The 101,127-nt window shown below is 56.7% G+C and carries 83 protein-coding genes, 2 pseudogenes, 3 CRISPR repeat arrays and 1 riboswitch (1 of these 89 running past the window's edge); of the genes and pseudogenes, 39 read left to right on the plus strand and 46 right to left on the minus strand.

The genetic code is table 11. The features are described from left to right. Positions 1–718: direct repeats of the CRISPR family, unit length 28 nt; unit sequence TTTCTAAGCTGCCTGTACGGCAGTGAAC; it begins 450 nt to the left of the window's first position. Between the two features lie 603 nt (positions 719–1,321). Then, the gene (locus QCD69_RS06450) at positions 1,322–2,161 is read left to right on the plus strand and encodes an RNase A-like domain-containing protein (RefSeq protein ID WP_301251438.1); all 840 of its coding nucleotides are present in this window, start codon (positions 1,322–1,324) and stop codon (positions 2,159–2,161) included. A 1-nt stretch (position 2,162) separates the two neighbouring features. Next, positions 2,163–2,474, plus strand: coding sequence for a hypothetical protein (locus QCD69_RS06455; protein WP_301251439.1), 312 nt, complete (start codon positions 2,163–2,165; stop codon positions 2,472–2,474). Positions 2,475–2,606: 132 nt separating this feature from the next. Further along, a CRISPR array of direct repeats spans positions 2,607–3,176; the repeat unit is 28 nt; unit sequence TTTCTAAGCTGCCTGTACGGCAGTGAAC. A 90-nt stretch (positions 3,177–3,266) separates the two neighbouring features. Continuing rightward, positions 3,267–4,196: a CRISPR direct-repeat array (repeat unit 28 nt; unit sequence TTTCTAAGCTGCCTGTACGGCAGTGAAC). 355 nt (positions 4,197–4,551) lie between these two features. On the opposite strand, the gene lpdA is transcribed toward QCD69_RS06455, so the two are convergent. The 4 genes from lpdA to pdhR all read right to left on the minus strand — a co-directional run bounded on the left by lpdA (position 4,552) and on the right by pdhR (position 11,603). Further along, the gene (gene lpdA, locus QCD69_RS06460) at positions 4,552–5,976 is read right to left on the minus strand and encodes a dihydrolipoyl dehydrogenase (protein WP_125289022.1); all 1,425 of its coding nucleotides are present in this window, start codon (positions 5,974–5,976) and stop codon (positions 4,552–4,554) included. A gap of 171 nt (positions 5,977–6,147) precedes the next feature. After that, positions 6,148–8,040 (minus strand): pyruvate dehydrogenase complex dihydrolipoyllysine-residue acetyltransferase, encoded by a 1,893-nt coding sequence (aceF, locus tag QCD69_RS06465; RefSeq protein ID WP_301251440.1) that lies wholly within the window; start codon positions 8,038–8,040, stop codon positions 6,148–6,150. Between the two features lie 13 nt (positions 8,041–8,053). Next, a complete protein-coding gene (gene aceE, locus QCD69_RS06470; RefSeq protein WP_253455258.1) occupies positions 8,054–10,717 on the minus strand; it encodes a pyruvate dehydrogenase (acetyl-transferring), homodimeric type in 2,664 nt (887 codons plus the stop codon). 121 nt (positions 10,718–10,838) lie between these two features. After that, positions 10,839–11,603, minus strand: a complete 765-nt coding sequence (pdhR, locus tag QCD69_RS06475; protein ID WP_253455259.1) for a pyruvate dehydrogenase complex transcriptional repressor PdhR — start codon at positions 11,601–11,603, stop codon at positions 10,839–10,841. Positions 11,604–12,099: 496 nt separating this feature from the next. Here pdhR and QCD69_RS06480 point away from each other — a divergent pair, with 496 nt between their 5' ends. From QCD69_RS06480 to QCD69_RS06490, 3 genes are all read left to right on the plus strand, one after another. After that, a complete protein-coding gene (locus QCD69_RS06480) occupies positions 12,100–13,455 on the plus strand; it encodes an amino acid permease (RefSeq protein WP_253455260.1) in 1,356 nt (451 codons plus the stop codon). A gap of 206 nt (positions 13,456–13,661) precedes the next feature. Next, entirely contained in the window at positions 13,662–15,074 is a 1,413-nt protein-coding gene (locus tag QCD69_RS06485; protein WP_253455261.1) for a glycoside-pentoside-hexuronide (GPH):cation symporter, read from the plus strand. After that, complete coding sequence (locus QCD69_RS06490) at positions 15,071–16,021, plus strand: glycoside hydrolase family 43 protein (protein WP_301251441.1); 951 nt, start codon at positions 15,071–15,073, stop codon at positions 16,019–16,021. Before QCD69_RS06485 ends, QCD69_RS06490 begins: the two co-directional genes overlap by 4 nt. A 246-nt stretch (positions 16,022–16,267) precedes the next feature. Here the strand turns inward: QCD69_RS06490 and ampE are convergent, their stop codons facing one another. After that, the gene (gene ampE, locus QCD69_RS06495) at positions 16,268–17,122 is read right to left on the minus strand and encodes a beta-lactamase regulator AmpE (RefSeq protein WP_253455263.1); all 855 of its coding nucleotides are present in this window, start codon (positions 17,120–17,122) and stop codon (positions 16,268–16,270) included. A 5-nt stretch (positions 17,123–17,127) separates the two neighbouring features. Then, a complete protein-coding gene (gene ampD, locus QCD69_RS06500) occupies positions 17,128–17,694 on the minus strand; it encodes a 1,6-anhydro-N-acetylmuramyl-L-alanine amidase AmpD (RefSeq protein ID WP_253455264.1) in 567 nt (188 codons plus the stop codon). A gap of 216 nt (positions 17,695–17,910) precedes the next feature. Here ampD and nadC point away from each other — a divergent pair, with 216 nt between their 5' ends. The 4 genes from nadC (at position 17,911) to hofC (ending at position 22,052) form a co-directional block, all read left to right on the plus strand. Beyond that, positions 17,911–18,816 (plus strand): carboxylating nicotinate-nucleotide diphosphorylase, encoded by a 906-nt coding sequence (gene nadC, locus QCD69_RS06505; RefSeq protein ID WP_301251442.1) that lies wholly within the window; start codon positions 17,911–17,913, stop codon positions 18,814–18,816. A 206-nt stretch (positions 18,817–19,022) separates the two neighbouring features. After that, the gene (ppdD, locus tag QCD69_RS06510) at positions 19,023–19,472 is read left to right on the plus strand and encodes a prepilin peptidase-dependent pilin (protein ID WP_253455266.1); all 450 of its coding nucleotides are present in this window, start codon (positions 19,023–19,025) and stop codon (positions 19,470–19,472) included. Beyond that, positions 19,469–20,860: a type II secretion system protein GspE gene (gene gspE / locus QCD69_RS06515; protein WP_301251444.1), complete on the plus strand. Its 1,392-nt coding sequence runs from the start codon at positions 19,469–19,471 to the stop codon at positions 20,858–20,860. The genes ppdD and gspE overlap by 4 nt, the downstream gene beginning before the upstream one ends. Then, positions 20,853–22,052 carry a protein transport protein HofC gene (gene hofC / locus QCD69_RS06520; protein ID WP_301251490.1) on the plus strand — a complete coding sequence of 400 codons (1,200 nt, stop codon included), beginning with the start codon at positions 20,853–20,855 and terminating at the stop codon, positions 22,050–22,052. Before gspE ends, hofC begins: the two co-directional genes overlap by 8 nt. Positions 22,053–22,293: 241 nt before the next feature. Here hofC and QCD69_RS06525 read toward each other — a convergent pair whose 3' ends face one another. Next, positions 22,294–23,334, minus strand: a complete 1,041-nt coding sequence (locus QCD69_RS06525; protein WP_253455268.1) for a GMP reductase — start codon at positions 23,332–23,334, stop codon at positions 22,294–22,296. 235 nt (positions 23,335–23,569) lie between these two features. Here QCD69_RS06525 and coaE point away from each other — a divergent pair, with 235 nt between their 5' ends. From coaE to yacG, 3 genes are read left to right on the plus strand one after another with little or no spacing between them, the layout of a single operon-like run. Then, a complete protein-coding gene (gene coaE / locus QCD69_RS06530; RefSeq protein ID WP_301251446.1) occupies positions 23,570–24,181 on the plus strand; it encodes a dephospho-CoA kinase in 612 nt (203 codons plus the stop codon). A 3-nt stretch (positions 24,182–24,184) separates the two neighbouring features. After that, positions 24,185–24,928, plus strand: a complete 744-nt coding sequence (gene zapD / locus QCD69_RS06535; protein ID WP_125289008.1) for a cell division protein ZapD — start codon at positions 24,185–24,187, stop codon at positions 24,926–24,928. A gap of 11 nt (positions 24,929–24,939) precedes the next feature. After that, positions 24,940–25,143, plus strand: coding sequence for a DNA gyrase inhibitor YacG (gene yacG / locus QCD69_RS06540; protein ID WP_253455270.1), 204 nt, complete (start codon positions 24,940–24,942; stop codon positions 25,141–25,143). Between the two features lie 311 nt (positions 25,144–25,454). On the opposite strand, the gene mutT is transcribed toward yacG, so the two are convergent. Then, positions 25,455–25,850: an 8-oxo-dGTP diphosphatase MutT gene (gene mutT, locus QCD69_RS06545; RefSeq protein ID WP_301251449.1), complete on the minus strand. Its 396-nt coding sequence runs from the start codon at positions 25,848–25,850 to the stop codon at positions 25,455–25,457. 238 nt (positions 25,851–26,088) lie between these two features. On the opposite strand from mutT, the gene QCD69_RS06550 reads away from it, so the two are divergent. Next, positions 26,089–26,634: a prepilin peptidase gene (locus QCD69_RS06550; protein WP_301251451.1), complete on the plus strand. Its 546-nt coding sequence runs from the start codon at positions 26,089–26,091 to the stop codon at positions 26,632–26,634. 253 nt (positions 26,635–26,887) lie between these two features. Here the strand turns inward: QCD69_RS06550 and secA are convergent, their stop codons facing one another. Continuing rightward, the gene (secA, locus tag QCD69_RS06555; protein WP_253455274.1) at positions 26,888–29,593 is read right to left on the minus strand and encodes a preprotein translocase subunit SecA; all 2,706 of its coding nucleotides are present in this window, start codon (positions 29,591–29,593) and stop codon (positions 26,888–26,890) included. Positions 29,594–29,663: 70 nt separating this feature from the next. Then, positions 29,664–30,143 (minus strand): secA translation cis-regulator SecM, encoded by a 480-nt coding sequence (gene secM / locus QCD69_RS06560; protein WP_253455275.1) that lies wholly within the window; start codon positions 30,141–30,143, stop codon positions 29,664–29,666. A 21-nt stretch (positions 30,144–30,164) separates the two neighbouring features. Here secM and QCD69_RS06565 point away from each other — a divergent pair, with 21 nt between their 5' ends. Further along, positions 30,165–30,677, plus strand: a complete 513-nt coding sequence (locus QCD69_RS06565; protein WP_125289002.1) for a DUF721 domain-containing protein — start codon at positions 30,165–30,167, stop codon at positions 30,675–30,677. Positions 30,678–30,680: 3 nt separating this feature from the next. Here the strand turns inward: QCD69_RS06565 and lpxC are convergent, their stop codons facing one another. The 19 genes and pseudogenes from lpxC to ilvI form a co-directional block, all read right to left on the minus strand. Further along, positions 30,681–31,598: a UDP-3-O-acyl-N-acetylglucosamine deacetylase gene (lpxC, locus tag QCD69_RS06570; protein WP_125289001.1), complete on the minus strand. Its 918-nt coding sequence runs from the start codon at positions 31,596–31,598 to the stop codon at positions 30,681–30,683. Between the two features lie 101 nt (positions 31,599–31,699). Next, the gene (ftsZ, locus tag QCD69_RS06575; RefSeq protein WP_125289000.1) at positions 31,700–32,857 is read right to left on the minus strand and encodes a cell division protein FtsZ; all 1,158 of its coding nucleotides are present in this window, start codon (positions 32,855–32,857) and stop codon (positions 31,700–31,702) included. A 72-nt stretch (positions 32,858–32,929) separates the two neighbouring features. Continuing rightward, positions 32,930–34,186, minus strand: a complete 1,257-nt coding sequence (gene ftsA / locus QCD69_RS06580) for a cell division protein FtsA (RefSeq protein ID WP_125288999.1) — start codon at positions 34,184–34,186, stop codon at positions 32,930–32,932. Then, on the minus strand, positions 34,183–35,022 hold the full coding sequence (gene ftsQ / locus QCD69_RS06585; protein ID WP_253455276.1) for a cell division protein FtsQ: 840 nt from the start codon (positions 35,020–35,022) through the stop codon (positions 34,183–34,185). Before ftsQ ends, ftsA begins: the two co-directional genes overlap by 4 nt. 1 nt (position 35,023) lies before the next feature. After that, positions 35,024–35,944: a D-alanine--D-alanine ligase gene (locus tag QCD69_RS06590; protein ID WP_253455277.1), complete on the minus strand. Its 921-nt coding sequence runs from the start codon at positions 35,942–35,944 to the stop codon at positions 35,024–35,026. Beyond that, positions 35,937–37,409, minus strand: coding sequence for a UDP-N-acetylmuramate--L-alanine ligase (murC, locus tag QCD69_RS06595; protein ID WP_301251452.1), 1,473 nt, complete (start codon positions 37,407–37,409; stop codon positions 35,937–35,939). Before murC ends, QCD69_RS06590 begins: the two co-directional genes overlap by 8 nt. A 58-nt stretch (positions 37,410–37,467) precedes the next feature. Then, positions 37,468–38,526, minus strand: coding sequence for an undecaprenyldiphospho-muramoylpentapeptide beta-N-acetylglucosaminyltransferase (gene murG / locus QCD69_RS06600; RefSeq protein ID WP_301251453.1), 1,059 nt, complete (start codon positions 38,524–38,526; stop codon positions 37,468–37,470). Continuing rightward, complete coding sequence (ftsW, locus tag QCD69_RS06605; protein WP_253455280.1) at positions 38,523–39,737, minus strand: cell division protein FtsW; 1,215 nt, start codon at positions 39,735–39,737, stop codon at positions 38,523–38,525. Before ftsW ends, murG begins: the two co-directional genes overlap by 4 nt. Continuing rightward, on the minus strand, positions 39,737–41,053 hold the full coding sequence (gene murD / locus QCD69_RS06610; RefSeq protein ID WP_301251454.1) for a UDP-N-acetylmuramoyl-L-alanine--D-glutamate ligase: 1,317 nt from the start codon (positions 41,051–41,053) through the stop codon (positions 39,737–39,739). The genes ftsW and murD overlap by 1 nt, the downstream gene beginning before the upstream one ends. A 2-nt stretch (positions 41,054–41,055) precedes the next feature. Next, entirely contained in the window at positions 41,056–42,138 is a 1,083-nt protein-coding gene (gene mraY / locus QCD69_RS06615) for a phospho-N-acetylmuramoyl-pentapeptide-transferase (RefSeq protein ID WP_253455282.1), read from the minus strand. Then, positions 42,132–43,493, minus strand: a complete 1,362-nt coding sequence (gene murF / locus QCD69_RS06620) for a UDP-N-acetylmuramoyl-tripeptide--D-alanyl-D-alanine ligase (RefSeq protein WP_301251455.1) — start codon at positions 43,491–43,493, stop codon at positions 42,132–42,134. Before murF ends, mraY begins: the two co-directional genes overlap by 7 nt. After that, positions 43,490–44,977, minus strand: coding sequence for a UDP-N-acetylmuramoyl-L-alanyl-D-glutamate--2,6-diaminopimelate ligase (gene murE / locus QCD69_RS06625; RefSeq protein ID WP_301251457.1), 1,488 nt, complete (start codon positions 44,975–44,977; stop codon positions 43,490–43,492). Before murE ends, murF begins: the two co-directional genes overlap by 4 nt. Then, positions 44,964–46,728: pseudogene (locus QCD69_RS06630) on the minus strand (peptidoglycan glycosyltransferase FtsI). Before QCD69_RS06630 ends, murE begins: the two are co-directional and overlap by 14 nt. Positions 46,729–46,736: 8 nt before the next feature. After that, positions 46,737–47,057, minus strand: a complete 321-nt coding sequence (ftsL, locus tag QCD69_RS06635) for a cell division protein FtsL (protein ID WP_253455285.1) — start codon at positions 47,055–47,057, stop codon at positions 46,737–46,739. After that, the gene (gene rsmH / locus QCD69_RS06640; RefSeq protein ID WP_253455286.1) at positions 47,054–47,995 is read right to left on the minus strand and encodes a 16S rRNA (cytosine(1402)-N(4))-methyltransferase RsmH; all 942 of its coding nucleotides are present in this window, start codon (positions 47,993–47,995) and stop codon (positions 47,054–47,056) included. Before rsmH ends, ftsL begins: the two co-directional genes overlap by 4 nt. Positions 47,996–47,997: 2 nt before the next feature. After that, positions 47,998–48,456, minus strand: coding sequence for a division/cell wall cluster transcriptional repressor MraZ (mraZ, locus tag QCD69_RS06645; RefSeq protein WP_125288986.1), 459 nt, complete (start codon positions 48,454–48,456; stop codon positions 47,998–48,000). Positions 48,457–49,002: 546 nt separating this feature from the next. Next, on the minus strand, positions 49,003–50,013 hold the full coding sequence (gene cra, locus QCD69_RS06650) for a catabolite repressor/activator (RefSeq protein WP_253455287.1): 1,011 nt from the start codon (positions 50,011–50,013) through the stop codon (positions 49,003–49,005). A 192-nt stretch (positions 50,014–50,205) separates the two neighbouring features. Further along, a complete protein-coding gene (gene ilvN, locus QCD69_RS06655) occupies positions 50,206–50,697 on the minus strand; it encodes an acetolactate synthase small subunit (RefSeq protein WP_125288984.1) in 492 nt (163 codons plus the stop codon). A 2-nt stretch (positions 50,698–50,699) separates the two neighbouring features. After that, entirely contained in the window at positions 50,700–52,421 is a 1,722-nt protein-coding gene (ilvI, locus tag QCD69_RS06660; RefSeq protein WP_253455288.1) for an acetolactate synthase 3 large subunit, read from the minus strand. 467 nt (positions 52,422–52,888) lie between these two features. Between ilvI and QCD69_RS06665 the strand changes: the two genes are divergently transcribed. The 5 genes from QCD69_RS06665 to leuD all read left to right on the plus strand — a co-directional run bounded on the left by QCD69_RS06665 (position 52,889) and on the right by leuD (position 57,992). Next, on the plus strand, positions 52,889–53,074 hold the full coding sequence (locus QCD69_RS06665) for a hypothetical protein (protein WP_301251460.1): 186 nt from the start codon (positions 52,889–52,891) through the stop codon (positions 53,072–53,074). Positions 53,075–53,330: 256 nt separating this feature from the next. Then, a complete protein-coding gene (leuA, locus tag QCD69_RS06670; protein WP_253455290.1) occupies positions 53,331–54,890 on the plus strand; it encodes a 2-isopropylmalate synthase in 1,560 nt (519 codons plus the stop codon). Then, positions 54,890–55,978: a 3-isopropylmalate dehydrogenase gene (gene leuB / locus QCD69_RS06675; RefSeq protein WP_253455291.1), complete on the plus strand. Its 1,089-nt coding sequence runs from the start codon at positions 54,890–54,892 to the stop codon at positions 55,976–55,978. Before leuA ends, leuB begins: the two co-directional genes overlap by 1 nt. Positions 55,979–55,980: 2 nt before the next feature. After that, positions 55,981–57,384 (plus strand): 3-isopropylmalate dehydratase large subunit, encoded by a 1,404-nt coding sequence (gene leuC, locus QCD69_RS06680; protein WP_301251461.1) that lies wholly within the window; start codon positions 55,981–55,983, stop codon positions 57,382–57,384. A 2-nt stretch (positions 57,385–57,386) separates the two neighbouring features. Beyond that, the gene (gene leuD / locus QCD69_RS06685; RefSeq protein ID WP_253455293.1) at positions 57,387–57,992 is read left to right on the plus strand and encodes a 3-isopropylmalate dehydratase small subunit; all 606 of its coding nucleotides are present in this window, start codon (positions 57,387–57,389) and stop codon (positions 57,990–57,992) included. A gap of 45 nt (positions 57,993–58,037) precedes the next feature. On the opposite strand, the gene QCD69_RS06690 is transcribed toward leuD, so the two are convergent. After that, positions 58,038–59,216, minus strand: a complete 1,179-nt coding sequence (locus tag QCD69_RS06690) for a sugar efflux transporter (protein ID WP_253455294.1) — start codon at positions 59,214–59,216, stop codon at positions 58,038–58,040. A gap of 245 nt (positions 59,217–59,461) precedes the next feature. Here QCD69_RS06690 and sgrR point away from each other — a divergent pair, with 245 nt between their 5' ends. From sgrR to QCD69_RS06720, 6 genes are all read left to right on the plus strand, one after another. After that, a complete protein-coding gene (gene sgrR / locus QCD69_RS06695; protein WP_301251462.1) occupies positions 59,462–61,123 on the plus strand; it encodes an HTH-type transcriptional regulator SgrR in 1,662 nt (553 codons plus the stop codon). Positions 61,124–61,158: 35 nt separating this feature from the next. Further along, a riboswitch (TPP riboswitch) is annotated at positions 61,159–61,257 on the plus strand. 39 nt (positions 61,258–61,296) lie between these two features. Continuing rightward, on the plus strand, positions 61,297–62,283 hold the full coding sequence (gene thiB / locus QCD69_RS06700) for a thiamine ABC transporter substrate binding subunit (protein ID WP_301251463.1): 987 nt from the start codon (positions 61,297–61,299) through the stop codon (positions 62,281–62,283). Beyond that, the gene (gene thiP / locus QCD69_RS06705; protein WP_301251464.1) at positions 62,259–63,878 is read left to right on the plus strand and encodes a thiamine/thiamine pyrophosphate ABC transporter permease ThiP; all 1,620 of its coding nucleotides are present in this window, start codon (positions 62,259–62,261) and stop codon (positions 63,876–63,878) included. Before thiB ends, thiP begins: the two co-directional genes overlap by 25 nt. After that, a complete protein-coding gene (thiQ, locus tag QCD69_RS06710; RefSeq protein WP_301251466.1) occupies positions 63,862–64,563 on the plus strand; it encodes a thiamine ABC transporter ATP-binding protein ThiQ in 702 nt (233 codons plus the stop codon). The genes thiP and thiQ overlap by 17 nt, the downstream gene beginning before the upstream one ends. 377 nt (positions 64,564–64,940) lie before the next feature. Then, positions 64,941–65,777 (plus strand): SDR family oxidoreductase, encoded by an 837-nt coding sequence (locus tag QCD69_RS06715; protein ID WP_253455299.1) that lies wholly within the window; start codon positions 64,941–64,943, stop codon positions 65,775–65,777. Between the two features lie 175 nt (positions 65,778–65,952). Then, on the plus strand, positions 65,953–66,768 hold the full coding sequence (locus tag QCD69_RS06720) for an arginase family protein (RefSeq protein WP_301251468.1): 816 nt from the start codon (positions 65,953–65,955) through the stop codon (positions 66,766–66,768). A gap of 48 nt (positions 66,769–66,816) precedes the next feature. On the opposite strand, the gene QCD69_RS06725 is transcribed toward QCD69_RS06720, so the two are convergent. Both QCD69_RS06725 and QCD69_RS06730 read right to left on the minus strand, forming a co-directional pair. Beyond that, the gene (locus tag QCD69_RS06725; protein ID WP_253455301.1) at positions 66,817–67,494 is read right to left on the minus strand and encodes a type 1 glutamine amidotransferase domain-containing protein; all 678 of its coding nucleotides are present in this window, start codon (positions 67,492–67,494) and stop codon (positions 66,817–66,819) included. 182 nt (positions 67,495–67,676) lie between these two features. Further along, a complete protein-coding gene (locus QCD69_RS06730) occupies positions 67,677–68,282 on the minus strand; it encodes a TetR/AcrR family transcriptional regulator (RefSeq protein WP_301251470.1) in 606 nt (201 codons plus the stop codon). Positions 68,283–68,958: 676 nt separating this feature from the next. On the opposite strand from QCD69_RS06730, the gene QCD69_RS06735 reads away from it, so the two are divergent. From QCD69_RS06735 to QCD69_RS06750, 4 genes are all read left to right on the plus strand, one after another. Further along, positions 68,959–69,276, plus strand: a complete 318-nt coding sequence (locus QCD69_RS06735) for a hypothetical protein (protein ID WP_301251472.1) — start codon at positions 68,959–68,961, stop codon at positions 69,274–69,276. Positions 69,277–69,313: 37 nt separating this feature from the next. After that, positions 69,314–69,454: a hypothetical protein gene (locus QCD69_RS06740; RefSeq protein WP_301251473.1), complete on the plus strand. Its 141-nt coding sequence runs from the start codon at positions 69,314–69,316 to the stop codon at positions 69,452–69,454. 123 nt (positions 69,455–69,577) lie between these two features. Then, positions 69,578–69,955, plus strand: coding sequence for a hypothetical protein (locus QCD69_RS06745; RefSeq protein ID WP_301251474.1), 378 nt, complete (start codon positions 69,578–69,580; stop codon positions 69,953–69,955). Further along, complete coding sequence (locus tag QCD69_RS06750; protein WP_253455305.1) at positions 69,936–70,145, plus strand: hypothetical protein; 210 nt, start codon at positions 69,936–69,938, stop codon at positions 70,143–70,145. Before QCD69_RS06745 ends, QCD69_RS06750 begins: the two co-directional genes overlap by 20 nt. Before the next feature lie 211 nt (positions 70,146–70,356). Here the strand turns inward: QCD69_RS06750 and QCD69_RS06755 are convergent. Together QCD69_RS06755 and QCD69_RS06760 are read right to left on the minus strand one after the other, a co-directional pair. Continuing rightward, positions 70,357–70,506, minus strand: a pseudogene (locus QCD69_RS06755) (type II toxin-antitoxin system RelE/ParE family toxin); the annotation flags it as partial. A 448-nt stretch (positions 70,507–70,954) separates the two neighbouring features. After that, positions 70,955–71,719, minus strand: a complete 765-nt coding sequence (locus tag QCD69_RS06760) for a DedA family protein (RefSeq protein WP_253455306.1) — start codon at positions 71,717–71,719, stop codon at positions 70,955–70,957. Between the two features lie 231 nt (positions 71,720–71,950). On the opposite strand from QCD69_RS06760, the gene polB reads away from it, so the two are divergent. The 3 genes from polB (at position 71,951) to rluA (ending at position 78,042) form a co-directional block, all read left to right on the plus strand. Continuing rightward, entirely contained in the window at positions 71,951–74,311 is a 2,361-nt protein-coding gene (gene polB, locus QCD69_RS06765; RefSeq protein WP_301251476.1) for a DNA polymerase II, read from the plus strand. 132 nt (positions 74,312–74,443) lie between these two features. Beyond that, positions 74,444–77,350 (plus strand): RNA polymerase-associated protein RapA, encoded by a 2,907-nt coding sequence (rapA, locus tag QCD69_RS06770; RefSeq protein WP_253455308.1) that lies wholly within the window; start codon positions 74,444–74,446, stop codon positions 77,348–77,350. A 41-nt stretch (positions 77,351–77,391) separates the two neighbouring features. Further along, positions 77,392–78,042: a bifunctional tRNA pseudouridine(32) synthase/23S rRNA pseudouridine(746) synthase RluA gene (gene rluA, locus QCD69_RS06775; protein ID WP_253455309.1), complete on the plus strand. Its 651-nt coding sequence runs from the start codon at positions 77,392–77,394 to the stop codon at positions 78,040–78,042. 29 nt (positions 78,043–78,071) lie between these two features. On the opposite strand, the gene QCD69_RS06780 is transcribed toward rluA, so the two are convergent. From QCD69_RS06780 to djlA, 5 genes are all read right to left on the minus strand, one after another. Continuing rightward, entirely contained in the window at positions 78,072–79,019 is a 948-nt protein-coding gene (locus tag QCD69_RS06780; protein ID WP_301251477.1) for a glycyl-radical enzyme activating protein, read from the minus strand. Then, complete coding sequence (cutC, locus tag QCD69_RS06785) at positions 78,982–81,369, minus strand: choline trimethylamine-lyase (protein WP_301289607.1); 2,388 nt, start codon at positions 81,367–81,369, stop codon at positions 78,982–78,984. Before cutC ends, QCD69_RS06780 begins: the two co-directional genes overlap by 38 nt. Then, the gene (locus QCD69_RS06790) at positions 81,369–81,695 is read right to left on the minus strand and encodes a DMT family transporter (RefSeq protein WP_253455311.1); all 327 of its coding nucleotides are present in this window, start codon (positions 81,693–81,695) and stop codon (positions 81,369–81,371) included. The genes cutC and QCD69_RS06790 overlap by 1 nt, the downstream gene beginning before the upstream one ends. A gap of 2 nt (positions 81,696–81,697) precedes the next feature. After that, the gene (locus QCD69_RS06795; RefSeq protein WP_253455312.1) at positions 81,698–82,060 is read right to left on the minus strand and encodes a DMT family transporter; all 363 of its coding nucleotides are present in this window, start codon (positions 82,058–82,060) and stop codon (positions 81,698–81,700) included. Between the two features lie 305 nt (positions 82,061–82,365). Further along, positions 82,366–83,187, minus strand: coding sequence for a co-chaperone DjlA (djlA, locus tag QCD69_RS06800; RefSeq protein ID WP_253455313.1), 822 nt, complete (start codon positions 83,185–83,187; stop codon positions 82,366–82,368). 147 nt (positions 83,188–83,334) lie between these two features. On the opposite strand from djlA, the gene lptD reads away from it, so the two are divergent. The 6 genes from lptD to apaH are packed head-to-tail and all read left to right on the plus strand — an operon-like array spanning position 83,335 to position 90,170. Continuing rightward, a complete protein-coding gene (gene lptD / locus QCD69_RS06805; protein WP_253455314.1) occupies positions 83,335–85,731 on the plus strand; it encodes an LPS assembly protein LptD in 2,397 nt (798 codons plus the stop codon). Between the two features lie 54 nt (positions 85,732–85,785). Next, a complete protein-coding gene (gene surA, locus QCD69_RS06810; protein ID WP_253455315.1) occupies positions 85,786–87,081 on the plus strand; it encodes a peptidylprolyl isomerase SurA in 1,296 nt (431 codons plus the stop codon). Then, on the plus strand, positions 87,071–88,063 hold the full coding sequence (pdxA, locus tag QCD69_RS06815; protein WP_253455316.1) for a 4-hydroxythreonine-4-phosphate dehydrogenase PdxA: 993 nt from the start codon (positions 87,071–87,073) through the stop codon (positions 88,061–88,063). The genes surA and pdxA overlap by 11 nt, the downstream gene beginning before the upstream one ends. Further along, positions 88,056–88,883, plus strand: coding sequence for a 16S rRNA (adenine(1518)-N(6)/adenine(1519)-N(6))-dimethyltransferase RsmA (gene rsmA, locus QCD69_RS06820; RefSeq protein WP_253455317.1), 828 nt, complete (start codon positions 88,056–88,058; stop codon positions 88,881–88,883). The genes pdxA and rsmA overlap by 8 nt, the downstream gene beginning before the upstream one ends. A gap of 2 nt (positions 88,884–88,885) precedes the next feature. Next, on the plus strand, positions 88,886–89,260 hold the full coding sequence (apaG, locus tag QCD69_RS06825) for a Co2+/Mg2+ efflux protein ApaG (protein WP_125288956.1): 375 nt from the start codon (positions 88,886–88,888) through the stop codon (positions 89,258–89,260). 49 nt (positions 89,261–89,309) lie between these two features. Then, entirely contained in the window at positions 89,310–90,170 is an 861-nt protein-coding gene (gene apaH / locus QCD69_RS06830; protein WP_253455318.1) for a bis(5'-nucleosyl)-tetraphosphatase (symmetrical) ApaH, read from the plus strand. A 104-nt stretch (positions 90,171–90,274) separates the two neighbouring features. On the opposite strand, the gene QCD69_RS06835 is transcribed toward apaH, so the two are convergent. Next, positions 90,275–92,164, minus strand: coding sequence for a PhoX family protein (locus QCD69_RS06835; RefSeq protein WP_301251481.1), 1,890 nt, complete (start codon positions 92,162–92,164; stop codon positions 90,275–90,277). A gap of 97 nt (positions 92,165–92,261) precedes the next feature. After that, on the minus strand, positions 92,262–92,744 hold the full coding sequence (gene folA, locus QCD69_RS06840; protein WP_253455320.1) for a type 3 dihydrofolate reductase: 483 nt from the start codon (positions 92,742–92,744) through the stop codon (positions 92,262–92,264). 185 nt (positions 92,745–92,929) lie between these two features. Between folA and QCD69_RS06845 the strand changes: the two genes are divergently transcribed. Continuing rightward, positions 92,930–93,544 carry a LysE family transporter gene (locus QCD69_RS06845; protein ID WP_253455321.1) on the plus strand — a complete coding sequence of 205 codons (615 nt, stop codon included), beginning with the start codon at positions 92,930–92,932 and terminating at the stop codon, positions 93,542–93,544. A 144-nt stretch (positions 93,545–93,688) separates the two neighbouring features. On the opposite strand, the gene QCD69_RS06850 is transcribed toward QCD69_RS06845, so the two are convergent. From QCD69_RS06850 to QCD69_RS06870, 5 genes are all read right to left on the minus strand, one after another. Next, the gene (locus tag QCD69_RS06850) at positions 93,689–94,441 is read right to left on the minus strand and encodes an acid phosphatase (protein WP_301251484.1); all 753 of its coding nucleotides are present in this window, start codon (positions 94,439–94,441) and stop codon (positions 93,689–93,691) included. 170 nt (positions 94,442–94,611) lie between these two features. Next, on the minus strand, positions 94,612–97,839 hold the full coding sequence (gene carB, locus QCD69_RS06855) for a carbamoyl-phosphate synthase large subunit (RefSeq protein WP_253455323.1): 3,228 nt from the start codon (positions 97,837–97,839) through the stop codon (positions 94,612–94,614). Positions 97,840–97,853: 14 nt separating this feature from the next. Continuing rightward, entirely contained in the window at positions 97,854–98,996 is a 1,143-nt protein-coding gene (gene carA, locus QCD69_RS06860) for a glutamine-hydrolyzing carbamoyl-phosphate synthase small subunit (RefSeq protein WP_301251485.1), read from the minus strand. A 455-nt stretch (positions 98,997–99,451) separates the two neighbouring features. Then, the gene (dapB, locus tag QCD69_RS06865) at positions 99,452–100,267 is read right to left on the minus strand and encodes a 4-hydroxy-tetrahydrodipicolinate reductase (protein ID WP_301251486.1); all 816 of its coding nucleotides are present in this window, start codon (positions 100,265–100,267) and stop codon (positions 99,452–99,454) included. A gap of 233 nt (positions 100,268–100,500) precedes the next feature. Further along, positions 100,501–100,731, minus strand: coding sequence for a hypothetical protein (locus QCD69_RS06870; protein ID WP_301251487.1), 231 nt, complete (start codon positions 100,729–100,731; stop codon positions 100,501–100,503). Positions 100,732–101,127 lie beyond the last annotated feature (396 nt).

Raw genomic sequence — 101,127 nt, forward strand, 5'->3', positions numbered from 1 at the left:
GAAGTCGCCGCCCAGCTACGCCAGCCAGATTTCTAAGCTGCCTGTACGGCAGTGAACGTGAATCAGCGGGCTGTATTCCTGAATATGCTTTTCTAAGCTGCCTGTACGGCAGTGAACCCGGTATTCACGCTGGCGAAGTGGTTGCAATATTTCTAAGCTGCCTGTACGGCAGTGAACTTTGAGACGCCGAATTACTTTGTTCAGTATATTTTCTAAGCTGCCTGTACGGCAGTGAACAGCGCATTTGACCGTTCCTCAGCTGTCATGCTTTTCTAAGCTGCCTGTACGGCAGTGAACCTGGTAAATAGTTAACCAGTTTTGCGGCCGGATTTCTAAGCTGCCTGTACGGCAGTAAACGGGTAAATATTTTTGCCGTCTTTCCGGTAAATTTTCTAAGCTGCCTGTACGGCAGTGAACTGCCAGGTCATAAAGGGACGCTGTATCGCTAGTTTCTAAGCTGCCTGTACGGCAGTGAACATGTTAACGGCGTGATTCCACCCAAAGCCGCTTTTCTAAGCTGCCTGTACGGCAGTGAACGAAACAGCACGTCGCGGTATTCTGAGAATTCAGTTTCTAAGCTGCCTGTACGGCAGTGAACCGCGATGAAGATATCTCCCGCGTTGTTAAAAATTTCTAAGCTGCCTGTACGGCAGTGAACTTCTTTATTCCTGCGTTACAAGTTTTCGTGAATTTCTAAGCTGCCTGTACGGCAGTGAACAGTAAGCGATACAGCATAACTTGCTTATCTGAAAAGAATTTTGACCAAACCCCGGTAAAAACCCTCTTTTTCAACACTTAAAAAATAACCTGATAAAACAAACAATTGCATAACCTCTCAAAAAAAGGGTTTCAGTACTTGTCATAAATTCATATGTACCTAGGCTGCCAGCTTTTTAGACAAACCACATTAATACCCGAACATCGCGGTTAGAGTTGTAGGCTTTAAGATTAAGGAGAAAATAACTAAGAGTTACTCTATAACAATAAGCCGGTTCCGATGGTTAAAGACACACTATTCTTTGTAATAATTTCATAAAATAACAACTCATGTAATTCGCATCATAAAGCGAAAAAGACATACATAATGATAGCACTACTGAAAACCGTCACTTCTCAACGTCATAAATAATAACCCCTACCGGGCGGCGCTCATCGTTTTTAAACACCATACGCATAGAAAATTATCTATGCAGAGGTGACATGTCAGTTCCGGACAAAACCAATCTATTTTCCTAAAGTAACTGTAATCGTAAAAATAATTTTGATATCACCTGACATTTAATTATTCTGATTAATGGACGTTTCTCAACAAGGAAGTGTTATGGATAACAGTATTAGTATCGCGATGACGCCTGCACAAATGGCGGCGGTTATGACTGATGAGACAATATCAGAATCCTCGTTCAGTAATCGCGCGTGGGGTGGCATAGAATTTCTCGGTGGGATACTGGAGTTAGCAAGCGCTACAGCTTTATGTCTCGTGCCGGAACCTACCGGACTAACAAAAGCAGGCTGCATAATTGTCGGTACTCACGGCATGGATACAGTCAGCTCAGCGGCCTATCAAGTCTACACAGGTAAGCAAACGGCATCAATAACAGCCCGTGCAACGGCGGGTATCGCCAGAGAAATGGGACTAGATGATCAAACAGCTGAGCAGATAGGTATCGCGGTAGATGTCATCATCCCATTCTCAATTGCCGGTGCTGCACGTGTAGCTTCTGTCAGAATGGGGCAAATTAATTTAATGGAACATGAGGCTGTTAAGGGTATCGCCGGTGGCGGCCATACTATTAAAAAGCATATTTGTAAAAGCGAATCAGAATTGATTGATAAGATCAAAAGAGGGCTACAATCAGGCACGTTTAAAGCCAGCGGGGCTGCAAGCTCATTCACTTCTTTAAAAATTGCGGAAAAATCCATTAGTAAAGCAATGAAGGCTAACGCATGGAAAATCAGAAGGTGGGCCAGAAGCACTCCAGCCGATCACTCCAGGTCATTCCTTGAGTTTGATTATGCTTATCCATCCAGTATTGGTATCGTTGTTAAAGCTTCAACTTTAAAAGCTACTAAAACAAACCTGTTCACTGTCGTGCTTCAGAAAAAACCTTATAATGGCAAACCATTTTATGTGCTTACTGCCTATCCGAGGATTAAATAAAATGAAAAATTACGAAAACATAAGAACTTATTTTTCTGTCTTTCTGGGTAACGATGCGGATGCGTATGGAGATAGTTACCCTGAGATCGTAGATTCATCAATTGAGTGTTTTGGCGGGATTGATGAAAATCTTATCAACGAAATAGATCTGTTTCTCGCTGATTTTCCCACTAACGAACTTGCCGCATCTGAATTAAATAAAATTACGGAAAACCGAATAGGTGATTGCGCTGAATATCTGCCTGATCTTATCGCGTTTCTTTCCTGGCTTTCTGCGTATATGAAGCAGAAGCGGGATGAAGGCAAGTTTTGAAGTAAGAAACCCACTATCACGTGGGTTTTCTGCTTTGTTGATTTGCTGTACTGATAGAATTCACTTTCAGCGTTTTCTGGCCACCTGTACGGCAGTGAACCTGTCATCTCGGTGTGCCGCAATCACATTCAATTTCCAGGCTGCTTGCACGGCAGTGAACTACTCATGGCGAGCTGTGGGTGCTTATAATGCTTTCTAAGCTGCCTGTACGGCAGTGAACTCCGGTGGGCATACGAGCGGGGAATGGTTAAATTTCTAAGCTGCCTGTACGGCAGTGAACAAAATAATCCGGCACAACGAACCGCTGCGGCTTTTCTAAGCTGCCTGTACGGCAGTGAACGAGCAGGGCGCAACAGGCTGCGTGGAAATTGTTTTCTAAGCTGCCTGTACGGCAGTGAACAGCACGATCACCACGCTTTTTTATGAGCAATTTTTCTAAGCTGCTTGTACGGCAGTGAACTTTGGCTTCAGTTGAAGCGTAATTCCGTCAGCTTTCTAAGCTGCCTTTACGGCAGTGAACAGTACCAGCAGAATGGCTCTTTGATGCTGATATTTCTAAGCTGCCTGCACGGCAGTGAACGACGCAGGTAAAGCGTCGGCAAGAAAAAGAAATTTCTAAGCTGCCTGCACGGCAGTGAACGAAGAACATCATGCTAAGAAATTTGACGTTACATTTCTAAGCTGCCTGTACGGCAGTGAACCGAAACCGGCGCGGGTGACGCTGAACGTGCTGTTTCTAAGCTGCCTGTACGCAGTGAACGCACCGGCATTCGTAACCGGGTATGTGTCATCTTTCTAAGCTGCCTGTACGGCAGTGAACATAAATCCGGCGGCACGGCCAAGATTCAGTTCTTTTCTAAGCTGCCTGTACGGCAGTGAACACGGGGACTTCCTTTGCTTGCGGCTCCGCTTTTTTCTAAGCTGCCTGTACGGCAGTGAACTGCAAATTTACGGGATGGCAAAGTTCGCTCGGTTTCTAAGCTGCCTGTACGGCAGTGAACTTCAAATGGTTACCGCAGTTGCTACCGCGTCATTTCTAAGCTGCCTGTACGGCAGTGAACAATTTATTACGTGATGCCGGGCGCAAAGCGCTTTTCTAAGCTGCCTGTACGGCAGTGAACTTATGCGCGTTGTCCTCGCTCATCGCTAGTTCTTTCTAAGCTGCCTGTACGGCAGTGAACTACGGGGTTTGCAATACCGGCTAACACGAACCCTTTCTAAGCTGCCTGTACGGCAGTGAACACGTAATAGCCCCTTTATTAAGACGCAGAAATTTTCTAAGCTGCCTGTACGGCAGTGAACCTGCGCGAACTCATTGCCCATAAACAGCAGCTTTTCTAAGCTGCCTGTACGGCAGTGAACGTAGCCGCGCGGCCACGTTTTCGGCTTCTTCATTTCTAAGCTGCCTGTACGGCAGTGAACTTCTACAGCGCATCAAGCTGGGCGAGTGGGTATTTCTAAGCTGCCTGTACGGCAGTGAACTGTATTGTTGCCAGGTGATTTAGCATCGTAGCTTTCTAAGCTGCCTGTACGGCAGTGAACTAATGGCATCAGTCATCAATGCCACGTTTGCATTTCTAAGCTGCCTGTACGGCAGTGAACAAGCTGGACGGGAAAATCGTTCTTGAAGCCAATTTCTAAGCTGCCTGTACGGCAGTGAACAATTGTGATAACGTAGCGCCAGATCCCATCTGTTTCTAAGCTGCCTGTACGGCAGTGAACTGATTGCGACACAACATAACGCACTTATGTTAAAAGAATTTTGACCAAAACCCGATAAAACCCCTCTTTTTCACCCATTACTTAATCTCCTTATAAAACAGTCCGTTGAAATACCCCTCAAAAAAAGGGTTTCAGCGCCCTGCTTTAAACTCATCCGCGGCCTGCTACCCACTTTCGTGGCAAAAAACGCAGTTATAATCGGATAACCCTGCACACTATAAGTCTTGCATTTTTCATCAAAGGAATGGCGCTGCGCTGTTTTATTGAGTATTTGCAGGCGTTTAATCAGAAAAATGACGCGGAAATGAGATAAAAAAACGGCCCCTTTCGGAGCCGCTTCGAATGCTTTTAGCGCTTACTTCTTCTTCGCTTTCGCATTTGGCAGATCGGTGATGCTGCCTTCAAAGATTTCCGCCGCCAGGCCTACCGACTCGTGCAGCGTCGGGTGAGCATGGATAGTCAGCGCGATATCTTCGGCGTCGCAGCCCATTTCGATAGCCAGACCGATTTCGCCCAGCAGCTCGCCGCCGTTGGTGCCGACAACGGCCCCGCCGATCACGCGATGCGTCTCTTTATCAAAAATCAGCTTGGTCATGCCGTCTGCGCAGTCGGAAGCGATAGCACGGCCTGATGCCGCCCACGGGAAGGTCGCCGTCTCGTAGCTGATGCCCTTCTCTTTCGCTTCTTTCTCGGTCAGGCCAACCCAGGCAACTTCCGGCTCGGTATAGGCGATAGATGGGATCACTTTTGGATCGAAGTAGTGCTTCTTGCCGGAGATCACTTCCGCCGCTACGTGGCCTTCGTGCACGCCTTTATGCGCCAGCATTGGCTGACCAACGATGTCGCCGATAGCGAAAATGTGCGGCACGTTGGTACGCATCTGCTTATCGACACGGATAAAGCCGCGATCGTCCACTTCCACGCCCGCTTTACCGGCATCCAGACCTTTACCGTTCGGCACGCGGCCAATCGCCACCAGCACCGCGTCGTAACGCTGTGGTTCAGCAGGCGCTTTTTTGCCTTCCATCGTGACGTAGATACCATCTTCTTTGGCTTCTACCGCGGTCACTTTGGTTTCCAGCATCAGGTTGAACTGCTTCTCGATGCGCCTGGTGAAGACTTTCACCACGTCTTTATCGGCCGCAGGGATCACCTGATCGAACATCTCAACCACGTCAATCTGAGAACCCAGCGCGTGATAAACGGTACCCATTTCCAGGCCGATGATGCCGCCGCCCATGACCAGCATACGCTCAGGCACTTCTTTCAGCTCCAGCGCGGCGGTGGAATCCCACACTCGTGGATCTTCATGCGGAATAAACGGCAGCTGAATAGGACGAGAACCGGCAGCGATAATCGCGTTATCGAAGTTGATAGTGGTGCCGCCGTTTTCGCCGTCAACGAACATAGTGTTCGCGCCGGTGAACTTAGCTTCGCCGGTGACCACTTTCACTTTACGGCCTTTCGCCATACCGGCCAGACCGCCGGTCAGCTGGTTAATGACCTTCTCTTTCCAGGTACGGATTTTGTTGATGTCGGTTTGCGGCTTGCCGAACACCACGCCGTGTTCTTCCAGCGCTTTGGCTTCTTCAATGACTTTCGCCACGTGCAGCAGCGCTTTGGAAGGAATACAGCCCACGTTCAGGCAAACGCCGCCCAGGGTGCTGTAACGCTCAACAATCACGGTCTCCAGACCTAAATCAGCAGCGCGAAATGCCGCAGAGTAACCTGCCGGACCTGCCCCAAGTACCACGACCTGAGTTTTAATTTCTGTACTCATCATGACCTCTTAGTTAACTGGCGGATATCCATCCACCGGTTCGTATTCAGGGCAAGAGTTTACAGAATTGTTAACAGAGTGCAAACAACCTGCCCCAAACCATCACAACTTGTCGACTAAAACAGCGAGAGTCGGCTATAAGAAGGCCGGCATAAGCCGGCCAGAGTACTTTTACATCACCAGTCGGCGAATATCGGCTAACAGATTGCCGACGATGGTGATAAAGCGGGCACCGTCAGCCCCGTCGATAACGCGGTGGTCGAAGGAAAGAGAGATTGGCATCATCAGACGCGGCACAAACTCTTTACCGTTCCAGACCGGCTCCATCGCGGATTTAGAGACGCCCAGGATAGCTACTTCCGGCGCGTTGACGATCGGCGCAAAGTGCGTGGTGCCAAGACCGCCAAGGCTGGAGATAGTGAAGCAGCCGCCCTGCATGTCGCTGGCCGTCAGCTTGCCGTCGCGCGCTTTTTTCGAGGTTGCCATCAGCTCGCGGGAAAGCTCGGTGATGCCTTTTTTATTCACGTCCTTAAAGACCGGAACCACCAGGCCGTTAGGCGTATCGACCGCCACGCCGATGTTGATATATTTTTTCAACGTCAGCTTCTGCGCGTCTTCAGAAAGCGAGCTGTTAAAGCGCGGCATCTGCTCCAGCGCGGCGGCAACGGCTTTCATAATGAACACAACCGGCGTGTATTTCACGTCCAGCTTGCGCTTCTCGGCTTCGGCGTTCTGCTGTTTACGGAACGCTTCCAGATCGGTGATATCGGTTTTGTCGAAGTGCGTAACGTGCGGGATCATCACCCAGTTACGGCTCAGGTTCGCGCCAGAGATTTTCTGGATGCGGCCCAGCTCGACTTCTTCGATTTCGCCGAACTTGCTGAAGTCCACTTTCGGCCACGGCAGCATGCCTGGCAGACCACCGCCGCTGGCGGCAGCCGCTGGCGCGGTCTCGGCGCGTTTCACCGCGTCTTTCACGTACGCCTGCACGTCTTCTTTCAGAATACGGCCTTTACGTCCCGTACCTTTTACCTTCGCCAGGTTAACGCCGAACTCGCGCGCCAGACGACGGATAACCGGCGTGGCGTGGACGTAGGCGTCGTTCTCGGAGAAGTCGCCTTTTGCTTCCGCTTTCGCCGGAGCCGGTGCCGTAGCAGGCGCCGCTTTGGCTTCCTGCGGAGCCGGAGCCGCTTCCTGTTTCGCTGCCGGAGCAGGCGCCGCGCCTGCCACTTCAAAGATCATAATCAGCGAGCCGGTGCTGACTTTGTCACCGGTCGCGATTTTGATCTCTTTTACCGTGCCGGCAAACGGCGCAGGCACTTCCATCGAGGCCTTGTCGCCTTCGACGGTGATCAGTGACTGCTCGGCTTCGACTTTGTCGCCAACCTTAACCATCACCTCGGTGACTTCAACTTCGTCGCCGCCGATGTCCGGCACCTGCACTTCTTTCGCGCCGCTGGTCGCCGCAGGCGCCGCTGCCGCTTCTTCTTTCATTGCTGGCTTCGGCGCTTCGGCCGGTGCTGCGCCTTCCGCTTCGAAGATCATAATCAGCGAGCCGGTGCTGACTTTGTCGCCGGTCGCGATTTTGATCTCTTTTACCGTGCCGGCAAACGGCGCAGGCACTTCCATTGAGGCCTTGTCGCCTTCGACGGTAATCAGCGACTGCTCGGCTTCGACTTTATCGCCAACCTTGACCAGGATCTCGGTGACTTCAACTTCATCACCGCCGATGTCCGGTACGTTGACGTCTTTGCTTTCCGCTTTGGCAGCCGGCGCCGCTTCTTTCTTCTCTTCTTTTGCTTCCGCTTTGGCTGGCGCTGGCGCAGCCGCGTCGGCAGATTCAAAGATCATAATCAGCGAGCCGGTTTCCACTTTGTCGCCGGTAGAAATTTTAATTTCTTTGACCACGCCCGCTTCTGGCGAAGGCACTTCCATTGAGGCTTTGTCGCCTTCAACGACGATCAGCGACTGCTCTGCTTCCACTTTGTCGCCGACCTTGACCAGGATCTCGGTGACTTCCACTTCGTCGGAACCGATGTCCGGTACTTTAATTTCGATAGCCATTACTCTTTACCTCTTATGCCAGACGCGGGTTGACTTTATCGGCATCGATATTGAATTTGGTGATGGCTTCCGCCACCACTTTCTTATCGATCTCGCCGCGTTTAGCCAGTTCGCCCAGCGCTGCAACCACCACGTAAGACGCGTCCACTTCGAAGTGGTGACGCAGATTTTCGCGGCTGTCGGAACGACCGAAACCATCCGTGCCCAGCACGCGATAGTCGCTGGCTGGAATATAGGTACGGATCTGCTCGGCGAACAGTTTCATATAGTCGGTTGAAGCCACGGCCGGTGCGTCGTGCATGATCTGCGCAACGTAAGGCACGCGAGGCGCTTCAGTTGGGTGCAGCATGTTCCAGCGCTCGCAGTCCTGACCGTCACGAGCCAGTTCGGTGAAGGAGGTCACGCTGTAAACATCGGAGCCAACGCCGTAGTCTTTCGCCAGGATCTGTGCCGCTTCACGAACGTGACGCAGGATAGAGCCTGAACCCAACAGCTGGACTTTACCTTTGCTGCCTTCTACCGTTTCCAGCTTGTAGATACCTTTACGGATACCTTCTTCTGCGCCCTGCGGCATCGCCGGCATGTGGTAGTTTTCGTTCAGCGTGGTGATGTAGTAGTAGATGTTTTCCTGCGCTTCGCCGTACATACGCACCAGACCGTCATGCATGATAACGGCGACTTCGTAAGCGTAAGCCGGATCGTAAGAGATGCAGTTAGGGATAGTCAGCGACTGAATGTGGCTGTGACCATCTTCATGCTGCAAGCCTTCGCCATTCAGCGTGGTACGACCGGAGGTGCCGCCAACCAGGAAGCCGCGCGCCTGCTGGTCGCCCGCCGCCCAGCACAGATCGCCGATACGCTGGAAGCCAAACATCGAGTAGTAGATGTAGAACGGGATCATCGGCAGGTTGTTGGTGCTGTAGGACGTTGCCGCCGCCAGCCAGGATGCGCCTGCGCCCAGTTCGTTGATGCCTTCCTGCAGGATCTGACCTTTCTCATCTTCTTTGTAGTAGGCAACCTGCTCACGGTCCTGCGGCGTGTACTGCTGGCCGTTCGGGCTGTAGATGCCGATCTGACGGAACAGGCCTTCCATACCAAAGGTACGCGCTTCGTCGGCGATGATCGGCACCAGACGATCTTTGATCGACTTGTTCTTCAGCATCACGTTCAGGGCACGCACAAAGGCGATCGTGGTGGAAATCTCTTTGTTCTGCTCATCCAGCAGCTGACGGAAGTCTTCCAGCGCAGGCATCTCCAGCTTCTCGCTGAAGTTAGGCTGACGCGTCGGCAGATAGCCGCCCAGCTTCTCGCGCTGGCCATGCAGATATTTGTACTCTTCCGACTCTTTGTCGAAGGTGACGTACGGCAGGCTTTCGATTTTGTCATCTTCTACCGGCACGTTGAAACGATCGCGGATGTAGCGTACGCCATCCATGTTCATTTTCTTCACCTGGTGAGCGATGTTCTTGCCTTCTGCCGTGTCGCCCATACCATAGCCTTTAATGGTATGCGCCAGGATCACCACAGGTTTGCCTTTGGTGTCCTGCGCTTTTTTCAGCGCCGCGTAGATTTTCTTCGGATCGTGGCCGCCACGGTTCAGCGCCCAAATCTCGTCGTCGGTCATATCTTTGACCAGCTCGGCGGTCTCCGGATATTTACCGAAGAAGTGCTCGCGCACGTAGGCGCCATCGCGGGATTTAAAGGTCTGATAGTCGCCGTCAACGGTTTCATTCATCAGCTGGATCAGCTTGCCGCTGGTATCTTTGCGCAGCAGCTCGTCCCAGCGTCCGCCCCAGATAACCTTGATCACTTCCCAGCCTGCGCCGCCAAAGATGCCGCTCAGCTCGTTGATGATTTTGCCGTTGCCGGTTACCGGGCCGTCCAGGCGCTGCAGGTTACAGTTGATGATGAACACCAGGTTATCCAGCTTCTCGCGGGTGGCGATGGTGATCGCGCCTTTGGATTCCGGCTCGTCCATCTCGCCATCGCCCAGGAAGGCGTAAACGGTCTGCTGTGAGGTATCTTTCAGGCCACGGTGCTCAAGATACTTGAGGAATTTCGCCTGGTAGATGGCGCCGATTGGGCCAAGACCCATCGAAACGGTCGGGAACTGCCAGAAATCCGGCATCAGTTTTGGATGCGGATAAGAAGAGAGGCCTTTGCCGTGCACTTCCTGACGGAAGTTGTTCATCTGCTCTTCGGTCAGGCGGCCTTCCAGGAAAGCACGCGCGTAGACGCCCGGCGAAATGTGGCCCTGGAAGTACACCAGGTCGCCACCGTCTTTTTCGCTGCGCGCGCGGAAGAAGTGGTTAAAGCACACTTCATAAATGGTCGCCGAGGACTGGAAGGAAGACATATGGCCGCCCAGCTCCAGATCTTTCTTCGATGCACGCAGAACGGTCATGATGGCGTTCCAGCGGATGGCGGAACGGATACGACGTTCCAGCGAGGTATTACCCGGATAGTCAGGTTCGTCCTCAACGGCGATAGAGTTAATGTAGCTGCCGGCCCCAGTGCCCGCCGCTACCTTTACGCCGCCTTTGCGTGCTTCGCTCAATACCTGATCGATCAGGAACTGCGCGCGCTCCACGCCCTCTTCACGGATGACCGATTCGATCGCCTGTAGCCAGTCGCGAGTTTCAATCGGATCCACGTCATTGTGTAAACGTTCTGACATGGGGGTATTCCTTATCTGTGTCTAATACGTTGAATTGTCTGGAGCCTGTCTCTCTGTCCTCTGGCTCAGTGCAAAACACAGAGAGACAGGCCCTTCGTGGTTGTCGCGTTATGATTACGCGTTAATCCTTACGCTGCTGTAATCGGCGCAGGGAGCGCTCTCTTCGGCTCTGTTCCCGGCTTCTGTCCAGCAATATTTCCTCGATAAACGCCAGATGGCGGTGTGAGGCCTCGCGTGCCTTTTCGGGTTCGCGCGCCACAATCGCCTCGAAAATACTGGCGCGGTGACCGCTCACTTTTGCCAGCATTTCGCGGCGCGAGTAGAGCAATTCAAAATTCTGTCGGACGTTCTGTTGCAGCATCGGCCCCATTGAGCGTAGCAAATGCAGCAGCACCACATTATGCGCCGCCTCTGTGACAGCTATCTGATACTGCATGACCGCGTTGGCTTCGGCATCAAGGTCGCCGCTCTCCTGCGCGGTCTGGATTTGCAGATGGCAATCCCGGATACGTGCCAGATCTTCTTCCGTTCCTCGTAGCGCCGCATAGTAGGCCGCTATCCCTTCCAGCGCGTGGCGCGTTTCCAGCAGATCGAACTGCGATTCAGGGTGATCGGCCAGCAGTTCCACCAGCGGATCGCTCAGGCTTTGCCAGAGGTTAGTCTTTACAAAAGTGCCACCGCCCTGACGGCGCAGCAGCAGGCCTTTTGCTTCCAGACGCTGGATAGCTTCACGCAAAGAGGGACGGGAGACGTCGAACTGTTTAGCCAGCTCGCGTTCAGGGAGGAGCTTTTCACCGGGACGCAGCGTCCCTTCCATAATCAAGGACTCAAGCTGCTGCTCGATAGCATCGGATAGCTTTGGTTGGCGGATTTTGCTGTAGGCCATCATCCCTTCTTCGTGCCGTTTGCCCGAGTAAATTGGTCATACCAATTGCAAAAAGGAGCCCGTAAAGTAACAAAGTATTCACCTGATGTCTATATGGCAACGGCGCAAAACCAGACGCATGTCTCGTTTTACGGGCGCGAATTAACGCCTTATAACAGGTTAAACGCGTCAGAAAGAATGTTAAAAAAATTAACTTTTCTGAAGGAGACCAGGCAGTTAATGGCGCCCGATTAACGGCGTCATAAGTAAAATCGATTCGTCTTCAGGCATCCTTTATGACAAAAACAAACGTTGCCGAAACCTGTTTTTTTTGCAGCCGTCCCGGCTTAAACAGAAAGCGAGTGCATTACCCGGCGCTTATCATTATTCTTATCGCGAAAGTAGAGGCAGCCCCGCTTTTGCGGGGTTTCTTATGTAAACATTTAAGTACATCTATCGTAATAAAATGATGACAAAGGCTCGCCCTTAGTACAATAACGAGACCAAGAGGATCACTATGGAACAACAGCAGGGCGATATGCTGAAGCGCGGCCTGAAAAACCGCCATATTCAGCTAATTGCATTAGGCGGCGCCGTCGGCACCGGCCTTTTTCTGGGGATCGCACAAACCATTAAAATGGCGGGCCCGTCCGTCTTACTGGGCTACGCCATCGGCGGCTTTATTGCCTTTTTAATTATGCGCCAGCTGGGCGAAATGATCGTGGAAGAGCCGGTTGCCGGTTCTTTCAGCCATTTTGCCTATAAATACTGGGGCAACTTTGCCGGTTTCGCTTCCGGCTGGAACTACTGGGTGCTCTATATCCTGGTCGCGATGGCGGAACTGACCGCCGTCGGCCAGTATATTCAGGTCTGGTGGCCCGCGTTTCCTTCCTGGGCCGCCGCCGCCATCTTCTTTGTGCTGATTAACGCTATCAACCTGACCAGCGTAAAAATCTTTGGCGAAATGGAGTTCTGGCTGGCGATTGTGAAAGTGGTCGCCGTGGTGGCGATGATTGTGTTCGGCTGCTGGCTGCTGTTCAGCGGTCATGGCGGCCCGGATGCGAAGATCAGCAATATCTGGGCGATCGGCGGCTTTTTCCCGCACGGCGTGGGCGGACTGGTGATGGCGATGGCGATCATTATGTTCTCTTTCGGCGGCCTGGAGCTGGTAGGCATCACGGCGGCCGAAGCGGATGACCCGCAAAAAAGCATTCCGCAGGCCACCAACCAGGTGATCTGGCGTATCCTGATCTTTTATGTCGGCTCGATTATCGTGCTGCTTTCGCTTTATCCCTGGACAAAAGTTACCGCCAACAGCAGCCCGTTTGTGATGATTTTCCACGACCTGGGCGAAAGCCTGGCGGCGAACGTGCTGAACCTGGTGTTTTTAACGGCGGCGCTCTCCGTTTATAACAGCTGCGTCTATTCCAACAGCCGGATGCTTTACGGCCTGGCCCGTCAGGGCAACGGCCCAAAGGCGCTGCTGAAGGTTGACCGTCGCGGCGTGCCTTACGTGGCGCTGGCGCTCTCAGCCGCTACCACGGCGATTTGCGTGCTGGTGAACTATCTGATGCCGGGCGAGGCGCTGGGCCTGTTTATGGCGCTGGTGGTCTCCGCGCTGGTGATCAACTGGGCGATGATCAGCTACGCCCATCTGAAGTTCCGCCAGGCGAAAGCGCGCGAAGGCGTGCAGACTCGCTTCAAGGCGCTGCTCTATCCCGCCGGCAACTGGATTTGCCTGCTGTTTATGATCGGCATTCTGGTCATTATGGCGATGACGCCGGGCATGGCGATTTCCGTATGGCTTATTCCGCCGTGGATTATCGTGCTGGCCATTGGCTACGCGGTAAAAAACCGGCTGCAAAAAGCCTGATGACCCGGGGCGCTTCGGCGCCCTTTTTACTGCGCGCTAATCCTCCAGCCTGCCTTACCTTTTATGGCCCTCACCGCGCGAATTGCCAGCTTACTCACACTTTTCCGGTTACAGCCGTTTTGTCCATCTCTGCAACCTTTTGCGCCAGCGCAAGACGCTATTAAGCCAGTGATAATCTCTGCTTCATCCTGTGGGAGAGATTATCCATGAAGAGCGCGGCGCTTTCGGTAAAAGAGAAGATTGGCTATGGCATGGGAGACGCGGGCTGCAATATGATCGGCGGCGCGATCATGCTTTTCCTTAACTATTTTTATACGGATGTCTTTGGCCTTGCGCCCGCGCTGGTCGGCGTCCTGCTGCTTTCCGTGCGCGTGCTGGATGCGATTACCGATCCCATTATGGGCGCGCTGGCCGACAGAACGCAGAGCCGCTGGGGACGTTTTCGCCCCTGGCTGCTATGGATTTCCCTGCCCTATGTGCTGTTCAGCGTGCTGATGTTTACCACGCCGGACTGGAGCTATGACAATAAGGTTATCTACGCGTTTGCCACCTACTTTCTGATGTCGTTAACCTATACCGCTATCAATATTCCTTACTGCTCGCTTGGCGGCGTGATTACCAACGATCCCGGCGAACGCGTCTCCTGCCAGTCTTACCGCTTTGTAATGGTCGGCATCGCCACGCTGATCCTGTCGCTCTCCCTGCTGCCGATGGCGGAATGGTTTGGCGGCGACGACAAAGCGCGCGGCTACCAGATGGCGATGAGCGTGCTGGCCTTTATCGGCCTCTGCATGTTCCTTTTTTGCTTCGCCACGGTGCGTGAACGCATTCATCCTGCCGTACCGAGCAACAGCGATCTGAAATCCGATTTACGGGACGTGTGGAAAAACGACCAGTGGGTGCGCATCCTGCTGCTGACCTTTTGTAACGTCTGTCCCGGCTTTATCCGCATGGCGGCCACCATGTACTACGTCACCTGGGTCATGGGGCAAACGACCCATTTCGCCACGCTGTTTATCAGCCTGGGCGTAATAGGCATGATGCTGGGCAGCACGTTGGCCAAAGTGTTGACCGATCGCTGGTGCAAACTGAAAGTCTTCTTCTGGACCAATATCGTGCTGGCGCTATTCTCCTGCGGCTTCTATTTCCTGGATCCGCACGCTACGGTACTGATTGTGGTGATGTACTTCCTGCTGAATATTCTGCATCAGATCCCTTCGCCGCTGCACTGGTCGCTGATGGCGGACGTGGACGATTACGGCGAGTGGAAAACCGGCAAGCGCATTACCGGCATCAGCTTTTCAGGCAATCTGTTTTTCCTCAAGGTTGGCCTGGCCGTAGCGGGCGCGATGGTTGGCTTCCTGCTCTCTTTTTACGGCTACGACGCGGGCGCGAAAGCCCAGTCGCCGCTGGCCGTCAACGGCATCACGCTGCTGTTTACCATTATTCCGGGCGTCGGTTATCTGATTACCGCTGGCGTGGTCAGGCTGCTGAAGGTTGACCGACCAACGATGCAAAAAATCCAGCTGGATTTGGAACAGCGTCGCCATAATTTCCGCGAACTCAACGATTATCATCACGGCAAAGCGCCGGTTAAACCAGAAGGAACAGGAGCATGAGCAGTCACTGGCCCGTCCCCCTTATTGCACAGCGCGCCGATCCCTTTATTCTGCGCCATCGGCAGCATTACTATTTTATCGCCTCCGTACCTGAATACGATCGGCTTGAGCTGCGCCGCGCCGCGACCTTAGCCGATCTGGCGGCAGCCGAAGCCGTCGTGGTCTGGAAAAAACACGCCAGCGGCGAAATGAGCGAGCTGATTTGGGCGCCTGAACTGCATCTTATTGATAACGTCTGGGTCATCTATTTTGCCGCCGCGCCGTCCAGAGAAATCAAAGATGGGCTGTTCCAGCACCGCATGTTCGCTATCGCCTGTCATGACGACGATCCGCTTACCGGCGCCTGGCATGAATGCGGTCAGGTCATGACGCCCATCGACAGTTTTGCGCTGGACGCGACCCACTTCGTGCATCAGGACAGAAACTGGTATCTGTGGGCGCAAAAAGATCCGGCGATCCCCGGCAACTCCAATCTCTATCTGGCCGAACTGGAAACGCCGTGGTCGCTGAAAAGCGCGCCGGTGATGCTGAGTCGGCCTGAGTTCGACTGGGAATGCGTGGGCTTCAGCGTCAACGAAGGGCCTGCGGTTATTCGTCACGGCAACCGCCTGTTCGTCAGCTATTCGGCCAGCGCGACGGATGAAAACTACTGTATGGGCCTGCTGTGGATCGACGTTGCTGCCGATCCGATGAAAGCGGAAAACTGGCAAAAATCCCCTCAGCCGGTCTTTAAAACCAGTTGGGAAAACCGCCAGTTCGGGCCGGGGCATAACAGCTTTACGGTAACGGAACAGGGCGAGGACGTACTGGTTTATCATGCGAGAGACTACACGGAAATCGAAGGCGATCCGCTTTACGATCCCAACCGGCACACCTGCATTAAAACCTTTACCTGGGATAGCGACGGCATGCCGGTCTTTGGCGAACCGCCGGCGGCCGTGGATTAACAAAGCCGTTAATTTGATGCCGGGCAGGCGAGTTTATTGGCGCTGCGATCGGCAACCTGACGACTATCCCGGTTATTTCCACTTTGGTATCCAAAGCAACCGGCTATATTGGAAAACGGATCGGTAGCTGGATTGGCAGCAGCGTGGGTAATCTTATCGAGGGAGGGTTTGGCACCAACGACAGCGCGGCTGCCTGAGCAATAACCTGACAGCCAATAATCCGGCCTGCGGGCCGGATTATTCCTGCTATACCAGCGCGCCGTAAATAGTCAGCAGCGCCACCACTACCACGATCACCAGCGACACTTTCTTGGCCAGCGCAACGGCAATTCGCGGCGTTTGCACCTTGTCCGTATGCAGATCGCGCGCCAGCGAAAACTGCGCCAGTCGGGTCAGCACCTGATATTGCGAGGTATGCCGGTCGCCCAATGAAGCAAACCAGGCCGGCAGCGCGCGTTCGCCATGTCCCAATAAGGCATAGGCAACTCCCGCCAGTCTTACCGGGATCCAGTCAACGCAGTGCAGAATAGCATCCACGCCGGATTGCGACCGTTCCAGTGGCGTATAACGACGCGCCAGCCAGCTCTGCCACGCGCGCAGAAAAGCATATCCCACCAGCAGAACCGGTCCCCATGGGCCGCCCACGACAAACCAGAACAGCGGTGCCAGATAAAAGCGGTAGTTAATCCACAGCAGCGCATTTTGCAGTTCGCAGAGATATTCGCGCTCGTTACACTCCATCGGCAGGCCGTGGATCAGCGTCAGCTCTTCTGCCATGGCGCTGTGCGCGTCCGTATCGTTATGGCTGGCCGCTTTCAGATAGGCATGATAATGCAGCCTTACCGACCCCGCACCGATGCACAACAGCCCAACGGCAATCCAGAACAGCAGCTGTAAAACGCCGAAAAAAAGGCCCTTCAGCGCCAGTAAACAGAGTGCGACCACCGCCATCGCCGCCAGCGTCATCGCCAGCGTGCGCAGCAGCGAAAAGCGCCGCTGACGACGGAACAACCGGGCCAGATGGTGATCCAACTGCCAGTGCTCGCCCATTTTAAACAAGCGTTCCCAACCCAGAACCAATAACAAACTAAAAAGCGTCATGCCTGTTACTCCTGCTGTACAGCGGAGGGATCGTGCTCCAGCCCGCTCCGAAATCTTTCCCAGTCAAACGCCGGTCCGGGATCGGTTTTTCTTTCCGGCGCGATATCACTATGCCCGGTAATATTTTCGACTATTTGCGGATAGTGCTTTGCCAGTAAACGGGTCACCGCCTGCAAAGCCTGGTATTGCGCATCGGTATAGGGCAGCACATCGGTGCCTTCCAGCTCAATGCCAACAGAAAAATCATTGCAGGCCTCCCGTCCCTGATAGCAGGAAACGCCCGCGTGCCAGGCGCGTAAATCAAAAGGCACGTACTGGATGATTTCGCCATCGCGACGGATCAGGCAATGCGCGGAAACCCGCAGATGCGCGATATCCGCAAAGTAAGGATGGGCCCCGGCATCCAGCTGGCCGGTAAATAGCGCATCGATCCACGGGCCGCCGAACTCGCCCGGCGGCAGGCTGATATTATGAATAACCAGAAGCGTGGGCGTTTCGTTTTGCGGGCGCTGATTAAAATGCGGCGACGGCACCCGCTTCACGCCGGTCAGCCAGCCTGACTGCAACTGCATGGCCTGCTCTCCTTTTCTATAGATAACATCAGAGTAACATGAATCCCTGACGCGGGAAGCCCCGCCGCCGCAGAAACAGCTCGGGGGAAGTTTCGTCGCTTTTTGCCCTGTCAGGCGGCAAAAAATCGGCCGCTCTGGCGCAGTAACCGACTCGCCAGCCGCAGGTAAAAAAGCTAGCATGGTTCTCTCTTCAATCCGCCCTTTTGGAGTTTGACCATGACAACCCGTCGCTACGATGCGGACAGCCGTCGTGCTGCGCTGCTGGAACGTATTAAGGATGATATTCCTCCTGCCGTCGCCCTGGCGCTGCGAGAAGACCTGGGCGGCGAGATCGACGCCAGCCGGGATATTACCGCCAGCCTGCTACCAGAAGATGCCCGCTCTCATGCCGTAGTGATCACCCGCGAACCAGGGATTTTTTGCGGGAAACGCTGGGTCGAAGAAGTTTTTATCCAGCTTGGTAATAAGACGCAGATGATTTGGCACGTGGAGGATGGTGACGCGATCGTCGCCAACCAGCCGCTGTTTGAAGTAATCGGCCCTTCCTCGCTGATACTGACAGCCGAACGCACCGCGCTGAATTTTGTCCAGACGTTATCCGGCGTGGCAACCGAGGTCAGCCGCTATGTGGCTATGCTTGAAGGCACTAAAACGCAGCTGCTGGATACGAGAAAAACGCTGCCGGGACTGCGCACCGCGCTGAAGTATGCCGTGCTGTGCGGCGGCGGCGCTAACCACCGACTGGGCCTTTCCGACGCTTTCCTGATCAAGGAAAACCATATTATCGCCACCGGTTCAGTACGCCAGGCCGTGGAAAAGGCGTTTTGGCTGCATCCGGACGTGCCGGTGGAAGTTGAGGTTGAATCGCTGGACGAGCTTAGTCAGGCGATCGAGGCCGGGGCGGATATCATCATGCTGGATAACTTCAGCGTTGAGCAGATGCGGGAAGCGGTGCGCCTGACCAACGGCCGCGCGCTGCTGGAGGTTTCCGGCAACGTCACCGATGAGACGCTACGGACTTTCGCCGAAACGGGCGTGGATTACATCTCGGTCGGCGCGCTAACCAAGCACGTGCGGGCGTTGGATCTCTCCATGCGCTTTCGCCCCGCTGCCGCCCATTAATTTTACCTGTCATTTTAACGCCGTCTCCGGATGGCGTTTTCGCTCCCATCACTGAATTTTGCGAGCCGTCTTCCCGCCTTTTTGTCTGCTGATGTAATAGCGAAAGAATTCCTGCTGCCCTTCTTCGGAAACGTTTTTTTGCCGCTGGTTTGTGCTTTTTTTCAGCGGTACGTTGCTGACTCCTTAAACACATGGAAGTCAACATCATGAAAAATCAGCAGGGATTTACCCTGGTCGAACTAATGATAGTTATCGCTATCATCGCCATTCTCAGCGCTATCGGCCTGCCGGCTTACCAGAACTATCTGCAAAAAGCCGCGCTGACCGATATGCTGCAAACGGCGATGCCTTTTAAAACCGCCGTGGAACTGTGCGCCATCGAGCACGGCGGCGCGGAAAGCTGTAGCGCAGGCAGCAACGGCGTGCCGTCCGGGAAAGGGTCGCGCTATGTTGCCACTGTGGCCGTGCAGGGCGGCGCGCTGACGCTGACGGGCCAGGAGAGCCTGAATGGCCTGACGGTAACGATGAAACCGCAGTGGGACGGTGCCGAAGGCCAAATCGGCTGGCAGCGCACCTGCGCTACCCAGCAAACGGGACTGAAAGAAGCCTGTGAAAATATCTTCCGCTTTGACGATGACAGCGAGGTGGCGGAATGACAGCGTCTTCCTCTCTGCAGGCCGTCGAGGCCCTTTGTCAACGTCATCACGCCGTGGTGCTTTCGCTTACGCCGCAGCGGCTGCACATCGCGATGGCGACGCCGCCCTCGGCCGATATGATGGCGGCGCTGCGTTTTACCGCTCAGGGCGCGATTGAGATTGAGTACTGGCCACCGGCGCGACTGGAACAGTATCGACAGGATCGTCCGGCCGCATCGGAACCTGCGGCGGCACATAGCGAAACCACCATCCAGCGTATCGACAATCTGTTGGCGCTGGCGATACAGCAGCGCGCGTCCGATATCCACATCGAACCTCAGGCCGACGCGTTACGCATCCGTTTTCGGGTGGATGGCGTGCTGCAAAACGTGCCGACTTCGCCAGCCGACAACGCCGCGGCGCTGCTGGCAAGGCTGAAAATAGTCGCTAACCTGGATATCGCCGAACGCCGGATCCCGCAGGATGGCCAGTTCACGCTGGCACTGTTGGGAAAACCCGCTTCCTTTCGCCTCTCGACGCTGCCCACGCGCTGCGGTGAAAAAGCGGTTATCCGACTGCTGCAAACTGACACCCAGTCCGTGTCGCTGGAGAATCTCGGCATGTCGCCAGCGGCGCTGCGCTGCTTTCGCGAGGCGCTGGCGAGGCCGCAGGGGCTGATTCTGGTTACCGGCCCTACCGGCAGCGGGAAAACCTTTACCCTTTACAGCGGGCTGAGCTCGCTTAACACGCCGGGCCGCAACCTGTGCAGCGTGGAAGATCCCGTGGAAATCCCGCTGCCGGGCGTTAATCAAACCCAGGTACATCCTAAAACCGGACTTGATTTCAACCGCGTGCTACGCGCTCTGCTGCGTCAGGATCCCGACGTAATTATGATTGGCGAAATCCGCGATGCGGAAACGGCGGAAATCGCCATCAAGGCGGCGCAGACCGGCCATCTGGTTCTGTCGACTTTGCACACCAACTCCACGGCGGAAACGCTGACCCGGCTAAGGCAAATCGGCATTCCCGGCTACCAGCTTGCCTCCGCGCTAAAGCTGGTTATCGCCCAGCGTCTGGTACGCCGTCTCTGCCCGCACTGTCGCGAACCCGCCGAAGCGCTGGCCCATTTCCCTCAGGATCTCTGGCCGGGTACGGTGCAAAACTGGCGCGCCGTCGGCTGCGAACGCTGCTATTCCGGCTTTTATGGCAGGCTGGCGCTGTTCGAGCTGCTTCCCGTTAATGCGCGGCTGCAAAATGCTATCGCGACCGACAGCGCTCAGGAGGCGCTGCTGAAAATTACCCGGCAGCAAAATATAAACTCGCTGTTTGTAGAAGGACTACATAGCGTGAATAAAGGCGAAACCACGCTGGCAGAGCTGAATCGAATTGTCGGTAATGACGATGACTGATCCGCTGTTAGTGGAATGGCAGGCCATGGACAAAGAAGGCGCTTTTCATCAGGGAGCCTGTTTTTGCCGTGGCCGCCAGGAAGCAACAGAACGGCTCATGGCGCTCGACCTGCTGCCGCTAAAGGTTAGCAAAGGACGCCGCTATCGCGCCGGCGACTGGAAATGGCAGCACAAGATTACCTTTTTCCGCGAGCTGGCTACGCTTTTGCAGGCAGGCATGACGCTTTCTGCCAGCCTGCGGCTGACGGCTGAAGGCCATGCCGATCCCGGCTGGCAGGCTTTACTCACGCAGATAGAGCAAAGCGTGTCGGAAGGCATACCCTTTTCACAGGCGCTGGCCGACTGGCCTGTAGTTTTCCCACCGCTCTACCCTGCCCTGATCGCGGTTGGCGAACTGACCGGCAGAATGGACGAATGCTGTCTGCGGCTGGCCGGTCAGCAGGAAAGAGAACAACAGCTGCAAAAGAAAGTAATGAAAGCGCTGCGCTACCCGTTGTTTGTGGTCGCCGTCGCGCTGCTGGTCAGCATCGGGATGCTGGTTTTCGTTTTGCCGGAGTTTGTAGCTATCTATCGTTCCTTTAAAGCGCCGCTACCGGCTTTTACCGCGGCCATAATCGCGCTGTCCGAGGGGCTGCAGCGTTATGGCATGCTTATTTTGCCGCTGGCCTTCGGCAGCCTTGCTTACTGGCGCTGGCAAAGCCGCCGCCTGCCCGTCTGGCAGCGTAACGAGCAGCGATGTCTGTTACAGCTGCCGCTTATCGGCAGGCTTTATCGCGGCGGCCAGCTCAGCCGTATCTTTCTGACCCTGACGCTGACGCAGCAGGCTGGTCTGACGCTGTTGCAGGGGCTGCAGGCGGTAGAGAAAACGCTCGATCATCTGCTGTGGCGGGAGGCGATAGTCGCCCTGCAGCAGCATATCGCCGCCGGTAACCCGCTGTATCAGGCGCTGGCACAGCACGAGCTTTTCACGCCGCTGTGCTACCAGCTGATAAAAGTGGGCGAAGAGGCTGGCGCGCTGGACAGCCTGCTGCTGCGGCTGGGGGAATGGCATGAGGCCAGCGCGCATGAGCTGGCGGATAATCTGGCCGCCGCGCTGGAACCGTTAATGATGATCGTTACCGGCGTGCTGGTCGGCACGCTGGTAGTCGCGATGTACTTGCCCATCTTTAACCTGGGCGATGCTTTGGGATAGTGACCGTTTTGACCAGGCGATGTATTCACACAGAGGACGTATTAAGACAGACAACGCTTTGAGACAGGAGACGCCTTGAGACAGACAATGCTTTAAGGCAGACAATGCTTTGAAGCAGGCAACATTTTGGGACAGGCGACGCTTTAAGGCAGGCAAAGTGATGCCGTTCTACCAGGCAGGGTGTGAAAGCGACAGCGTAAAAACCTGCCGCTCAGCGCAAGCGGCAGGCCAGTTGCCGACTTTAACGGTTGAACACCCGGTTTTCCTGCTCCGCCACGCGGATAAAGGTCGTGCGCTTGGTCAGCTCTTTCAGCCGCTCAGCGCCAACGTAGGTACAGGCAGAGCGCAGGCCGCCAAGAATGTCTCGCGCCGTGTTGTCTACCGGGCCGCGAACGGGAAGCTTAACGGTTTTGCCTTCTGCCGCCCGATAGCCCGCCACGCCGCCAACGTGCCGGTTCATCGCAGATTCAGAACTCATGCCGTAAAACAGCATAAACTGCTCGCCGTCCTCTTCCACCAGCGTGCCTTCGCATTCATCATGCGCGGCCAGCATCCCGCCGAGCATCACAAAATCGGCGCCGCCGCCGAAGGCTTTCGCCACGTCGCCCGGTACCGAACAGCCGCCGTCGCTGACAATTTGACCGCCCAGCCCATGAGCCGCATCCGCACATTCAATTACGGCGGAAAGCTGCGGATAGCCTACGCCAGTTTTCACCCTTGTAGTACAGACGGATCCGGGGCCGATGCCCACCTTCACGATATCGGCACCGGAAAGGATAAGCTCCTCCACCATTTCGCCCGTCACTACGTTACCCGCACAGATAGTTTTATCCGGGCAGGCCTCGCGAGCGCGCTGTAAAAACTCGACAAAGTGTTCGGAGTAGCCGTTAGCAACGTCAATACAAATGAAATTTAACGCGGGCGACAGCGCGAGGATCTGCTGCATTTTAACGAAATCGGCATCGGAAGTGCCGGTAGAAACCATCACGTATTGCAGTACGCTTTCAGGTACGCGATCGATAAAGGCCTGCCATTGTGCCACGCTATAATGCTTGTGAACGGCGGTAAGGACCTGGAATGAGGCCAGCGCTTCCGCCATGCTGAAGGTGCCGACGGTATCCATATTGGCGGCAATGATCGGCACGCCTGACCAGGCGACGCCGGAGTGTTTGAAGGTGAACTGACGGTTCAGGTCAACCTGTGAACGACTCTTCAACGTGGAACGCTTGGGGCGGATCAGGACATCTTTAAAACCTAGCTTAATATCTTCTTCAATACGCATAAATCACTTCCTGGTTGATGGCGCAATCTGATGATTGGGTGCTGCTGCCAGCTCCAGTAGCCTTATCATACGCGCTAAAAACGCACGGACAAGACTGCGAAAACAGGTTTATTTAGGCTACAATCCCATAAATTTATCTGTGATTCTCTTATGTGATCTGCACCCCACTTTTAGCGGCCGCGTCAATGCTGGCCTGAGCGGATGCGGCCACATCGGAGCCGTGAGAATCGGGACTATGAGCTATACTGTTGCGCTGACCGGCGGTATCGGCAGCGGGAAAACCACTATCGCTAACGCCTTCGCGGCCAGAGGCGTGGATATCGTTGACGCCGATATTATTGCCCGTCAGGTCGTGGAGCCCGGTCAACCCGCGCTGAAAGCGATACAAGAGCGGTTCGGTGCGGCGGTCATTCGCCCGGACGGCTCGCTAGATCGCGCCGCGCTGCGTCAGCGGATTTTCAGTTCCGCGCAGGAAAAAGCCTGGCTGAACGCCCTTCTGCATCCGCTGATCCATAGTGAGACCCGTCGCCAGCTGGCGTTAACCCGCTCCGTCTGGTGCCTGTGGGTCGTTCCTTTGCTGGTTGAAAACAATCTGCAACAGCTGGCCGATCGGGTGCTGGTTGTGGATGTCGATCGCGAAACGCAGCTGGCGCGTACCATGAGCAGAGACCACATCAGCCGTGAACAGGCTGAACATATTTTGGCTGCGCAGGCCACGCGTGAAGCGCGACTTGCCGTAGCCGACGACATTATCGATAACGGCGGCACACCTGATGATGTGGCCGCCAAAGTTGCCCGGCTGGATCAGCGCTATCGCCAGCTTGCCGGAGCAACAGATCAGGATTAAAGCATGAGCACAACGGTTTTATTTGAGTACCCATTAAATGAAAAAATGCGGACCTGGCTGCGCATTGAATTTTTAATGAATCAGCTGGACAGCAGCCGCACCATCGTCGATTCAGTCAGCGCGCTAACTTTTTTCCGCAATGCGGCCGAGCTGCTGGATGTATTTGAACGCGGCGAACTGCGTACCGAAATTGTCAAAGAGCTGGATAAGCAGCAGCAGAAGCTACGCTCCTGGGCGGAAGTGCCGGGCGTGGATATGGATCTGGTGCATAAGCTGCACGACAGTCTGAAAACGCGTTCGACTGCGCTGATGGCCGCTCCGCGTATGGGACAGATGATGCGGGAAGATCGGTTGATCGGACTGGTGCGTCAGCGCTTAAGTATTCCCGGCGGCTGCTGCAGTTTCGACTTGCCTACGCTGCATATCTGGCTGCATATAGAACAGGAGAAACGGGACAGTCAGGTTGCGCTGTGGATGAACTCGCTGGCGCCTATCCGCGACGCGCTGACGCTGATTTTGGACTTAATTCGCCAGTCGGGCGCTTTTCGCCATCAGACCAGCCTGAACGGATTTTATCAGGACAATGCGGAAGGCGCCGATCTGCTGCGCCTGCAGCTGATGCTGGAGGACTCGCTTTATCCGCAGGTTTCCGGCCATAAAAGCCGCTATGCTATCCGCTTTCTGCCGCTCGACAGCGAGCACGGCGAGGTGCCGGCGCGCCTCGATTTTCAACTTGCCTGCTGCTGAGGTAACGATCAATGAATGAAGTCATCACCGTAAACTGTCCAACCTGTGATAAAGAGGTTATCTGGGATGAGCTGAGCCCCTGGCGGCCCTTCTGCAGCAAGCGCTGCCAGCTGATCGATTTGGGCGAATGGGCTAACGAAGAGAAACGTATTCCCAGCGAGGGCGATCTTTCCGACAGCGATGAATGGAGCGAAGAACCGAAAGATCGCTACTGAAAGCCTACTACCAGGAAGATGACCGCTGGCTGAATATGGCCCTTTTCAGCCAGCAGCGAGGCAATATCGTCTACGTTGACCCGCTCTGAAGACGAACAATATCGCCTGTATCAGCCCCGGCCTGCAGATGAGAAATATCGCTCAAATTAGCCTGTGTCTGCAGGCAACGATATTGCCTGAATCAGCACGGCCCGCACACGAGAAATATCGCTCAAATTAGCCCGGTTTGCAGGCAACGATATCGTCTGAATCAGCACGGCCTGCGAGCGATATCGCCTGAATCCACCCAAGCCTACGGGCAACGATCGCGTCTAAATCAGTCCGGCCTGCAGGCGAGCGATCAGTTCTGCATTGGCGGGAGGAAATTCTTCCGCCACCAGCGCCTGCTGCGCGACCCAACGTTGCGGCTGCCCTTCACGTCCCCACGGTTCGCCCTGCCAGGCCTCTACCAGAAAGAAATGCAGCGTGACCTGTAGCTCGCTGTCCGTATGGCTGGCCATACCGCAGGCCGATGCGCTCAGCGGAGTGATGCCCGTTTCTTCCTGTAGCTCGCGCTTCAGCGCCTGTTCCGGCGTTTCGCCTGCTTCGATTTTCCCGCCGGGAAATTCCCATCGGTTAGCCATATGGGATTTAGCGGAGCGCTGGGTTAGAAATATTCTTTTCTGCCCGTCACGAATGATGCCTACTGCCACCTGCAAATGCTTCATAACTGTTCTCTGGATTGCCTGAAGTACGCCGCCACTATTCCAGCGTTGCGGCACAATCGCAAGCCCGATTGTAAACTGCGATCCGTTACGAAAATCAGCTATGTAACAGCATGAAAATGGCCGAAGGCCGGTACGGCAGTAAAAACAAAGCGTAGAATTTCGTTCCAGGGAAGCCCGTCTTAAGCAAAGCAGACAGGCACGGCGACGTCTGCCGACTCACGGATAAGAGGAGAGAAATATGCGCCGCATCTTTAGCCTTCAGGAAAATATGGTCATGCTGCCAGCGCTACTGGCAGTGACAACAATCGTCATAGCGCAGCTGCCTCTGAGGCTGTGGCTGCCGGCGCTGCTGCTAAGCTGGACGTTATTAGCACTGGCAGTCGTGGATTATCGCCTGTTTCTGCTGCCGGATATGCTGACGCTGCCGCTGCTCTGGCTTGGACTGCTTGCCAGCACGATCGGATTGCTGCCGGGCCTGACGCCGAAGCAGGCCGTTTATGGCGCAGCGGCGGGTTACAGCACGCTTTGGCTGCTCTCGCGCGGCTATTGGCTGCTGAGAAAAAAAGAGGGGCTGGGGCTGGGCGATGCCAAATTACTGGCGGCGCTGGGCGCCTGGACGGGCCTGGAGCGGCTGCCCTGGATCGTGCTGCTGGCGACGCTTATCACCTCAGCCGCGCTTTTTGCCGCGTGGCTGATGTTCAGGCATCCGCTTAATGCGCCTTTCCCTTTTGGGCCTGCGCTGGCCTTTGCAGGCTGGACGATATTTCTCTGGCTCTATGGATAACGGCCAGGAGGCCGGCCCTGACGTGGCAAAGACTATAACTGGCATAACACGGCCTCGCTTTGGCAAAGACTATAACTGACGCAAGGCGAGCTGGCTTTAGTAAAAATTATGTGGCTGTGGCTGTGGCTGTGGCTGTGGCTGTGGCTGTGGCTGTGGCTGTGGCTGTGCAAGAGCGTACTGGTTTGCCCTGTCTCTCCGCCATAAAAAAACCGGGGAATTCCCCGGTTTTTTAAAGCGTGGTCAGCAATACCCGTCAGGCCAGGCGGCCGTGACACTGCTTATATTTTTTTCCTGAGCCGCAAGGGCAAGGATCGTTACGTCCGACTTTGCGCTCGCCGGTCTGCTCAGCCAGCGCCATTGCCGCTTCCGTTTCGGTATCCACATGGCTCAGCTGCTGCTGCTGCGCCAGACGCTCGGCTTCTTCACGACGCTGCTCTTCCATCGCTTCGACTTCTTCCGGCATCCGGACCTGCACCTTGCTCAGCGTGCTGATCACTTCATACTTCAGCGACTCCAGCATTGCGGCGAACATGGCGAAAGACTCGCGCTTGTACTCCTGCTTAGGATCCTTCTGCGCATAGCCACGCAGATGGATGCCCTGACGCAGATAGTCCATTGCAGCCAGATGCTCTTTCCACAGCGAATCCAGCGTTTGCAGCATCACGCCTTTTTCAAAGTTGCGCATCATCTCAATGCCGACCACTTCTTCTTTACGCTGATACTGCTCTTTGGCCTGCGTCATAATACGTTCGCGCAGCGTCTCTTCATGCAGGTCAGGCTCTTTGTCCAGCCACTCTGCAATTGGCAGCTCCAGGTCGAAATCGTTTTTCAGACGTTCCTGCAGGCCTGGCACATCCCACATCTCTTCCAGCGACTGCGGTGGAATGTAGGTATCGATCGTGGTTTTAAACACGTCTTCACGGATGCTGGTGATAGTTTCCGATACGTCGGAAACGTCCAACAGCTCGTTACGCTGGGTGTAGATAGCGCGACGCTGATCGTTAGCCACGTCATCATATTCCAGCAGCTGCTTACGAATATCAAAGTTACGGCTTTCCACTTTGCGCTGTGCATTGGCAATAGCTTTGGTCACCCACGGATGCTCAATCGCTTCGCCCGGCTTCATGCCCAGTTTACGCATCATATTAGAGACGCGATCGGAGGCGAAAATACGCATCAGCGCATCTTCCATCGACAGATAGAAGCGTGAGGAGCCGTTATCGCCCTGACGACCGGAGCGGCCGCGCAGCTGGTTATCGATACGGCGTGATTCATGACGCTCGGTGCCGATGATATGCAGACCGCCGGAAGCCAGTACCGCATCGTGACGCACTTTCCAGGCGCTCTTGATCGCTTCGATCTGCTCAGGGGTTGGATCGGTCAGCGCGGCGATTTCCGCCTGCCAGCTGCCGCCCAGCACGATATCCGTACCGCGACCCGCCATGTTGGTTGCGATGGTAACCGCGCCCGGCTGACCAGCCTGCGCCACGATATCCGCTTCACGGGCGTGGAACTTGGCGTTCAGCACCTCGTGTTTGATCCCGGCGCGAGTCAGCTCGGCTGACACCACTTCCGATTTCTCAATAGAGATCGTTCCCACCAGCACCGGCTGGCCGTTAGCGGTACGCTCGCGGATATCTTCAATGATCGCATCGATCTTCTCTTTCTCGGTCATATAGACCAGATCCGGCAGATCTTTACGCACCATTGGGCGGTTGGTAGGTACGACAATCGTTTCCAGCTTGTAGATAGAGCTGAATTCAAAAGCCTCGGTATCTGCCGTACCGGTCATACCGGCCAGCTTGTCGTAAAGGCGGAAATAGTTCTGGAAGGTAATAGAAGCCAGCGTCTGGTTTTCGTTCTGGATCTCCACGCCTTCTTTCGCTTCTACCGCCTGATGCAGACCATCCGACCAGCGACGGCCCTGCATGGTACGACCAGTATGTTCATCGACGATAATCACTTCGCCGTCTTTCACGATATAGTCCACGTCGCGGGTAAAGAGCGCATGGGCGCGCAGCGCCGCCGTGACGTGGTGCATCATCATGATGTTGCCTGGCGAATAAAGCGACTCGCCCTCTTCCATGATGCCTTCGCTGACCAGCAGCTCTTCCACCTTCATCAGGCCGCGCTCGGTCAGATGCACCTGACGCCCTTTTTCATCCACGGAGAAGTCGCCTTCGCCCTGGAAGGTGTCGGAGTCTTCTTTGTCCTGACGGATCAGGTGAGGGATGATTTTGTTAACTTTGATATAGAGTTCGGAGCTGTCTTCCGCCGGGCCGGAGATAATCAGCGGCGTACGCGCTTCATCGATCAGGATGGAGTCGACCTCATCTACCAGCGCATAGTTGAGCTTGCGCTGTACGCGATCCTCAGGGCTGAACGCCATGTTATCGCGCAGATAGTCAAAGCCATATTCGTTGTTGGTGCCGTAGGTAATATCGGCAGCGTAGGCTTCACGTTTGGCCGGAGCAGGCATTCCCGGCAGGTTGATGCCGATGCTCAGTCCCAGGAACTCGAACAGCGCGCGGTTGTTTTCCGCATCACGCTGCGCCAGATAGTCGTTGACCGTGACGACGTGCACGCCTTTGCCGCTAAGGGCGTTCAGGTAAGCAGGCAGCGTAGCGGTCAGGGTTTTACCTTCACCGGTACGCATTTCCGCGATGCAGCGATCGTTCAGTACCATGCCGCCCAGCAGCTGCACGTCAAAGTGACGCATGTTAAAGACGCGCTTGCTGGCCTCACGTACGGTCGCAAAGGCTTCCGGGATCAGGTTTTCCAGCACTTCGCCTTTTTCCAGACGCGCGCGGAACTCGGCGGTCTTCGCCTTCAGCTCATCATCGGACAGCTTCTCAAAGTCCGGTTCCATCTTGTTGATCTGCTCAACCACTTTGCGCATACGGCGCAGCGTACGGTCGTTACTGCTACCAAAAACCTTGGTTAATAATTTGATTAACATAAACAATATTCTCTCAGCCACTGCTTCTACAGCGCATCACTAAACTTTTAATGGGGGAACTATAGTCGATTTATGCGAGAGAGACAGGCCCGGCGCGAATGCCCTGCACGCTGGCCAGCCACAGGCCGGTCTGATAGCGAGGCGCGTCGGTTGTTTGCTGCGGCGTGGTCTGGCGAACAATCGCGGGCGGTCTGGCTTCATGCGTGAGTAGCGCATTCAGCGTGTCCAGCAGCGCCAGCCGATGCACCTCAAGCGGCGTGGCCTGCTCAATAACGGCAGCGGGCGTCAGCGTAAAAGAGAGATGGCGAATAACGGTGCGGATGGCGTGTTGATGCCAGTAATCCACATTAAAGCTGGCGCGACGCGCGTTCAACAACGCAAGGCTGTCGAAGCGCACGCTATTATTGATATTCAGGCTTCTGGAAGCCGTTTCTGGTAAGGTATCACCTGAGGCGTGAGGCAGACCAAAGCTCGCCGCGACCATCCCCAACAGGAGATGCGGCCAGAAGTAACGTCTGCCAAATTGTCGCCAACAATTAAGAATACCCACTGTTTTCCGCCGGAGCCTGCTATGCGCGATAGTCGCCCGCAATCAATTGAAAGTTTTTTCGAAGCTGCCGAAGGCCAGAGTATGCTGCAATCCATTCAGCAACGCGCTATTGCGCTGAATAAGCTGAACCGTGCGTTGCAAGGTATTATCCCGGCTCAGCTGCATCCCTGGTGCCGCGTGGCGAATTTTCGCCAGGGCGTTCTGGTGCTTGAAACCGCTAATGCCAGCTGGATGATGCGCTTACGCTATGAACAATCCAGCCTGCTGTCAGCTTTACGAGCGCAAATATTACCATCATTGACGTCAATCGACATCAGGATAAATCCAACGATGGCGGCAAAAGCTCAGGAAAACGCGCAGGAAAACAGCGTTCGGCCAGCAAAAGAGAATAATCTGGGGCGTCAGCTTAGCGAAGAGAGTGCGGAAATTTTACGGGGAGTCGCGAGCCGTAGCCCGGAAAAACTAAAGAAAACATTAGAACGACTGGCCTTGCTGGCCGGAGAGAGTACCCGCTCAACCAGTCGTCATAAATAGTGCTTAAGCCAGCACCAGGTTTGGCGCACGGAAGGTCACCGGCAGCTCGGCTTCGTCTTCAAACGTTGCCCATTCCCAGGCTTCCTGCTTCGCCAGCACGGCCTGCAGCAGCTTGTTGTTCAGCGCGTGACCACCTTTGAACGCGGTAAACGCGCCAATGATGTTGTGTCCGCACATAAACAGGTCGCCGATCGCATCCAGCATTTTGTGACGCACGAACTCATCCTCAAAACGCAGGCCGTCTTCGTTCAGCACGCGATAGTCGTCCACCACGATGGCGCAGTCGAAGCTGCCGCCCAGGCAAAGACCGCGAGACTGTAACGCCTCGATGTCGCGCATAAAGCCGAACGTACGGGCACGGCTGATTTGACGCGCAAAGGCTTCAGCGGAAAAATCCATGCTGTAGCGCTGTGAGCTGGCGTCGATAGCCGGGTGCTTAAAGTCGATGGTGAAATCGAGCTTAAAGCCGTTGTGCGGGACCAGTTCGGCCCATTTGTCGCCGTCTTCAACCCGGACAGGCTGTTTAATGCGTACAAATTTTTTCGCGCAGTTCAGCTCCTGAATACCCGCGTCCATCAGCAGATAAATAAAGGGCGCCGCGCTGCCATCCATAATAGGGATTTCAGGCGCGTTAACTTCCACCACGATATTATCAATGCCGAGGCCGGCAAGGGCCGCATTCAGGTGCTCGACCGTGGAAATACGCACGTCATGCTCGTTGACCAGACAGGTACAGAGCATGGTATCACGCACGGATTTGGCATCAGCCGGGAAATCAACCGGTGGATTCAAGTCAGTGCGACGATAGATGACCCCGGTGTTAGCCGGCGCAGGGCGTAGCGTCAGAGTGACTTTCTTGCCGGTATGCAAACCGACGCCAGTCGCCTGAACAATACGTTTTAATGTCCGTTGTTTGATCATCGCATTATCTCGCAAAATTACTCATCCGACCGCCAGTATAAATCACTGACGGGCGAACACTTTAACACAAAGAGCGGAGAACCCCAACCTTCAGGGAATTCTTAGTCCGCCTGCTTACGCAGGAAGGCCGGAATATCCAGATAGTCAGGCTCTTTGTTGGTTTGCGTGCCGGGCTCGTTGACCACCTTCGCCGCAGGCTTTTGTTCCTGAGGCAGCGGCGCCATACCGTGCTGCTGATAACGATGATCCATAACAGGCTGAGTCTGTGCCTGCTTGTTGGTCACCAGCGTGATTTCCGGACGTTTGTCCATGCCGATGCCGGTTGCGACCACGGTCACACGCAGCTCGTCGTTCATTTCCGGATCCAGCGAGGTACCGATAACCACGGTCGCGTTGTCGGAAGCGAAGGCGCGGATAGTGTTACCCACGGTTTCAAATTCATCCAGACGCAGGTCGAAACCAGCCGTGATGTTGACCAGTACGCCGCGCGCGCCGGAAAGGTCGATATCTTCCAGCAGCGGGCTGGAGATCGCCATTTCGGCCGCTTCTTCCGCACGGTCTTCGCCGCACGCCACGCCGGAGCCCATCATCGCATAGCCCATTTCGGACATTACGGTGCGCACGTCGGCAAAGTCGACGTTCATCAGGCCCGGACGGGTAATCAGTTCGGCAATGCCCTGCACTGCGCCTTTCAGCACGTCGTTAGCCGCGCCGAACGCGTCCAGCAGAGAAATACCGCGACCCAGCACTTTCAGCAGCTTGTCGTTTGGAATAGTAATCAGAGAATCGACATGCTTGGAGAGCTCGGCAATACCCTGCTCCGCGAAAGCCATACGCTTCTTGCCTTCAAAATTGAAAGGCTTGGTCACGACGGCCACGGTCAGGATACCTAAATCTTTGGCTACTTCGGCCACGACCGGCGCCGCGCCGGTACCGGTGCCGCCGCCCATACCTGCGGCGATAAACACCATGTCCGCGCCTTCCAGCGCCTGACGTAATGCTTCACGATCTTCTTCCGCTGAATTGCGTCCTACTTCCGGGTTTGCCCCGGCACCCAGACCCTTGGTAATCCCGTTACCGATTTGGATGGTCTGGCCTACTGCCGTTTTGCGCAACGCCTGAGCGTCGGTGTTAACGGCAAAGAATTCTACGCCTTCGATGCGCTCACGCACCATATGCTCTACGGCGTTACCGCCGCCGCCGCCGACGCCGATGACTTTAATCACCGCGTCATTGGTTAATTCCATAGGTTCAAACATAATTTCTCTCCGTTATGTGCCTGTCGCCTGGAGATCATAAAATAAGCCTAGCATGATCTCCTTTTCTCTAAATTAAAACTCTTTTTTCAGCCAGCTGTTGATTCGCTTGAACCAGTTGCCCACTGACGCTCTTTTTTCCACATCCGCCTCACCGTTAAGATGAGACTCTTTTCCGTAGTGCAGCAGCCCGACAGCCGTCGAGTAGTAAGGCTCCTGCGCATAATCTGTTAAGCCGGTGATATTCAGCGGCTGGCCGATGCGTACCTGCGTATGAAACACGCGCTGCGCGCAGGCCGCCAGGCCTTCAATCTGCGCTGCGCCGCCGGTCAGGACGATGCCTGCGGCCAGGTGATGCTTGACGCCCTGCTGACGCAGCTGCTCCTGCAGCTGTAAAATCTCGTCGTTGACCAGGTTCAGCAGCTCGGTATAGCGCGGCTCAATGACCTCTGCCAGCGTCTGGCGCTGCAGGCTGCGCGGCGGCCGTCCGCCCACGCTCGGCACCTCGACGTTTTCGTCTTTGCCGACGATGGAGCCGAGCGCGCAGCCGTGACGCACTTTAATGGCTTCCGCATCGGTCGGCGGCGTGCCGAACGCATAGGCGATGTCGCTGGTGACCACATTGCCCGCATACGGGATAACCTTGGTGTGGCGCAGCGCCCCGCCAGTATAGACCGCGATATCCATTGTGCCGCCGCCGACGTCCACAACGCAAACGCCCAGCTCGCGTTCATCTTCGGTCAGCACGGCAAAACTGGAGGCCAGACCGGCGAAAATCAGTTGGTCAACTTTCAGGCCGCATCGTTCAACCGCTTTAACGATGTTTTTCGCCATATCGTTATGGCAGGTGATCAAATGGACTTTCGCCTGCATACGCACGCCCGATAAGCCTACCGGATTTTTGATCCCTTCCTGATAATCGATCGCATATTCTTGCGGAATAACGTGCAAAATCCGGTGTTCGTCACGAACACGCACGGATTTCGCGGTGTGCACCACGTTTTCCACATCTTCCTGGGTCACTTCCTCTTCTGAAATAGGAACCATCCCTATTTCGTTCTGACAGCTGATGTGTTTTCCGGACAGCGCCAGATAAACCGACGAAATCTGGCAGTCCGCCATCAGTTCGGCCTGGTCAATTGCACGCTGTACGCACTTGACGACCGACTCCAGGTCGTTGACGCCGCCTTTATCCATGCCGCGAGAAGGACAGCTACCCACCCCGATGATATTGACCATACCATCGGGCAAAACTTCCCCTACCAAAGCGGCGACCTTCGCGGTGCCGATTTCCAGTCCAACTACCAGTTTTCTGTCCGTCGCCTTGATCATTGTTGTTTAACCTGTGCCTGATTCTGTTGCTTATTACCGTCAGTGGTCTGAATAAGTGGCGGTGCCCAGCCTACTGCCGCGCCAGAGTCGTATCGCAAGTCCACATAACCGATCCGCTTATTTTCCGCTTGCGCCTGCTGCTGGAGCGTCGGCCAGAGCTGAATGAAGCGTTTCAGCCGCTTCATATCCTCGTTGCGTCCCAGTTCCAGACGCGTATCGTCATCCAGCACCAGCTGCCATGAACGCCGCGCCGTCATTGACGCCGCCTTCAGCTTAAATTTTCCGGCGGCCAGCATAGCGTCCATCTGATGGTAGCCTGCCAGCACTTCGGATTCGCTGCCTTCCGGCCCGTAAAGCATCACCATCTTCTCTTTGCCGAGGTGATTAGCCGGCACGCTGAACGATTTTCCCGTTGCATCAACCAGATGCAGGTCATTCCAGCGGGCAACGGGCACATATTCAACCAGATGAATCTTTAATTCGTCCGGCCACTGCTTACGCACGCTGACCTGTTGGATCCAGGGCAGCCGTTCGATCTGCTGCTGGATAACATCCACGTCCTGCGACATAAAAGTGCCAGGCTCGCCCAGCGACAGGATAGCCTGACGAATATCGTCGTTGGTGGTGTAGTGCATTTGCCCCGTCACCACCAGCCTCGACAGCGGCAGCCGGGACGCGTCGTTCATCCAGCGTACCACTACGTAACCGCCTGCCGACATCACGCCAAGCACTATCAACAGGAAAAGAATGCCGGCCAGCCGCGAGCCGTTGCTGCGGCCGGTGCGCGCTTTTTCCTGCGCCTCGCGATTGCGAACATTCAGAGCAGCCTGGGACATATCAGTCCGCCAGTTCCAGAATGCGGGCTACCAGCTGCGAAAAGCTCATGCCGGCCTGCTTAGCGGCCATCGGCACCAGGCTGTGGCTGGTCATGCCGGGCGAGGTATTCACCTCCAGCAGGTAAAACTGGCCGTCGCCGCCCATCATCAGATCGACGCGTCCCCAGCCGCTACAGCCCAGCGCGCGCCACGCTTTAATCACGATCTCGCTCAGTTCCGCTTCCCGCTCGGCCGATAAACCGCTTGGACAGAAGTACTGCGTTTCGTCAGAAAAGTATTTTGCTTCATAGTCATAGAACTCCGAAGCCACCTGAATACGAATGGAAGGCAGAATATCGTCGCCGATCACCGCTACGGTGTATTCCGGGCCGCTCAGAAACGCCTCTACCAGCACGTCGTCGTCGTGACGGAAAGCCTCGGTCAGCGCAGCCTGAAGCGAGTCAGCGTCGTTAACGCGGCTGATGCCGACGCTGGAGCCTTCGCTGCTGGGCTTAACGAAAACCGGCAGGCCCAGCGCTGCGATACGGGCGCGGATCTCGTCGTTAAGCCCGGCGTCCATCTCTTTACGGGTAATCGCCACGTAAGGCGATACCGGCAGGCCGCAGCCCTGCCACAAGCATTTGGTGCGCAGCTTGTCCATGGTAATGGCGGAAGCCATCACGCCGCTGCCGGTATAGGGAATAGCCAGAAACTCCAGCAGCCCCTGCAGGGTGCCGTCTTCGCCGCCGCGACCGTGCAGCGCGATAAAAGCTTTATCGAAGCCTTCTTCTTTCAGGCGCGTTACCGGAAAATCACGGATATCGACGGCATGCGCGTCGATGCCCGCCTCAAGCAGTCCGCTCACCACGGCGTTGCCCGACATCAGGGAAACGTCGCGTTCCGCAGAAGTGCCACCCAGCAATACCGCTACTTTCTCAGCCATGATGTTTACCTTCTTTCTGCGGTTGTAACTTATTTTCAGCAAGCGTGCGGGCAATACGGCCAACGTTGCCCGCGCCCTGCACCAGAATTAAATCGTTGCCGGACAGCTTCGGCGCCAGCATTTCCAGCACGGCGTCATGGTCCGACACCAGAATAGGATCGACTTTGCCGCGCCCACGGATGGTGCGGCACAGCGAGCGACTGTCGGCACCGGGGATCGGCGTTTCGCCAGCGGAGTAAACGTCCAGCATCAGCAGCACATCCACCTGAGACAGCACGTTCGCGAAATCGTCATAGAGATCGCGGGTGCGCGTATAGCGATGCGGCTGGAAGATCATCACCAGCTGCTTGTCCGGCCAGCCCGCGCGGGCCGCTTTGATCGTGGCGTCAACTTCCGTGGGATGATGGCCATAATCGTCAACCAGCATCGCGGTGCCCTGCACGCCGTTCACTTCCTGTAGCGGATACTCGCCCAGGAAATCGAAGCGACGACCGGTGCCCTGGAAGCTTTCCAGCGCGCTCAGGATTTCTGCATCGTCAATGCCCTCTTCCGTCGCGACGGCTACCGCAGCGGCGGCGTTCAGCGCATTGTGGCGGCCAGGCGCGTTCAGCGTCACCTGCATCAGCGGCTTATCGTGGCGGGCCAGCGTGAAGTGGCCCTGCGCGCCGTGCTGCTCGTAGCTGGCGATACGCACGTCGGCATCTTCGCTAAAGCCGTAAGTGGTGATCTGGCGGCCTACGCGCGGGATCAGATCGCGGATCACCGCGTCATCCACGCAGAGCACCGCGCGGCCATAGAACGGCAGGTTGTGCAGGAAATTGATAAAGGTCTGCTTCAGGTTCTCAAAATCGCCCTGATAGGTATCCATGTGGTCAGCTTCGATATTAGTGACGATAGCCACCATCGGCTGAAGGTGCAGGAAGGACGCATCGCTTTCATCCGCTTCCGCAATCAGATAGCGGCTGCTGCCCAGACGCGCATGGGTGCCGGCCGCTTTGACCAGGCCACCGTTAACGAAGGTCGGATCCAGGCCGCCTTCCGCATAAATGCTGGATACCATGGCCGTGGTCGTGGTTTTTCCGTGCGTCCCGGCGACGGCGATGCCGTGACGGAAGCGCATCAGCTCGGCCAGCATTTCCGCCCGACGGATCACCGGAATGCGGGCTTCACGCGCCGCGATAAGTTCCGGGTTATCCTGCGACACCGCGGTGGATACCACCACCACGCTGGCATCGCTGACATTTTCAGGACGATGGTTAAAATAGATGGTCGCTCCCAGCGCGCTCAAATGCTGCGTGACCGCATTCGGCGCCAGATCGGAACCGCTGATTTCATAGCCTTCGTTGGCCAACACTTCGGCAATACCGCCCATGCCGGCACCACCGATGCCAACAAAGTGAATGTGCCGGACGCGACGCATCTCGGGCACGATAGAACGCAGTTTTGCCAGTTGTTGTGTATTCATCTCTTTCTGCCTGTCGGTACCTGCTGGCACCCTGTTCCGGGACAAGTCTCGTCCTGTGCTATAGCGCCGCTTTGCTGACTTCGGCTGCGACACGCTCGGTCGCATCCGGGATCGCCACGGCACGGGCCTTCGCCGCCATCGCCATCAGCGTTGGGCGATCCCATGCGGCCAGCGTCTGCGCCACGGTGTCAGCCGTAAACTGCGGCTGCTCGTAAATTTTTGCCGCGCCCGCTTTTTCCAGCGGCAGCGCGTTCCAGTACTGCTGACGATCTTTATGCTGAAACGGCACGAAGATCGCCGGTAAGCCTGCGGCGGCCACTTCGCTGACCGTCAGCGCGCCGGAGCGACAGACGATAACGTCCGCCCAGGCGTAGGCCGCTGCCATATCGTCAATAAATTCGGTGACTTTATGCTGCGTCTGTCCAACCTTACCGTAGGCGTCGTTGACTTCAGCCAGCGCGCCTTTGCCCGTCTGGTGCCACAGCGTAATGCTGTCGCCCAGCTTCGCGGCCACCTGAGGCAGCGTCTGGTTCAGCACGCGGGCGCCCTGGCTGCCGCCGATAACCAATACGCGAACCGGGCCGCTGCGATCGGCCATACGTTCAGCAGGCAACGGCAGAGCAAGCACGTCTGTCCGTACCGGGTTGCCGACCACATCCGCATCAGGGAACGCGCCGGGAAACGCCTGCATCACTTTTTTGGCGATTTTCGCCAGCCACTTATTGGTTAATCCGGCGATGCCGTTTTGTTCATGCAGCACCACCGGAATACCGCAGCTCCACGCCGCCAGGCCGCCCGGCCCGGAAACGTAGCCGCCCATGCCCAGCACCACGTCCGGTTTATAAGCCTTCATGATTGCGCGGGCCTGGCGTACGGCGTGGAAAATCCGCAGCGGCGCGGCCAGCTGCGCCTTCAGCCCTTTGCCGCGCAGGCCGCTGATGCGAATAAAATCGATGTCGATGCCGTGTTTCGGCACCAGATCGGCCTCCATACGGTCAGCCGTGCCGAGCCAGCGCACCTGCCAGCCCTGCGCCATCAGATGGTGCGCCACCGCCAGCCCCGGAAAAACGTGTCCTCCGGTGCCGCCGGCCATAACCATCAGTCGCTTCCCTTTCATCGACTACCTCGCGTAAACGCCTGGGCTTTTGCCAGACGCGTTTCATAATCTATGCGTAACAAAAATACGATGGCGGTTGACATAATTATCAGGCTGGAGCCGCCGTAACTGATCAGCGGCAGCGTCAGGCCTTTGGTCGGCAGCATACCTGCTGCGGCGCCAACGTTAACCAGCGCCTGGAAGCTGAACCAGACGCCGATAGAGCAGCCCAGAAAACCGGCGAAGCGCTGGTCAAGCTCCAGCGCGCGGCGCCCGATGGACATCGCGCGAAAAGCGACGAAGAATACCATTAACAGCGCTAAAACCACACCGATATAACCCAGCTCTTCACCGATAATCGAGAAGATAAAGTCGGTGTGCGCTTCCGGTAAATATTCCAGTTTCTGTACCGAGTTGCCCAGCCCCTGGCCCCAGAATTCGCCACGGCCAAACGCCATCAGCGACTGGGTCAGCTGGTAGCCGCTGCCGAAGGGATCTTCCCACGGGTTCCAGAAAGAGGTGACGCGCCGCATACGGTAAGGTTCGGCAATAATCAGCAGGCAAACCGCAAAAATACCGGAGCCGATGATCGCCAGAAACTGCCATAATTTTGCGCCAGCCAGGAACAGCATCGCCAGCGTGGTGACAAACAGCACCACCACGGTACCCAGATCGGGCTGCGCCAGCAGCAGGACCGCCAGCACCACCATCACGCCCATCGGCTTGCAGAAACCCCAGAAATTGTTGCGCACTTCCTCTACCTTGCGCACCAGGTAGCTGGCGAGATAGCAGAACAGCGAAAGCTTGGAGAGCTCCGCAGGCTGGATACGCAGCGGGCCGAGCGCAATCCAGCGCGAGGCGCCGTTTACCGAACTGCCCACCACCAGCACAATCAGCAGCATCACCACCGTGACCAGCAGCATAATGTTGCTGTAGCGCTGCCAGAAAGCCATCGGCACGCGCAGCGTGACCAGCCCGATGCCGAACGCCAGCACGATGTAAAAGGCATCGCGCTTGGCGAAGTAAAAAGGATCGTCCGATAAACGCTGGCCCACCGGCATGGAGGCCGACGTCACCATCACGAAGCCGATAATCGCCAGCCCTATCGTCAGCCAGAGCAGCGTGCGGTCGTAAAGCACCATGGTGCTGGCATCGCTCTCGCGCGAGCCCATCACCCACTCTTTCAGGCGTTCTGACAGCCAGCTGGCAACGCTTAAACCCGGAACACGCATCAGCCCAGCTCCTTTGCCAGTCGAGTGAACACGTCGCCGCGCTGCTCGAAGTTTTTAAACTGATCGAGGCTGGCGCAGGCCGGCGACAGCAGCACCATATCGCCCGACTGCGCTTTGGCGGCAATCTGCTGCATGGCTTCCTGCATCGTTGCGGTCTGCACTGCCCTTTCCGGGCGCAGCGCCGCCAGCGCGGCCGCATCCCGACCAAAGCAGTAAATTCTGATGTTATCGCCCTGTAAGTAGCGAGCCAGCGGAGTGAAGTCGGCGGATTTGCCGTCGCCGCCCAGCAGCAGCCAGAGCGTGCCCTGCACGGTCAGACCGTTCAGCGCCGCTTCGGTGCTGCCGACGTTGGTCGCTTTGGAGTCGTTGATCCAGCGAATGCCGTTACGCTCGTGCGCCAGCTGGAAGCGGTGCGCCAGGCCGGTAAAGGTAGTCAGCGCTTTCAGGCTGGAGGCGCGAGGCAAACCCACGGCATCGGCCAGCGCAAGGGCCGCCAGCGCGTTAGTGTAGTTATGCTGGCCGACCAGGGACATCTCGCTGGTGTTCAGCACTTTTTCGCCCTTAACGCGCAGCCAGGTGCTGCCCTGCTGGCGCGTCAGGTGATAGTCGCCGACGTCGACGCCAAAGCTGATGCAGCGTTTATCCGCGCCGCGTACCGGCATGGTCATCGCATCGTCCGCATTCACAATGCACGCGTCTGCCTGTTCGTAAACGCGCAGCTTGGCCGCCCGATACTGCTGCATCCCGAACGGATAGCGATCCATATGATCTTCCGTCACGTTCAGGATGGTCGCCGCCGCCGCTTTCAGGCTGTGGGTCGTTTCCAGCTGGAAGCTGGAGAGTTCCAGCACGTAGAGCCGGGCGGGCTGAGCAAGCAGCATCAGCGCCGGCAGGCCAATATTGCCGCCCACGCCGACCTGCCAGCCTGCGGCTGTAGCCATCTCGCCCACCAGCGTGGTCACGGTGCTTTTGCCGTTAGAGCCGGTGATCGCCACAATCGGCGCCTGCGCCTCGCGGCAAAACAGCTCGATGTCGCCTACGATCTCCACGCCCGCTTTCGCCGCCGCCGTCAGGGACGGATGCGACAGCGCCAGCCCGGGGCTGGCGACAATCAGATCGGCGCTTTGCAGCCAGTCGTCGTTCAACGAACCCAGCCAGCGTTCCACTTCTGCTGGCAGCTTTTCCAGGCCCGGCGGAACAAGTCGGGTATCCATGACGCGCGGCGTGACGCCACGCGCTAAAAAGAAGTCAACGCACGACTGCCCGGTCAATCCCAGACCGATAATGACGACTTTTTTACCCTGGTAATCAGTCATTATTACCGCACCTTCAGCGTCGCCAGGCCAATCAGCACCAGCATCAGTGAAATGATCCAGAAACGTACGATAACGCGCGGTTCCGGCCAGCCTTTAAGTTCGTAATGATGATGAATAGGCGCCATGCGGAAAATTCGCTGGCCGCGCAGCTTGAACGACCCCACCTGTAGGATCACCGACAGGGTTTCCACCACAAAGACGCCGCCCATAATCACCAGCAAAAACTCCTGACGCAGCAGCACGGCGATGGTGCCCAGCGCGCCGCCCAGCGCCAGCGATCCGACGTCACCCATAAAGACCTGCGCCGGATAGGTGTTAAACCATAAAAAGCCCAGCCCGGCGCCGACGATCGCCGTACAGACAATCACCAGTTCGCCAGCGTGGCGCAGATAGGGAATATGCAGGTAGTTAGCGAAGTTCATATTACCGGTGGCCCAGGCAACCAACGCAAAACCGGCGGCCACAAAAACGGTAGGCATGATCGCCAGGCCGTCCAGCCCGTCGGTCAGGTTCACCGCATTACCGGTGCCGACGATAACGAAGTAGGCGAGCACCACGTAAAACAGGCCAAGCTGCGGCATGATGTCCTTGAAGAACGGCACCACCAGCTGCGTCGCCGGCGTGCCTTTTCCTGTCGCATAGAGCGTAAAGGCGACGCCCAGCGAAATCACCGACATCCAGAAGTATTTCCAGCGCGCGATCAGCCCTTTCGTATCTTTACGCACCACCTTGCGGTAATCGTCCACAAACCCAATGATGCCAAAGCCCACCAGCACCACCAGCACGCACCAGACGTAAGGGTTGGACGGATAGGCCCACATCAGCACCGAGACGGTAATAGAGAACAGGATCATAATGCCGCCCATGGTCGGCGTGCCGCGCTTGCTGAAGTGCGATTCCGGGCCGTCGTTACGCACGACCTGACCGAAGGACATTTCCTGCAGGCGGGCGATCATGCGCGGCCCCATCCACAGCGAGATAAACAGCGCGGTCAGCAGGCTGACGATGGCGCGAAACGTCAGATAGGAAAAGACGTTAAAGCCTGAATAAAAAGCGACCAGATGTTCGGCCAGCCAGACTAGCATGTTCTTTTCTCCTGTAAGCTCTGTACTACCTGCTCCATGGCGGCACTACGTGAACCTTTAACTAAAATGGTGATCGTCGGCTGTTCCGCCAGCAGCGTCCGCAGACGCGCCGTGACGGCAGCCTTATCGGTAAAATGTTCGCCCACGCCGCTGGCCTCGCCGATAGCACGGCTTAATGTGCCCACGCTAAGCACCTTATCAATACCGGCACGACGGGCCGCTTCGCCCACTTCGCGATGGCACGCTTCGGCCTCCTCGCCCAGCTCCGCCATATCGCCGGTGACCATCACGCGATAGCCCGGCATATCCGCCAGCACCTGAGCCGCTGCGGTCATCGAGCCGACGTTGGCGTTATAGCTGTCGTCCAGCAGCAGCTGATTTTCCGCCAGCAGAACCGGGAAAAGGCGGCCCGGCACGGCTTCAAGCTGGCCTAAGCCAAGCTGTACCGCTTCCAGGGAAGCGCCGACGGAGATAGCCAGCGCGGCGGCGGCCAGCGCATTCGCGATATTGTGACGCCCCGGCAGCGGCAGCTGAACGGCTACGCTGCCTACAGGCGTTTTCATCACAAAATGGGTGCCAGAGCTGGTGATTTGCACATCGCTGGCGGCGAACTCGCTTTCGGCCTGCGGTTGGGAAGAGAAGTGCCAGACCGTTTTGCCCTTCAGCATCGGCTGCCAGTTAGCCTCGTCGTTGCTGTCGGCGTTCAGAATGGCGGTGCCGTTGTCCGGCAGCCCCTGAAAAATTTCGCCTTTGGCTTTGGCCACGCCTGCCAGCGAGCCGAACCCTTCCAGGTGCGCGGCCGCCAGGTTGTTGACCAGCGCCGTTTCCGGTCGCGCCAGGCTGGTGGTCCAGGCGATTTCGCCCTGATGGTTAGCGCCCAGCTCAATCACCGCGTACTGGTGCTGCGCGCTCAGACGCAGCAGCGTCAGCGGGACGCCGATATCGTTATTCAGATTGCCTGCGGTATACAGCGTTTCGCCGCACTGGCGCAGAATGGCGGCGGTCATCTCTTTGACCGAGGTTTTGCCGGAAGAGCCGGTCAGCGCCACGACGCGCGCCGTCGACTGCTGGCGAACCCAGCCGGCCAGCCGGCCCAGCGCTATGCGCGTATCGCTGACCACCACCTGAGGAACCGCAACAGGTAAGTGCTTACTGACTAACAGAGCCGCCGAACCGGCCGCTATTGCGTCGCCGACCAGCTCGTGCGCGTCAAAACGCTCGCCCTTCAGCGCGATAAACAGACAGCCGGCGCTTATCTTGCGCGTATCGGTGGTCACTTCGCTAAAGGTAAGGTCGCTGCCGATTAGTTCACCGCCGGTAATCTCAGCCAGCTTTTGCAGAGAGAGTGCGATCATGCCATCACCCCCAGCAAACGCGCCACGGTTTCGCGGTCGGAATAGTCCAGCCGACGGTTGCCGACGATTTGATAATCTTCATGACCTTTACCGGCAACCAGCACGATATCTTCTTCTTTAGCCTGCATGATGGCGTTAGTGACCGCCTGTGCTCGTCCGGCTACCACGCGGGCGCGGCCCGGATCGAGCAGGCCGGTCAGAATGTCGGCCACGATAGCGGCAGGATCTTCGCTGCGCGGGTTATCGTCGGTGATCACCACCACGTCGGAGAACTGCTCGGCAATGGCGCCCATCAGCGGACGCTTGCCTTTGTCGCGATCGCCGCCGCAGCCGAAGACGCACCACAGCTTGCCTTTACAGTGCAGGCGAGCGGCCTCCAGCGCTTTTTCCAGCGCGTCCGGCGTGTGGGCATAATCCACCACTACCGTTGGCTTCGCGGGCGAGCTGAAGACTTCCATACGGCCGGTGACCGGCTGTAGTCGGTTGCCGGTCGCCACCAGCTCGTTGAGCGGATAACCCAGCGCCAACAGCGTAGCCAGCGCCACCAGCAGATTGCTGACGTTAAACGCGCCCATCAGACGGCTTTCCAGCTCGCCGCCGCCCCAGCTGGAGTCAAAACGGATGGCGGCGCCGTTGTCGTGATAGCGCACGTCCGTCGCCTTCAGCCAGCGGCCATGCCAGCCCGGCTCCAGGTTATCTTCCAGCGTAACGGCAACGGCGTCCGGCAGGTTCGCCAGCCAGCGGCGTCCCGTCTCGTCATCGGCATTGATAATGGCCTGGCCGACCATGTGCTCGGAGAAAAGCAGCCATTTGGCGGACTCATAGCGCGTCATATCACCGTGGTAGTCCAGGTGATCGCGGCTGAGGTTGGTAAAGGCCGCAGCGGCAAAAGGCAGCGCCGCTACGCGATGCTGCACCAGACCGTGGGAGGAAACCTCCATCGCGGCCAGCGTCGCGCCCTGCTCCACCAGCGAAGCCAGCGTCTGCTGTACCTCAACCGCCGAGCCGGTCGTGTTTTCAACCGGCGCCAGATGCCCGTAAAGGCCGTTGCCGACGGTGCCCATCACCGCGCCGGTTTCGCCCAGCAGCTGCGCCCATTGCGCCAGCAGCTGAGTGGTGGTGGTTTTGCCATTGGTGCCGGTCACGCCAATCAGGCGCAGTTTTTCGCCCGGCTGCTGGTAAAAGCGCCCGGCCAGCGCGGAAAGCCGCTGGCTCAGCTGCGCCAGATAAATCACCGGCACGCCGTGCACGGTAGTGATGTCGCCATCTTCCGCTTCGCCTTCCGCTTCGGCGATAATCGCCGCCACGCCCTGCGCGATAGCCTGGGGAATAAAACGACGGCCGTCTGCCGTATGGCCTTTTACGGCGACAAAGAGATCGCCGGCAGCCGCTAAACGGCTGTCCAGGATCATTTCACGCAGCGGCAGCGCGGGCGCGCCAGGCACCCACGGCGCCAGTAAGTCGTGCAGATTACGATCTGTCACTTGATCCCTCACTTATTGTCTACCAGCTCGTTTTTCTCAACGACCGGTAGCGCATCAGGTTCGATATTCATGGTGCGCAATACACCGCCCATAATGGCGCCAAACACCGGAGCCGAAACCGCGCCGCCGTAATATTTACCGGCCTGGGGATCGTTGATCACCACCACCAGCGCAAAACGGGGACGGCTTGCCGGTGCAACGCCGGCGGTGTAGGCAATATATTTGTTAACGTAGCGCCCGTCCGGCCCGACTTTTTTCGCCGTACCGGTTTTAATGGCGATGCGGTAGCCTTTGATGGCCGCTTTTACGCCGCCGCCGCCGGGCAGCGCCACGCTCTCCATCATATGCATGACGGTGCGAACCACTTCTTCAGAAAATACGCGCTGTCCGCCCACGGGCGGATCGACTTTGGTAATCGACAGCGGGCGATAGAGACCATAGCTGCCGATTGTGGCGTAGACTCGCGCTAACTGTAACGGCGTTACCATCAGCCCGTAGCCGAAAGAGAAGGTGGCCCTCTCTATGTCAGACCACCGTTGTTTTTGGGGATATAAGCCACTACTTTCTCCGACCAGTCCCAGATTGGTCGCTTTACCCAGTCCAAAGTGCGAGTAGGTTTCTACCAGCGCCGAGGACGGCATCGCTAACGCCAGCCTGGAAACGCCGACGTTACTCGATTTTTGCAGAACGCCGGTCAGCGTCAGCTCGTTATAGCGGGCCACGTCTTTGATCTCATGGCCGTTAATGCGGTAAGGCACGGTGTTCAGCACGCTGTTTTCGCGCACCACGCCGCGCTGTAGCGCGGTCATGACCACCATTGGTTTGACGGTTGAACCCGGCTCGAAAATATCGGTGATGGCGCGGTTGCGCATTACGTCTTTGGTAACGCCGGTAAGGTTGTTCGGGTTATAGGCCGGGCTGTTGGCCATCGCCAGCACTTCGCCGGTGTTAACATCCACCAGCACGGCGGTGCCCGACTCCGCCTTGTTAAAGGCGACGGCGTTGTTCAGTTCGCGATAGACCAGCGCCTGCAGGCGTTCGTCAATGCTCAGCGCCAGGTTGTGCGCCGCCCGGCTGTCTACGGAAGAGACATCCTCAATCACGCGGCCATGGCGGTCTTTGCGCACGGTGCGCTCGCCCGGCTCGCCCGTCAGCCATTTATCAAAGCTCTTTTCGACGCCTTCAATGCCCTGACCATCAATGTTGGTAAAGCCGATCAGATGTGACGTGACCTGCCCTGCCGGATAGTAGCGACGCGACTCTTCCCGTAAAAAGATGCCGGGAAGCTTGAGTTTTTTAATGTAGTCGCCGATGGCCGGATTGACCTGGCGCGCCAGATAGACGAAGCGCCCTTTGGGATTGGCGTTAACGCGCGCCGCCAGCTGATCCAGCGGAATGGAAAGCGCATCGGAAAGCGCCTGCCAGCGGCTGTCCAGCGTGATGCCGCCTTTGGCGTGCAGCTCTTTCGGATCGGCCCAGATAGCGTTGACCGGCACGCTGACGGCCAGCGGCCGCCCGGCGCGATCGGTGATCATGCCACGAGAGGTCGGAACGGCCTGGACGCGCAGCGAGCGCATATCGCCTTCCCGCACCAGCTTATCCGGGTTGATCACCTGCAGATAAGCCATGCGCGCCAGCAGTCCGCCCAGCGCGAGTAAAATACAGCCGCACAACAACGCAAAACGCCAGCTGACAAAGCTGGCCTGATCTTCCTGACGTTTTGTCTTAAGCGTCTTAACTGCGGCTTTCATTTATGCCCTTATGGCTGTACCACAATATTTTCCTGCGAAGGATCGACATGCTGCATTTGCAGTTTTTCCATCGCCGTTCTTTCCACGCGGCTGTGATCGCCCAGCGCATTCTCTTCCAGAATCAGGTTGCGCCATTCGATATCCAGCGCGTCGCGTTCCAGCACCAGCTGCTCGCGCTGCGCGGTGAGCAGGCGGGTTTTATGCGCCGTGGTCACCACCAGCACCGCAGACACCAGCACGGCGACAGCCAGGATCAGCGGGATTTTGCCGTGGCGTAAAAGATCGCCTGCAATCACGCCGGGTAAACTGTGTCGCTCGTTGCCGATCATGCGTCTGTTCTCTCAGCAATACGTAATACGGAACTGCGCGCGCGCGGGTTTTCCGCCACTTCCGCTTCGCCCGGCATCATTTTGCCCAGCGCTTTAAGCTGACGGCCGCCGAGTTTGCTCAGCTGCGCTTCCGTCATCGGAATACCGGCCGGAACCTGCGGGCCACGGCTCTGTTCGCGCATAAAGCGTTTGACGATACGGTCTTCCAGCGAGTGGAAGCTGATCACCGACAGGCGGCCCTGCGGCGCCAGCGCGGAAAGCGCGCCTTTCAGCGCTTTTTCAATCTCTTCCAGCTCGCTGTTGACCCAAATACGGATAGCCTGGAAGCTGCGCGTTGCCGGATGCTTGAATTTATCTTTTACCGGCGTAGCGGCATAAATCACGTCCGCCAGCTCTTTGGTGCGGGTCATTGGCTGCTCGCGGTTGCGCTCGACGATGGCGCGCGCGATGCGTTTTGCGAAGCGCTCTTCGCCAAAGGTTTTCAGCACAAAGGCGATATCGCTCTCCTCTGCCTGAAGCAGCCACTGCGCAGCAGATAAGCCTTTGGTCGGATCCATGCGCATATCCAGCGGGCCGTCGCGCATAAAAGAGAAGCCGCGTTCGGCATCATCCAGCTGCGGCGAAGAGACGCCCAAATCCAGTAAAATGCCGTCGATGCGGCCGGTCAGCCCGCGCGCGTCAACATACTCCGCCAGCGCGGAGAAAGGCCCATGTATAATGGTAAAGCGCGGATCGGTAATGGCGGCGGCGGCGGCAATAGCCTGCGGGTCGCGGTCGATGGCGTACAGACGCCCCTGTTCGCCCAGCGCGGAGAGGATCAGTCGGGAATGCCCGCCTCGTCCAAAGGTGCCATCAATATAGATGCCGTCTGGTTTGATATTGAGGCCGTTGACCGCCTCGTCCAGCAGCACCGTGGTATGTTTAAAATTTTCCTGCATAGCTATAATGACAAGTCCTGCAAGCGCTCAGATAGCGGTTCCTGAGACGACTGCTCCGCGTCAATATCCTCCCTGACTTGTTGATACCAGGTCTGTTCATCCCACAGCTCAAACTTGTTAAACTGTCCAACCAGCATCACTTCTTTGGTCAGATTCGCGTGCTGACGGAGCGTACCCGCAATCAGCAAACGGCCTGCATTATCCATCTGGCATTCGCTGGCATGACCAAGCAACAAGCGCTGAATACGGCGCTCTACCGGGTTCATGCTCGATAAGCGAGCCAGCTTACGTTCAATAATTTCCCATTCAGGCAGGGTGTAAAGCAGCAGGCATGGCTGATGGAGGTCAATAGTACACACCATTTGCCCCTGAGATTCCCCGATCAGCGTTTCGCGGTAGCGCATGGGCACAGCCAGTCGCCCTTTGCCGTCGAGATTGACTAACGTTGCTCCACGGAACATGCCAGTCTTCCCCTTTGGTTACCCTTAAGTCCCACTTTACACCACAAATTCCCACCCGGAGGAGTGTACGGAGCGGAGGAAATCATTGTCAAGCGACAGCGCAGGCCCTGAAGAATTATTTCTTTTCCAGAAAAAACAGCAAAGAGTTAAAAAAGAAGCGCCTTTAGCGCGCTATCGAAAATTAAACTAATGAATAGTGACGGGAAATTGATGAGAAAGTCTGAGTTGTTCAAAAATATACCAGCCGTTACCCGTAAAATTCCGGCCGCCAACTTTAGCCGTTGACCGGTATTTTAAGGAATTTCCTAAGAAAATGGCCTGATAGTGCCGTTCTGCCTGATGCGGCAGCGAAGGCGTGTCGCTAACGTTTTAATAAGCGTGCATTTTCGGAAAGTTAAAATCATTTGAAACTTTATCTTTACTTTTATTTACGCTAACGACAAACCAAAAACGCACCGGTCTTATTTGGGCATCCGGCACCGCGCGAAAAGTCGCGAAACCAGAAAAATAAAAGGTGCCAATAAAAGACACCCTTTTAGCAACTGATTAACTTCCTTTACGGCTCAGGCGTCCACGCCGGTAAAGATTGCGACGGATACGCGTCAGGCCGGGTTTTGGCTTACGCGGCTCGTCCAGGCTGGCCAGCACCAGTTCCAGCACCCGCTCGGCCACGTCGCGATGACGCTGACCTACCGCCAGTACCGGACAATCCAGAAAATCCAGCAGCTCATGATCGCCGAAGGTGGCTATTGATAAATCGGTCGGCATCCGCCCTTCCCGCTTCAGCGCCACGTCCATCACGCCCTGCAGCAGACCAAAAGAGGTGGTAAACAGCGCATCGGGCATGGCGTGCGTTTCCAGCCAGGTTTCAAACAGCGCCGCCGCCGCCGTGCGCTCAAAGCTGTTGGCATAGATATAGTCGATATGGCGCTCGTCGCCCTGCCACGCCTGGCGAAAGCCCATTTCACGCAGGAAGCTGACGGACAGCTCCGGCAGCGCGCCGAGGTAAAGAATGGATTCAGCCGGCTGCTTGCGCAGTTCGGCCGCCAGCATCTCGGCATCATCCTGATCGGCGCCGACGACGCTGGTGAAGTGTTCGCGATCCAGTGCGCGATCCAGCGCTACGATCGGCAGCGGATCGTTAATCCAGCGCTGGTAAAAAGGGTGTTCCGGCGGCAGGGAGGTCGAAACGATAATCGCGTCTACCTTGCGCTGTAACAGGTGTTCCACGCAGCGCATTTCGTTATCCGGCTGATCTTCGGAGCAGGCGATCAGCAGCTGATAGCCGCGCTGACGGGCCTGGCGCTCCAGATAATTCGCGATCCGCGTATAGCTGGTATTCTCTAAATCGGGAATAACCAGGCCTATCGAGCGGGTACGCCCTGCCCTTAAACCTGCGGCGACCGCATTAGGGTGATAATTATGCTCGCGAACCACCGCCATGACTTTTTCTACGGTCTTGTCGCTGACACGATACTGCCGGGCTTTTCCGTTTATAACGTAGCTGGCCGTCGTGCGCGATACACCAGCAAGACGCGCAATTTCATCCAGTTTCACAATAACTCCACGCTTCAGGCACCATGACGGCGCAGAAAAAATAGCCATGTCGCGGCTAAGGATAAGATAATCTTACATCTAACGGCTGCGCCAGCAACCTCTTTTAGCCCCAGTCGGGAGCTTTCTGGCAAAAATAAAAAAACCCGGCATTACGCCGGGTTAGAAGCTTTTCGCAATTATCACGCGGGGCAATCAGCGCATAATTCGCTCGCCGCGCGCAACGCCGACAACGCCTGAACGTGCAACCTCAACGATTTCCGCCACTTCACGAACGGTGCTTAAAAAAGCGTCCAGCTTGTCGCTGGTGCCCGCCAGCTGAACCGTATAAAGCGAAGGCGTCACGTCGACGATCTGCCCACGGAAGATTTCCGCGCTACGCTTAACCTCTTCACGCCCGTAGCCGGTCGCCTGGATTTTCACCAGCATGATCTCGCGCTCGACAAACGCGCCCTGGCCCAGCTCCGTGACGCGCAGCACGTCCACCAGCTTGTGCAGCTGCTTTTCAATCTGCTCCAGCACCTTCTCGTCGCCCACGGTCTGAATAGTCATCCGCGACAGCGTCGGATCGTCAGTAGGCGCGACGGTCAGGCTTTCGATGTTGTAGCCGCGCTGAGAAAAAAGCCCCACTACCCGCGATAATGCGCCGGATTCGTTTTCCAGCAGTACCGATAAAACACGACGCATAATTATGTCCTCTCCGTTTTGCTCAGCCACATTTCGTCCATTCCGCCGCCGCGGATCTGCATCGGGTAAACGTGCTCGCTGCCGTCAACGTTAACGTCCACAAACACCAGGCGGCCTTTACGCAGCTCTACCAGCGCCTGGCTCAGTTTTTCTTCCAGCTCATGCGGATGATTAATGCCGATGCCGACATGGCCGTAAGCCTCCGCCAGCCTGATAAAATCGGGCAGCGACTCCATATAGGATTGCGAATGCCGTCCCGAATAGATCATATCCTGCCACTGCTTCACCATGCCCAGATAGCGATTGTTAAGGCTCAGCACCAGCACCGGCAGATTATATTGCAGCGCGGTCGACAGCTCCTGAATATTCATCTGAATACTGCCGTCGCCCGTGACGCAAACCACGGTTTCCTCCGGCAGCGCCAGCTTGACGCCCAGCGCGGCAGGCAGGCCGAAGCCCATCGTGCCCAGACCGCCCGAGTTGATCCAGCGGCGCGGCTTGTCAAAGGGGTAATAAAGCGCGGCGAACATCTGATGCTGCCCCACGTCGGAGGTCACGTAGGCGTCGCCGTTGGTCAGACGCCAGATCGTTTCGATTACCGCCTGCGGTTTGATTTTCTCGCTGCTGCGATCGAACGCCAGACACTGACGTGCTCGCCACTGTTCGATGCTCTGCCACCAGTCGCGCAGGCTGTCGCAATCCTGCTCGCTGTGCTGTTTTAGCATCTCCAGCATCTGCTTCAGCACATCGCGGGCATCGCCGACGATAGGCACATCTGCCGGCACGGTTTTGGAGATAGTCGCGGGATCAATATCAATATGCAGCACCGTCGCGTTCGGACAATACTTCATTAAATTATTGGTGGTGCGGTCATCGAAACGCACGCCAACGGCGAAAATAACGTCGGCATTGTGCATCGTCATATTCGCTTCATAGGTGCCGTGCATCCCCAACATGCCTAAACACTGGCGATGGGTGCCGGGGAAAGCGCCCAGGCCCATCAGCGAGCAGGTCACCGGCAAATTGAGTTGTTCGGCGAACTCGCGCAGCTCGTTGGCGCAGTCGGCATTGATTACGCCGCCGCCCGCATAGAGAACGGGTTTTTTCGCCGCCAGCAGGCTTTGCAGCGCGCGCTTGATTTGGCCCCGATGCCCCTGCGTCGTGGGATTGTAAGAGCGCATACTGACCGATTCCGGCCACTGATACGGCAGCTTGTTCGCCGGATTCATCATATCTTTTGGCAGGTCGATCACCACCGGGCCGGGACGCCCGCTGGCCGCCAGCCAGAAGGCTTTTTTCACGACGGTGGGGATATCTTCAACCTGCCTCACCATAAAGCTGTGTTTGACGATCGGCCGCGAAATACCGACCATGTCGCACTCCTGGAAGGCGTCATAGCCAATAAGGGAGGAAGGAACCTGCCCGGAGAGCACGACCATAGGAATAGAATCCATATAGGCGGTGGCAATGCCGGTAATAGCGTTGGTGGCGCCCGGCCCGGACGTGACCAGCACCACGCCGGTTTCGCCGGTAGCGCGTGCGTAGCCATCGGCCATATGTACAGCGCCCTGCTCATGGCGCACCAGCACGTGGTCAATGCCGCCCACGGTTTGCAATGCGTCATAGATATCCAGTACTGCCCCGCCGGGGTAGCCGAACACATGTTTTACGCCCTGATCGATTAACGATCGGACCACCATCTCGGCTCCTGACAACATCTCCATTTTTGCCTCCAGGCTTTAAGGTGCTGATTTACCGACGTGCTTAACGCGCTTATGCAGAAAATAACGCCTGCCTGCCGATAAGTTCAAAACCTGTGTTTATTCAACCGCTAAAAATATTTTCAGCGGCCAGGTACAGGGCGATGCCCGTTTTATTTTTGCTTTGAGTGAAGATTTACCATAACCGCAGAAAACCCGACAGGCAAACGTCCTGCACGTGACTGATGAATGAAAGCCCTCATTAAGGCACTACCTGTTTCGCCAACGCGTCGACGTTTACACTAACTATTCGCCAGGAAAAAAGCGGTTTATGCTGACTGCGCTTTATTTTCCAGTGTGATCGTTTCGTTATTAATGAGTGAACTTCTTTGAATAAAGTTTACCTGTTCAAACATCGCGGCGGATTTAGTTTTTTCTGCTGCTTCCCGATCTATCTGAAAAAGAATGCGCTAACTAACCGGGCATTGCCGGTGAAAGTTATTTATAAAAAAAACCTATGTAACAAACTGATAAAAAAGGCTATTTTTTCTAAAATCCGCCAGCACTCCCTTTTGTTTTTCGATGGTTTTCTGCTGGGCGGCCTGCCGTACGCCTTTTTGTTCTGTCTGCCTTTGCTGAGCCAGAATAATTTCTCTGCGCTGATTTTACGTCGCTAATTATAACCTTGTGACTCGCCTTGACATCGCCCCCCGCTTTCAAGTATCAATAAAGGAACAGCAAATTTATGAGGCCTGACTCAATGATCCGTACCCTCCTCCTACCTGGTCTACTACTAAACGCATATTTATGCGCGGTAGACTTGTGGGCGGAATGAATCACTGATTCAGGCTTGCAAACTAAAAAACCCGCGCTACTGCGCGGGTTTTTTTATGCTCGTAGCATTAGCGATGCAAACATGAAAGGAATTATCTGATGAGCCAACAAGTTATTATTTTCGATACCACGCTGCGTGATGGCGAACAGGCATTGCAGGCCAGCCTGAGCGTGAAAGAGAAATTGCAGATAGCGCTGGCGCTGGAGCGTATGGGCGTTGACGTGATGGAGGTCGGTTTTCCGGTTTCTTCGCCAGGCGACTTCGAATCCGTGCAGACTATCGCTCGCCAGGTAAAAAACAGCCGTGTTTGCGCGCTGGCCCGCTGTGTGGAAAAAGATATCGATGCGGCTTACGAAGCGCTGCGCGTGGCCGAAGCCTACCGCATCCACACCTTTCTGGCGACGTCGCCCATGCATATCGCCACCAAGCTGCGCAGCACGCTGCCGGAAGTGATCGAGCGCGCCGTGCGCATGGTAAAACATGCGCGTAACTACACCGACGACGTCGAATTTTCCTGCGAAGACGGCGGTCGGACGCCAATCGACGATCTGTGCCGCGTCGTGGAAGCTGCCATCAACGCCGGCGCCACTACCATCAATATCCCTGACACCGTGGGCTACACCCTGCCGAGCGAGTACAGCAACATTTTCACCCAGCTGCGCAACCGCGTACCCAATATCGACAAAGCGATCCTGTCAGTGCATACCCATGACGATTTGGGCATGGCGGTCGGCAATTCTATCGCCGCCGTGCAGGCTGGCGCGCGCCAGATTGAGGGCACCATTAACGGTTTGGGCGAGCGTGCGGGCAACTGTGCGCTGGAAGAAGCCATCATGGCGATAAAAACCCGCAGCCAGCTGATGAACGTGCATACCCATATTCACCATCAGGAAATCTACCGCACCAGCCAGCTGGTCAGCCAGATCTGCAATATGCCAATCCCGGCCAATAAAGCCGTGGTGGGCAGCGGCGCTTTCGCCCACTCCTCCGGTATTCACCAGGACGGCGTGCTGAAAAACCGCGAAAACTACGAAATTATGACGCCGGAATCGATCGGCCTGCACCAAATCCAGCTGAACCTGACCTCTCGCTCCGGTCGTGCGGCCGTGAAACACCGCATGGAGGAGATGGGTTACAAAGAGCAGGATTACAATCTGGACAGCCTGTACGACGCCTTCCTGAAGCTGGCCGATAAAAAGGGCCAGGTGTTCGATTACGATCTGGAAGCGCTGGCCTTTATTAACAAGCAGAACGAAGAGCCGGAACATTTCCGCCTGGACTACTTCAGCGTGCAGTCCGGCTCCAGCGTGATGGCAACCGCTTCGGTCAAGCTGAACTGCGGAGAAGAATCTATCGCCGAAGCCGCGACGGGCAACGGGCCGGTGGATGCCGTTTACCAGGCGATCAACCGTATTACCGACTTTGATATCGAGCTGGTGAAATATCAGCTGACCGCCAAAGGCCATGGCAAAGACGCGCTGGGCCAGGTTGATATCGTGGTGAACTATAACGGCCGTAAATTCCACGGCGTGGGCCTGGCGACGGATATCGTGGAATCCTCCGCCAAAGCCATGATCAACGCCCTGAACAATATCTGGCGCGCGCGTCAGGTCGAGCAGGAATTGCAGCGCAAAGCCAACGAAAAGGAAGCCGTATAATGACAAGGACTTATCATATTGCCGTATTGCCGGGCGACGGCATCGGGCCGGAAGTCATGGCGCAGGCCGCGAAGGTGCTGGATGCGGTACGTCAGCGTTTCGATCTGCGCATCACCACCAGCGAGTATGACGTCGGCGGCATTGCCATCGACCGTCACGGCGAGCCGCTGCCGCCAGCCACCGTGGCGGGCTGCGAACAGGCGGATGCGATCCTGTTTGGCTCCGTCGGCGGCCCGAAATGGGAACACCTGCCGCCAGCGGAGCAGCCGGAGCGCGGCGCGCTGCTGCCGTTGCGTAAGCACTTCAGACTGTTCAGCAACCTGCGGCCGGCCAGCCTGCATCAGGGGCTGGAAGCGTTCTGCCCGCTACGCGCAGATATCGCCGCCAAAGGCTTCGATATTCTGGTGGTGCGCGAGCTGACCGGCGGCATCTATTTCGGCCAGCCGAAAGGCCGTGAAGGCAGCGGCCAGCACGAGCGCGCCTTTGATACCGAGGTTTATCACCGCTTCGAGATCGAACGCATCGCCCGCATCGCCTTTGAATCTGCCCGCAAGCGCCGTAAAAAAGTGACGTCGATTGATAAAGCAAACGTGCTGCAATCGTCCATTTTATGGCGGCAGATCGTAACGGAAGTGGCGCAGGATTACCCGGATGTCGAGCTGCATCATATGTATATTGATAACGCCACGATGCAGCTGATCAAAGAACCTTCACAGTTCGACGTTATGCTTTGCTCTAACCTGTTTGGCGATATTCTCTCCGACGAGTGCGCGATGATTACCGGCTCGATGGGGATGCTGCCTTCCGCCAGCCTTAACGAACAGGGTTTTGGCCTGTTTGAACCGGCAGGCGGCTCCGCGCCGGATATCGCCGGAAAAAATATTGCCAATCCTGTCGCTCAGATCCTGTCGCTGGCGCTGCTGCTGCGCTACAGCCTGCAAGCCGCCGACGCGGCCGATGCCATTGAGCAGGCCATCAGCCGCGCGCTGGCAGAAAATTACCGTACCGGCGACCTGGCTGGCGACGGCGATGCCGTCGGCACCGAGGAGATGGGTTCCGTTATCGCCCGATTTATCCGCGAAGCCTGATTATGAAAACATTATACGAGAAGCTGTTTGACGCCCATGTCGTGTATGAAGCGCCTGACGAGACGCCGCTGCTTTATATCGACAGGCACCTGGTGCATGAAGTGACCTCGGCGCAGGCTTTTGACGGTCTGCGCGCGCACGGCCGCCCGGTGCGTCAGCCGGGTAAAACTTTCGCCACGATGGATCACAACGTCTCTACGCAAACGCGGGATATCAACGCCAGCGGCGAGATGGCGCGCATTCAGATGTCGATGCTGATCAAAAACTGCGAAGAATTCGGCGTGCGGCTGTACGATCTGAAGCATCCTTTTCAGGGCATTGTGCACGTTATCGGGCCTGAACAGGGCATGTCGCTGCCCGGTATGACCATCGTCTGCGGCGATTCGCATACTTCTACCCACGGCGCTTTCGGCGCGCTGGCGTTTGGCATCGGCACGTCAGAAGTCGAACACGTGCTGGCAACGCAGACGCTGAAGCAGTCGCGCGCTAAAACCATGAAGATCGAAGTCGTGGGGCAGACGGCGCCGGGCATTACCGCCAAGGATATCGCGCTGGCGATCATCGGTAAAACCGGCAGCGGCGGCGGCAACGGGCACGTGGTGGAGTTCTGCGGCCCGGCCGTGGAGCAGCTCAGCATGGAAGGCCGCATGACGCTGTGCAATATGGCGATTGAGCTGGGCGCGAAAGCGGGCCTGGTCGCGCCGGATGAGACCACGTTTAATTATGTGAAGGGCCGCCAGTTTGCGCCCAAAGATCGGGCCTGGGAACAGGCAGTCGCCTACTGGCGCACGCTGAAATCCGATAGCGGTGCCCGCTTTGATAAAGTCGTGACGCTTAATGCCAGTGAGATCGCGCCGCAGGTCACCTGGGGCACCAATCCCGGCCAGGTGATCGCCGTCAACGACGTCATCCCCGATCCCGCCAGCTTCAGCGATCCCATTGAACGCGCCTCGGCGGAAAAAGCGCTGGCCTATATGGATCTCAAACCGGGCATCAGGCTGACTGACGTGCGGATCGATAAGGTATTTATCGGCTCCTGCACCAATTCCCGTATTGAGGATCTGCGCGCGGCGGCCTCCGTGGTCAAAGGACATAAAATCGCCGCTGGCGTGCAGGCTTACGTCGTGCCCGGCTCCGGGCCGGTCAAAGCACAGGCCGAAGCGGAAGGTCTGGATCAAATCTTTCTGGCTGCCGGTTTCGAATGGCGCCTGCCCGGCTGCTCGATGTGTCTGGCGATGAATAACGATCGCCTGAGTCCGGGCGAGCGCTGCGCCTCAACCAGCAACCGTAATTTCGAAGGCCGTCAGGGCCGTGGCGGACGTACGCATTTGCTCAGCCCGGCGATGGCAGCCGCTGCGGCGGTAGCCGGTCGCTTTGCCGATATCCGCGAGCTGGATAAGGAGTAACTATGGCGAAAAAATTTACGCAGCATACGGGCGTGGTGGTACCGATGGACGCCGCCAACGTCGACACCGACGCCATTATCCCGAAGCAGTTTTTACAGATGGTGACGCGCACCGGTTTTGGCCGCAACCTGTTTTACGACTGGCGCTACAAGGATGCGGAAGGTCAGATCCCTGACCCTGACTTTATCCTGAATAAACCGGCCTTTCGCGGCGCCAGCATTATGCTGACGAGGGAGAACTTCGGCTGTGGATCTTCGCGCGAACACGCGCCCTGGGCGCTGACCGACTACGGTATCCAGGCGATTATCGGCAGTGATTTCGCCGATATTTTTGCCAATAACGCGTTTAATAATCAGCTGCTGCTGGTGACGTTAAGCGAAGCCGAAATGGATGCGCTGTTTCAACGGGTCGCCGCCGAGCCGGGCGTCAGCTTTACCGTGGATTTGGACAGGCAGGAAGTGGTGGCAGGCGACAAGCGTTACGCTTTCAGCATCGATCCTTTCCGTCGTCACTGCCTGCTGAACGGGCTGGATAGTATTGGCCTGACGCTGCAGCACGAAGCCAGCATCAGCGAGTACGAACGGCGGCAGCCAGCGTTCTTGCGCTAGCTTCAGTCGGTTTAAAAGCGGCCCGAGCGGGCCGCTTCCCTCCACTCAAACATCCTTCACCTTAGCCGACATCGCCAACGCCGCGACGGCGAGGATCAGCGCGCCCCAGTAAACCGAATAGTGGCCGAACGTTTCTGCCAGCGCGCCCTGCAACACGCCCGCCAGGATCACGCCGGTCGAAATGCTGTTGGTAAAAAGCGTGGTGGCCGCACCCGGTCTGCCGGGCATCAGATCCTGAAAATAGAGCATGCCAATCCCGGCGATGATGCCGATAAAAATAGCGTTGAAAATCTGTAGCGCCAGCAGCGCCGCACGCGAGTGAAACAGCACCAGCCCCAGATAAAACAGCACGCCCGCCGCCACGGCAAACAGCATCATATTGCGCTTGCCGAAGCGCTTAACATAGTGCCCGGCCAGCAGCATCGCCGGGATCTCCAGGCCCGCCGCCACGCCCATCAGCAGGCCCGCCAGCCTGTCCGGCAGGCCCAGCACGCTGCTGATATAAAGCGGCATATCAATGATATACATGGTGTTGCAGGTCCACATCAGCAGCGAGGCGATAAACAGCAGCCGCACGTCTCTGTTTTTCCACGCGCTGATTTGCGTGATAACCACCTCCGGCGACTGTTCCACCCGTGGTACAGAAGGCAGCGCAAACCAGATCAGCGCGATGCAGAGCACAAACAGCGCGGCGGCAACGGAAAACATGGTGGTAAAGCCGTAGTTCAACGCCAGCGCGAAAGAGAGCGGCGGGCCAATCACCCACGCCAGCGAAAGCTGGGCGCGCATTACCGAACTGAACATCACGACTTCACGCGCAGAGCTGTCCGCATACTCGCGCGCCAGCGCAAAAATTTGCGGCATGGCGACGCTGGCCAGCGCCGACAGCAGCACGCCAAAAGTGATTAGCGTCAGATAATCGCGGTTAAAAGCGAACAGCAGCGCGTTGCCTGTCGCCATCAGACAGCAAAAGAGGATCAGCATACGTCGATCGCCACGGTTGTCCGATCGTTTCGCCAGCAGCAGGCTGACCGCAATACCGGCAATTGCGTTCACGGTATAAAACAGCCCCACCCAGAATGGCCGCTCGCCCACTTCGCGCGTCAGAAACAGGCTCAGCGTTGGCGCCTGTAGCGCCCCCGCGATACCCACCATAAAAGAGACAGCCATAAAAGCGAGGTAAACCGGGTTAATACGACGTTGACGCGTAAGCAACGATTTCATACCACATCCCTTGCAAATAAAGAGGCCCGCACGCGGGCGCAAACAGCAAGCATAGAAGAAAACGGGAAATGAAAAAAGCCAGCGGGCAAGACGCCTGCTGGCTGGTGAAAGCACACCTTACTCAGATATAAAGTCTTGAAAGCGCGCCATTCAAAAGAATGCCTCCCGCACTTTCATCGCTAACCAGTATTGCCTTAATATAGGGCAAGAAAAACAGGCGACTTTTCAGCAAGAGTTCCCCTTTTATGCAATCAACGCGTTTACAGCAGCAGTTTATCCGGCTCTGGCAGAGCTGCGAGGGCCAGCCGCAGGAAACCACGCTCGACCAGCTGGCGCTCCAGCTTAGCTGTTCGCGTCGCCATATGCGTAACCTGCTTGGCGCCATGCAGCAGGCGGGCTGGCTAACCTGGCAGGCAGAAGCCGGGCGCGGCAAGCGCTCGAAGCTGACGTTTCACTATACGGGCCTGGCGCTTCAGCAGCAGCGCGCGGAAGACCTGCTGGAGCAGGATCGCATCGATCAGCTGGTGCAGCTGGTCGGCGATAAAAATACCGTGCGGCAGATGCTGCTCTCTCATCTCGGCCGCAGCTTTCGCCAGGGAAAACATATCCTGCGGGTGCTCTATTATCGCTCGCTGCTGAACCTGAATCCCGCCACCGCGTTGCGTCGTTCGGAAACGCATCTGGCCCGGCAGATCTTCAGCGGCCTGACGCGCATAAATGAGGAAAACGGGGAAATCGAGCCGGATATCGCCCACCACTGGCAGTCGGTTTCTTCGCTGCACTGGCGCTTCTATTTACGCCCTGCGGTGCATTTCCATCACGGACGCGAGCTGGAGATGGCGGATGTGATCGCCACGCTGGAACGCGCGCGGACGCAGCCGCTTTTCGCCAATATCGTCCGTATTCATTCTTCCACGCCCTGGACGCTGGATATTCATCTGCACCAGCCCGACCGCTGGCTGCCGTGGCTGCTGGCGGGCGTCGGCGCGCTGATCGTGCCGAAAGAGTGGCCTTTTCTGCCCGATTTCAGCCGTCAGCCCGTCGGCACCGGGCCCTATGCCGTGGTGCGTAATCAGCAGAGCCAGCTTAAGATCGAAGCCTTCGACGCCTATTTCGGCTACCGCGCGCTGCTTGATGAGGTCAACATCTGGGTATTACCGGAAATCAGCGAGGAGCTGGTCTATTCCGGCGTCAGGCTGGAAGGCGGCAGCCTGGATGAAAAATCGGAAGAGAGCCGCCTTGAAGAAGGCTGCTATTTTCTGCTGTTCGACCAGCGTTCGCCGCTGGGACGGGACGAGCAGATCCGTCGCTGGGTCAGCGCCATCGCCAACCCGATAGCGCTGCTGAACCGCGCCGGAGCGGGCTATCAGCGCTACTGGTTTCCGGCCTACGGGCTGCTGCCGCGCTGGCATCATCGACGCGATCTGGACGCGCCGGAAAAGCCGACGGGCCTGACCTCGCTTACGCTGACCTGGTATGGCGATCATCTTGAGCATCAGGCTATTGCTAATTTGCTCCAGCCGCTGCTGGCTGCGCAAGGGGTGACGCTGGTTACGAAGCAGGTCGATTACGCCAGCTGGCATCAGGGCGAGGCGGAAAGCGACATCTGGCTGGGCAGCGCTAACTTTACGCTGCCGCTTGAGTTTTCGCTGTTTGCCCTGCTGTATGAGATCCCGCTGCTGCAACACTGCGTGCCGATTGACTGGCAGCAGGATGCGCAGCGCTGGCGCGAACAGCAGCTGCCGCTGGCCGACTGGAGCAGGCAGCTGATCGCCGACTGCTACTTTCATCCGCTTTTCCATCACTGGCTGCTGCTGGAAGGCGAACGCAGTATGCGCGGGGTGCGCATGAATACGCTGGGCTGGTTTGACTTCAAGTCCGCATGGTTTGCACCGCCCGAATCATGATGCTTTCGCTACCCTGTAGAAATCATTAGAATAAGCCGTTCTCAACGGGGTGCGCGGCATTGGCCGACGCTGAGATAAACCCGTCGAACCTGACCCGGCTAATACCGGCGTAGGGATTTGAGAGTGCTTCACCTGCTCAGATCGCGCGTCGCCTGACCCTCAAGGAACTCCAGGTGCTAAAAAAAATCCTGCCTCTGCTGCTGCTCTGCTCGCTTTCCGCCGTTGCCGCCAAACCCGCGCTGACGGTCTATACCTATGACTCTTTCTCTTCCGAATGGGGACCCGGTCCGGCCATTAAAAAGGCTTTTGAGGCCGACTGCGGCTGCGAGCTGCGCTATGTCGCCCTGCCCGACGGCGTCGCGCTGCTGAACCGCCTGCGTATGGAAGGGAAAAACAGCCGCGCCGACGTGGTGCTGGGGCTGGATAACAACCTGCTGGACGCGGCGGAAAAAACCGGCCTGTTTGCCGCCAGCGGCGTCGATACGCGCAGCGTCACCGTGCCGGGCGGCTGGTCAAACAGCACTTTCGTTCCCTACGATTACGGCTGGTTCGCCTTTGTCTATGACAAAACTAAACTGCAAAACCCGCCCAAAAGCCTGAAAGAGCTGGTCGAGGGCAGCCAGCCGCTGAAAATTATCTACGAAGATCCGCGCACCAGCACGCCGGGACTGGGCCTGCTGCTGTGGATGCAGAAAGTCTATGGCGATAACGCGCCCGCCGCCTGGCAGAAGCTGGCGCAGAAAACCGTGACCGTGACCAAAGGCTGGAGCGAGGCTTACGGCCTGTTTCTGAAGGGCGAAGCCGACATGGTGCTGAGCTACACCACCTCACCCGCTTATCATTTGATTGCCGAGAAAAAAACGCAGTATGCCGCTGCCGACTTTAGTGAAGGTCATTACCTCCAGGTGGAAGTCGCCGGGCAGCTTAAAACCAGTAAACAGCCGCAGCTGGCGCAGAAGTTTATGCAGTTTATACTGGCTCAGCCTTTCCAGCAGACCATTCCGCAGGGCAACTGGATGTATCCCGCCGTGGCGGGCAAGCTGCCGGCAGGCTTTGACACGCTGACCCTGCCGAAAACCACGCTGCAATATTCGTCGCAGAACGTTGCCAGCCATCGCAGCCAATGGATCAGCGAATGGCAACGCGCCGTCAGCCGCTAGCCAGCTATCAGCCTTCAGGCAGCCTCGTTCCTGGCTGCCTGGCCGCCACGCTGCTGGTCGCCGTGGCGCTGCTCGCCTTTATCGCGCTGGGGCGCAACGCGCCGGTCAGCGCCCGCGCGCTTTGGGAAGACAGCTATCTGTGGCACGTCCTCCGCTTTTCCTTCTGGCAGGCGTTTCTCTCCGCTTTGCTGGCGCTGACGCCCGCCGTGCCGCTGGCGCGGGCGTTGTATCGCCGCCGCTTTCCGGGCAGGCAACTCGTGCTGCGCCTTTGCGCGATGACGCTGGTGCTGCCGGTGCTGGTGGCGGTATTCGGTATCCTCAGCGTTTACGGGCGTACGGGATGGCTGGCGTCGCTGTGCGCCTGGCTGGGCGTGGACTATCACTTTACGCCTTATGGTTTGCAGGGCATTTTGTTGGCGCACGTCTTTTTTAACCTGCCGCTGGCCGCCAGGCTGCTACTGCAAACGCTGGAGCAAATCCCCACCGAACAGCGCCAGCTGGCCGCGCAGCTGGGCGTCACGGGCTGGCATCAGTTTCGCCTGGTTGAGTGGCCCTGGCTGCGGCGCCAGCTGCTGCCGGTCGGCTCGCTGATCTTTATGCTCTGCTTCGCCAGCTTCGCCACCGTGCTGGCGCTGGGCGGCGGCCCTAAGGCCACCACTATCGAGCTGGCGATTTTTCAGGCGCTGAATTTTGATTACGATCCCGGCCGCGCCGCCTTACTGGCGCTGCTGCAAATGATCTGCTGCCTGAGCCTGGTGTTGCTGAGCCAGCGGCTGAGTAAAGCGCTGCCGTCAGGCACCACTCATCTGCAAGGCTGGCGGGATAAGCAGGAAGCGCCGGGCGCGAAGCTGCTGGACGGCGTACTGCTGTTGCTGCTGCTGCTGCTGATCGCGCCGCCGCTGTTGGCCGTGATTGCCAGCGGCCTGAACAGCAACCTGTTTAGCGTCCTGCAACAGCCCGCGCTCTGGCAGGCGACCTTTACCTCGCTACGCATCGCCCTGGGCGCCGGCGTGCTCTGCGTGCTGCTGACCACGATGCTGCTGTGGAGCAGCCGCGAGCTGCGCCTGCGCCAGCAGCCTTTCGCGGGCCAGCTGATGGAGCTGAGCGGAATGCTGATCCTGGCGATGCCGGGGATCGTGCTGGCGACCGGTTTTTTCCTGTTGCTGAACGATACCCTCGGTCTGCCGCAGTCTGCGGACGGCATTGTTATCTTTACCAATGCGCTGATGGCCGTGCCCTACGCGATGAAAGTGCTGGAAAATCCTTTGCGCGATATCGCCGAGCGCTACAGCCGCCTTTGTCTGGCGCTGGATATTCGCGGGCTGAACCGTCTGCGGCTGATCGAGCTGCGCGCGTTAAAACGGCCGCTGGCGCAGGCGCTGGCGTTTGCCAGCGTGCTGTCGGTCGGCGATTTCGGCGTGGTGGCGCTGTTCGGCAACGAAGATTTCCGCACCCTGCCGTTCTGGCTTTACCAGCAGATGGGCGCCTATCGTAGCGAAGATGGCGCGGTGACTGCGCTGCTGCTGCTGCTGCTCTGCTTTCTTTTGTTTACCCTGATTGAAAAACTGCCGGGACGCCATGCTGACGTTGACTAACCTTACCTGGATCTACCAGCATCTGCCGATGCGCTTTTCCCTGTCGATGCAGGCCGGGGAGCGCCTGGCGATACTTGGCCCCAGCGGCGCAGGTAAAAGCACCCTGCTGAGCCTGGTAGCGGGTTTTCTTACCGCCGACAGTGGCGAACTGCGGCTGAACGGCGAAGATCATCGCGCTACGCCGCCGGCCAGGCGGCCGGTTTCCATGCTGTTTCAGGAAAATAACCTGTTTCCCCATCTTACCGTGGCGCAAAATATCGGGTTGGGGCTGCATCCGGGGCTGCGGCTGACGGCGGAACAGCAGCGAAGCTTACAGACGATTGCGGAGAGGGTCGGTCTGGAAGACTATCTGACCCGTCTGCCGGGCGAGCTTTCCGGCGGGCAGCGTCAGCGCGCCGCGCTGGCCCGTTGCCTGGTGCGCCAGCAGCCGATCCTGCTGCTGGACGAACCGTTCTCGGCGCTGGATCCGGCGCTGCGTAAAGAGATGCTGGCGTTGACGGATGAAGTTTGTCGGGAAAGAAAGATGACGCTGCTGATGGTGTCGCACAGTATTGAGGATGCGGCGCGCATCACGCCGCGCAGCGCCCTGGTGGTCGATGGCCGGATTTTCTGGGACGGCAGCACTTCTGCCTTGCTTAACGGTGAGGTCAAAGAGGCGGCCATATTAGGCATTAGCCTGCGGTAACGACGGCGGCGCCTGGTTTACATACCGGGCCTCTCTGCCTTAAGCCGAGCCACGTCGTAAGCATTCGCTGGCATAGCTACAGTCCACATTAAACTGGTACTGCTAACTAAGTCATCTTTCCTGCAACGGCACAGATATATTGATATCAACAGGGCCAGACGGCTTTATTTACTTATTAAATATTTTCCTTTTTATTGACATATATTAACGCACAGGAATAATCACCTTATTCATCTGTTAATTCAACTCAGAAACAACCTATTATCCTGCCATAAATAAAATGAATGATGAATGTCATGTAAGTTACATAAAGATATGTTACTAATGCGATATAGCAAGCATGACCAGAAATCTATTTTATTAAAGGAAAACAGGCAATGATTGATGCGCAAAAAAAGACGATATTAATCACCGGTGGGTCTAAAGGGCTTGGCCTGTCCTATGCCAGAGCGCTGGCGAAAGATCATCGGGTTATTATTACCGGCAGAGATGCGCAAAGACTGGCCGAACTTGAAGAGGAGTTTGGCGGTGCCGTTCACTGCCTCCAGTGCGACGTTACCGATCGGGTCGCGGTTGCCGCCTGCTTTGCCAGCATAGCCGACAAGTTTGGTCATATTGATGTTGTGATCAACAACGCCGGCGTCTGGGGGCCGGTAGATAAATTTGCCGATATCGAACTGGACGACTGGTTTGAGGCCATCAATATTAACCTGCTTGGCCTTTCTTATTGCACGCATGAGGCGCTAAAGCCAATGCGTGTGAAAAAGCGTGGGATTATTATTAATATCGTCAGTAATGCCGGGGTTTACCGCTGGCCTTATTGTACCTCTTATTCCGTAACCAAAGCGGCCGTGATTAAATTAACCGAAAATCTTGCGGTTGAAATGAAGCGTGAAAATATCTCTCTTTACGCCTATCACCCCGGCCTGGTTCATTCCACCGGCATGGTAACGAATCTGATTGATACCATCACCGACAGCAACAGCGCTCGTGGAAAAGCCTTGCAGTGGGTATATGATGAAAAAGATGCCGGGAATACCGTTGATGAAACGCAAAGCCTGATCAATATTGAAAAACTGTGCAGCGGGAAATACAGGTCGTTAAGCGGACTTTATCTTACCGTCAGAGACGATCTCGATTTGCTGCTGGAAAGAAAAAGGGAAATCCGGGAAGGCGACCTGTTTATGTTAAGGGTCAACGGGCTGGCTGTTTAGGCCCGCCGTTTCTTCGTCTGAAAACCGCCTCGTATCTTCAGTCTGCAAAGTATTCACCTGGCCGCTTGCGTTTATGGCAAACGGCCGGGTTTTGTGTAAAACATCATGCCATCTTGTGCGTCATTCCCCGCTGTTTTATGTTTAATCCTCCCTGGCAATTAACCGGAGCAGCCTGATGGTCGAAAACCACACTGTCTGTACTATTTTTCAGGGGCGTGCCGGAGACCATAACGATCTTGCGATCCCAGCGGCCAAATCCCTTGGTAACGCGCTGGCATCCTGCCTCGGCCAGCGGCCGACTGTTATCGGTACGCCCAAACCGGCGCTGAGCGCAGGCTGGCGCGAAGAGCTGGACGCGGCCATGCCCGATTTGCACGCGGTACAACAACATTTTGCCGCCGTGTTTGCCTCCGGAGCCGTTTCCGTAGCGGCCACCAGCCGCTGTGCCGTGTCGCTGGCGACGCTGCCCGCGCTGGCGCAACATTATCCCGACGCTTGTCTGGTGTGGTTCGACGCGCACGCCGATCTCAATACGCCGGCTTCTTCCACCAGTGGATTTCTGGGCGGACTGGCTCTGGCCGGGCCGTTGGGCCTTTGGGACACCGGCCTGGGCAGCGGTATCAGGATGGAACAGGTCGTGCTGGTCGGCCAGCGCGATCTCGATCCTTTTGAAGTGAACCTGATCGAGCAGCACAATATTTCCTGCCTTCCGCCCGGTGAAGATTTGCCGGATCGCCTGCGTAAGGCCGTTGCTGGCCGTGCGGTTTATGTGCATCTGGATTGCGACGTGCTGGCCCCGGGCACGGTGCCGACAGATTATCAGTCAGAGGGAGGATTAACGCTGGCGGAACTGACGGCCTGCTGCGAAGTGCTCGCCTGTTCGTCTTTAATCGGTATAGAGATAGCGGAATTGCAGAACGCCTGGCAGCCGGAAGGGCCGCCAGTTTCGCCTGAAAAATTGGTAGCCGCGCTGATGCCGCTACTGCAATAGCCGCGGCCCGATGGGATCCTGCGGCATTGCGCCGCAGGAAAGCGATGATTATGCGAACTGTTTGAGAAGCAGCGCGGCTGTTGCCGCTGAGGAGCCAGGGTTCTGGCCGGTAATTAACAATCCATCCTGAACCACGTAAGAGCCCCAGTCGGCGCCCTTAGAGTAGATGCCGCCCTGCGCCACCAGCTCATCCTCTACCAGGAAAGGCACCACGTTGGTCAGGCCGACGCCTTCTTCTTCGCTGTTGGCGAAGCCCGTGACCTTTTTCCCTTCCACCAGCGGACGGCCCGCCGGCGTTTTCACATGGCGCAGCACGCCAGGCGCATGACAAACCAGCGCTACCGGTTTTTCTGCGGCGAGGAAAGATTCAATCAGGGCGATGGAATGCTTGTCCTCAGCCAGATCCCACAGCGGGCCGTGGCCGCCCGGATAAAATACCGTGTCGTAATCGGCCTGGGAAATCGTGTCCAGACGCACGGTAGCGGCAAGCTGCGCAACAGCGTCGGCGTCAGCCTCAAAGCGATGCGTCATCTCCGTCTGAAAATCCGGCTCGTTGCTTTTCGGATCCAGCGGCGGATTGCCGCCGGCCGGCGAAGCCAGAGTTACTTCGGCGCCCGCATCTTTAAAGGCATAATAAGGCGCGGCCAGCTCTTCCAGCCAGAAACCGGTTTTACGGCCGGTGTCGCCCAGTCGATCGTGTGAGGTCAGAACCATTAAAACTTTCATCGTGTCTCTCCGCATGGTGGCATTAATATATAGTAGACCAGTCGTCTAATCTCGGGGTAAAAAAACAGGCCAGCCTGCTGGCCCTGTCGATCGTAAACCTGTAATAAAACTATCCGCCTGGCTTAGCGGCGCTTTGGCCTGCCAGGCCACGCATTTGCCGGACCGCTGAGGCAAACGGCGCTTCAGCCTGCCAGGCCCAGCGTATGCCGGGTTAACAGCATGGCTGAGGCAAACGGCCCTTCGTGGCGAACGATTTTCACCATCACGCTCGCGCCCAGCCAGAGCTGGTAAAGACTTTCTGCGACCCGGCCTGGCTCGTCGATAATCCGCAGTGACCCTTCCTTTGCGCCAGCCTCAATGGCTTCAGCCAGCCGCGCCACAATTTGCGAAGTGCCTTTTTCCAGCGCAAGTCGCATATTTTCCGACAGGTCGGCCACTTCCGCCCCCAGCTTTACCGCCAGGCATTTGCCCTGACAGTCCTGGAATGACTGTGTATCCTGCCACTGCTGCCAGTAGTGCATCAGCCGCTGCGCCATATTGGCACCGGGCTGGCTCATCGTGTGGTCAAGCCCGGCCAGGTAGTCGGCAAAATAGCTTTCCAGCATGGCGACAGCAAAGGCATCCTTGGAGCCGAAATAGTGATAGAAGGAGCCTTTAGGCACGCCCGCTTCGGTCAGGATTTCGTTCAGCCCGACGGCCGAATAGCCTCTGCCCGCCATGATGCGCTGTCCGGTGGCGAGGATATGCTCGCGGACATCGTCTTTGTGTTTATGCGTCGCTGTGTTCATGAACTAACCTTACACCTGATTAGACCGGTCGTCTAGAATATCTTAGTTTTTTTTTTGACAGCGCTTTTAACATGGTAAAATGCTCTGAAAGCGACTCTTTTGACGCGTTGCGTTCTCCGGAAAATGAGTCGGTTAATTTACGCGCCCGTGAGCACTCCCTAACGCTATCGGTTTCGGCACCGACGGCCTTGGATTGATCTGCGTACTTATGGGCACGCCATCGCCTTTGTCCGTGCGGAAAAATTTAGTAAACCACTAAGCAAAAGCGACATGGCGCAGGCTTGAACGGCAGAAAGTCGCGCGTTCTGTATTGCCTCATATATGATCCGTTTAATACTTCAGCACGGCGGCATTAGCCGGGCCTGGGATTGTATTCTACCGGAAGAAGAGTTTGGAATGTCGTCTGCTCCGCGTGGTGTCAGCCCTTTCGCGCATATAAGTTGTATTATCGCAGCCGTAAGCAACCTTCTTCCGTATTTTTGGGGACAAACCTCGCCATGCCTGTTAGTAGCAAATTGGAAAAGTGTGTTCACATGAGCGGGGAACACCAGAGCCAGACGGCACAGACAGAAATTAAGGCCGGTTTATCCCCGCTGGCGAGGGGAACACGCCCGGCTGGAGTTACCACGCAATTACGTGGACGGTTTATCCCCGCTCACGCGGGGAACACGAGTCGGTGCGCCGTCTGATTACCGGACAGGACGGTTTATCCCCGCTGGCGCGGGGAACACGCATGAACTGGGTATGGTCAGTTATTCCGGAATCTTACTCATTCGTTGCCGATGTGCTGGCACAGCGTGCGCAGGATGGCCAAACGTTCTTTGCCCTGAAACAGCCGCAGACATTGAAGCCTGAAAATGCTCCCAATTTTTCTGACTATATAGATATAGATAAAAAATCAGGATCACCTGTTAAGCCAGTAAGAGCGCGGCCTCAAACCGACGAGCAAACCTTGTCCTTGTGGTTCAGTATTTTTAATATGTATCATATTTAAACAAATCTGGATCACAGCCCCCAAAAGGAGAAAGGGAATGAACGCAACAATGCTGGCCAAGTCGATAATGTCGGGCGTTATATCGGTACCAATGGATTTTTATCTGGGGCTTGAACGCACCTTCCAGGATCTGAACCTTTCCGACGGTGGCCGCCGCATACAGTACCGCAACATGTAGGACGATATTCGCGTGGGGCGGGCTATCAGGAATGCTTTCAGGGACAGAAACGAAATAACCCAGATCGCAAAAATCATCATTGACGACTCGCTAAAAAATTTGCCAGAACCGGCGTTAAAGAAGGTGTACGACAAACTGATCGGCGGTGCCACCTCGATGACCAGCCGAACAACGACCCAGCTTGCGCTCTCTTCTTATCTGGGATCAAAAGTGGTCAGCGGCGTGATGCTGTCTTTTATTTCCCGGATTGCCTTGCGGGGACTGACGGGAACCATGACCGGCGGCATGGTGGCTCAGGGGGTGATCTCGCGGGCCTGTGAGTCGTCCAGGCGTTTACACATGCAAAACCCCCAGCTGTGGCAAAAATTGCGGGTTAAAGATTACGATATGCTCTATTTTTTCTTTGAAGAGCCGTTGCAAAACTACATCAAGATGGGCGAAACGCTGCGCAAAAATCCGACAGCCTCACAGGAATTTATTAATGCTATCGAAAATTATTAGGCTGGTTCGCAAGTTGATAGCCGAGATTTCTGGCGGTCTGGTGCTTATGGCCGTCGTTATAGGTATTTTTCTGGCCGCAACACTCAGCGAAGGGGCGATGCGCGTCATTAACCCCTTATTGGTTTTGATCGCTGGCCTTGTGGTTTATGGACTGACTTATCTGATCGCCGAAAAGGCAGACCGGCGATAATATGCCGCTATAGAATTTTACAGAAGGCCGGATAATTCCGACCTCTGTATGGGTTACTTGCTGCTAGTGACTGAAATATTAAGGAAGTTGTCCGCGTGGATGTTAATCGCTGGCGTATCTCCTCCGAAAGATTTCAGTACTGCAAGCAGGACAACAAAAGCAAAGAAAAATTTGTCCATTTTTCAGCCTCAATCGCTTGGGGCTGCGTAGCTCATTTGTAGCAGACGGATAACTCACTAACGACAAGAAATAACGCAATCTCTGTGGGGGGCGTTTTTTTAACAAAGATGCGTAGTAGGTAAATCTTACTGCCTGACTGATAAACCCACAACCCACGGGCTATATCGCCGCCCATCGTCCGGTTTATCCCCGTTCACGCGGGGAACACATCAAATCTAAAAGCGGCTGAATATACAGTTTCGATTTATCCCCGCTGGCGCGGGGAACACCCGGGGCTGTGATTGGCATTCAGGGCGCTAACCGGTCTATCCCCGCTGGCGCAGGGAGCACTTCATAAGGAGAAGTGCCATGAATAATCAGGTTCTATCCGCTGCGTCTGAAGGACGCGTGCTGTCATTCAGCGAAACGGTAAAAAGAAGGTCGTCAGCGGGCAGCGGCCCATAACCACTCGTTCTTCAACGCGCCACATGTCGCGCTGCTCTTTATGCCTTCCTTTTGTGAAGCTACTGCCTGGCATCTCATTTTGCTACCCGGCCGAAACCGCACCGGGCAACCGCATGAAGATGGATCGCGTTAATATCAGCGAATCCGTCACGTTTCACGGCGGATCTCGTGGCATGGTTGGCGAACTAGCCGATAAACACCTGCCACAGCAGATGGCGGAAGATGGGCATCATCGGATGGAACTGGATCGCCACGAAGCTGGCGACGCCCGCCGCCATCATCAGCGGCGCGAGCCAGCGCAGGCGGCTCTCCGGCAAATAGGCCGTCGCCCAGTCATGTTGTTTTTTGGCGCGCAGCCAGCGCCAGCCCAGCCAGCCGCCCAGCCACACCAGCAGCGCTACCGCCAGCAGCAGCCATTTAAACAGGCTGCTGCTGGCGTCCTTCGGCACGTCAATCGCCACGCCAGCCAGGATGCCTGGCAGCAGGTACAGAGGCGGCCACAGCACGCAGCCGATTAAATTAGGCGGGATAAACTTCTTTACCGGCAGCTCCAGCATCCCCGCCACCAGCGGGATCAGCGGCCGCGTCGGGCCGATAAAGCGGCCGATAATAATGGTAAACATGCTGTGCTGATGCAGCGCGTGTTCGGTTTTATCCATCAGCGGCTGATGCTTTTTAATAAATGACCAGCGGTGCAGCGGCCCTTTGAACTGCCAGCCGATAAAGTAGGAGATCCAGTCGCCCAGCAGGCAGCCGATAATCCCCACGCCCCAGGCCGGATAGAGACTGATTTGTCCGCTGCCGACCAGTGCGCCCAGCGAGGCCATCAGCACGGTGCCCGGCAGCAGCAGCCCAACCAGCGCCAGCGACTCGAAAAAAGCGACCAGGCCTACTGCCAGTAAAGACCAGGCAACTGATTGAGTTATAAGGTGTTCCAGCCAGGCTTCCATAGATTTCACATTCTGTTTATTGGAAAGCCGGATTGTCCTGGCCCGTCCGGGATCCGTCAAGCGCTGTTTTGTATGGGAATGCGGATATTTCTTCTTTTCAGGTAAAGAAGAAAAGCGCTTGCCGGTGAGCGGCGCTGGCGAAGTAAGAACTGTATAAATAAACATGCTATTATAGGCCCGCATGGCGGTGAACAGCCCCGTATTCCATTCCCAGCCGCTCAGGAGGTTCAGGTGAACGACGCGCGCGCAGGCTTTCTGCTGACCCGACACTGGCGGGATACGCCCAGCGGCACGGAGATCGTGCTGTGGCTGGCCACGGACGACGGCCCGCAGCGGATCGTGCTGCCGCCGCAGGAGTCGGTCGCCTTTATTCCGCAGCAGCAGCTGGCGCAGGCGGAAACCCTGCTGCGTGCCGAAAAAGATATTCGGCTGACGCCGCTGACGCTGAAGGACTTCCGCCAGCGTCCGGTCGCCGGGCTTTACTGCAAACAGTATCGGCAGCTGCAAAAGCTGGAGAAGCTGCTGCGCGAAAACGGCGTGATGGTTTATGAAGCGGATATCCGCCCGCCCGATCGTTTCCTGATGGAGCGTTTTATCACCGCGCCGGTGTGGTTCAGCGGCCAGCAGGTCGGCGGCAGCCTGACGCAGGCGCGGCTTAAACCTAACCCGGACTATCGCCCGCCGCTGAAGTGGGTGTCGCTGGACATTGAAACCACGCGCCACGGCGAGCTTTACTGCATCGGGCTGGAAGGCTGCGGCCAGCGCGTGGTTTATATGTTAGGGCCGGAAAACGGCGACGCCAGCCGCCTGGACTTCAGGCTGGAATATGTCGCCAGCCGTCCTGCGCTGCTGGAAAAACTCAACGCCTGGTTTGCCGAACACGATCCGGACGTGCTGATCGGCTGGAACGTGGTGCAGTTTGATCTCAGGATGCTGCAAAAACATGCCGACCGCTATGGCATCCCGCTGCGGCTGGGCCGCAACAGCGAAGCGCTGGAGTGGCGCGAGCACGGCTTCAAGCCGGGGATCTACTTTGCGCAGGCGACCGGGCGGCTGATTATCGACGGCATCGAGGCGCTGAAATCCGCCTTCTGGGATTTCCCCTCCTTTAGCCTGGAATCGGTCTCGCGCGAGCTGCTGGGCGAAGGCAAAGCCATTAATAATCCGTGGGACAGGATGCAGGAGATCGACCAGCGCTTTGCGGAAGACAAACCGGCGCTGGCGCACTACAACCTGAAAGACTGCGAGCTGGTCACGCGCATTTTCCAGCGTACCGAGATCATGCCTTTTCTGCTGGAGCGCGCCACCGTCAACGGCCTGCCTGCGGATCGGCATGGCGGCTCGGTCGCCTCGTTCAGCCATCTTTATCTGCCGCGTATGCATCGCGCCGGCTACGTTGCGCCGAATATGGGCGAAGTCGCGCCGGAGGCGAGTCCGGGCGGCTACGTGATGGACTCGCGGCCAGGCCTTTATGACTCGGTGCTGGTGCTGGATTACAAAAGCCTTTATCCCTCGATTATTCGTACCTTTCTGATTGACCCGGTCGGGCTGGCCGAAGGCATGGCGCATCCCGACGACAGCGAGTCGGTCAGCGGCTTTCGCGGCGCGCGTTTCTCCCGCACCCTGCACTGCCTGCCGGAGATCGTCGGTCAGATCTGGCAGGGCCGCGAAACGGCCAAAAAGCACGGCAACAAGCCGCTGTCGCAGGCGCTGAAAATCATTATGAACGCGCTGTACGGCGTGCTGGGCACCAGCGCCTGTCGTTTTTTCGATCCGCGGCTGGCCTCCTCCATCACGCTGCGCGGCCATGAAATCATGCGCCAGACGCGGGAGCTGATAGAGGCGGAAGGCTATGACGTGATTTATGGCGATACCGACTCCACCTTCGTCTGGCTGAAAACGCCGCACGACGAGGCGTCGGCCGCCGCGATTGGCCGTCGGCTGGTGGAAAAAATCAACGCCTGGTGGCAGCAGCATCTGCAGGAAACGCTGGGGCTGACCAGCGCGCTGGAGCTGGAGTACGAAACCCACTTCAGTCGTTTTCTGATGCCGACCATTCGCGGCGCGGAACAGGGCAGCAAAAAACGCTACGCCGGTTTGATCCGCGAAGGCGACCAGGAGCGCATGGTGTTTAAAGGGCTGGAGACGGTGCGCACCGACTGGACGCCGCTGGCGAAAAATTTTCAGCAGGCGCTTTATCTGCGGATTTTCAAACGGCAGCCCTATCAGGATTACATCCGCGAAACCGTGCGGCAGCTGCTGGATGGCGAACTGGACGAGCAGCTGACCTACAGCAAAAAGCTGCGCCGCCCGCTGGAAGATTATCAGCGCAACGTGCCGCCGCACGTGCGCGCCGCGCGCCTTGCCGATGAGCAGAACCGCCAGCTGGGCCGCCCGTTGCAGTATCAAAAAGGCGGCCGGATCCGCTACGTTATCGCCACGTCAGGGCCGGAGCCGCTGGAGGCACGCCTGACGCCGCTGGACTACGATCACTACCTTTCCCGCCAGCTGCAGCCCGTTGCGGAAGGCATTTTGCCTTTCGTGCAGGATGACTTTGCTACACTGGTAACAGGTCAGTTGGGGCTTTTTTGACAGGTGACGAACGCGCCACCTTCCAGTACCATAGCGCCCTTCCTGCAAAACGAAATGAATCTGCCGGGCTTTATTGCCGGGCAGCCGTGCTATTGCCTGAAATAACCTCTACGAGAATCGAGCCGAATATCTATGCCTTTTACACTTGGTCAACGCTGGATCAGCGATACGGAAAGCGAACTGGGATTAGGAACTATTGTTGCGGTAGATGCGCGCATGGTCACACTGCTTTTCCCCGCCACCGGCGAGAACCGTCTTTACGCTAAAAATGATTCGCCTATTACTCGTGTGATCTTCAACCCGGGCGACACCGTTACCAGTCACGAAGGCTGGCAGCTGGAGGTGGCGGAAGTCGTGACCGAAAACGGTCTGGTCAGCTACATCGGCACCCGGCTTGATACCGAAGAGTCCGGCGTGATGCTGCGTGAAGTGATGCTCGACAGCAAGCTGGTGTTCAGCAAGCCGCAGGACCGCCTGTTTGCCGGCCAGCTGGATCGTATGGATCGCTTCGCGCTGCGTTTTCGCGCGCGTAAATACCAGAGCGAACAGTATCGCCTGCCGGTCAGCGGCCTGCGCGGCATGCGCACCAGCCTGATCCCGCACCAGCTGCATATCGCGCACGACGTAGGCCGTCGCCACGCGCCGCGCGTGCTGCTGGCTGATGAAGTGGGCCTTGGCAAAACCATCGAAGCGGGCATGATTATTCATCAGCAGTTGCTGGCCGGTCGCGCCGAGCGCGTGCTGATCGTCGTGCCGGAAACGCTACAGCACCAGTGGCTGGTGGAAATGCTCCGCCGCTTTAACCTGCGCTTTGCCCTCTTTGACGACGATCGCTACGCGCAGGCGCGCCTGGACAGCGACAACGCTTTCGATACCGAACAGCTGGTAATCTGCTCGCTCGACTTTGTGCGCCGCAACAAGCAGCGTCTGGAGATGCTGGCGGAAGCCGAGTGGGATCTGCTGATCGTCGACGAGGCGCATCACCTGGCCTGGGAAGAGGGTCAGCCAAGCCGCGAATATCAGGTAATTGAGCAGCTGGCCGAGCAGATCCCCGGTGTGCTGCTGCTGACCGCGACGCCGGAGCAGCTGGGCATGGAGAGCCACTTTGCCCGTCTGCGCCTGCTGGACCCGGATCGCTTCCACGACTTCGCCACTTTTGTTGAAGAACAGCAGCATTTTCAGCCGATTGCCGATGCGGTTTCCGGCCTGCTGGCCGATAAGGCGATCGATAACGACGCCCTGAATATGCTGAACGACCTGATGGGCGAGCAGGATATCGAGCCGCTGCTCCAGGTCGCCAACAGCGATCGCGAAGGCAAGCTGGAAGCGCGTCAGGAGCTGATCAGCATGTTGATGGATCGCCACGGCACCAGCCGCGTGCTGTTCCGCAACACCCGTAACGGCGTCAAAGGCTTTCCGAAACGCGAACTGCATCAGATCCGCCTGCCGCTGCCGACGCAGTATCAGACGGCGATCAAGGTGTCCGGCATCATGGGCGCGCGTAAGGCGGCCGATGAGCGCGCGCGCGACATGCTCTATCCGGAGCAGATTTATCAGGAATTTGAAGGCGACAGCGGCACCTGGTGGAACTTCGATCCGCGCGTCGAATGGCTGATGGGCTTTTTGACCAGCCATCGCGACAGCAAAGTGCTGGTTATCTGCGCCAAAGCCACCACCGCGCTTCAGCTGGAGCAGGTGCTGCGCGAACGTGAAGGCATCCGCGCCGCCGTGTTCCATGAAGGGCTGTCGATTATTGAACGCGACCGCGCGGCGGCCTGGTTCGCCTCCGAAGAGGATGGCGCGCAGGTGCTGCTCTGCTCGGAAATCGGTTCCGAAGGCCGTAACTTCCAGTTCGCCAGCCAGATGGTGATGTTCGATCTGCCTGCCAACCCGGATCTGCTGGAGCAGCGTATTGGCCGTCTTGACCGTATCGGTCAGGCGCACGATATCCAGATCCACGTGCCTTATCTGGAAAAAACCGCCCAGTCGGTGCTGGTGCGCTGGTATCACGAGGGGCTGGACGCCTTTGAGCATACCTGCCCGACCGGCCGCGCTATTTACGATACGGTCAGCGACCAGCTGGTGAACTATCTGGCCTCGCCGGAAAACAGCGAGGGGCTGGACGACTTTATCAGCGACTGCCGCGAGCAGCATAACGCGCTGAAAAGCAAGCTGGAACAGGGCCGCGACCGCCTGCTGGAGCTGAACTCCAACGGCGGTGAAAAAGCGCAGGCGCTGGCGGAAACCATCAGCGAGCAGGATAACCATATCGAGCTGGTTAACTTTGCGCTCAACCTGTTTGATATCGTCGGTATTAATCAGGAAGATCGCAGCGACAACCTGATCGTGCTGACGCCGGGCGATCACATGCTGGTGCCGGATTTCCCTGGCCTGCCGGAAGATGGCTGTACCATTACTTTCGATCGCAATCAGGCGCTGTCGCGCGAAGACGCACAGTACGTCACCTGGGAGCATCCGATCATTCGCAACGGCCTGGATCTGATCCTGTCCGGCGATACCGGCAGCTGCGCGCTCTCGCTGTTGAAAAACAAGGCGCTGCCGGTCGGCACGCTGCTGGTGGAGCTGATCTACGTGGTGGAAGCGCAGGCGCCGAAACAGCTTCAGCTGACGCGCTTCCTGCCGCCGACGCCGGTGCGGATGCTGGTTGATCGCAAGGGGACTAACCTGGCGGGTAAGGTCGAGTTCGAGAGCTTCAACCGTCAGCTGAACGCGGTCAATCGCCATACCGGCAGCAAGCTGGTTAACGCCGTACAGCAGGATGTGCACGAGATCCTGAAGCTGGCGGAAGGCCAGGCTGCCGAAGAAGCGCGCAAGCTGATCGAGATTGCCCGCACGGAAGCAAACGAGAACCTGAGCGCGGAGCTGTCGCGTTTGCAGGCGCTGAGCGCGGTTAATCCTAACATCCGTCAGGATGAGATCGACGCGCTGGAAAGCAATCGCGAGCAGGTGCTGGCGGCGCTTGATAGCGCGGGCTGGCGTCTTGACGCGCTGCGCCTGATCGTTGTCACGCATCAGTAATTGGCACGGGGCGGCTGCGGTCGCCCCACACAGGCAAAAAGATGGAACCCTATAATCCTCCGCAAGATCCCTTAGCCGTTCTTTATCAGGACGAGCATATTATCGTGGTCAACAAACCGAGCGGTCTGCTGTCGGTGCCCGGTCGGCTGCCCGAGCATAAAGACAGCGTGATGACGCGTCTTCAGCGCGATTTTCCGCTGGCGGAATCCGTACACCGCCTGGATATGGCAACCAGCGGTATTATCCTGGTCGCACTGACCAAAGCGTCCGAGCGGGAGCTGAAACGCCAGTTCCGCGAGCGCGAGCCGAAAAAAACCTATCTGGCACGCGTCTGGGGTCATCCCGCGCAGGAAGAAGGGCTTATCGATCTGCCGCTGATCTGCGACTGGCCGCTGCGACCAAAGCAGAAAGTCTGCTTTGAAACCGGTAAACCGGCGCAGACCGAATATCAGGTGCTGGAGTATGCGGCGGATAACAGCGCACGCGTGCGGTTAAAGCCGATTACCGGCCGTTCTCATCAGCTTCGCGTGCATATGCTGGCGCTGGGGCATCCGATTCTGGGCGATAACTTTTACGCGCATGAAGAGGCCAGAGCGATGGCGCCGCGCCTGCTGCTGCACGCCGAGATGCTCACCATCACCCATCCCAAATACCAGACGCCGATGACTTTCCGTCAGCCGGCGGACTTCTGAACAAAGGCCTCTGTCGCCAGAGGCCTTATTCAGCCGATGCAGTGGGACAGCGTTGTCGTGCTTAACCCATACCGCACGGCCATTTTCTCCAGCTCCGCCACCCGCGGCTTGCCGCGATCGGGGTGCATTTCCTCATAAAGACACCGCCTGTCCGTCAGCGCGTACTTGCGCAGGCCGAAATTGTGATAAGGCAGCAGATCGATGCCCTGAAAGCAGCGGCTGCCCTGCGTCATGCTGGCGATGGCGCGCATCATCTTCTCCGCCTCTTTTCTGCTGTCGTTCACCTCAGGTATGACCGGAATGCGGATGCGCAGCGGGATCGTCTGCGCCAGCAGGCGCGTCAGGTTCTGCCAGATGCTGCGGTTGCTGACGCCGGTGTAGCGCTGGTGCAGGACGTCGTCGGCCAGCTTAACATCGTACAGGATCAGCTGGCTGGCTTCGCAGACCTGCCAGAGCGCGGGCCAGGCGGCGAAGCCGGAGGTTTCAACGGCGGTGTGGATCCCCTCCTGCCTGGCGCGGCGCAGTAAGGCACGGGAAAAATCAGGCTGCATGGCGGCCTCACCGCCGCTGAGCGTCATCCCGCCGCCTGAAGTACGGTAATAAAGCGCATCCGCCGCCACCGTGCGCATCACTTCGTCGACGCTAAGCGTTTTGCCCACCTTGCGCAGCGCCGCCGCCGGGCACTTCTGGTCATCCGGCCAGCTTTCATAGCCGACCGCCGCCATTTTAACGGCCGATCGGCCCGGACAGTGCTGCTCGCAAGGCGCTTTTGCACAGCGTTGCCGATCGAACAGGACTTCCGGCTGCGGCGCCAGGCTTTCCGGGTTGGCGCACCAGGCGCAGCGCATCTGGCACCCTTTCAGAAACACCACGGTGCGCACGCCGGGGCCGTCATGCAGAGAAAAGCGCTGAATATTGAACACGCTCCCGCTGGCGGCCTCAGAAAGACTGGAGCTGGGTACGGCTGATGATTTCATCCTGAACCTCGCGGCTGAGTTCAACGAAAAAGGCGCTGTAGCCCGCAACCCGGATCATCAGGTTGCGATACTGCCCGGGGTTTTCCTGCGCTTTTTTCAGCGTTTCGTTATCCACATAGCTGAACTGCATCTGTGCATTGCCCAGCAGGCTGGCGCTGCGCAGCAGGGTGATAATGCCCTGCTCGCCCTCTTCCGTATCCAGAATGCCGTGCAGCAGCTTAAAGTTATGCACCATGCCGATCTCCATCTCTTCGACATTGATCCGGCCAACGGAATTAATAATCGCCGTAGGGCCTGCATAGTCCGTCTGCTGGGAAGGGCTGATGCCGTCAGCGAGCGGCATACCGGCCAGTCGTCCGCTGGGCAGCGCGCCGGTGGTCAGGCCGAACGGCGTATTGTTAGAGATAGAAAGCGTCCCGTGGGTGAACGGCCCGTACAGCATCGAGTACCGGCGGTGCTCGCTTTCGATAAAGCGGATCAGATCGCGCGCGATCAGATCGACCTCTTCAATATCGTTGCCAAATTTGGCGACGTTCAGGCAGGCGTTGCGCAGCGTTTCGTGCCCGGAGAAATTATCACGCAGCGCCTGCGCCATCTGCGCTGGCGTCACCTGCTGCTGCTGATAAACCAGCTCGCGCATCACCATCATGGCGTTGGCGTAGTCCGCCATTCCCGTCCAGATCAGTCCTGGCCCGTTGTTAATTGCCGCGCCGCCGTGCATCACATCCTTGCCCTGCTCCAGACAGCCTTCGACCAGGCAGGAGATAAACGGCTTGGGCGCCAGCTCTTTATGCAGCTTTTGCATCATCAGCGTGGCTTCTGCGGCCTGCTTCACAATGTGGCACAGCTGCTGCCTGACTGCCTCCTCAAAGGCTTCCCAGCTTTTCAGCGTGGCGGCCTCGCCGGTCTGCGGCCCCATCTGGCTGCCGCTGGCGCTTCTGCCGTTATTTAGCGCCAGCTCAATGGCGCAGGTAAAGGTGGTATAGCCTACCGAGGTCCACTGATAGATGCGGCCAGAACGTTGCGGCTCTACGCAGCCCATCAGGCAGTAGTCGCGCGCATCGTCGTAATCGAAGCCTTTACGCAGCATCATTTTGATATGCGCGTCGTCAAAGTGACAGGCAGGGAAACCGATCCCGGCGCGGATCACCTCGACGATTTTGCGCATAAAAGGCTGCGGCGACTGGTTGTGGATCCGCACTGCCAGGCTTGGCTGATAAATTTTCAGCTTGCGCGAGCAGTCCATAATCAGCATGGAAAGCGGATTGGTGGCATCGCCGCCCTCGCGCTTCTGGCCGCCGACCACCAGATTGACAAAGGGCTGGTAGCCCGCGAAATACATGGCGGAACTGGCGCTGCAAATCCACATGCACTCGGACATTTTGATCATCCAGCAGCAAAGCAGCTCTTCCGCCTGTTCCTCCGTCAGCTCGCCGCTGGCAAGATCGGCCTCCAGCAGCGGCCACAGGTACTGATCGACACGGCCAAGCGAAATGCCGGTCTGGTTTTCTTCCAGAATAAACAGCGACTGCGCAAACCAGATGGCCTGTAGCGCTTCGTAAAAGGTGGCGGGCGGCTGTTCCGGCACGCGACGGCAAATAGCGGCCAGCTTTTCCAGCTCCGCTTTGCGCTGCGCGTCCGGCGTCTGCTCAGCCAGCGCCTGGGCGTAGTCGGCGTAGCGGTTGGCGTAATCCACCACGCCCTGACAGGTTTCCACGACCGCCTCATAGAAGTAGCGCTTGTCCTGATCCTCGGGACAGGTTGGCGAAAGCTTATCCAGCGCCGCCTGTGCTTCCCGCTGCACGCCGCCCATGCCTTTTTTCAGCAGGATGATGTCGTAGCCCGGACAGGTGTCGCCGCCGCCGTTTTGCGTTTTAATACTTAAATCACAAATTCCTTCAACGGTGCTCCATTCCCACAGCCCCGCGTGGCGCAGCCGGGTTTCCGCCACCTCATCCAGCGACCGCCCCTGCCAGAAAGGGAAAATCTCTTCACGCAGCTCGCGCTTTACCTCTTCGCTGATTTCATAGGGATCCTGCGCGCGCGTGGACATGGTATCCAGCTCGTCCGCCACCCAGCGCCAGGCGATTTCCGGCGACACTTCGCCACCGCGCGCCGCGCCTGCCGGATGACTGACAATCAGTTCATCTTCTGCAATCACCAGCGGCGCCGTGCGGCAGGCATGACGAAAGGCCATCGCGCGTAATAAAATAGCCGGCATCCCCGGATAGCGACGGTAAATTTCCGTGACCGCTCTGGCTCGCGCGGCCGAAATAAATGGCTTAGCCTGTAAATAACGCTCGCGCAGACGCTCAGCACGAGGTAAAAGCCGTGTGTTTATATCCTGCATTAAAATATCCCCATGGTAATACAGCCAATGCCGATAAGACCGATTCCCAGAACGGAATACTTATCGATCTTATTTCGATAAAAAATCACGCCAACCAGACTGATAATAACCACGCCCAGACCGGCCCACAGGGCATAAGAAAGGCCAACGGAAAGCACGACAATCGCTTTTGATAATGCGTAAAAACAGGTGCCGTAAATTGCCATGACGCCCAGGGTCAGTCCCCAGCGTTTAAAATTATCGGTTTTAGGCAGCAGGCTGGTTGCCAGCACCTCCAGCAGGATGGCGATAAAAAGCCATAACAATCCCATCAGCGTACTGTGCATAATTAGTTTTCCTCCACGGTATCGTTACCGCGATCGCTTTTGGCCAGCAGATTAATCACCAGCACCCCGGCTATGATCATTAACAGGCCGACAATCGCGCCGCCGCTCAGGGAAACCTGGAACAGGAAGCGGTTGATCAGCGAAGTGGCGACAATCCCCAGCCCGGCCCACAGGGCATAGGCCAGGCCCAGCGGAATTTTTTTAAGGGACAGCGATAAGAAATAATAGGAGAAACCATAAGCGGCCAGCGCCGTAAATGCCGGTAGCAGCACGGACATGCCTTTAGACAGCGCCAGCATCGTGGTAGCCGTTATTTCAGACGCGATAGCAACACAGAGAAAAAGAAAATATTTATCTTTATTCATATCTCATTAAGCCATTTTAATATTGTCAGGATTTTATTTCCCTATCATAGCGGCCCGCTGATAAACCCAGCATAAACATTTGCCGTTCGCTCAGACAGAACCTGTCTGTATATCATTCTGATTATTTATATTAACAATATAGCGCGCAGACGGGCTGCGGCATGATTACAGCCAGGCGAGATTAACAAGAAAGGGTAATTAAAAGACAAGGCGTTAATAAAAAATCAGCGTGGTGTTAAAAAGAATATTAATAATAAAGCTGGCATTAAAAAGGCCGACGAAAGCGCTCGTCGGCCGCTAACAAATTATTTAAACCCTTTTTCACGCTTGATCAGATCGTAAGCCGCCTGGATCTCCTGCGCTTTTTGCTTCGCCATCTCCATCATCTGCGGCGGTAGCCCTTTGGCCACCAGCTTATCGGGATGGTGTTCGCTCATCAGCTTGCGATAGGCGCGCTTGATGGTCGCCGCATCGTCGCTGCTTTTTACGCCCAGCACGCTACAGGCATCTTCCAGCGTTGGCCCGCGCTGCGCCTGCGCATAGCCTTGCGAACCGGCACCGTGCTGATAGCCCCCGCCGCCGAACTGCTGACCGCCCTGCATCATCCGTAAAAACTGATCGAATTGCGCATGCGAAATCCCCAGCTCTTCCGCGATGACATACAGCACCTGACGTTCGTTAGGATGGAGCGAGCCGTCGGCAAACGCGGCCTGGATCTGGATTTCCAGAAACATCCTAATCAGATCGAAGCGGCCGAAGCAGGCGCTGCGCAGCTCCCGCAGCTTGTCGCGCAGCGGGTAGTTGCCCTCTTTCCCCTGGCGAAAAGCCTGCTGCGCGGCCGTTCTCGCCTCGCCGTGCAGCTGCATACGATCCATCAACAATGACGCCATCTGGATGTCCGCATCGGTCACGCGGCCTTTTGACTTGGTCAGATGGCCCATAACCTGAAAGGTGGTGCTGAAAAAGAGCGCCTGACGGGTCTGCTGATTAGCAAAATAGCCCTGCCCCTGAACCGCTCGCGCTTTATCAACCAAATGCCCGAAGAGCAGGCCAATCGCCAGTCCCCAAAAGCCGGTGCCGCTTAACAAACCCAGCACAAGCCCGATTACTTTTCCCCAATAGCGCATATACTCCTCAATTCGCCATGCTGAAGGCTAAAAATTGCATTATCATACCCGTCATTTATCTCTGAGCCTAACGGCAACGCGGTCAAACAGCCTGGATAACACTAGCGCAACGCAGTTGAGTGCGTTAGTCTCTGACCGTTTGTCGGCATGATGCCAGCTATCACGGAATTTTCGATACCGCGTATGAAAAAACGACTACCTACTTTGCTGGCCACGCTTATCGGCTCAGCGCTCTACAGCCAGCAGGGTCTGGCAGATGACCTCGCCTCGCAGTGTATGCTGGGTGTACCGAGCTATAACCGGCCTCTGATTCAGGGTAAAAATACCAATGAACTGCCGGTTACTATCAACGCGGATCAAGCGAAAGGCAACTACCCTGACGACGCGGTGTTCAACGGCAACGTCGATATTCGCCAGGGTAACAGCCGTCTGCTTTCCGACGAGGTGCAGCTGCATCAGCGACAGCAGCCGGGCCAGACGACGCCGGTACGCACCGTTGACGCGCTGGGTAATGTGCAATACGACGACAATCAGGTCATCCTGAAAGGGCCGAAAGCCTGGTCGAATCTGAATACCAAAGACACCAACGTCTGGAACGGCACCTATCAAATGGTGGGCCGCCAGGGACGGGGTACCGGCGATCAGATGAAGCAGCGCGGTGAAAACCGCTATACCATCCTTGAAAACGGTACCTTCACCTCCTGTCTGCCCGGCGACAACAGCTGGAGCGTTGCAGGTACGCAGGTGATCCAGGATCGTGAAGAGCAGGTCGCGGAAATCTGGAACGCCCGCTTTAAGATCGGCGCGGTGCCGGTGCTGTACAGCCCTTATCTACAGCTACCGATTGGCGACCGCCGCCGTTCGGGCTTTTTGATCCCCAACGCGAAATTCGGCAGCTCCAACGGCTTTGAATTTATTCTGCCTTACTACTGGAACATTGCGCCGCAGGCTGATGCCACCATCACGCCGCACTATATGAGCAAGCGCGGCCTGCAGTGGCAGAACGAATTCCGCTACCTGACCAAGGCGGGCGCGGGCCTGGTTGAGTTTGATTATCTGCCGAGCGACGACCAGTACAATAAAGATGCCGCCACGCGCGGGATGACCGACGACAAAGATTCTAACCGCTGGCTCTTCTTCTGGCGGCACTCCGGCGTCTACGATCAGAACTGGCGCTTTAACGTTGATTACACCAAGGTCAGCGATCTTTACTACTTTACCGATCTGGATTCCACCTACGGCGACTCGACCGACGGCTACGTTACGCAGAAATTCAGCGTAGGCTACGCAGAGAAAAACTGGGATGCGACGCTGTCGACCAAGCAGTTCCAGATCTTCTCCACCCAGACCAATAACGACGTTTACCGCGCCGAGCCGCAGTTCGATTATAACTACTATCAGAACAACGTCGGCCCGTTCGATACGCATCTCTATGCGCAGGCGGTGAAGTTTACCAACGTTAACGATAATTACCCGGATGCGACGCGTTTGCACCTGGAACCGACTATCAACCTGCCGCTTTCCAACGGCTGGGGCAGCCTTAATACCGAAGCGAAACTGCTGGCGACGCACTATCAGCAGGATGACGTCGAGTATTACAACAACAACGTTGATACCAGCAAAGTCAACCAGCTGAAAAGCAGCGTAAACCGCGTTATGCCGCAGTTTAAGGTCGACGGCAAGATGGTATTTGACCGCGATATGGACTGGTCGGAAGGCTACACGCAGACGCTGGAACCGCGTATGCAGTACCTTTATCTTCCCTATCGCGATCAGAGCACGGTGCGCGCTTACGACTCAACGCTGCTGCAAAGCGACTATACCGGCCTGTTCCGCGACCGCACCTATAGCGGCCTGGATCGCATCGCTTCCGCTAATCAGCTGACCAGCGGCGTGACTACGCGAATATTTGATAACGATTTGGTTGAACGTTTTAACGCTTCCATTGGTCAAATCTACTCGTTTACCCCGGCCCGTACCGGACTGGAGAACGCAGACAGCGACGATCGCGGCAGCCTGGTCTGGGCTGGCGACACCTACTGGAAGATTAGCGATCGCTGGGGCGCGCGCGGCGGTGTGCAGTACGACACCCGCATCGATAACGTTTCCCAGGGCAACGCCGTTCTGGAATATCGTCGGGATGCCGATCGTCTGGTGCAGCTGAACTACCGCTACACCAGCCCCGAATATATTCAGCAGACGCTGAGCCAGATTAAGAACCCTGGCTACCAGCAGGGGATTTCGCAGGTAGGCGCCACGGCCAGCTGGCCAATCGCCGATGCCTGGTCAGTGGTCGGTGCCTGGTATTACGATACCAAGGCCAAACAGCCTGCCGATCAGCTGCTGGGCGTCCAGTACAGCTCTTGCTGCTACGCTATTCGTCTGGGTTATGAACGTAAAATCACCAATTGGGAAAACGACAGCAGCACGTACGACAACAAAATCTCGTTCAACATTGAGCTGCGCGGCCTGAGCTCATCCTATGGTCTGGGCACCGGGCAAATGCTGCGACAGGGCATCCTGCCTTATCAGCGCTCTTTCTGATGTTGTGATAATTAGTATGCCAACCCGCAGTGCGGATAGAAAAATGGAAAAAGTATGAAGAACTGGAGAATGCTGATCCTGGGGGCTGCGCTCACTGCCAGCACCGCGTTTGCAGCACCGCAAGTTGTTGATAAAGTAGCCGCCGTGGTCAATAACGGCGTTGTGTTAGAAAGCGATGTCGACGGCATGATGCGGTCGGTGAAAAGTCAGGCACAGCAGGCTGGTCAGCAGCTGCCGGATGATAAAACGCTGCGTCACCAGATTGTCGAACGCCTGGTGATGGACAATATTCTGCTGCAAATGGCGAAACAGGCGGGGATCCAGATCCAGGACGATCAGCTCGATCAGGCGATTGCCAATATCGCCGCTCAGAACAAGATGAGCGTGGATCAGCTGCGTAGCCGTCTGGCCTATGACGGTATGAACTACGCCACCTATCGCGAGCAGATCCGTAAAGAGATGACCATTGCCGAAGTCCGCAACAACGAAGTACGTCGTCGCGTGACTATTCTGCCGCAGGAAGTGGATTCGCTGGCGACGCAGGTTTCCTCGCAGAACAACGCGTCTACCGAGCTGAACCTCAGCCACATTCTGCTGCCGCTGCCGGAAAACCCGACGCAGCAGCAGGTGGACGAGCAGGAAGATCTGGCGAAACAGCTGGTCAGCCAGGCTAAAGGCGGCGCGGACTTCGGCAAGCTGGCGATCACCTACTCCGCCGATCCGCAGGCGCTGAAAGGCGGCAATATGGGCTGGGGCCGCATCCAGGAACTGCCTTCGCTGTTCGCGCAGTCGCTGGTTACGGCGAAGAAAGGCGATATCATCGGCCCAATCCGTTCCGGCGTAGGCTTCCATATCCTGAAAGTGAACGACGTTCGCGGCGACAAACAGAGCATCTCCGTGACGGAAGTGCACGCTCGTCATATTCTGCTCAAGCCGTCGCCGGTGATGACGGACGATCAGGCGCGCCAGAAGCTGACGCAGGTTGCGGCTGAAATCAACAGCGGCAAAACCACCTTCGCGCAGGCCGCTAAACAGCTTTCTCAGGATCCCGGCTCCGCCAACCAGGGCGGCGATCTTGGCTGGAGCTCGCCAGAGGTGTACGATCCCGCCTTCCGCGACGCGCTGCTGAAACTGAAAAAAGGCCAGATGAGCGCGCCGGTGCACTCCTCTTTCGGCTGGCACCTGATCCAGCTGATGGATACGCGCCAGGTTGATAAAACCGACGCGGCGCAGAAAGAGCGTGCTTACCGCCTGCTGTTTAACCGTAAATTTGCGGAAGAAGCGCAAACCTGGATGCAGGAGCAGCGCGCCTCTGCCTATGTGAAAATTCTGGATGCCAATGCTCAGTAATATGCGCGTGGCGATCACTCCCGGCGAACCCGCCGGGATTGGTCCCGATGTCACACTACAACTGGCCCAGCGCGACTGGCCAGTTGAACTGGTCGTCGTCGCCGATCCAGCTTTGCTGCGCGAGCGCGCGGCAAAGCTGGGCCTCCCTCTGACGCTGCGTGACTATCAGCCGGGCGTTGCTGCCCGGCCGCAGGCTGCCGGCACCCTGACCGTGCTGCCCGTTAGCGCGCCGCAGCCGGTAAAAGCTGGCGAGCTTTGCGTCGCCAACGGCCACTACGTGCTGGATACGCTGGCTCGCGCCTGCGACGGCTGCCTTAACGGCGAATTTGCGGCGCTGGTTACCGGGCCGGTACACAAGGGCGTGATCAACGACGCCGGTATCCCGTTCAGCGGCCATACCGAGTTTTTCGCCGAGCGCGCAGGCTGTGCCCGCGTGGTGATGATGCTGGCGACGGAAGCGCTGCGGGTCGCGCTGGCGACCACGCATCTGCCGTTAAAAGACGTCTCCGCCGCCATTACCCGCGACAGCCTGCATGAAGTGATCAACATCCTGCATGCCGATCTGCAAAGCAAGTTCGGTCTGGCGCAGCCGCATATTTTTGTCTGCGGCCTGAATCCGCACGCGGGCGAAGGCGGCCATATGGGACGTGAAGAAATTGACGTTATCATTCCGGCGCTTGACGAGCTGCGGCGCAGCGGCATCCAGCTGACCGGCCCGCTGCCGGCGGACACGCTGTTTCAGCCTAAATATCTTCAACATGCCGACGCGGTTCTGGCGATGTATCATGACCAGGGCCTGCCGGTACTGAAATACCAGGGCTTCGGGCGAGCGGTGAATATCACGCTCGGCCTGCCCTTTATCCGCACCTCCGTTGACCACGGCACCGCTTTAGAGCTGGCCGGCCAGGGCAACGCGGATGCGGGCAGCTTTATTACGGCGCTTAACCTCGCCATTACCATGATTAAGAGCAGTAATGAATAATCGCGTCCATCAGGGCCACTTCGCCCGCAAACGTTTTGGCCAGAACTTCCTTAACGATCAGTATATTATTGACAGCATCGTTTCCGCCATCCACCCTCAGCCCGGCGAGGCGGTAGTCGAAATCGGCCCCGGTCTGGGCGCGTTAACCGAACCGGTTGGCGACAGGCTGGAAGCGATGACGGTGATCGAACTCGACCGCGATCTGGCGGCTCGTTTGCAGACCCATCCGTTTTTAGGGCCAAAGCTGACGATTTTCCAGCAGGATGCCATGACCTTTGATTTCGCGGCCTACGCCCGTGAAAAAGGCCAGTCTCTGCGCGTCTTCGGCAACCTGCCCTATAACATCTCTACCCCGTTGATGTTCCACCTTTTCAGCTATACTGATGCGATCCGCGACATGCACTTTATGTTGCAGAAAGAGGTGGTCAACCGACTGGTTGCCGGGCCGGGCAGCAAAGCCTATGGTCGTCTGACGGTAATGGCGCAATATTACTGCCAGGTGATCCCGGTGCTGGAAGTGCCGCCGGAATCCTTTACGCCTGCGCCGAAAGTGGATTCCGCCGTGGTTCGTCTGGTCCCACACGCCACGATTATGAATCCGGTGCAGGATCTTAAAGTCCTCAGCAGGATCACCACCGAAGCGTTCGGCAAACGCCGTAAAACGTTGCGCAACAGCCTTGGCCATCTGTTTACGCTGGAAGCGCTGCAGGAGATGAATATCGATCCGACGCTGCGCGCGGAAAACATCTCCGTAGCCCAGTACTGCCAGCTGGCGAACTGGCTGTCTGCGCATCCTCAACAGACGCCGCAGGAGAGTTAAACATGGATACGCCCCGAGTTTGTGTGCATGTACAAAGCGCTTATATTGCGTCGCAGTCCGCGCCGGAAGAGAACCGCTACGTTTTTGCCTACACCATTACCATTCGTAATTTGGGGCGTCACGCCGTTCAACTGCTGGGCCGCTACTGGCTGATTACCAACGGCAACGGCCGCGAAACGGAAGTTCAGGGCGAAGGCGTTATCGGCGAACAGCCGCACATCGCACCCGCTGGCGAATTTCAGTACACCAGCGGCGCGGTACTGGAAACCCCTATGGGCACCATGCAGGGACACTATGAAATGATCGACAGCGAAGGCGAAGCTTTCCGCGTGGCGATCCCGGTGTTCCGGCTGGCCATCCCCAGCCACATACACTAATTCTGATTGCGATCCGGGCGCTGGTCCGGCGCTGAGGTTCGGATTGTTGATGAGCACTTACCTGATTGGCGATATTCACGGCTGCTACGATGAGCTTCGGTCACTGCTGGACCAGGTGGCTTTCGATCCTGCCCGGGACAGCCTGTGGCTGACGGGCGATCTGGTCGCGCGCGGCCCCGCTTCGCTGGAAGTCCTGCGCTACGTTCGTTCATTGGGCGATGCGGTGAAAGTGGTGCTGGGCAATCACGATCTGCATTTACTGGCCGTGTTTGCAGGTATCAGCCGCAACAAGCCAAAGGACAGGCTGACGCCGCTGCTGGAAGCGGAAGACGCCGACGATCTGATTAACTGGCTGCGCCGCCAGCCGCTGATCCAGGTCGATGAAGAGAAGAAGCTGGTGATGGCGCACGCGGGCATCACGCCACAGTGGGATTTGGCTACGGCGCAAAGCTGTGCCCGCGAGGTCGAGGCGGTGCTCTCAAGCGATACCTATCCGCTGTTTCTGGATGCGATGTATGGCGATATGCCCAACAACTGGACGCCGGAGCTGACCGGGCTGGCTCGTCTGCGCTTCAGCACCAATGCGCTAACCCGGATGCGCTTCTGCTTTCCTAACGGCCAGCTGGATATGATCTGCAAAGATACGCCCGATTCGGCGCCCGCGCCGCTAAAGCCGTGGTTTGCTATTCCGGGGCCGGTGTCGCGCGACTACACCATTGCGTTTGGTCACTGGGCTTCGCTGGAAGGAAAAGGCACGCCGGAAAATATCCTGGCGCTGGATACCGGCTGCTGCTGGGGCGGCACGCTGACGATGCTGCGCTGGGAAGATAAAACCTGGTTTACTCAGCCGTCAAAACGGTTGTCAAACGAACATGAGAACGCTATAGCGGCGCCGTCTGCTGACTCATAAGCGTCAATTGCTTTCGCGACAGGCTTTTTGCTATCCGATAAAGAGTGAGCGCCACGCCCTTAAAGGCGTGGCTTTACTCAGCCGATAAACGTATCCGTCCGCTTTCAGGCACCCAATACGCCGCCATCCTTGCGCGTAATCATTATCACGGAAGAGCGGGGACGCGGGCTATTGTCAGGAAAGTGCGAGTCTTTCTCTTCTCCCGGATGTTGCACATTCACAAACATCGTTTTGTAGTCCGGTGTAAAAGTGATCCCGGTCAGCTCACAGGATTTGGGCCCCACCATAAAGCGACGAATTTCTCCGTTCTGCGGATCGCCCACCAGCATCTGATTGTTCCCCTGCCCTTCATAGTCGCCTTTATTACTGTATTTACCATCCGTCAGGATCCACAGGCGTCCGCTTTCATCAAAGCCCAGACCATCAGGGCTGTTAAAGGTGTTCTGCTCGGTGATGTTCGGCGTACCGCGATATATGCCCTGCGGATGCGCAATTGGATTACCGCACAGCACAAAAATATCCCAGTCAAACGCCTGGGCCGTAGCGTCCCCTTTCTCATCCCAGCGAATAATCTGCCCATAAATGTTATCCGGCCGAGGATTAGCCGCGTTGATCGGCATTCCCTCATCGCCTCGCTTGCTGTTATTGGTCAGGGTGCAGTAGGCGCGGCCATCATGGGGATTAACGGCAATCCACTCAGGGCGATCCATACGTGTGGCTTTCACCACATCCGCCGCGCCGCGCGTGTTAATCAAAATATCTGCCTGGGTGCGGAAACCGTTGTCGGCGGTCAGGCCGTGCTGCCCCTGAACCAGCGCCACCCAGTGCCCGGTTCCCTTCAGCGGCGTACCGTTTCTGTCGCCGTCAAAGATGGCAACATAGAGCGTTCCCTCATCCAACAGCCTGGTATTTGCCGCCGGATTAGCGCGATCGACCTTGCCTTTGGAAACATATTTGTAGATATACTCGCCGCGTTCATCATCCCCCATATACACCACCAGCTCGCCGCTTTTCGCTACCGTAACGGCCGCGTTTTCATGCTTAAATCGGCCCAGCGCGGTGCGCTTGACCGGCACGGAATCGGGGGCGAAGGGATCGATCTCGACAATCCAGCCGTGGCGATTAAATTCGTTAGGGTTTTTCGCCACATCAAAACGCGGATCGAAATCGGACCAGTTGCGCTCGGGATCGGCGGGGCTCAGCGTGTAGCGCTTTTGCGCCGCCGTCAGGCTGAAATCCGCCTTTTTAGTGCCGAAATAGGTATCGAAATTTTCTTCACAGGTGAGATAAGTACCCCAGGGCGTTTTGCCGTTAGCGCAGTTGCCAAAGGTGCCGAGCACGTTCATTCCTTGCGGATCGGCTGCGGTACGCAGCGCCGCATCGCCAGCGGCAGGGCCGGAAAAACGCATTGGCGTATTGGCAGTGATGCGGCGGTTATAGCGTGAAGGACGGACAACTTCCCAGCGGTTTCCCTGGCCACGACGGACTTCCATCACCGATACGCCGTGCCCCGCCTGCGATTTTTTTACATCTTCAGCATCGTGCGCCTTGCTGTCGCCGTGAGCATAGAGATATTGCTCATTAACATATTCATTGTTAACCGCAATTAAGCCGCGATCCCGGCTTCCCTCCATGGCAAAAAAGCTCATGCCATCATTGTTATCGCCAAACTGTTTTTCCTGATCGGCTGCGCTGTTTTTTCCTTCCGCGTCAAACGCCGGGGCGCCATCGACCAGCGGATCGCCCCATGAAATCAGCACATCAGCCTGATAGCCGTCGGCAATGGCAATTTCATCCGCTGTGGAAGCCGGAATACCGTCAAAACCCAGCAATTGACTGCCGCCCGACACGGGCTTCGCCAGCGCCAGAGAGGGAACAGAGAGACCGCCGCCAATAAAGCCTGCCAGACTCAATGCCCCGGTTCCTGCAAGAAATTTACGACGGCCAGGATTGGGCGTGACGGCTTCGTTCGGTAACGGCGATTGATTATTCATAGCGCATTGCTTCCTTTACGGTTTGTAAAATGAAGCAATGCTAGAGATATTTTGTTACACTTAGGTTACAAAATGTTCGAAAGGAGTGTAAAGTTACTTACTGTCGACGGTCCAGAATTTCAAAGCAGTAGCTGTGCGTGTTTTTCTCGTCAGCGTCGTGAAATTCGCTAAAGGTCGACTGCCACTCATCCGGCTCATAGTCCGGGAAAATCGTGTCGCCTTCGACTTCCGCATCAATATGCGTCAGATACAGGCGATCCGCGCGCGGCAGCAGCTGTTCATAGACGCGCCCGCCGCCAATCACCATGATCTCTGCCACGTCGCCCGCCGCTTTCAGCGCTTCCTCAATGGAAGTGACCCAGCGCACGCCTTCCGCATCGCCCTGCTGGCTGCTGATCACAATATTCAGCCTGTCCGGCAGCGGACGGCCGATCGACTCAAAGGTGCGGCGTCCCATAATGACCGGTTTGTTCAGGGTGTGCTTTTTAAACCAGGCCAAATCGGCTGGCAGATGCCACGGCATGGCATTTTCCATCCCGATAACGCGGTCGGTCGCCATGGCTGCAATCAGGCTTATCATCTGAGAATACTCACAAGGTGTAAAATTGGCGCCATCATACGGAAAGGCGAAAGTTTCGTCGATAGCAAAACCTGGCGAATTAAGTAAAGGTTTAGCGGCGCCGTGTTATTTATTAGCGCTTCAGGCTAAAATAGCCACGGCAAACCCTTTGGGGTTTCTCTCTTCTGCTGAATTCTGAGAACACCATGTTAGAAACCAGTTTACTTATCGTCACTATTGCGACGCTGGGCATGCTTTCGCCCGGCCCCGATTTTTTTCTGATTATCAAAAATGCCGCGCGCTATCCGCGCCGCGCCGCGCTGATGACGGCGCTTGGCGTTAACTGCGCCGTGGCAACGCATATGACCTATTGCGTCGCCGGGCTGGCGGTGGTGATCACCACCACGCCGTGGCTGTTTATGCTGCTGAAGTATGCCGGGGCGGCTTATCTGATCTACGTCGGCATCCAGGCGCTGCTTTCACGCGGCGGCAGCAAGATGGACCTCAGCAACGTCGCGGCGGAAAGCACCTCGTTAAAGAAAGCCTTTATGCAGGGCTACCTTTGCAATCTGCTGAATCCTAAGGCCACGCTGTTTTTCCTGTCGATGTTTACGCAGGTGCTGAACGTGCATTCCAGCCTGGGCGAGAAGATTTGGTATGCAGGCATTATTATCACGCTCTCTTCCATCTGGTGGCCGACGCTGGTGGTGCTGATCCAAAGCCCGCCCGTACGCCGTGGCCTGGCCCGCGCGCAGAAGCTGATCGACAGGCTGCTGGGCACCGTGCTGATCGCTTTCGGTATCAAAGTCGCGCTCTCCTGATTAGTGGGAGATAAGCGAAGGCCCGGTTGGCATTGTTGCCAACCGGGCCTTTTTGTTTGGCGGCTTTAGTGACAGTACGGCAGCAAAAATACGCACTCCCCGCGCGCCGGACGGGCCAGGACCACAGGGTTATTCCGCGGTGGGTTATCTGTCGAGGTTTCCGGCCAGCGTCGTCTGACGTTTAAACTCGTCCTTCGCTTTTTGTAACTGTCGCATAAAGCTTTCATCGGCATGCAGACGGGCCACGATAGCCCCGCCGACGATGCGGGCGGCGTTAACATCGCTCTGCCAGTGATAGCCGCAAATCACCCGGCTCTGGCCCATTTCATAGCCGCGCTTGAGGATTTCATCCTGTCTGGCGGGGTTTATTTCCGTCAGCACCAGCGCCGTAGCCCAGCCAATTGTCGTATGCCCGGAAGGATAAGCGCCGTTGGTAGACAGCTCCTGCTGCTGATCGGTGCGGCAGGTCGGTTCCTGATAAAAAGCAAAGGGACGAATGCGCATATAGCGAATTTTGGCGCTGCGGGTGGCCAAATCGCCGGCATCCTCACGCATTTTCATCACCAGCCGATAAAGCTCCGGCGTTTTGCTCTTGCTGATTTCTCGTCCGAACGCGCCGGAAAAAGCCGCGGCCACGCCATCGCCTGCGACATGCGCATCTTGCCACGCCTGCTTGCCCCGGGGCGTATCGCGCAGGCTTTTGCCCAGCTCGTACTGCGCTTTGTCGTTGAGAAATTCGATGCTGTCCGTCGCGGGCGGCGGCGGCAACAGCATCAGGCTGTCGGGGGATTGCGCCTCCTGCAGGAAATAAAAGTCAGGTTGCGTGGTAACGTCTTTCGCCGCAAAGGCCTGCGAAAAAAAGGCCATGCAGGCCAGAGCTATTAAGCGTTTTTTCATTGTTTCATCCCTGATGTTGAGTAAAAGCGCCGACGGTTCGACAACGGGACAAGCCTATAGCATTTTTTGGCGCATCAATTTTAAAGGCGTCACAAAACGGGTTATTGGGGCGGGAACGCGGCGGAGATAAAAAAATCCCCGCCGTAGCGGGGATGGGCAGAGAAAACGCTTTAAGCCTGTTTGATCTGCGCGTGCATTTCCTGCACGGAGATCACCTGCTCAGTCGGATCGGCATTCAGCGACATAGCCGTCGCGAAACCGCCGTTCAGTGTGGTGTCATAGTGCACCTTATACTGCAACGCGCTGCGGCGGATCAGTTTGGAATCCTCAATCGCCTGGCGTCCGGCCGTGGTGTTAACAATGTAGGCATATTCCCCGTTCTTCAGGCGATCCTGAATATGCGGGCGGCCTTCGTGCACCTTGTTAACCAGACGCGGATTGATGCCCGCTTCGCCCAGCACCACCGCCGTGCCGTGGGTGGCGTCCAGCTCAAAGCCCAGCTTTTGCAGCTTGGCGGCCAGATCCACAATACGCTTTTTGTCGCCTTCGCGAACGGAGAGCAGCGCGCGGCCGCTTTTCTTCATATTGCTTTGCGCGCCCAGCATCGCTTTAGAGAAAGCTTCGGCAAAGGTGCGGCCAACGCCCATGACTTCGCCGGTGGAGCGCATTTCCGGGCCAAGGATAGGATCGACACCCTGGAATTTATTAAACGGCAGTACCACTTCCTTCACCGAATAATAAGGCGGGATCACCTCTTCCGTTACGCCCTGCTCTGCCAGCGTTTTGCCCGCCATCACGCGCGCGGCGACTTTCGCCAGCGGCACGCCGGTCGCTTTAGAGACAAACGGCACGGTACGCGCGGCGCGAGGGTTAACCTCAATCAGATAGACTTCGTTATCTTTTACCGCGAACTGCACGTTCATCAGTCCGCGCACGCAAAGCTCAAAGGCCAGTTTTTCGACCTGCTGACGCATTACGTTCTGGATCTCTTTGCTCAGCGTATAGGCCGGCAGTGAACAGGCCGAGTCGCCGGAGTGCACGCCAGCCTGCTCGATATGTTCCATGATGCCGCCTATCAGCACGCGCTCGCCGTCGCAGATGGCGTCAACGTCCACTTCAACCGCGTCGTCCAGGAAACGATCCAGCAGCACCGGTGCATCGTTGGAAACGGAAACCGCCGTCTGGAAATAGCGCTTCAGGTCAATTTCGTCATAGACGATTTCCATTGCCCGGCCGCCCAGCACGTAAGAAGGACGCACCACCAGCGGATAGCCGATAGCCACCGCTTTTTCCACCGCCTGCTCCAGCGCCGTGACCGTTGCATTGGCCGGCTGCTTCAGGCCCAGGCGATCCACCGCCTGTTGAAAACGCTCGCGGTCTTCGGCACGGTCAATCGCATCCGGGCTGGTGCCGATAACCGGCACGCCTGCGGCTTCCAGCGCGCGCGCCAGCTTCAGCGGCGTCTGGCCGCCGTACTGCACGATCACGCCTTTTGGCTTCTCGATGCGCACAATTTCCAGCACGTCTTCCAGCGTGACCGGCTCAAAGTAGAGGCGGTCAGAGGTATCGTAATCGGTAGAGACGGTTTCCGGGTTGCAGTTAACCATAATGGTTTCATAGCCGTCTTCACGCAGCGCCAGCGCGGCGTGCACGCAGCAGTAGTCAAACTCAATGCCCTGACCGATACGGTTTGGCCCGCCGCCCAGCACCATGATCTTGTCGCGATCCTGGTTGGGATTGGCTTCGCACTCTTCTTCATAGGTGGAGTACATATAGGCGGTATCGGTAGAGAACTCCGCCGCACAGGTATCCACGCGCTTGTAAACCGGGTGCAGATTATACTGCTGACGCAGCTTGCGCACTTCTGATTCCGCCACACCAGCCAGCACGGCCAGGCGCGCGTCGGCAAAGCCTTTACGCTTCAGGGTACGCAGGAAATCGGCGGTCAGGCCGTTGATGCCTTCGCGGGCAACCTGCTCTTCCAGCCGCACCAGCTCTTCGATCTGCACCAGGAACCAGCGGTCAATATTGGTCAGATTGAAGACGCCGTCCACGGACATGCCCGCGCGGAACGCATCGGCCACATACCAGATACGGTCACAGCCGGCATCTTTCAGCTCGCGGCGAATGGTGGTCAGCGCTTCCGCATCGTTCAGGTCAACTTTCGGGTCGAAACCGTGCGCGCCTACTTCCAGGCCGCGCAGTGCTTTCTGCATTGATTCCTGCAAGGTGCGGCCAATCGCCATCACTTCGCCCACGGACTTCATCTGCGTGGTCAGACGATCGTTGGTGCCCGCAAACTTTTCAAAGTTGAAGCGAGGGATTTTGGTGACGACATAGTCGATGGAAGGCTCAAACGAGGCCGGCGTGCGGCCGCCGGTGATATCGTTCATCAGCTCGTCCAGCGTATAGCCGACGGCCAGCTTGGCGGCGATTTTCGCAATCGGGAAGCCGGTCGCTTTGGAAGCCAGCGCCGAAGAGCGGGAAACGCGCGGGTTCATTTCGATAATGATCAGACGACCGTTTTCCGGGTTCACCGAGAACTGCACGTTGGAGCCGCCGGTTTCCACGCCGATTTCACGCAGTACCGCCATCGAGGCGTTACGCATGATCTGGTACTCTTTGTCGGTCAGCGTCTGCGCAGGCGCTACGGTGATGGAGTCACCGGTATGGATGCCCATCGCGTCAAAGTTTTCAATGGAGCAGACAATGATGCAGTTGTCGTTTTTGTCGCGCACCACTTCCATTTCATACTCTTTCCAGCCGATCAGCGATTCATCAATCAGCAGCTCGTTGGTTGGCGACAGATCCAGGCCGCGCTCGCAAATCTCTTCAAATTCTTCGCGGTTGTAAGCGATACCGCCGCCGCTGCCGCCCATGGTAAAGGAGGGACGGATAATGCACGGGAAGCCAACGTCTTCAGCAACTTTCAGCGCTTCTTCCATATTATGGGCGATACCGGAACGTGCGGTTTCAAGGCCGATTTTCTTCATCGCCTTATCGAAACGCTGGCGGTCTTCCGCTTTATCAATTGCATCCGCCGTCGCGCCAATCATGGTGACGTTGAACTCTTCCAGCACGCCCTGACGCTCCAGCTCCAGCGCGCAGTTCAGCGCGGTCTGGCCGCCCATGGTCGGCAGCACGGCATCCGGACGCTCTTTCTCAATAATTTTGCGCACCACTTCCCAGTGAATCGGTTCGATGTAGGTGGCATCGGCCATTTCCGGGTCGGTCATGATGGTCGCCGGGTTGGAGTTCACCAGGATAACGCGGTAGCCCTCTTCGCGCAGCGCTTTACAGGCCTGCGCGCCAGAGTAGTCAAATTCACAGGCCTGGCCGATAACGATCGGACCCGCGCCCAGGATCAGGATACTTTTTATGTCGGTACGTTTTGGCATGCTTTCGCTCCTGATTATTTATTTGAACGGTAGGCTTCGATCAGTTCGATAAAGTGATCGAACAGCGGTGCGGCGTCGTGCGGGCCAGGGCTGGCTTCGGGATGGCCCTGGAAACTGAACGCCGGCTTATCCGTGCGGTGAATGCCCTGCACCGTGTGGTCAAACAGCGAGGTATGGGTAATACGCAGGTTCGCTGGCAGGTTGTTGTTGTCTACGGCAAAACCGTGGTTTTGCGCGGTGATCATCACGGTATTGTTGTCGTGATCTTTCACCGGATGGTTGCCGCCGTGGTGGCCCAGCTTCATCTTCACCGTTTTCACATCGCTGGCCAGCGCCAGCAGCTGATGGCCCAGGCAGATGCCGAATACCGGGATCTCCGTTTCCAGGAAAGTCTTAATCGCGGCGATAGCGTAGTCGCAGGGTTCCGGATCGCCAGGGCCGTTAGAGAGGAAGATCCCGTCCGGGTTCATCTTCATTACCTCTTCCGCAGGCGTTTGCGCCGGGACAACCGTCAGGCGACAGCCGCGATCCACCAGCATCCGCAGGATATTTCGCTTCACGCCGTAATCGTAGGCCACCACGTGGAAAGGCAGCTCCTCTTCTTTCTTCGGTGCAGGCAGGCCATCCAGCGTCCAGCTGCCCTGTAGCCACTTGTAGGTTTCTTGCGTGGTGACTTCCTTCGCCAGATCCATGCCCTTCAGGCCTGGAAAAGCTTTTGCTTTTTGCAGCGCCAGCTCGGCATCCGGCGCGTCGCCTGCGATGATGCAGCCGTTCTGCGCGCCTTTTTCACGCAGCAGACGGGTCAGCTTACGCGTGTCGATATCGGCAATGGCGACAATATTCAGACGCTTCAGGTAAGCGGAAAGCCCCTCTTCATTACGGAAGTTGCTGGCGATCAACGGCAGGTCGCGGATAACCAGGCCTTCAGCATGAACCTGGGCGGATTCTTCATCGGCGATATTGGTGCCGACATTGCCGATATGAGGATAAGTGAGAGTAACAATCTGGCGGGAATAGGAAGGATCAGTGAGGATTTCTTGATAACCGGTCATTGAAGTGTTGAAAACAACTTCACCCACTGCCGTTCCTGTTGCCCCGATGGCCCGACCGTGGAATTGGGTTCCGTCTTCCAGAACCAATAGCGCTGACTTAATCAAAACATCCTCCAGAGAATAAACAGTCACATTATTTGCATATTAATTCAGGGTGCACCTTTAAATCAATGCAAAACCTGCCTGCCTGCTCGATTTTTGGCAAATTGCGCGCATTCTAATGATCGCCCCGGCTGATGTCTACCCTGAAGCGGAGTTTTTCATTGTTTTTTGTGCCACTGGCGTAAAAAGATGATGATAGCCACCAAAAACAGCAACTATCGTGGTGATAAAAACGGTTGCCTGACGAAATGAATGGGAAAAATCCAGATAGCCCGAAAAATAGTGGACCAAATGGTCAAAATTAACAAATCAACCCTGTAAAAATGCAGAAAAACACCTAAAAAAAACTTTTTGTTAAAAATACCATCTAAATATTATTTATATGCACAAATAAAAAAAGGGCAGCAAAACTACCCAATTAAAACAGCAACTTAAAAAAATATCCAGACTCGTACTTATCAATTATTATCAATATTAAGCACATTCCTCATATCAAAAAGACCTTCTTTACTCGCAAAAACCCAGGATGCAGCACGAACAGCGCCTTTTGCAAAGGTCATACGACTTGAAGCCTTGTGCGTTATCTCTATACGCTCGCCAATATCCGCAAACATCGCGGTATGCTCGCCGACGATATCGCCTGCCCGCACGGTAGCAAAACCAATGGTTTGTGGCTTACGTTCGCCGGTGTGCCCTTCCCGACTATAGACCGCATGCTCTTTAAGATCCCAGTCCATGGCGTCCGCTATCGCTTCGCCCATCGCCAGCGCGGTGCCGGAAGGCGCATCAACCTTATGGCGATGGTGCGCTTCGATAATTTCGATGTCCGCATAATCGCCCATCACCTGCGCGGCCTGCTCCAGCAGCTTCAGCACCAGGTTGACGCCCACGCTGAAGTTGGCGGCAAAAACGATGGCTATCTCTTGCGCAGCCACGCCGATCGCCGCCTTACCGGCCTCGTCAAAGCCGGTGGTGCCGATGACCATCGCTTTTTTGTGCTGACGACAAAACGCCAGATATTCCAGCGTGCCTTCGGGACGGGTAAAGTCGATCAGGACATCAAACTCATCGGCAACCAGCCGATCGCTGACCTTCACGCCCAGCGTACCGGTTCCGGCCAGCTCGCCCGCGTCGATGCCGACCAAAGAAGAGCCGTTACGCACCAGCGCGGCCCCCACGCAAACGCCTTCCGCCTCGTGAGCGGCCTGAATTAACTGACGCCCCATGCGTCCCGCTGCGCCAACAATAGCCAGACGGATCTGTGCCTCATTCATAATGTTTCCCTTAAGTCTGTGCATACAAAACGAAGACAGGTTAACGACACCTTAAGCGCCGCGCCACTAAAAAACACAGGACAGCGCGCGCCTGGCAAAGCTTTCAGGCGGACGGAGAACAGGAAGTGCCGTGTAACAAACTGACGGAAGGTAAACTGGCCCGGACGCCGCGTTATAGCAGCGCCCGCAGGTTAAAATGACGGCATCATTTTATGGGACATGAAAGATCGTGACTACAGGGGGGGTTCTGGTGCTGTTGTTGGTGCTGGTGTTGGTGTTGTTGGTGCTGGTGTTGGTGGTGTTTGTGCCCCTGAACACAGACAGTTCATCAATACCAGCCCGCCCAGCAAAAAGAAACCTACTTTGAACAGGTTGGCGGTTAACGCCAGGTTGGCCTGACTGAGATCGCATAAAAAGCTTCCGCCGCTGACGCGGGTGGCTTCTGTTCGGGTTATTTCTCTCATTTTAATTTCCTTTTAAAATTGAACGGCGCCACACAGAAATAGCAGCGTGAGGCACGACTTATCACCTGAAAATAGTATATCCCCTTCTGACAGAGCAAAATCATACTACGTCTGATAAAACATTCCCGTCAAAATAAATATGCACCCTGCAGTAAAAAAAAAAATAAAAAACAGGCAAGATTCATTAATAATCAGAAAATAACCAATCAAAAGAGGCTTAAACATGGTAATTTCACGTCCCTACATGAAAAATCGAGAAAGGAAGTGTTTAAAGCGCCCCATCAGAACGAATACAACTTTCAGCCCCGCTTAACCGCAAACCCTGACCGCAAACCCTAACTGCAAACCCTAACTGCAAACCCTAACTGCAAACCCTAACTGCAAACCCTAACTGCA

Origin of the sequence: Erwinia sp. PsM31 (assembly GCF_030433775.1) — a bacterium.
Lineage (GTDB): Bacteria > Pseudomonadota > Gammaproteobacteria > Enterobacterales > Enterobacteriaceae > Erwinia > Erwinia aeris.

Coding starts and splice junctions, on each gene's coding strand:
- QCD69_RS06450 (WP_301251438.1), top strand. CDS start 1,322: ATGGATAACAGTATTAGTATCGCGATGACGCCTGCACAAATGGCGGCG.
- QCD69_RS06455 (WP_301251439.1), top strand. CDS start 2,163: ATGAAAAATTACGAAAACATAAGAACTTATTTTTCTGTCTTTCTGGGT.
- lpdA (WP_125289022.1), bottom strand. CDS start 5,976: ATGAGTACAGAAATTAAAACTCAGGTCGTGGTACTTGGGGCAGGTCCG.
- aceF (WP_301251440.1), bottom strand. CDS start 8,040: ATGGCTATCGAAATTAAAGTACCGGACATCGGTTCCGACGAAGTGGAA.
- aceE (WP_253455258.1), bottom strand. CDS start 10,717: ATGTCAGAACGTTTACACAATGACGTGGATCCGATTGAAACTCGCGAC.
- pdhR (WP_253455259.1), bottom strand. CDS start 11,603: ATGGCCTACAGCAAAATCCGCCAACCAAAGCTATCCGATGCTATCGAG.
- QCD69_RS06480 (WP_253455260.1), top strand. CDS start 12,100: ATGGAACAACAGCAGGGCGATATGCTGAAGCGCGGCCTGAAAAACCGC.
- QCD69_RS06485 (WP_253455261.1), top strand. CDS start 13,662: ATGAAGAGCGCGGCGCTTTCGGTAAAAGAGAAGATTGGCTATGGCATG.
- QCD69_RS06490 (WP_301251441.1), top strand. CDS start 15,071: ATGAGCAGTCACTGGCCCGTCCCCCTTATTGCACAGCGCGCCGATCCC.
- ampE (WP_253455263.1), bottom strand. CDS start 17,122: ATGACGCTTTTTAGTTTGTTATTGGTTCTGGGTTGGGAACGCTTGTTT.
- ampD (WP_253455264.1), bottom strand. CDS start 17,694: ATGCAGTTGCAGTCAGGCTGGCTGACCGGCGTGAAGCGGGTGCCGTCG.
- nadC (WP_301251442.1), top strand. CDS start 17,911: ATGACAACCCGTCGCTACGATGCGGACAGCCGTCGTGCTGCGCTGCTG.
- ppdD (WP_253455266.1), top strand. CDS start 19,023: ATGAAAAATCAGCAGGGATTTACCCTGGTCGAACTAATGATAGTTATC.
- gspE (WP_301251444.1), top strand. CDS start 19,469: ATGACAGCGTCTTCCTCTCTGCAGGCCGTCGAGGCCCTTTGTCAACGT.
- hofC (WP_301251490.1), top strand. CDS start 20,853: ATGACTGATCCGCTGTTAGTGGAATGGCAGGCCATGGACAAAGAAGGC.
- QCD69_RS06525 (WP_253455268.1), bottom strand. CDS start 23,334: ATGCGTATTGAAGAAGATATTAAGCTAGGTTTTAAAGATGTCCTGATC.
- coaE (WP_301251446.1), top strand. CDS start 23,570: ATGAGCTATACTGTTGCGCTGACCGGCGGTATCGGCAGCGGGAAAACC.
- zapD (WP_125289008.1), top strand. CDS start 24,185: ATGAGCACAACGGTTTTATTTGAGTACCCATTAAATGAAAAAATGCGG.
- yacG (WP_253455270.1), top strand. CDS start 24,940: ATGAATGAAGTCATCACCGTAAACTGTCCAACCTGTGATAAAGAGGTT.
- mutT (WP_301251449.1), bottom strand. CDS start 25,850: ATGAAGCATTTGCAGGTGGCAGTAGGCATCATTCGTGACGGGCAGAAA.
- QCD69_RS06550 (WP_301251451.1), top strand. CDS start 26,089: ATGCGCCGCATCTTTAGCCTTCAGGAAAATATGGTCATGCTGCCAGCG.
- secA (WP_253455274.1), bottom strand. CDS start 29,593: ATGTTAATCAAATTATTAACCAAGGTTTTTGGTAGCAGTAACGACCGT.
- QCD69_RS06565 (WP_125289002.1), top strand. CDS start 30,165: ATGCGCGATAGTCGCCCGCAATCAATTGAAAGTTTTTTCGAAGCTGCC.
- lpxC (WP_125289001.1), bottom strand. CDS start 31,598: ATGATCAAACAACGGACATTAAAACGTATTGTTCAGGCGACTGGCGTC.
- ftsZ (WP_125289000.1), bottom strand. CDS start 32,857: ATGTTTGAACCTATGGAATTAACCAATGACGCGGTGATTAAAGTCATC.
- ftsA (WP_125288999.1), bottom strand. CDS start 34,186: ATGATCAAGGCGACGGACAGAAAACTGGTAGTTGGACTGGAAATCGGC.
- ftsQ (WP_253455276.1), bottom strand. CDS start 35,022: ATGTCCCAGGCTGCTCTGAATGTTCGCAATCGCGAGGCGCAGGAAAAA.
- QCD69_RS06590 (WP_253455277.1), bottom strand. CDS start 35,944: ATGGCTGAGAAAGTAGCGGTATTGCTGGGTGGCACTTCTGCGGAACGC.
- murC (WP_301251452.1), bottom strand. CDS start 37,409: ATGAATACACAACAACTGGCAAAACTGCGTTCTATCGTGCCCGAGATG.
- murG (WP_301251453.1), bottom strand. CDS start 38,526: ATGAAAGGGAAGCGACTGATGGTTATGGCCGGCGGCACCGGAGGACAC.
- ftsW (WP_253455280.1), bottom strand. CDS start 39,737: ATGCGTGTTCCGGGTTTAAGCGTTGCCAGCTGGCTGTCAGAACGCCTG.
- murD (WP_301251454.1), bottom strand. CDS start 41,053: ATGACTGATTACCAGGGTAAAAAAGTCGTCATTATCGGTCTGGGATTG.
- mraY (WP_253455282.1), bottom strand. CDS start 42,138: ATGCTAGTCTGGCTGGCCGAACATCTGGTCGCTTTTTATTCAGGCTTT.
- murF (WP_301251455.1), bottom strand. CDS start 43,493: ATGATCGCACTCTCTCTGCAAAAGCTGGCTGAGATTACCGGCGGTGAA.
- ftsL (WP_253455285.1), bottom strand. CDS start 47,057: ATGATCGGCAACGAGCGACACAGTTTACCCGGCGTGATTGCAGGCGAT.
- rsmH (WP_253455286.1), bottom strand. CDS start 47,995: ATGCAGGAAAATTTTAAACATACCACGGTGCTGCTGGACGAGGCGGTC.
- mraZ (WP_125288986.1), bottom strand. CDS start 48,456: ATGTTCCGTGGAGCAACGTTAGTCAATCTCGACGGCAAAGGGCGACTG.
- ilvN (WP_125288984.1), bottom strand. CDS start 50,697: ATGCGTCGTGTTTTATCGGTACTGCTGGAAAACGAATCCGGCGCATTA.
- ilvI (WP_253455288.1), bottom strand. CDS start 52,421: ATGGAGATGTTGTCAGGAGCCGAGATGGTGGTCCGATCGTTAATCGAT.
- leuA (WP_253455290.1), top strand. CDS start 53,331: ATGAGCCAACAAGTTATTATTTTCGATACCACGCTGCGTGATGGCGAA.
- leuB (WP_253455291.1), top strand. CDS start 54,890: ATGACAAGGACTTATCATATTGCCGTATTGCCGGGCGACGGCATCGGG.
- leuC (WP_301251461.1), top strand. CDS start 55,981: ATGAAAACATTATACGAGAAGCTGTTTGACGCCCATGTCGTGTATGAA.
- leuD (WP_253455293.1), top strand. CDS start 57,387: ATGGCGAAAAAATTTACGCAGCATACGGGCGTGGTGGTACCGATGGAC.
- QCD69_RS06690 (WP_253455294.1), bottom strand. CDS start 59,216: ATGAAATCGTTGCTTACGCGTCAACGTCGTATTAACCCGGTTTACCTC.
- sgrR (WP_301251462.1), top strand. CDS start 59,462: ATGCAATCAACGCGTTTACAGCAGCAGTTTATCCGGCTCTGGCAGAGC.
- thiP (WP_301251464.1), top strand. CDS start 62,259: ATGGCAACGCGCCGTCAGCCGCTAGCCAGCTATCAGCCTTCAGGCAGC.
- thiQ (WP_301251466.1), top strand. CDS start 63,862: ATGCTGACGTTGACTAACCTTACCTGGATCTACCAGCATCTGCCGATG.
- QCD69_RS06715 (WP_253455299.1), top strand. CDS start 64,941: ATGATTGATGCGCAAAAAAAGACGATATTAATCACCGGTGGGTCTAAA.
- QCD69_RS06720 (WP_301251468.1), top strand. CDS start 65,953: ATGGTCGAAAACCACACTGTCTGTACTATTTTTCAGGGGCGTGCCGGA.
- QCD69_RS06725 (WP_253455301.1), bottom strand. CDS start 67,494: ATGAAAGTTTTAATGGTTCTGACCTCACACGATCGACTGGGCGACACC.
- QCD69_RS06730 (WP_301251470.1), bottom strand. CDS start 68,282: ATGAACACAGCGACGCATAAACACAAAGACGATGTCCGCGAGCATATC.
- QCD69_RS06740 (WP_301251473.1), top strand. CDS start 69,314: ATGAACGCAACAATGCTGGCCAAGTCGATAATGTCGGGCGTTATATCG.
- QCD69_RS06750 (WP_253455305.1), top strand. CDS start 69,936: ATGCTATCGAAAATTATTAGGCTGGTTCGCAAGTTGATAGCCGAGATT.
- QCD69_RS06760 (WP_253455306.1), bottom strand. CDS start 71,719: ATGGAAGCCTGGCTGGAACACCTTATAACTCAATCAGTTGCCTGGTCT.
- rapA (WP_253455308.1), top strand. CDS start 74,444: ATGCCTTTTACACTTGGTCAACGCTGGATCAGCGATACGGAAAGCGAA.
- rluA (WP_253455309.1), top strand. CDS start 77,392: ATGGAACCCTATAATCCTCCGCAAGATCCCTTAGCCGTTCTTTATCAG.
- QCD69_RS06780 (WP_301251477.1), bottom strand. CDS start 79,019: ATGAAATCATCAGCCGTACCCAGCTCCAGTCTTTCTGAGGCCGCCAGC.
- cutC (WP_301289607.1), bottom strand. CDS start 81,369: ATGCAGGATATAAACACACGGCTTTTACCTCGTGCTGAGCGTCTGCGC.
- QCD69_RS06790 (WP_253455311.1), bottom strand. CDS start 81,695: ATGCACAGTACGCTGATGGGATTGTTATGGCTTTTTATCGCCATCCTG.
- QCD69_RS06795 (WP_253455312.1), bottom strand. CDS start 82,060: ATGAATAAAGATAAATATTTTCTTTTTCTCTGTGTTGCTATCGCGTCT.
- djlA (WP_253455313.1), bottom strand. CDS start 83,187: ATGCGCTATTGGGGAAAAGTAATCGGGCTTGTGCTGGGTTTGTTAAGC.
- lptD (WP_253455314.1), top strand. CDS start 83,335: ATGATGCCAGCTATCACGGAATTTTCGATACCGCGTATGAAAAAACGA.
- surA (WP_253455315.1), top strand. CDS start 85,786: ATGAAGAACTGGAGAATGCTGATCCTGGGGGCTGCGCTCACTGCCAGC.
- pdxA (WP_253455316.1), top strand. CDS start 87,071: ATGCTCAGTAATATGCGCGTGGCGATCACTCCCGGCGAACCCGCCGGG.
- rsmA (WP_253455317.1), top strand. CDS start 88,056: ATGAATAATCGCGTCCATCAGGGCCACTTCGCCCGCAAACGTTTTGGC.
- apaG (WP_125288956.1), top strand. CDS start 88,886: ATGGATACGCCCCGAGTTTGTGTGCATGTACAAAGCGCTTATATTGCG.
- apaH (WP_253455318.1), top strand. CDS start 89,310: ATGAGCACTTACCTGATTGGCGATATTCACGGCTGCTACGATGAGCTT.
- QCD69_RS06835 (WP_301251481.1), bottom strand. CDS start 92,164: ATGAATAATCAATCGCCGTTACCGAACGAAGCCGTCACGCCCAATCCT.
- folA (WP_253455320.1), bottom strand. CDS start 92,744: ATGATAAGCCTGATTGCAGCCATGGCGACCGACCGCGTTATCGGGATG.
- QCD69_RS06845 (WP_253455321.1), top strand. CDS start 92,930: ATGTTAGAAACCAGTTTACTTATCGTCACTATTGCGACGCTGGGCATG.
- QCD69_RS06850 (WP_301251484.1), bottom strand. CDS start 94,441: ATGAAAAAACGCTTAATAGCTCTGGCCTGCATGGCCTTTTTTTCGCAG.
- carB (WP_253455323.1), bottom strand. CDS start 97,839: ATGCCAAAACGTACCGACATAAAAAGTATCCTGATCCTGGGCGCGGGT.
- dapB (WP_301251486.1), bottom strand. CDS start 100,267: ATGAATGAGGCACAGATCCGTCTGGCTATTGTTGGCGCAGCGGGACGC.
- QCD69_RS06870 (WP_301251487.1), bottom strand. CDS start 100,731: ATGAGAGAAATAACCCGAACAGAAGCCACCCGCGTCAGCGGCGGAAGC.